Annotated in this window: 101 protein-coding genes, 3 tRNA genes and 1 other RNA gene (2 of these 105 cut by a window edge); 38 read left to right on the top strand and 67 right to left on the bottom strand. The window is 40.3% G+C overall.

The annotated features are described in order from the left end of the window. The 5 genes in view from M5F03_RS00325 to M5F03_RS00345 are tightly spaced (at most 33 nt apart) and all read right to left on the bottom strand, a layout consistent with a single transcriptional unit that may run on beyond the window. A protein-coding gene (locus tag M5F03_RS00325; RefSeq protein ID WP_180171900.1) for an ABC transporter ATP-binding protein crosses the window boundary here: on the bottom strand, nt 1-1,492 show its 5' portion. Its footprint begins 110 nt before the window's first position; the window shows 1,492 of its 1,602 coding nt (coding positions 1-1,492); it begins with the start codon at nt 1,490-1,492; the stop codon falls past the left edge of the window. Then, entirely contained in the window at nt 1,467-2,480 is a 1,014-nt protein-coding gene (locus M5F03_RS00330; RefSeq protein WP_249705802.1) for an ABC transporter permease, read from the bottom strand. Before M5F03_RS00330 ends, M5F03_RS00325 begins: the two co-directional genes overlap by 26 nt. Then, the gene (locus tag M5F03_RS00335) at nt 2,480-3,547 is read right to left on the bottom strand and encodes a microcin C ABC transporter permease YejB (RefSeq protein WP_180183838.1); all 1,068 of its coding nucleotides are present in this window, start codon (nt 3,545-3,547) and stop codon (nt 2,480-2,482) included. Before M5F03_RS00335 ends, M5F03_RS00330 begins: the two co-directional genes overlap by 1 nt. A 33-nt stretch (nt 3,548-3,580) precedes the next feature. Further along, on the bottom strand, nt 3,581-5,419 hold the full coding sequence (locus M5F03_RS00340) for an extracellular solute-binding protein (protein ID WP_249705804.1): 1,839 nt from the start codon (nt 5,417-5,419) through the stop codon (nt 3,581-3,583). Nucleotides 5,420-5,445: 26 nt separating this feature from the next. Next, nucleotides 5,446-8,772, bottom strand: coding sequence for a LysM peptidoglycan-binding domain-containing protein (locus M5F03_RS00345; RefSeq protein ID WP_249705816.1), 3,327 nt, complete (start codon nt 8,770-8,772; stop codon nt 5,446-5,448). A gap of 206 nt (nt 8,773-8,978) precedes the next feature. Here M5F03_RS00345 and dnaQ point away from each other — a divergent pair, with 206 nt between their 5' ends. The 3 genes from dnaQ (at nt 8,979) to nudC (ending at nt 13,026) form a co-directional block, all read left to right on the top strand. Continuing rightward, a complete protein-coding gene (gene dnaQ / locus M5F03_RS00350; RefSeq protein WP_249705818.1) occupies nt 8,979-10,478 on the top strand; it encodes a DNA polymerase III subunit epsilon in 1,500 nt (499 codons plus the stop codon). A 128-nt stretch (nt 10,479-10,606) separates the two neighbouring features. After that, a complete protein-coding gene (locus M5F03_RS00355) occupies nt 10,607-12,253 on the top strand; it encodes a chemotaxis protein (RefSeq protein WP_249705820.1) in 1,647 nt (548 codons plus the stop codon). Then, complete coding sequence (gene nudC / locus M5F03_RS00360) at nt 12,253-13,026, top strand: NAD(+) diphosphatase (protein WP_078192931.1); 774 nt, start codon at nt 12,253-12,255, stop codon at nt 13,024-13,026. The genes M5F03_RS00355 and nudC overlap by 1 nt, the downstream gene beginning before the upstream one ends. 85 nt (nt 13,027-13,111) lie before the next feature. Here the strand turns inward: nudC and M5F03_RS00365 are convergent, their stop codons facing one another. The 4 genes from M5F03_RS00365 to M5F03_RS00380 are packed head-to-tail and all read right to left on the bottom strand — an operon-like array spanning nt 13,112 to nt 16,167. Next, nucleotides 13,112-13,984, bottom strand: a complete 873-nt coding sequence (locus M5F03_RS00365) for an alpha/beta hydrolase (protein ID WP_180183842.1) — start codon at nt 13,982-13,984, stop codon at nt 13,112-13,114. Between the two features lie 25 nt (nt 13,985-14,009). Continuing rightward, nucleotides 14,010-14,708, bottom strand: a complete 699-nt coding sequence (locus M5F03_RS00370; protein WP_078192932.1) for a BON domain-containing protein — start codon at nt 14,706-14,708, stop codon at nt 14,010-14,012. 60 nt (nt 14,709-14,768) lie between these two features. Further along, entirely contained in the window at nt 14,769-15,176 is a 408-nt protein-coding gene (locus M5F03_RS00375; RefSeq protein ID WP_078193291.1) for a YraN family protein, read from the bottom strand. Between the two features lie 46 nt (nt 15,177-15,222). Beyond that, nucleotides 15,223-16,167, bottom strand: coding sequence for a penicillin-binding protein activator (locus M5F03_RS00380; RefSeq protein ID WP_180107609.1), 945 nt, complete (start codon nt 16,165-16,167; stop codon nt 15,223-15,225). Nucleotides 16,168-16,177: 10 nt separating this feature from the next. Between M5F03_RS00380 and rsmI the strand changes: the two genes are divergently transcribed. Both rsmI and M5F03_RS00390 read left to right on the top strand, forming a co-directional pair. Beyond that, entirely contained in the window at nt 16,178-17,020 is an 843-nt protein-coding gene (gene rsmI, locus M5F03_RS00385; RefSeq protein WP_078189168.1) for a 16S rRNA (cytidine(1402)-2'-O)-methyltransferase, read from the top strand. A 104-nt stretch (nt 17,021-17,124) separates the two neighbouring features. Then, a complete protein-coding gene (locus tag M5F03_RS00390; protein WP_249705823.1) occupies nt 17,125-17,547 on the top strand; it encodes a hypothetical protein in 423 nt (140 codons plus the stop codon). 113 nt (nt 17,548-17,660) lie between these two features. Here M5F03_RS00390 and M5F03_RS00395 read toward each other — a convergent pair whose 3' ends face one another. The 6 genes from M5F03_RS00395 to M5F03_RS00420 form a co-directional block, all read right to left on the bottom strand. After that, nucleotides 17,661-17,909, bottom strand: coding sequence for a hypothetical protein (locus tag M5F03_RS00395; protein ID WP_078192934.1), 249 nt, complete (start codon nt 17,907-17,909; stop codon nt 17,661-17,663). Nucleotides 17,910-18,083: 174 nt separating this feature from the next. After that, entirely contained in the window at nt 18,084-19,328 is a 1,245-nt protein-coding gene (locus tag M5F03_RS00400) for an FAD-dependent monooxygenase (RefSeq protein ID WP_249705825.1), read from the bottom strand. Then, on the bottom strand, nt 19,325-20,533 hold the full coding sequence (locus tag M5F03_RS00405; RefSeq protein ID WP_249705827.1) for an FAD-dependent monooxygenase: 1,209 nt from the start codon (nt 20,531-20,533) through the stop codon (nt 19,325-19,327). The genes M5F03_RS00400 and M5F03_RS00405 overlap by 4 nt, the downstream gene beginning before the upstream one ends. A 1,080-nt stretch (nt 20,534-21,613) precedes the next feature. Further along, the gene (locus M5F03_RS00410; protein WP_180035394.1) at nt 21,614-22,789 is read right to left on the bottom strand and encodes a tetratricopeptide repeat protein; all 1,176 of its coding nucleotides are present in this window, start codon (nt 22,787-22,789) and stop codon (nt 21,614-21,616) included. Nucleotides 22,790-22,977: 188 nt separating this feature from the next. Further along, complete coding sequence (gene pepP / locus M5F03_RS00415) at nt 22,978-24,312, bottom strand: Xaa-Pro aminopeptidase (RefSeq protein WP_180115366.1); 1,335 nt, start codon at nt 24,310-24,312, stop codon at nt 22,978-22,980. Between the two features lie 131 nt (nt 24,313-24,443). Then, the gene (locus tag M5F03_RS00420) at nt 24,444-25,061 is read right to left on the bottom strand and encodes a UPF0149 family protein (protein ID WP_111885849.1); all 618 of its coding nucleotides are present in this window, start codon (nt 25,059-25,061) and stop codon (nt 24,444-24,446) included. 64 nt (nt 25,062-25,125) lie between these two features. Between M5F03_RS00420 and M5F03_RS00425 the strand changes: the two genes are divergently transcribed. From M5F03_RS00425 to ssrS, 3 genes are all read left to right on the top strand, one after another. After that, a complete protein-coding gene (locus tag M5F03_RS00425; RefSeq protein ID WP_180107603.1) occupies nt 25,126-25,677 on the top strand; it encodes a hypothetical protein in 552 nt (183 codons plus the stop codon). A gap of 2 nt (nt 25,678-25,679) precedes the next feature. Next, nucleotides 25,680-25,967, top strand: coding sequence for a cell division protein ZapA (locus M5F03_RS00430; RefSeq protein ID WP_168378082.1), 288 nt, complete (start codon nt 25,680-25,682; stop codon nt 25,965-25,967). A gap of 99 nt (nt 25,968-26,066) precedes the next feature. Continuing rightward, a non-coding RNA gene (gene ssrS / locus M5F03_RS00435) (6S RNA) lies at nt 26,067-26,249 on the top strand. A 152-nt stretch (nt 26,250-26,401) separates the two neighbouring features. Here ssrS and M5F03_RS00440 read toward each other — a convergent pair. The 5 genes from M5F03_RS00440 to M5F03_RS00460 form a co-directional block, all read right to left on the bottom strand. After that, a complete protein-coding gene (locus M5F03_RS00440; protein WP_180115367.1) occupies nt 26,402-26,866 on the bottom strand; it encodes a hypothetical protein in 465 nt (154 codons plus the stop codon). A gap of 85 nt (nt 26,867-26,951) precedes the next feature. Then, nucleotides 26,952-28,151, bottom strand: a complete 1,200-nt coding sequence (locus tag M5F03_RS00445) for a YncE family protein (protein WP_249706027.1) — start codon at nt 28,149-28,151, stop codon at nt 26,952-26,954. Nucleotides 28,152-28,412: 261 nt separating this feature from the next. Continuing rightward, nucleotides 28,413-30,323, bottom strand: coding sequence for a type I secretion C-terminal target domain-containing protein (locus tag M5F03_RS00450; RefSeq protein WP_249705837.1), 1,911 nt, complete (start codon nt 30,321-30,323; stop codon nt 28,413-28,415). Next, complete coding sequence (locus M5F03_RS00455; RefSeq protein WP_249705839.1) at nt 30,320-30,670, bottom strand: cadherin-like domain-containing protein; 351 nt, start codon at nt 30,668-30,670, stop codon at nt 30,320-30,322. Before M5F03_RS00455 ends, M5F03_RS00450 begins: the two co-directional genes overlap by 4 nt. Continuing rightward, nucleotides 30,667-31,014 (bottom strand): hypothetical protein, encoded by a 348-nt coding sequence (locus tag M5F03_RS00460; protein ID WP_249705841.1) that lies wholly within the window; start codon nt 31,012-31,014, stop codon nt 30,667-30,669. Before M5F03_RS00460 ends, M5F03_RS00455 begins: the two co-directional genes overlap by 4 nt. Before the next feature lie 441 nt (nt 31,015-31,455). On the opposite strand from M5F03_RS00460, the gene M5F03_RS00465 reads away from it, so the two are divergent. The 3 genes from M5F03_RS00465 (at nt 31,456) to lon (ending at nt 35,282) form a co-directional block, all read left to right on the top strand. Further along, entirely contained in the window at nt 31,456-31,983 is a 528-nt protein-coding gene (locus M5F03_RS00465) for an OmpA family protein (protein ID WP_249705843.1), read from the top strand. A gap of 137 nt (nt 31,984-32,120) precedes the next feature. Continuing rightward, nucleotides 32,121-32,708, top strand: coding sequence for a 5-formyltetrahydrofolate cyclo-ligase (locus M5F03_RS00470; protein ID WP_180079045.1), 588 nt, complete (start codon nt 32,121-32,123; stop codon nt 32,706-32,708). A 147-nt stretch (nt 32,709-32,855) separates the two neighbouring features. Continuing rightward, the gene (gene lon, locus M5F03_RS00475) at nt 32,856-35,282 is read left to right on the top strand and encodes an endopeptidase La (RefSeq protein WP_180079046.1); all 2,427 of its coding nucleotides are present in this window, start codon (nt 32,856-32,858) and stop codon (nt 35,280-35,282) included. 417 nt (nt 35,283-35,699) lie between these two features. Here the strand turns inward: lon and M5F03_RS00480 are convergent, their stop codons facing one another. After that, the gene (locus M5F03_RS00480) at nt 35,700-36,662 is read right to left on the bottom strand and encodes a M20/M25/M40 family metallo-hydrolase (protein ID WP_372491088.1); all 963 of its coding nucleotides are present in this window, start codon (nt 36,660-36,662) and stop codon (nt 35,700-35,702) included. A 152-nt stretch (nt 36,663-36,814) separates the two neighbouring features. On the opposite strand from M5F03_RS00480, the gene rlmH reads away from it, so the two are divergent. From rlmH to M5F03_RS00500, 4 genes are all read left to right on the top strand, one after another. Next, nucleotides 36,815-37,297, top strand: coding sequence for a 23S rRNA (pseudouridine(1915)-N(3))-methyltransferase RlmH (gene rlmH, locus M5F03_RS00485; protein ID WP_078189858.1), 483 nt, complete (start codon nt 36,815-36,817; stop codon nt 37,295-37,297). 136 nt (nt 37,298-37,433) lie between these two features. Then, on the top strand, nt 37,434-38,210 hold the full coding sequence (locus M5F03_RS00490) for a dioxygenase family protein (RefSeq protein ID WP_249705845.1): 777 nt from the start codon (nt 37,434-37,436) through the stop codon (nt 38,208-38,210). 168 nt (nt 38,211-38,378) lie between these two features. Then, on the top strand, nt 38,379-39,155 hold the full coding sequence (locus tag M5F03_RS00495) for an META and DUF4377 domain-containing protein (RefSeq protein WP_249705847.1): 777 nt from the start codon (nt 38,379-38,381) through the stop codon (nt 39,153-39,155). Nucleotides 39,156-39,231: 76 nt separating this feature from the next. Continuing rightward, entirely contained in the window at nt 39,232-40,038 is an 807-nt protein-coding gene (locus M5F03_RS00500) for an META domain-containing protein (RefSeq protein WP_249705850.1), read from the top strand. A gap of 46 nt (nt 40,039-40,084) precedes the next feature. On the opposite strand, the gene gdhA is transcribed toward M5F03_RS00500, so the two are convergent. Beyond that, nucleotides 40,085-41,431 carry an NADP-specific glutamate dehydrogenase gene (gene gdhA, locus M5F03_RS00505; RefSeq protein WP_227591817.1) on the bottom strand — a complete coding sequence of 449 codons (1,347 nt, stop codon included), beginning with the start codon at nt 41,429-41,431 and terminating at the stop codon, nt 40,085-40,087. A gap of 330 nt (nt 41,432-41,761) precedes the next feature. On the opposite strand from gdhA, the gene M5F03_RS00510 reads away from it, so the two are divergent. Both M5F03_RS00510 and nth read left to right on the top strand, forming a co-directional pair. Then, nucleotides 41,762-42,556, top strand: a complete 795-nt coding sequence (locus M5F03_RS00510) for an RnfABCDGE type electron transport complex subunit B (protein ID WP_180094723.1) — start codon at nt 41,762-41,764, stop codon at nt 42,554-42,556. Nucleotides 42,557-42,558: 2 nt separating this feature from the next. Further along, entirely contained in the window at nt 42,559-43,248 is a 690-nt protein-coding gene (gene nth / locus M5F03_RS00515; protein ID WP_180079050.1) for an endonuclease III, read from the top strand. Nucleotides 43,249-43,304: 56 nt separating this feature from the next. Here the strand turns inward: nth and M5F03_RS00520 are convergent, their stop codons facing one another. The 4 genes from M5F03_RS00520 to M5F03_RS00535 all read right to left on the bottom strand — a co-directional run bounded on the left by M5F03_RS00520 (nt 43,305) and on the right by M5F03_RS00535 (nt 46,232). Beyond that, nucleotides 43,305-43,502 (bottom strand): hypothetical protein, encoded by a 198-nt coding sequence (locus M5F03_RS00520; protein WP_180003963.1) that lies wholly within the window; start codon nt 43,500-43,502, stop codon nt 43,305-43,307. A gap of 86 nt (nt 43,503-43,588) precedes the next feature. Next, nucleotides 43,589-44,248, bottom strand: a complete 660-nt coding sequence (gene adk, locus M5F03_RS00525) for an adenylate kinase (RefSeq protein WP_078189866.1) — start codon at nt 44,246-44,248, stop codon at nt 43,589-43,591. Between the two features lie 84 nt (nt 44,249-44,332). Next, on the bottom strand, nt 44,333-45,649 hold the full coding sequence (locus tag M5F03_RS00530) for a DUF445 domain-containing protein (protein ID WP_233944395.1): 1,317 nt from the start codon (nt 45,647-45,649) through the stop codon (nt 44,333-44,335). 64 nt (nt 45,650-45,713) lie between these two features. After that, nucleotides 45,714-46,232 (bottom strand): hypothetical protein, encoded by a 519-nt coding sequence (locus M5F03_RS00535; protein ID WP_078192958.1) that lies wholly within the window; start codon nt 46,230-46,232, stop codon nt 45,714-45,716. Between the two features lie 234 nt (nt 46,233-46,466). Between M5F03_RS00535 and mrdA the strand changes: the two genes are divergently transcribed. Both mrdA and rsmD read left to right on the top strand, forming a co-directional pair. Continuing rightward, a complete protein-coding gene (mrdA, locus tag M5F03_RS00540) occupies nt 46,467-48,509 on the top strand; it encodes a penicillin-binding protein 2 (protein WP_249705852.1) in 2,043 nt (680 codons plus the stop codon). A gap of 3 nt (nt 48,510-48,512) precedes the next feature. Continuing rightward, nucleotides 48,513-49,064: a 16S rRNA (guanine(966)-N(2))-methyltransferase RsmD gene (rsmD, locus tag M5F03_RS00545; protein WP_249705869.1), complete on the top strand. Its 552-nt coding sequence runs from the start codon at nt 48,513-48,515 to the stop codon at nt 49,062-49,064. Between the two features lie 56 nt (nt 49,065-49,120). Here the strand turns inward: rsmD and M5F03_RS00550 are convergent, their stop codons facing one another. After that, nucleotides 49,121-49,603, bottom strand: a complete 483-nt coding sequence (locus tag M5F03_RS00550) for a hypothetical protein (RefSeq protein WP_249705871.1) — start codon at nt 49,601-49,603, stop codon at nt 49,121-49,123. A 199-nt stretch (nt 49,604-49,802) separates the two neighbouring features. Between M5F03_RS00550 and M5F03_RS00555 the strand changes: the two genes are divergently transcribed. Both M5F03_RS00555 and M5F03_RS00560 read left to right on the top strand, forming a co-directional pair. Further along, entirely contained in the window at nt 49,803-50,540 is a 738-nt protein-coding gene (locus M5F03_RS00555) for a sulfite exporter TauE/SafE family protein (RefSeq protein WP_249705873.1), read from the top strand. Nucleotides 50,541-50,730: 190 nt separating this feature from the next. Next, nucleotides 50,731-51,060, top strand: a complete 330-nt coding sequence (locus M5F03_RS00560) for a hypothetical protein (protein WP_180024138.1) — start codon at nt 50,731-50,733, stop codon at nt 51,058-51,060. A gap of 81 nt (nt 51,061-51,141) precedes the next feature. Here the strand turns inward: M5F03_RS00560 and M5F03_RS00565 are convergent, their stop codons facing one another. Further along, nucleotides 51,142-51,720, bottom strand: coding sequence for a 1-acyl-sn-glycerol-3-phosphate acyltransferase (locus M5F03_RS00565; RefSeq protein WP_171263760.1), 579 nt, complete (start codon nt 51,718-51,720; stop codon nt 51,142-51,144). Between the two features lie 280 nt (nt 51,721-52,000). On the opposite strand from M5F03_RS00565, the gene M5F03_RS00570 reads away from it, so the two are divergent. Further along, a complete protein-coding gene (locus M5F03_RS00570) occupies nt 52,001-52,483 on the top strand; it encodes a copper resistance protein NlpE (RefSeq protein WP_180123723.1) in 483 nt (160 codons plus the stop codon). 79 nt (nt 52,484-52,562) lie between these two features. Here M5F03_RS00570 and groL read toward each other — a convergent pair whose 3' ends face one another. From groL to M5F03_RS00590, 4 genes are all read right to left on the bottom strand, one after another. Beyond that, nucleotides 52,563-54,197, bottom strand: coding sequence for a chaperonin GroEL (gene groL / locus M5F03_RS00575; RefSeq protein ID WP_078192965.1), 1,635 nt, complete (start codon nt 54,195-54,197; stop codon nt 52,563-52,565). Between the two features lie 73 nt (nt 54,198-54,270). Then, nucleotides 54,271-54,561 carry a co-chaperone GroES gene (locus M5F03_RS00580; protein WP_078192966.1) on the bottom strand — a complete coding sequence of 97 codons (291 nt, stop codon included), beginning with the start codon at nt 54,559-54,561 and terminating at the stop codon, nt 54,271-54,273. A gap of 183 nt (nt 54,562-54,744) precedes the next feature. Then, entirely contained in the window at nt 54,745-55,530 is a 786-nt protein-coding gene (locus M5F03_RS00585; RefSeq protein WP_249705875.1) for a metallophosphoesterase family protein, read from the bottom strand. Continuing rightward, complete coding sequence (locus M5F03_RS00590; RefSeq protein ID WP_180024133.1) at nt 55,511-56,449, bottom strand: diacylglycerol/lipid kinase family protein; 939 nt, start codon at nt 56,447-56,449, stop codon at nt 55,511-55,513. The genes M5F03_RS00585 and M5F03_RS00590 overlap by 20 nt, the downstream gene beginning before the upstream one ends. A gap of 415 nt (nt 56,450-56,864) precedes the next feature. Here M5F03_RS00590 and M5F03_RS00595 point away from each other — a divergent pair, with 415 nt between their 5' ends. After that, nucleotides 56,865-58,697 carry a phosphoenolpyruvate carboxykinase (GTP) gene (locus M5F03_RS00595; RefSeq protein ID WP_180121716.1) on the top strand — a complete coding sequence of 611 codons (1,833 nt, stop codon included), beginning with the start codon at nt 56,865-56,867 and terminating at the stop codon, nt 58,695-58,697. An 80-nt stretch (nt 58,698-58,777) separates the two neighbouring features. On the opposite strand, the gene glpD is transcribed toward M5F03_RS00595, so the two are convergent. Then, on the bottom strand, nt 58,778-60,295 hold the full coding sequence (gene glpD, locus M5F03_RS00600) for a glycerol-3-phosphate dehydrogenase (protein ID WP_249705876.1): 1,518 nt from the start codon (nt 60,293-60,295) through the stop codon (nt 58,778-58,780). A 343-nt stretch (nt 60,296-60,638) separates the two neighbouring features. Between glpD and M5F03_RS00605 the strand changes: the two genes are divergently transcribed. From M5F03_RS00605 to M5F03_RS00615, 3 genes are all read left to right on the top strand, one after another. Then, a complete protein-coding gene (locus M5F03_RS00605; protein ID WP_249705879.1) occupies nt 60,639-61,958 on the top strand; it encodes an MFS transporter in 1,320 nt (439 codons plus the stop codon). A 287-nt stretch (nt 61,959-62,245) separates the two neighbouring features. Beyond that, the gene (locus M5F03_RS00610) at nt 62,246-63,565 is read left to right on the top strand and encodes an MFS transporter (RefSeq protein ID WP_078190125.1); all 1,320 of its coding nucleotides are present in this window, start codon (nt 62,246-62,248) and stop codon (nt 63,563-63,565) included. A 198-nt stretch (nt 63,566-63,763) separates the two neighbouring features. Further along, the gene (locus tag M5F03_RS00615) at nt 63,764-64,192 is read left to right on the top strand and encodes a hypothetical protein (RefSeq protein WP_078193296.1); all 429 of its coding nucleotides are present in this window, start codon (nt 63,764-63,766) and stop codon (nt 64,190-64,192) included. 67 nt (nt 64,193-64,259) lie between these two features. Here the strand turns inward: M5F03_RS00615 and M5F03_RS00620 are convergent, their stop codons facing one another. Both M5F03_RS00620 and folD read right to left on the bottom strand, forming a co-directional pair. Continuing rightward, nucleotides 64,260-64,928, bottom strand: a complete 669-nt coding sequence (locus M5F03_RS00620; protein ID WP_249705881.1) for a class I SAM-dependent methyltransferase — start codon at nt 64,926-64,928, stop codon at nt 64,260-64,262. 263 nt (nt 64,929-65,191) lie between these two features. Continuing rightward, a complete protein-coding gene (folD, locus tag M5F03_RS00625; protein ID WP_078192972.1) occupies nt 65,192-66,040 on the bottom strand; it encodes a bifunctional methylenetetrahydrofolate dehydrogenase/methenyltetrahydrofolate cyclohydrolase FolD in 849 nt (282 codons plus the stop codon). A 152-nt stretch (nt 66,041-66,192) separates the two neighbouring features. Here folD and M5F03_RS00630 point away from each other — a divergent pair. Together M5F03_RS00630 and M5F03_RS00635 are read left to right on the top strand one after the other, a co-directional pair. After that, nucleotides 66,193-66,266 (top strand) — tRNA-Cys (locus M5F03_RS00630). A 10-nt stretch (nt 66,267-66,276) separates the two neighbouring features. Beyond that, nucleotides 66,277-66,362, top strand: a tRNA-Leu gene (locus M5F03_RS00635). 156 nt (nt 66,363-66,518) lie between these two features. Here M5F03_RS00635 and M5F03_RS00640 read toward each other — a convergent pair. Beyond that, nucleotides 66,519-67,511, bottom strand: coding sequence for an NAD(P)H-quinone oxidoreductase (locus tag M5F03_RS00640; protein WP_249705883.1), 993 nt, complete (start codon nt 67,509-67,511; stop codon nt 66,519-66,521). A gap of 132 nt (nt 67,512-67,643) precedes the next feature. On the opposite strand from M5F03_RS00640, the gene M5F03_RS00645 reads away from it, so the two are divergent. Next, the gene (locus tag M5F03_RS00645) at nt 67,644-67,994 is read left to right on the top strand and encodes a thioredoxin family protein (RefSeq protein WP_180115380.1); all 351 of its coding nucleotides are present in this window, start codon (nt 67,644-67,646) and stop codon (nt 67,992-67,994) included. A 13-nt stretch (nt 67,995-68,007) separates the two neighbouring features. On the opposite strand, the gene M5F03_RS00650 is transcribed toward M5F03_RS00645, so the two are convergent. The 7 genes from M5F03_RS00650 to cysD all read right to left on the bottom strand — a co-directional run bounded on the left by M5F03_RS00650 (nt 68,008) and on the right by cysD (nt 73,055). Continuing rightward, entirely contained in the window at nt 68,008-68,268 is a 261-nt protein-coding gene (locus M5F03_RS00650) for a DUF2798 domain-containing protein (protein WP_180126604.1), read from the bottom strand. A 13-nt stretch (nt 68,269-68,281) separates the two neighbouring features. Then, complete coding sequence (locus M5F03_RS00655) at nt 68,282-68,599, bottom strand: DUF3861 domain-containing protein (RefSeq protein WP_249705885.1); 318 nt, start codon at nt 68,597-68,599, stop codon at nt 68,282-68,284. Beyond that, on the bottom strand, nt 68,596-69,117 hold the full coding sequence (locus M5F03_RS00660) for a PadR family transcriptional regulator (RefSeq protein WP_233944409.1): 522 nt from the start codon (nt 69,115-69,117) through the stop codon (nt 68,596-68,598). Before M5F03_RS00660 ends, M5F03_RS00655 begins: the two co-directional genes overlap by 4 nt. A gap of 96 nt (nt 69,118-69,213) precedes the next feature. Continuing rightward, nucleotides 69,214-69,882, bottom strand: a complete 669-nt coding sequence (locus M5F03_RS00665) for a DUF6998 domain-containing protein (RefSeq protein WP_249705887.1) — start codon at nt 69,880-69,882, stop codon at nt 69,214-69,216. Nucleotides 69,883-69,936: 54 nt separating this feature from the next. Next, complete coding sequence (locus M5F03_RS00670) at nt 69,937-70,212, bottom strand: hypothetical protein (protein ID WP_249705889.1); 276 nt, start codon at nt 70,210-70,212, stop codon at nt 69,937-69,939. A 147-nt stretch (nt 70,213-70,359) separates the two neighbouring features. Continuing rightward, complete coding sequence (gene cysN / locus M5F03_RS00675) at nt 70,360-71,973, bottom strand: sulfate adenylyltransferase subunit CysN (protein WP_249705898.1); 1,614 nt, start codon at nt 71,971-71,973, stop codon at nt 70,360-70,362. A gap of 167 nt (nt 71,974-72,140) precedes the next feature. Beyond that, nucleotides 72,141-73,055, bottom strand: coding sequence for a sulfate adenylyltransferase subunit CysD (cysD, locus tag M5F03_RS00680; protein WP_078189893.1), 915 nt, complete (start codon nt 73,053-73,055; stop codon nt 72,141-72,143). A 321-nt stretch (nt 73,056-73,376) separates the two neighbouring features. Here cysD and M5F03_RS00685 point away from each other — a divergent pair, with 321 nt between their 5' ends. The 4 genes from M5F03_RS00685 to pgaB (M5F03_RS00700) all read left to right on the top strand — a co-directional run bounded on the left by M5F03_RS00685 (nt 73,377) and on the right by pgaB (M5F03_RS00700) (nt 78,473). Beyond that, nucleotides 73,377-73,919 (top strand): hypothetical protein, encoded by a 543-nt coding sequence (locus M5F03_RS00685; RefSeq protein ID WP_111884395.1) that lies wholly within the window; start codon nt 73,377-73,379, stop codon nt 73,917-73,919. A gap of 464 nt (nt 73,920-74,383) precedes the next feature. After that, entirely contained in the window at nt 74,384-75,022 is a 639-nt protein-coding gene (locus M5F03_RS00690) for a YqiJ family protein (protein ID WP_180024121.1), read from the top strand. A 176-nt stretch (nt 75,023-75,198) separates the two neighbouring features. Next, nucleotides 75,199-76,911 carry a flotillin family protein gene (locus M5F03_RS00695; RefSeq protein ID WP_249705900.1) on the top strand — a complete coding sequence of 571 codons (1,713 nt, stop codon included), beginning with the start codon at nt 75,199-75,201 and terminating at the stop codon, nt 76,909-76,911. 305 nt (nt 76,912-77,216) lie between these two features. Next, nucleotides 77,217-78,473 (top strand): poly-beta-1,6-N-acetyl-D-glucosamine N-deacetylase PgaB, encoded by a 1,257-nt coding sequence (pgaB, locus tag M5F03_RS00700; protein ID WP_249705903.1) that lies wholly within the window; start codon nt 77,217-77,219, stop codon nt 78,471-78,473. Between the two features lie 55 nt (nt 78,474-78,528). On the opposite strand, the gene pgaD is transcribed toward pgaB (M5F03_RS00700), so the two are convergent. From pgaD to sdhC, 13 genes are all read right to left on the bottom strand, one after another. Next, entirely contained in the window at nt 78,529-79,041 is a 513-nt protein-coding gene (pgaD, locus tag M5F03_RS00705; RefSeq protein WP_249705906.1) for a poly-beta-1,6-N-acetyl-D-glucosamine biosynthesis protein PgaD, read from the bottom strand. Then, nucleotides 79,028-80,299: a poly-beta-1,6-N-acetyl-D-glucosamine synthase gene (pgaC, locus tag M5F03_RS00710; protein WP_249705908.1), complete on the bottom strand. Its 1,272-nt coding sequence runs from the start codon at nt 80,297-80,299 to the stop codon at nt 79,028-79,030. Before pgaC ends, pgaD begins: the two co-directional genes overlap by 14 nt. Then, a complete protein-coding gene (pgaB, locus tag M5F03_RS00715) occupies nt 80,299-82,164 on the bottom strand; it encodes a poly-beta-1,6-N-acetyl-D-glucosamine N-deacetylase PgaB (protein ID WP_249705910.1) in 1,866 nt (621 codons plus the stop codon). The genes pgaC and pgaB (M5F03_RS00715) overlap by 1 nt, the downstream gene beginning before the upstream one ends. Beyond that, the gene (gene pgaA, locus M5F03_RS00720; protein WP_249705912.1) at nt 82,164-84,620 is read right to left on the bottom strand and encodes a poly-beta-1,6 N-acetyl-D-glucosamine export porin PgaA; all 2,457 of its coding nucleotides are present in this window, start codon (nt 84,618-84,620) and stop codon (nt 82,164-82,166) included. The genes pgaB (M5F03_RS00715) and pgaA overlap by 1 nt, the downstream gene beginning before the upstream one ends. A gap of 232 nt (nt 84,621-84,852) precedes the next feature. After that, complete coding sequence (sucD, locus tag M5F03_RS00725; protein WP_180121689.1) at nt 84,853-85,743, bottom strand: succinate--CoA ligase subunit alpha; 891 nt, start codon at nt 85,741-85,743, stop codon at nt 84,853-84,855. 13 nt (nt 85,744-85,756) lie between these two features. After that, a complete protein-coding gene (sucC, locus tag M5F03_RS00730) occupies nt 85,757-86,923 on the bottom strand; it encodes an ADP-forming succinate--CoA ligase subunit beta (protein ID WP_180126619.1) in 1,167 nt (388 codons plus the stop codon). A 180-nt stretch (nt 86,924-87,103) separates the two neighbouring features. Next, nucleotides 87,104-88,534, bottom strand: a complete 1,431-nt coding sequence (gene lpdA, locus M5F03_RS00735; RefSeq protein WP_078192989.1) for a dihydrolipoyl dehydrogenase — start codon at nt 88,532-88,534, stop codon at nt 87,104-87,106. A 60-nt stretch (nt 88,535-88,594) separates the two neighbouring features. Continuing rightward, the gene (gene odhB / locus M5F03_RS00740) at nt 88,595-89,812 is read right to left on the bottom strand and encodes a 2-oxoglutarate dehydrogenase complex dihydrolipoyllysine-residue succinyltransferase (RefSeq protein WP_249705914.1); all 1,218 of its coding nucleotides are present in this window, start codon (nt 89,810-89,812) and stop codon (nt 88,595-88,597) included. 16 nt (nt 89,813-89,828) lie between these two features. Beyond that, nucleotides 89,829-92,651: a 2-oxoglutarate dehydrogenase E1 component gene (locus M5F03_RS00745; protein ID WP_180092566.1), complete on the bottom strand. Its 2,823-nt coding sequence runs from the start codon at nt 92,649-92,651 to the stop codon at nt 89,829-89,831. A gap of 795 nt (nt 92,652-93,446) precedes the next feature. Beyond that, complete coding sequence (locus M5F03_RS00750) at nt 93,447-94,154, bottom strand: succinate dehydrogenase iron-sulfur subunit (protein WP_078189905.1); 708 nt, start codon at nt 94,152-94,154, stop codon at nt 93,447-93,449. A gap of 14 nt (nt 94,155-94,168) precedes the next feature. Further along, the gene (gene sdhA / locus M5F03_RS00755) at nt 94,169-96,067 is read right to left on the bottom strand and encodes a succinate dehydrogenase flavoprotein subunit (protein ID WP_078192991.1); all 1,899 of its coding nucleotides are present in this window, start codon (nt 96,065-96,067) and stop codon (nt 94,169-94,171) included. Between the two features lie 12 nt (nt 96,068-96,079). Then, a complete protein-coding gene (gene sdhD / locus M5F03_RS00760; RefSeq protein WP_078189907.1) occupies nt 96,080-96,445 on the bottom strand; it encodes a succinate dehydrogenase, hydrophobic membrane anchor protein in 366 nt (121 codons plus the stop codon). Beyond that, nucleotides 96,445-96,843 carry a succinate dehydrogenase, cytochrome b556 subunit gene (sdhC, locus tag M5F03_RS00765; protein WP_078192993.1) on the bottom strand — a complete coding sequence of 133 codons (399 nt, stop codon included), beginning with the start codon at nt 96,841-96,843 and terminating at the stop codon, nt 96,445-96,447. Before sdhC ends, sdhD begins: the two co-directional genes overlap by 1 nt. A 1,027-nt stretch (nt 96,844-97,870) precedes the next feature. Here sdhC and gltA point away from each other — a divergent pair. Further along, entirely contained in the window at nt 97,871-99,148 is a 1,278-nt protein-coding gene (gene gltA, locus M5F03_RS00770) for a citrate synthase (RefSeq protein ID WP_078189909.1), read from the top strand. A gap of 335 nt (nt 99,149-99,483) precedes the next feature. On the opposite strand, the gene M5F03_RS00775 is transcribed toward gltA, so the two are convergent. From M5F03_RS00775 to M5F03_RS00795, 5 genes are all read right to left on the bottom strand, one after another. Further along, entirely contained in the window at nt 99,484-101,124 is a 1,641-nt protein-coding gene (locus M5F03_RS00775) for a flavin-containing monooxygenase (RefSeq protein ID WP_372491090.1), read from the bottom strand. Beyond that, nucleotides 101,121-101,987, bottom strand: coding sequence for an SDR family NAD(P)-dependent oxidoreductase (locus tag M5F03_RS00780; RefSeq protein ID WP_249705916.1), 867 nt, complete (start codon nt 101,985-101,987; stop codon nt 101,121-101,123). Before M5F03_RS00780 ends, M5F03_RS00775 begins: the two co-directional genes overlap by 4 nt. 12 nt (nt 101,988-101,999) lie before the next feature. Next, the gene (locus tag M5F03_RS00785) at nt 102,000-102,956 is read right to left on the bottom strand and encodes a metal-dependent hydrolase (RefSeq protein WP_078192996.1); all 957 of its coding nucleotides are present in this window, start codon (nt 102,954-102,956) and stop codon (nt 102,000-102,002) included. Nucleotides 102,957-103,196: 240 nt separating this feature from the next. Continuing rightward, nucleotides 103,197-104,633: a VWA domain-containing protein gene (locus M5F03_RS00790; protein ID WP_249705918.1), complete on the bottom strand. Its 1,437-nt coding sequence runs from the start codon at nt 104,631-104,633 to the stop codon at nt 103,197-103,199. Continuing rightward, nucleotides 104,621-106,123: an AAA family ATPase gene (locus tag M5F03_RS00795; RefSeq protein WP_283773835.1), complete on the bottom strand. Its 1,503-nt coding sequence runs from the start codon at nt 106,121-106,123 to the stop codon at nt 104,621-104,623. The genes M5F03_RS00790 and M5F03_RS00795 overlap by 13 nt, the downstream gene beginning before the upstream one ends. A 165-nt stretch (nt 106,124-106,288) precedes the next feature. Here M5F03_RS00795 and M5F03_RS00800 point away from each other — a divergent pair, with 165 nt between their 5' ends. Together M5F03_RS00800 and M5F03_RS00805 are read left to right on the top strand one after the other, a co-directional pair. Then, a complete protein-coding gene (locus M5F03_RS00800; RefSeq protein ID WP_249705922.1) occupies nt 106,289-106,801 on the top strand; it encodes a hypothetical protein in 513 nt (170 codons plus the stop codon). Nucleotides 106,802-107,176: 375 nt separating this feature from the next. Continuing rightward, nucleotides 107,177-108,802, top strand: coding sequence for an NAD+ synthase (locus M5F03_RS00805; protein ID WP_249705924.1), 1,626 nt, complete (start codon nt 107,177-107,179; stop codon nt 108,800-108,802). A 266-nt stretch (nt 108,803-109,068) separates the two neighbouring features. Here the strand turns inward: M5F03_RS00805 and M5F03_RS00810 are convergent. After that, nucleotides 109,069-109,145, bottom strand: a tRNA-Met gene (locus tag M5F03_RS00810). Nucleotides 109,146-109,312: 167 nt separating this feature from the next. On the opposite strand from M5F03_RS00810, the gene M5F03_RS00815 reads away from it, so the two are divergent. Together M5F03_RS00815 and M5F03_RS00820 are read left to right on the top strand one after the other, a co-directional pair. Further along, the gene (locus M5F03_RS00815) at nt 109,313-109,729 is read left to right on the top strand and encodes a hypothetical protein (protein WP_078193001.1); all 417 of its coding nucleotides are present in this window, start codon (nt 109,313-109,315) and stop codon (nt 109,727-109,729) included. A 293-nt stretch (nt 109,730-110,022) separates the two neighbouring features. Next, complete coding sequence (locus M5F03_RS00820) at nt 110,023-110,463, top strand: universal stress protein (protein WP_078193002.1); 441 nt, start codon at nt 110,023-110,025, stop codon at nt 110,461-110,463. A 109-nt stretch (nt 110,464-110,572) separates the two neighbouring features. Here M5F03_RS00820 and M5F03_RS00825 read toward each other — a convergent pair whose 3' ends face one another. The 5 genes in view from M5F03_RS00825 to M5F03_RS00845 are tightly spaced (at most 27 nt apart) and all read right to left on the bottom strand, a layout consistent with a single transcriptional unit that may run on beyond the window. Beyond that, nucleotides 110,573-110,884, bottom strand: coding sequence for an MGMT family protein (locus M5F03_RS00825; protein WP_249705926.1), 312 nt, complete (start codon nt 110,882-110,884; stop codon nt 110,573-110,575). A gap of 20 nt (nt 110,885-110,904) precedes the next feature. Beyond that, nucleotides 110,905-111,795, bottom strand: coding sequence for a hypothetical protein (locus M5F03_RS00830; RefSeq protein WP_249705935.1), 891 nt, complete (start codon nt 111,793-111,795; stop codon nt 110,905-110,907). Between the two features lie 15 nt (nt 111,796-111,810). Then, nucleotides 111,811-112,875, bottom strand: coding sequence for a YheC/YheD family protein (locus M5F03_RS00835; RefSeq protein ID WP_249705937.1), 1,065 nt, complete (start codon nt 112,873-112,875; stop codon nt 111,811-111,813). 9 nt (nt 112,876-112,884) lie between these two features. Further along, nucleotides 112,885-113,676: a serine hydrolase gene (locus M5F03_RS00840; protein WP_249705939.1), complete on the bottom strand. Its 792-nt coding sequence runs from the start codon at nt 113,674-113,676 to the stop codon at nt 112,885-112,887. Nucleotides 113,677-113,703: 27 nt separating this feature from the next. Continuing rightward, nucleotides 113,704-115,343, bottom strand: partial view of a poly alpha-glucosyltransferase gene (locus M5F03_RS00845; protein ID WP_249705941.1) — the 3' portion only. It continues 25 nt past the right edge of the window; 1,640 of the gene's 1,665 nt are visible here — the last part of the coding sequence; its start codon lies off the right edge, out of view; it ends in the stop codon at nt 113,704-113,706.

The following is a 115,343-nucleotide window of genomic DNA, read 5'->3' on the forward strand; positions in this document are numbered from 1 at the left end:
CTTTTTGACAGAGGGCTTTGACCACGTGTAAATCGTGACTGATAAATATATAACTCATATTAAATTCTTGCTGCAAACGCCGTAGTAGCTTCACGATAGCTTTTTGTGTCGTCCGATCAAGTGCCGATGTAGGTTCATCGAGTATCAGCAATTTAGGGCGTAAAACCAATGCACGTGCCAAGGCAACTCGCTGTCGTTGCCCACCGGACAACTCATGCGGATAACGCTGCTTAAACGAGCTGGCTAATTCGACTTTCTGCAATGCTTCATCTATACGCTGTGCAATTTCATTTGCAGATAAATGCTGTAAGGCCAGACCTTCCCCAATGGTTTGCTCTACATTGAGCCGTGGATTTAAACTACTGAATGGATCTTGAAAGACGATTTGAAATTCACGACGTAAAGGTCTGAGCTGTTTTTCTGAAAGTTGATTGATGGCGTGTTGATTTAAAATAATTTCGCCATCACTTTCTATGAGCCGAGCAATAGCCAGTGCTAGGGAGCTTTTCCCTGAACCACTCTCTCCAACAATACCGATCGACTCACCTTCAGCTACTGTTAAATCCAAAGCTTCTACCGCAATGACATAATCTTTGATGCGGTTCAATAAGCCTTTTTTAACTGGGAATTTCACTCCTAACTGGCGTAATTCTAAAAGTTTTTGAGTTTGCGAAACCTGTATTGCTTTACCAAAATCATGGTCTAATAAATTTTGGGTATACGCCTGCTTCGGTTGCTCAAAAATTTCCTGAACATTACCTTGCTCCACCACTTGACCACGATTCATCACAATCACATGTTCGGCATAGCGCTTGACCAAATTCAGGTCATGGCTAATTAATATCATCGCCATATTACGCTGCTGTTGTAGCGACTTTAATAAATTTAAGATTTGCGCTTGCAAAGTGACATCTAAAGCCGTAGTTGGCTCATCAGCGATTAAAATATCAGGATCTAAGGCCAATGCCATGGCAATCATGACACGTTGACGCTGCCCGCCTGATAACTCATGTGGATAGCGTCTTAATTTATCTTCAGCATCAGGAATACCCACATCATTTAATAATTCTATAACCCGCTGCCGAGTTTTTGCCTTCGACCATCCCTGTAACAACAGCGACTCACCAACAATCTTTTCCACCCGATGTAAGGGATTTAAGGCCGTCATCGGCTCTTGAAAAATCATGGCAATTTTCTGTCCACGAATGTTTCGGTGCTGCTCAGGACACAGTCTAAGAATATTCTGTCCATTCAGGCTGACGCTGCCTGTGACCTGCAGATCACTTGGCAACAAACCGAGTATAGCTAGGCTGCTAATCGATTTACCAGAACCGCTTTCACCAACAATGGCTATCGTTTCACCTGCATGCAAATTAAATTTCAGGTCTTCAACCAAGACCTGTGCTGCATGGGAAATATGTAAATGTTCCACTTCTAACACGATGGGAGGTACATTAACTTGATGATTATTGACGTCTAGGATCGAATGCATCACGTGTCGCCTCCCCAATGTAAATCAATAAAGACAGCACAATCGCTAAGGTAAAAAACCCCGATAAAGCAAGCCATGGTGCATTCAGATTGTTTTTCCCTTGAAGCAATAACTCACCTAATGACGCGGCATCAGGCGGTAAGCCATACCCTAAGAAATCTAAGGCTGTCAGTGCTGTAATATTTGCCGTAAGCATGAAAGGTAGCTGTGAAAGACTGGAACTCATCGCATTTGGTAAGATATGCCGAAAAATAATGGTGCTATCTGTAACACCAAGACTCCGTGCTGCACGTACATAGTCAAAATTACGCGCCCGCAAAAACTCCGCACGAACCAAGCCAACTAAAGTGGGCCAGCCAAACAACAGCATAATGACAAAGAGCCAATACACACTCGGCGTAAACATGCTGACCAAAATCATCACCATGAATAGCATCGGGAGTCCACCCCAGACTTCCAAAATTCGTTGACCAATGAGGTCTATCCATCCACCATAATAGCCCTGTATCGCCCCAACGATGATGCCCAATACTGCTGAAGCAAAAGTTAATGCAAAACCAAACAGGAGCGACACACGTAATCCATATAAAATACGCGCCAGCACATCACGACCTTGGTCATCGGTACCGAGCCAATTTTGTGCAGTTGGTGCAGATGGTACGGGCACAGCCAGTTCTAAATTCGGTGTTTGATAGGAAAATTTAATCAGTGGCCATACCGCCCAGCCTTTATCTTCAATCAGTTGCTGCACCACAGGATCTTTATAATCTGCCTCAGTTTCAAATACCCCACCGAAAGCGGTTTCTGGATAGCTTTTTAGTACGGGTACATATAAAGAATCATCGTATTTGACCAAGAGCGGCTTATCATTGGCAATAAACTCGACAGCTAGGGACAACATAAAAATCAAGGCAAAGCTAATAAAGCATGTAAAGCCTAATTTATTTTCTTTAAAACGTTGAAATCGCGCTTGAATGATCGGAGACATTATTTTGCCCCCTGCGAATCAAAATTAATTCGTGGATCAATCATTTGATACATGACATCACTGATTAATCTTAAGATCAGCCCCATCAAGGTAAAAATAAACAAGGTGCCAAAAATCACTGGATAATCGCGCTGTACGATGGCTTCAAACCCCAACAATCCCAGACCATCTAAATTGAAAATAATTTCAATAAATAGATTTCCCACAAAGAAGATGCCAATTAATGCTTCTGGTAGACCAGCAATAACAATGAGCATTGCATTACGAAATACATGCCCATACAGCACACGTGATTCGGTCAAACCTTTAGAACGAGCAGCAAGAACATATTGCTTATTTAGTTCTTCCATAAAAGAGTATTTGGTCAGATAAGTTAAGCCTGCAAAACCACCAATTACCATAGCAAACAAAGGCAACGCCATATGCCAAAAATAATCTGCAATTTTGCCAAACACACTTAACTCAGCAAAATTCTCTGAAACTAAACCTTGTAGAGGAAACCACTGAAAATAGGAACCACCTGCAAAAAAGACAATGAGTAAAATGGCAAAGGCAAAAGCAGGAATGGCGTAGCCGATAGCCAATAAAATAGACGTACTTTTATCAAATAACAAACCATGTTGACGGGCTTTTTTAATGCCTAAAGGAATAGACACCAGATAGATCAGCAATGTGCTCCATAAACCAAGAGATAAGGATACAGGCAGCTTTTCCCAAAGCAGCTGGGTCACAGGCTTATCTTTAAAAAAACTGGTACCAAAATCTAGCGTTACATAGCCCTTTAACATGAGCCAAAAACGTTCGAATAATGGTTTATCGAAACCATATTGCGCTTCGATTTTTGCCACCATTTCTTCACTGAGGCCTTTAGCACCTTGGTATTTACTGCCTGTCGTCGCAGTTTCACCACCACCTGTGTTTCCCATACCTTGAAAGGACTCAGCTTGCTGTATGGCTTGTTCAACAGGTCCTCCCGGTGCAATCTGAATCACGACAAAGTTAATCAGTAAAATGAAAAACAATGTTGGAATAATCAGGAGCAATCTTTTTAAAATATATGTGCCCATGTTGCTTTCACATTCCTTGTCCTTCAGGTGTATTCATTGCTGCCGTAGATATTGTGTTATGTGCTTGGTTTGAGCTGCATCACTCCACCAATAGTCAATCCCAACAGAAAGTTTAGGTTTGACATAAGGCTGCTTATACATATGCCAATAGGCAAACCAGTTTTCACTTTGCCCAAACATTGGGATTTGATAATAACCCGCTCTGAGCAGGCGGTCTAAAACACGCGTACGAATAATCAATTCTTCCCGATTTGGAGCATTGATCACCTGTTGAATGAGCTGATCTATTACAGGATTTTTAATCCCTGCGTAATTATAATTACCCACTTGGTCAGCTGCTTGACTGCCCCAAAGTTGAGCTTGCTCACCCGCTGGAGTGAGCGATTGAGGCATTTCATCTACGATCATATCAAAGTCAATATTTCGCATCCGCTCGGTGTATTGCGGTCCATCGACTTGTCGCAATAGCACCTGAATACCTAAACGTTTCAAATTTCGTATAAATGGCATTAAGGTTCGCTGCAAATCTTGTTGCTGAATCAAGATTTCGAATTTCACAGGCCGAGATTTTGCATCCACCAATCGGCCGTCTTGATAAAGATAACCCGCATTCAATAACAGTTGGCGTGCATGCAGCAGATTTTTTCGATTAAATCCACTGCCATCAGAAACGGGATATTGCCAATCGAATAAGACCCCCTGTCTTTGAATAGGATCAAGTTGCGATAACATCGGTTTTAAAATATCCAACTCTTGGATAGAGGGTTTCCCCTTCGCTTCTAGCACACTATTACTAAAATAACTCTGCAAACGCTGATACTGCCCATAAAATAATGCTTTATTTTGCCATTCAAAATCATAAGCATAGGTTAACGCTTGTCGAAAACGAATATCACTAAATGGCGCACGACGGGTATTAAATACGAGACTTTTTGTCGGAATCGGTCGTTCATGTTTAAAGCGATATTTGACAATTTTACCGTCTTTAAAAGCAGGAAAATTGTACGCTCCCACCCAATTACGTGCGGTCTTTTCCTCATATAACGTAAATTGACCTGCTTTAAAGCCTTCAAAGGCTATGTCTGGGCTGCGATAATATACATATTTCAGATGGTTAAAATTATAGCGACCACGATTGACGGCTAAGTTCTGCCCCCAATACTCAGGATTGCGCTTGTAGCGAATACTCCTACCTGCATCGATCGTCTCAATCGTGTAAGGGCCTGAGCCTAATATGGGCTGCAATGTAATTTGAGTAAAATCTTTTTTTGCCCAATCTTTTTTGGAATAAATCGGCATTTGCGCCAAAATCATGGGCATATCAGTATTATGACCAGATTTAAAACTCATCCTCACCTGATATTTAGATAAAACATCTGTTTTGTCCAAATCCGCTAAGTACATTTGTAGACCGGGATTTGATTTAGTTTGAAAGGTATCAAAACTAAATTTAACGTCTTCAGCAGTGAGTTCAGAACCATCACTAAACCGTGCTTTTGGGTTTAAATGAAAAATAACAAAATTAGTTTTTTTCGGGTCAAATGTCACCTTTTCGGCAAGCAATGGATACATCACACCCGGTTCATCTAAAGATGAACTCATCAAGCTATCAAAAAGATAATTGATACCTTCAACAGAACGCCCTTTTCCATTCATGCTGTTTAAATTATCAAAACTCCCAATACTCGAGGTCGTGATATATCCCCCTTTATTGGCAAGAGGATTGGCATAGGGCATTGCCTGTAATTGATGATATTGAGGGCTACTATGTATGGCAAGAAAAGGCGTGGTCTGCAACGCAGCCCACGCCCCTGTTGAAAGTATGCTCAAAGTCACACCAAACACGTAACGCGAAGTTGAAGCAGAATACATTCAACTTAACTCCTTAATGTTTGGACTCAGTTTGGTACTTTAATGACTTCACCAATACGTAACTGAGCAGACGGTTGCATATCATTCATTTCAGCGAGTTTTGATGTGTCTAGTCCATAGCGACTTGCCAAACCAATCAGCGTATCGCCGCGTTTAATACGGTATTCACTGATAGTTTTAGGGACTTGTAAATTTTGACCGACACGCAGTCCTGCACGGGGGTTCAAGTTATTTAATTCAGCCAATGCTGCCACAGTTAAACCTGTCCGACTAGCAATCGAATTTAAAGACTCGCCTGATTTCACAGTATAGCTTTCAGTATTTGTTGGTTTCACATTGCTCGTAGAGGATTTAACTTCCGTTTTTTTGGTTTCAGTTGCTTTACTAGCTACATCAGCAGGTAGTTCACCATCTACTTTTAAACGCTGCCCTACACGAATCGCACTATTGGTATTTAGGCCATTTAATTCAGCTAAATAACGTAATTGAAGATGATATTTCTTCGCAATCACACCCAATGTTTCACCTGATTTCACCACATGAATATCGGTCGCATCAACGGAATTCGTTCGTGTATTGGTTTTGCTTTCAATTTTGGTCGCCTCAGCTTTGGTTTCTACTTTAACCGGTGCGACATCACCTGTTAATTTTAATTTCTGCCCAACGCGCAGACCAGAACTACGCTCTATACCATTTAAATTTGCGACATAGTCCATGCCTAAATCATAGCGACTAGCAATGCCTGTCAGTGTATCGCCAGACTGCACCACATATGTATCAGGAACAGTTGAACTTGCAGGAACTTTAATGCTTTGCCCAGCCATCAGCCCACTATTTACCGACATATCATTTAGACTCGCCAATTCTGACAAACTGATTTTTGACCGCGTCGCAATACTGTAAAGCGTATCACCACGCTGCACTTTATAGCTTTCAACTTTATACGCAGGATCAACTTTGACATTTTCAATGCGATTCACGACTTTGCTTTCGAGCTTCTCAACTTCTGCTACAGTTTGTAATGGCACATTAATTTTTTGCCCCACCATCAAGCTACTGCCAGCCGTTAAACCAGTTGTTAAATCTGCCAACTCTTGATTTGACAGCGCATAACGATCTGCAATGAGTTTTAGATATTCACCACGTTTTACCGTGTAGGATTTGGTTTGAACTTTTGCAGATTTTTCGACAACTTGAGCTGCTTTCTTGTCAGCTTCCAATTTTGCTTTAGATGCTGGCGTTTCTTTTAAGGATAATTTCTGCCCAACATATAAACCACTCGTGGTGGTTAAACCATTGTAGTCGGCGAGTTGCTTCGTACTTAAACCAAATTGACTCGCAACAGCTGTAAGACTGTCATTTGCTTTCACCACATAGCTATCTGCGATAGGCTTAGCTTTCGATTCTTCATTATTTTGCATAATCGGTTTCGCATCATATAAATAGATGGTCGTACCGACATACAAGGTCGAATCTGGCGAAATTTGGTTCCAAGCTGCAATATCACGCCAATTCACGCCATTTTTCATCGCGATCAACGCTAATGTGTCGCCCGCCAAAACTGTATAAGTAGTGCGTTTACCTTTAGGTGGTACAACTACAATTTCAGAATCTGTACGAATGACATTTTTACCTTGGTTGCGTTTGGCTTCTTCGGAATCTGCACCTGTATTTTCAGCCACGCTTTTCGGGTAAGAGAACCCTTTCGTCAGTTCTTTACCTTGTTGGTCTGCAATTGACTGACTGGTCTGAATCGCAGTCAACTTAATCTTGCCATCATAAGGATCGACAATTTCAGTGCCTTTCGGCGCAATAGCTTTAATTTCCTGAACGACTTCTTCTTGTTCTGCTTTAGTCGCTACTGGTTTTAATACCTCATCTATTGTTTTGGTCTCACCTTCAGCTTTAATAGCCGCCATGATTTGCTCACGCTCATTTGCGCTGAGTGGTGGCTCGACAGACACGGCTTTCACAGGCGTCGAAGGTGTTACAGCGACTGGTATACGCGGCGCACTTGGAATATCACTATTCGATGCAAAAGCAGCCAAAGCAGATGATCCTATTGGCGTTTTGCCTTTCGTTCCTGATGGAACACTCGGCGTTACCGTTGCAGCGACTACAGGTGGTTTGGCAGAAGCTGTCACTGTCGGCTGTGTTTTAAGCGTAGGTGGCGTCACTTTAGCGGGCTGAATAGTTTTACTATTTAATTCCGGCGGAGTAACACGTGACGGTGTTATTTCAACATTATTTTTTGGTAAGTTATAAGTTGAATTACTTGCCCAATAACCTGATGAACCACCTGATTGTAATTTCTTCAAACGTGCATCGACTGATGGACTCACATCCGCAGGAATTAAAATCCGCATTGGGCTACTGCTGTCAATCACATCGCCACGATGCCCGGGATTTAGTGCATAGAGTTCTGCACGGCTTAAACCGGTAATAGATGCAATTTCATTTAAATTTGCAGGCCCTACAGCCACTTCACGAAAGTGTGGACGGTTGGCAATTGGCGGTAAACTTACGCCATAAGCACTTGGATTTTTAATAATTTGAGCAACAGCCAAAAAACGTGGGACATAGTTCATGGTTTCTTGGGGCAGTTTTAGTGACCAATAATCCGTTGGCAAACCTGCCGCACGGTTACGGTTAATCGCCTGTTGAATGCGGCCCGGCCCTGCATTATATGCAGCCAAAGCCAATTCCCACGAACCGAACTGGTTATGTAGCGCACCTAAAAACTCATAAGCTGCACGCGTTGATTCCACTACGTCACGACGACCATCATACATTGAGGTTTGTTTTAAGCCGTAAATACGTCCAGTACTTGGAATAAATTGCCATAAGCCCGCTGCGGCTGCACTTGAGGTTGCTGCTGGGTCATAAGAACTTTCAATCACTGGTAATAACGCCAACTCAGTCGGCAAACCACGACGTTCTGCTTCTTTAACCGTGTGATATAAATAACGGGACGCACGCGCACTTAAACGATCAATATATGGTTGACGTGAAATAAACCAACCACGCTGCGCTTCAATTCGCGTATCCCAGTGGTTCAAATCCATTTTGAAACCCACAGTCATACGCTTCCAGACATCACCATGCTTCAGTACTAAAAGGCGATCGCCTTCTACGGCACGCATGTCTGTTGCAGAAAGTAAATCTTCGAGTGAATCTAAACTATTGGCATCGAGAAAGTTTGAGCCAACTTGTTTACTTGCTGAGTTCTGCTTAGTCGTTTGCGATGAAGAACAGCCCGTCAGACCAAGAGCTGCGAGCGCAGAACCCAAGACTGTAAATTTAAAAATTTGTGGTAACGTAGGCTGCCAGACAGTCGCAGTTGATTTATACATAAAAAAATCCAGACAACTCATATAAAATTTATTTTTTAGATATGCCATTGTAGTGAAGCAGAACACAGACACAAGGCGTTAATTTAACGCTATTTCAGTATAAATGTTACAAGAAATTAAAAAAATCGCCAGAAATGGATTTCTCTCTGTCATTTGCGTTATACAATATACGGTTCTGAATGCTTGTTTTTCTCCGGATTTGATTTATGTCTCAAACAATCACGCTTTATGTTGATGGTGCATGTAAAGGCAACCCTGGCTTAGGGGGTTGGGGGGCGTATATCATCCGTGAAACTGGAGAAGAAAAACTCTGCGGCGGTGAAGCTGAAACCACCAATAACCGTATGGAATTGACTGCTGCAATTGAAGGCATTCAACACTGTCCGTCCGATGCAAAACTGATTATTTGGACAGACTCTAACTATGTCAAACAAGGCATTACCGAGTGGATACATGGTTGGAAAAAGAAAAACTGGAAAGATGTTAAAAATCCTGATCTGTGGAAATTACTGGATGCAACTTGTCAGGGTCGGGAAATTGAATGGAACTGGATTAAAGGGCATGCAGGCCATCCGGGAAATGAAATGGCCGATCAATTGGCCAATCTTGGCGCAGAAAAAACCCTCGAACAGATCAAACTAGCGGCATCAACTACAGCTGAAGCACCTAAAAAAAAAGCTGAACCTGACTGGCTGTTAAACGATCCTTTTGGACTCGAATTTGCTGATAGCGATGATGACGAAGAAATCTCTGAAGAAGCAATGATTGCAAATGAAAGCATTGTTGATGCTTCAATTCAGGAGTCTTCAATTGCTCAGCCGCTAGAAATTGCTCCGTCACGTGAAATGACTACTGACACAGCGATCAATGCAGAGCAGATTGATGACATTACGATAGAACAACAAGCAACTGACACTGCTTCAACGTTGAATGAAGCTGCCCCTACACAGTCTAAGCAAGCTGCTGAAATCCATCCAATGATTGTCATTACACCAGCAACTGTCGATGTATCTGGCCCACGACAATTAATTTTGGATACGGAAACCACAGGTTTCTATTTCCAAGATGGCGACCGTATTATTGAAGTCGGTGCAGTGGAAATGATTAACCGCAAACTGACCGGTAGCTCAATTCATATTTATATCAACCCGCAAAAACCTGTCGGTGAATCTGAAAATATTCACGGAATCAGTGATGACTTTCTAAAAGACAAACCACTGTATGCTGAAATTGCTGATGTCTTATTTGACTATCTAAAAGGCGCAGAAATCATTGCGCATAACGCAACCTTCGATATGAACTTCCTAGATATGGAGTTTAAACGTGCAGGTTTTGTTGCCTTATCTGAAGTTTGCGAAGTCACCGATACCTTGGCTATGGCCAAAGCCAAGCATCCAGGCCAGAAAAACTCACTCGATGCATTAGTGCGTCGTTACGAAATTCCACAACGTGACCGTACCTTCCATGGTGCGTTACTCGATGCGGAAATTCTGTCTGACGTATACCTAGCAATGACGGGCGGTCAGGTTTCCTTTGATATCGATGCCCTGACCCACTCGCAAAATGAAGATGGTTCGCAAACCCGCGCCGCTGTTGAAATAGAATTACCTGTGATTTTACCTTCAGCAGATGAACTTGAAGCCCATGAGACATGGGTCAAACAATTTGAAGAAAAACATGGTACACCTTGCCTTTTTGCGAAATAAAATCTAAATTTCGTGTTACTTTTTGTATATAAACAATTCTTACATACGCTATAGTAAAACCATAAACATGGACCGCCTTAAGGGGCGGTTAATAAACAAGATAAAACATCTAGGAAAGGTGCAGATACATGTCTTACCAAACCTCTATCCATTTTGATCCAACGGCTTTGCTGATAATAAAAAATGAGGTTGATAACTCAATCAAGTTAGTCGAATCAGCAGTCAGCACCTTAGTTGAAGATCAAACTTTACCTTTCGGGATTGATGATGCACTGATTCAATTTGAACAATGTGCTCAAGTACTAGCTTTAGTTGATATGCCAAGTTTGGCAAAAATCGCTCAATATTCAGCAGAGTTAATGCGCAAGATCATGGGGAATCCTGCGCAAATTAACACTCAAGAGGTCATCGCACTGAGCGAAGGCACGACCATGCTGAAACGCTACATCGAATTTATCTGCCTACGTGAAGTTAAAATTCCACAATTCCTGCTGGACAGTCTTAATCGTCTAGAACTATCTTTAGGTAAACCTCTAACGTCGGAAGGCCAACACATTGAGTCCCTACTCGATTGTATTACTCCTGACTTTGACCTACCTCAAGCTCCTGCACTTGAAAAATCAAAATACGTTCACCGTCTGTATAAGTTGGCGTTGAATAAATTGATTAAACAAGAAGAAACTGAGCTGGATCTGCAAGCGATTAAATTGGTCGGTGCGTATTTAGCAGGTCTTTCAGACAAACATCCAAGCAAACAATATTGGAACTTGGTTTTTGTTGCGTTTAATCAAATTGATCAAATCTTAATTTCTGATGCTCGCTTACGTACCTTGGTAAGCATTGAACGCAATATGGCTCAATATTTTGCAGGAACTGAGCGCTTTAAAGCATCCATTTCTGATTTAGCCAATGTCTTAAGTCTAAACATTAGCCAAGAAGATGACATTTCTCATCATATTCGTGGCAAATTAAATATCGGTGAAGACCTTCTTACCGACACCCAATTGCAAGTTTTCAGTCGTCATTTATATGGTCCTGACTTCGACACCATGCATACCATTGGTGAATTGGTAACGACTGAAATGACGCAAATTCGTAATGATATTGAATTTAACTATCAAAATATGACGCCTGAAAAAACCCAAGAACTTCAAGCGAAATTGAACGAATTGGCAAATATTTTCAAAGTCTTGAACTTAAATGAAGCGTATAACGACCTCTCGCGTCAAGCTGCGTCATTAGGTAATGCTGAGATTTTACAAGATGAAAGCTTTGCCCAGCAGTTGATGAACAATATCTTGTCTGCCATGAACTCGATTGGTGTGCTTGAGCGTCATCACACTTCTAGCCGCTTACAACTTCGTGTGAATAATATGAATATTTCACTCGACCGTTTAGATGAAGCGCACGCTGCTCTGTTAAATGAGACCAAGGTTTTAATTGATGCTGCTAGCCAATCTTTAGTTCAGTATTTACAAAACCAAGATTTGACACAACTTGAAGCGACTGCAACTCAATTCCGTGAAATTGGTGGTGCGATGTTGTTCCTCAATGCAGATGCGGCTCAAAATGCGCTGAATTCAACAGCTCAATTCATTTTGAAACGAGTTGAATCTTCAACAGCGATTGAAGCAAACGAAGTGAATCAAGCATTAGATTCATTGGCAAGCGCAGATATGTTGATTGACAATTTAAAGAACAAACAACCTGTTTTACAGGGCATGTTTAAGGTAGCATTGGACAGTAGCGAAAAACTGAAATCAGCAGCAGCCTAATGTCTAAATTATCACTTGCGTATATCTTCAAACAACAGCAATTGCTAGTCGATGAAAACTTTCAACTTCCCGAAGTTGAACAACTCGCAAGTGATTTAAATATTGGCACGGGTGATCGAGTGATTGCCCGTGATCTACTTGAAAATGAGCCAATTCCTGAAGGCTTACAACTCATCCCTATTCGTCAGCTTTTACAACTTTGGAATGTTCAGCAATTTGAACAAGCCAGCCGTGCTATTCAACTCTTAGAATGGCGCCGTAATCATAAATTTTGTAGCCACTGCGGTACAGCAACTCAAGTCCACGCCACAGAATATGCCATGGTTTGCCCTGCTTGCGGTTATCACCAATACCCTCGTGTAAACCCCTGTGTCATTACCGTCATTACCCGTGGTGAAGATGAAATTTTATTGGCAAAAAATGCAAAAAATGTCCGTGCTATGTATGGACTGATCGCAGGTTTTGTTGAAGTGGGTGAAACTCTAGAAGAAGCAGTTCGTCGTGAAACTGAAGAAGAAGTTGGGCTGAAGGTCAAAAATATTCAATATTTGGCAAGCCAACCTTGGCCTTTCCCAAGTAATTTAATGATCGCCTTTAAAGCAGAATATGCTTCAGGTGAGCTTCAATTACAAGAAGAAGAAATAAGTGATGCGGCTTTCTTTAAATTTGATGCATTACCTGAAATTCCGTTCAAAGGAAGTATCGCCCATTCGATGATTATGCATGTCATCCATGGGTCTGCTGTTGCAGATGACACCGAAGCCTGGTTATAAGTAGCTATTTTTAGTAAATAAATCATGCAATAAAAAAACCGCCATACTTGGCGGTTTTTTATTTTCAATCATTTAACCAAAGACATTAAGGTGGACTAATTTCATCGAGTACACGCATGATTTCAGCTTTGGTTTTAAAGAAGCGACTAAATAGACTCGAAACTGAACCAATCATCGTGATGTGCCCAACACGAGGGATTTGAATCAATTGACTATGGTTGCCTGAGGCTTTTAATCGACGATCAAAATCTTCACTATTGCTATGGCCAACGATATTGTCTTTATCCGCAGTGAATAGATAATGCTTCACTTGATTTTGCTCAACAAAATAATATGGCATCACTTGTTGATACGGTACATTTTGATCAAAGGCATCTGCACAAATCGGATCACCTTTATAATCAAAATGATATGGCCCTGCCAATCCCACAATTGCACGAATATTCTCTTTCACTTGTAGCTGATAAGGCGTCGGATGATACAGTGCAGACATGACATTAAATGCCCCTGCCGAATGTCCCATTAACACCACATTTTCCACTTCAATCTGCAACTTATGCTGAGACTGCGTCAAATAGTTTAATGCAAGGCTAAGATCATCAATTGAAGCCGGAAAAATATATTCAGGTGCGAGATGGTAATTGATGACAGCAACATCGAAGCCTTCTTTTGCAAAAGCCTCACCAATGAATCCATAGTCCTTTTTGTCACCATGCATCCACGCTCCACCATGTACAAAAACGATGAGTGGACGTTGCTGACGAGGTGCTGACGTGCGATACAAATCTAGGCGATGGCGCGCTTTTAGACCATAAGGGATATTGTTTTGAACATGATATCCTTGTTTGGGTGTCAGTCGATTTAATGCATAACTGCCAAAATCATATAACCGAAAATTTCGGTATAAAGATTTAGCCAAATCCATTTTTTGCTGAAGCCGCAGAGACCATTGATTCATATTTTACAGCATCATTTCCGACATTTTATTGAGCATTTGGATCGACAGCATCCGGATCTATCGCTACAGGCGTTTGTACTTCAGGTTGCACATTGCCTACAGCAGGTGTGGTGTAACTTGAGTTAATTGAACGTGCCTGTGGATTTGGGTTCTGATCAATATTATCGATTAAAGTGACAATTCGCGTTACATTACCCACTTGTTGCAAGATTTGATTTAAGTCTGTGATTTCCGCACTGTTTAAACGGCCCATCACATAAAGAACAGCATCTTCAGTATGAATGTGTACTTTGCTGTCAGATACCACAGGCGCTTTCATAATCAAACCACGGGTATTCGCAGTGACCGCAGTATCTTGCATGATGGTGCTATAGCTGATCTGATTACCCACTGTAATATAGTTATGTACAGTTTTGACATCACTCATTGAACGGACATTTTCTTCTGCCAATTCTTTTAAATGATTATCTGGCACTTGCCCAGTCAATAAGACATTGCCATGAAAACTTTCAATATTGACACGTGACTGTTTAAAACGAGTATCTAATTTATATAAGTTAATTTTTGCTGTTCGAACAATGGAAGAGTCAATAAAAACTTGTCCCAATGAGCGTGCGCCGCTTTCAGTTCCTACAGGTGCTGATCCTGTTCCATTCGAAATAAAACTCGCACAGCCAGATAAACTTGCGACACAAAGCATCGTTATTGCAATACGCTTAACCACTCAGCACGACTCCTCAAATTTCCACACGTATTTTTCTATGCGTTTACACAGTTTGTTTTATCAAAGATTAATCAACTCTTGATCAAAAGTAAAAGCATTTTCAATCCATTGCTGATGATACGGGTATTTAGAAAAGTCTTGCTGTAGTGTTTTTGCAAAGTGTTGATAAAAATCAAAACAAATTGCATCAAAGCGACAATAATAATTTTGAAAATGGGACTGTTCATTTAAGAAATGCAACGCAGTCTTCATCATCTTACGTTGTTTATGAATAGAGATACTTTCGATGGCTTGGGCATAACGGGTATGCGAACGAGCTTTAACTTCGATAAACACCAATTCTTGACCACGTGTGACGATCAAATCAATTTCACCATAACGACTATGATAATTCTGTTGCACCTGTACATAGCCTTGCTGCTCAACCAAACGTAGCGCTTGCTGTTCTGCCCACTGTCCCAGATTCATCTGTCCTATATTCATCCGCTCTAAGTTTAGCTGCATCGTTTCATCCCTATAGTGAGATCGCTACGATGCCTTTTTTACTTCGCTCATAGCAGTGAGGAACACGCTGAATATTGTTTTGACTAATTTTGATTAGTCCTGTTCGCCCCTGAAATTCAATGCTTTTTAATTTCGGTTCTTGCAAATATTGTTTTGCAATATGCCATGTGTCCCCACCAAAAGCTAAAAGACGTTGATATGGCATATCTACTGGATTTTCCTCATAAGCTCGGATCAGGTCAGGCCAACGCGCGTCATGCAATGCAGGTGCATCACAAAATTTCAGCCCTACAGGAATGGGCTTAGTGGCTTCAATCGCATTGGCGACGCTATATAGTTTTGCTTTAGGTAGTTTTTTTTGACTGTTTAACCATTCATTATTGCCCAGCAACAGCACCCCTTGATTTTTGTCCAGCTTCGTTGGGAGTTGTTCAACCACTTGTATCGGCACTGAACTTTGACTAATTAAGGACATGAGTAGTAATTCATGCTCTGCCTCTGTTGCGGGCTGACGTAACACTAACACTTGCGCTAATTTGTCTTTTTCGAAGACTTTTTGGAGTGCTAGGGCATCATCCCGTTTCGATAGACTGTACTGCCAGACGTTTGGAATTTGGCTTGTCGTTTCATTCAAAGCCAACACACGGACTTTCGGCTTGGCTTTAACTAGTGCTTCTACATCTTGACGTGCTAAAGGACCAATCACCAATTGAGTTTTTTTATTGACCTGTTGCTTCAATATCGTTGCAATTTGCTTTTGATTTGAATCTACAAACTTAATGGGCACTTTGTAGTCTGACGATTGATATGCGCTATTGAAACCTTGCTTAATACTGGATGCGGCTCGCGCCATAGGGCCAGATTCAGGTAGAATGACCAAAACGTCTGCCTGTGCAGCAGTAAACAGACTGCTTAAAAGGCAAAGACCCAAAATTTTGTTCTTATTATCCAACATGGAGAAACCTATGAGTGCTCAGTTATTTGTTGTTGCAACTCCAATCGGGCACTTAGATGATATTAGTTATCGTGCAATTGAGGTATTGAAGTCGGTTAAAATTATTGCCGCCGAGGATACACGAACTTCCGCACAATTACTTAAACATTTTAGTATCAATACGCCTTTAACCGCCTGCCACGACCATAACGAAAGCAACAAAATAGACCAGCTGATTGAACGCCTCGAAAAGGGTGAAAATATGGCGCTGATTAGTGATGCAGGCACGCCATTGATCAGTGACCCCGGCTTTAAATTGGTTCGTGCTGCACAAGAAAAAAATATTCGTGTCATTCCTGTGCCGGGTGCCTGTGCTGCCATTGCAGCTCTCAGTGCTGTCGGTCTGCCCAGTGACCGTTTTAGTTTCGAAGGCTTTTTACCTTCTAAACAGTCACAACGTCTTTTAGCACTGGAAAAATTGAAAGACGAAACTCAAACCATGATTATTTATGAAGCGCCGCACCGTATTGTGGACTGCCTAAAAGATATGTCGAATGTCTTTGGTGCAGATCGTCCTGTGGGCTTTGCACGTGAAATTACCAAAACATTTGAAACCATTAAAAAAATGTCTTTGGGTGAGTTGGTTCATTTTGTCGAATCTGATCATAATCAGCAAAAAGGCGAAATCGTTTTGGTAATTGGTGGTGCGACCGAAGAAAAAGACCTAGAGCAAGAAAAGTTAGACAAATTGTTGACGCGTTTACTTCAAGACTTGTCCGTTAAAGCTGCCTCTCAGTTGGCTGCTGATTTAACTGGGATTAAAAAGAAAGTGGCCTATCAACGTGCTTTAGAGTTAACCCAAGCGAACGATTAAGCTTAATTTTTTTATTTTTAATTTGAACCGCTTATGGGACCTACGGGTTCCATAAGCTATCCCATACAATAATTTAAATAGAATGAAAAAAAGTTGCTTATAACATGTCCATAAATCTGTCTGTCAATAAACCGCTGGTGTTCATTCTCTTTAATCTGGTTTGGCTCACGGCTCTTGCACATATTATTTATACTGGCATTCAACCCTATCCGCACTATATTAGTGGCGAGCAAATGACGGCCGATCATAGCGCGATTACGATGGTCTGTGGATATTGTTCCCTCTATTTTATAGTCGGTAATTTACTGAAACTGAGCCAATTTTGGGATAGGCATCGCTATTGGGCTTATGTCGTTTTGAGTGCGGTATTACTTTTTCAATCTTTTGTCGCTGCTGTGGCGGCCATGCATGCACCGCCGTATATTGCTGCATTTATTATTAATTGTATGTTTTTGCTTTTACTACATTTTGTGTTCTATCCTATTTACGCGATCAGTCGTAAATATATGAAGCCAAAGACGGCTTAAAATAACTTCACAACGTCATAACTAAACATGCTTAGTTAAAAAATGAATGACGTGCATCATCGCACAAGCGAATGAAGCAAAAAAAACACCACATGACGTGGTGTTTTTTCATTTTAATCTTTTGCCGATTCGTCTGGAGGGACTTCGGTAATACGACCACCACGCGCTAAGAACGCAGCAACTTCATCTTCAAGCGCCTGACGTTGTTTTAGTTTTGCAGTCACTGTTAATGTTTCAGCTTCAGAGGTGTCATCATCAGAGGCAGAATCAGCTGCGTCACCTGCACCTTTTTCAGCTGCTTGTGCTTCATCTTCATCAACTACTGAATCTTCTGGATCATCATAATCGTTCATATCAGTCATTGTGTTCTCCCCGCGAATGACTTCTGTTTGCCAGCGAATGGCTGGTTTTAAATTAACAGAAATTTAGCAATCTCTGAGCATTTCGACTAGTACCCACAATCAAAAAATCGTATCTTTTTTAATCAAAATCGTAACCTTGTTTATACGACTGTCTAAAAAATATCTGACTTTGACCTAAGCTGCGTAGATTGTATCTTTTAAAATACTCAGACCATTGGCTTGAGCCATAAACGCATCTTTTAGAACAGTCTGATTTTCCACTTGTTTTAAACCAAAGTTTCGCGCCCACACCACAGGTGAAAAAGTGGTGGTTTCTAACCAACCAATCGCGGACATACTATGCATCATGGCATCGTTTTGCCCTTTACGGCGGTGCTCATAGCGCTTCAAACTTTGTTCATGTGCCCACACACCTCGTTTTTTATCGGTCAAAAGCACATCGCAAAGCACCGCTGCATCTAAACAACCAATATTCACGCCTTGTCCTGCAAGCGGATGAATCACATGAGCCGCATCACCAATCAACGCTAGACCATCATGGACATATTGCTGCGCAGCTCGTGCCTTCAATGGAAATTTAGCACGTGGCGTTGCTTCTAAGACTTCACCGAGCATGTGATGACTTTCTCGAGTGAGCAACGCAGTAAATTCCACATCGGATAAAGCCACATATTCATCGGCATAATCATCTGGTAAGGTCCACACAATCGATTGCCAATAACCGCTTTCTTCTTTTTTTAGACTCGCCATCGGCAAAAATGCCAAAGGCCCAGTTTCTAAGAAAATTTGACGCGCTACATGCTGATGCGGTTGGGCGGTTTTAATTGCACAGCTCACACCGGCTTGTTTATAGTCCAGCACATCTAGATCGATGAAAGCTTGCTCACGGACAAATGAGTTTGCACCATCTGCACCTATCACCAGTTTTGTTTTGAGCTGTGTACCATCTGCGAGGTGGATGATCCACACACCAACGCCGCGCTCAACTCGACTGACCTTAACTTGGGTTCGGTAGTCTTCAAGCTGTTCTAGCATTTTTTCTTGAATGGCTAAATTCAATACACTTGGTTCAACCATTGAACCTAAAGCTTGCTCAACTGATGGTGTTTGATCTGCCACATGACCAAAATTGATTTCTCCATAGCCATTTTTATTCCACACCTGCATACCAGTATAAGGCTGCTGACGGGCAAGCTTTTCCCAAACGCCCACAGTCTTGATTAAATGAATGGTGGCTTGACTGAGCGCCAAAACTCGAGGATTCACAACACTTTTGGTTTTTTCTGCATCCAAAATAGGTGCCGCATCCAATACCGTAGCCTGCACACCGCCTTGCGCCAACAGCAATGCCGTTAAGCCACCGACCAAGCCACCGCCGACAATCACTGCATCCAGTACATTTGTTTGATTTAAACTCATGCTTTTAGCCCCATTGCATAATTCGCGACTAAAGGCTTAATCCCCGGAATGGTGTCAAAGGCAACTAATCCAGTATTGCGAATCAATTTTAAAAATGGGTTCTGGTTGCTAAAACCACGAACAACTGAATCACAGAATTTAATCACCCGCTGCTGATCGGTCAGGCGCGATTTTTCATAATCAAGCAACATAGCTGCATCACCCAGATCTGCATTTTTTTCAACTTGCTCTTTTAAATAACGGCGTAGTACATAGGCATCGCGCATACATAAGTTAAAGCCCTGACCAGCAACTGGGTGAATGGTATGGGCAGCATTTCCCATGAGCACTACACGACCTACAGCTTGTTTCTCTGCAAGTACTTGTGACAATGGGAAGCTGAAACGTTTACCAGTTTTTTGGAATTTACCTGCACGGTCGCCATAGGTTTCTTGTAAAGCATCTAAGAAGTGCTGATCATTTTCATCACCCATCCACTCGCCTTCAGTTCCTTTAGGAACAGGCCAAACCACTGAGCGACGGTATTCACCTGGAAGTGGTAGCAGCGCTAGCGGACCAAGCGGACTAAAACGCTCGAAACCGACATGACCATGCGGTTTAGAGGTTTGTACTGTAGTGACAATCGCCACTTGGTCATAATCATGCACCGATGCGCCAATACCTAAGGCTTTACGGCAGAATGAATCACGGCCATCGGCGGCAATCACAATTTTAGATTGTAGTTTGAGCTGTTCTTCAGCACGCTTTGCTTCAATATAGGCATGGTCTGCATCCTGCGTCAGCGAAGTCACTTGTACGCCGTCAATTAATTCAATGAATTGTTGTTTTTTGACTTCTGTGAGCAGCACACGGCCTAACCATGCATTTTCAATAACTTGTCCAAAGCTTTCGACTTTTTCTTGTTCTGCTTTGAGTCTTGCCTTACCAAAACTGCCTTGCTCTGTAATATTCACTTCTAAAATAGGTGTGGCGTGTTCCTGCAAAGCATCCCAGAGACCTAGTTCTTGATAAATTTGCACCGTACGGCGTGACAATGCGCTGTTTCGTGCATCAAAACTCGAGTGATAAGGCTCAAGGTTTGCATCATCATAATTGGGGTATTTAATGGCTTCTAAAAGTTTTACGCCAATTTTGTCTTTGGCCAACATGAGTGCCAGACTTAAACCGACCATACCACCACCAACTATGATGACTTCTTGCTGCATGCTTGTTTCCTTTTTTATCAAGTATTCGAATTTAGGACATTCACTCGAAATACATATAATCTGTAATGAATTTTATCTTACATCAAGGGCATGATTTTTTATAATGAAATACAAATTAGTTGCAGGTATTTGCACTGATTAAATACAAAATTAATCATCTCTTACCGTAAATATTGATCTTTAAAAAAGAGAAAATCACAATAAAAATGGCTAAGTCCATCAGAATCAACCATCATTTGCGTAAATCAGCGTCATTTGAACATGTCATGTTTTGATGCATTCAAAAGGATGATATCAAGCTAACAACCTGATGATTAGCCTTTAGCCATTGCTCAATTAGTTGAATAAGTGATTGCAGCTGCAGAAACCACTTATGTTACACCATTCGGTTTAATGAGCTTTTCATTACACAACATTTTCTGGATATATTCCGCAGCAGAATATATCCAGAAAATGTAATTTTTGTTGTGTTATTGGCGCCTTATCCTAAAGTTGATGCACGTACCAAGCTTTAATTTGAGTTAGGTACAGAGCAACTCTAAAGCGATGTCGAGCACTATTATTCAAACAGGTTTTAGCGCCAACTTTACCTTGGCATGGTGTGAAAATACTATGGCGCAAACCTTAGAAAATACGCTGCAAACCAATAATTGAGAAAGATTTACCCACCAAGCTGAGTTGTAGATTCATACCGATATGACTGAGACATCGAAAAAAAAAATCAACAAACAAACATTAGTGAATGGCTGTAATTATGATTATATGCACCCGAGTGTATGGTCAAATATGCTATAGATCTGATTTCACATGCTGAACCGGCAACCGGACATTTGGCCGTATATGAAAAACCGGAAGAGTTTTTAAAATTAGCGACAGAATTTTTACAAAAGTCTTAATCGCAAAGTGAAGCTAAAAAGCCGATCAATAGATCGGCTTTTTTTATATTTATTTAATATTTTCCATGATTTGGTCAAAATATTGCGCTCATGTATTCAATTTATTTTCATAGCAATAGATAAAGATATAGAACACAAAAGACAGAAATGATCTCCTTAATACGGAATAATTTAAATGAATGGCTTAAGTATTAAAATGCTGGATTAATTTCTTCAATCGAATTTCTGCATCTTGATTAAAAGCATTCGCCGCTTGGTGATACCAGCGTTTCGCCATCTTTAAATCTTGAGCTGCGCCATTGCCTAGCTCATACATTAAGCCAATTTTATAGGGAGCAATTGCACAGCCTTGTTTTGCCGATTGCTTGTACAAGCTCATTGCTACATTATAATCTTGATCAAGAATTTCGCCCTTTTCATATATTTCAGCAAGAGTCGTTCTTGCGTTTATATTTCCCTTTTCCACTGACTGATTCAGTAGATCTAAAGCGATATGAATATGTGTTTTAAATGGCTTTTTGAACAACAGCACGGCTAACTTCAGCATCGCTGCATCATCACCCTGATCAGCCGCTTTTTGATACCATCCTTGTGCTGTAACATCATTTTTTTCGACGCCGCATCCCGTTTCATACATTTCACCCAATTTAATTTGGGCTGCAATATCCCCTCTTGAGGCTAAACTCAAATAATCATCATAAGTACGCTGATTGTTATACTTAAACTTTATTTTCTTTACTGGATTATAATCACTATCAAAGATTTCAAAACCGACATAGTTTTTAAAGAGTTCAATCAATAACTGCCGAACCAATTGAGTATGATAAATTAAATGATCCTTTTCGCTAAAATAATAATACTGATAATAGCTTTCCAAATCTTGATTGATTTCTTCTTTTAAACTGTTTAAATCAGTCGTCCATTTTTTTTGAACTTTGCCATTTTCAACATATTCGTATAAATACCTTGTTGAAAAGTTTAACCATTCCTTTTCAAAATCTTGTCTTTCTCCATCCATGTAAAGTTCCTCTTCTTCCGCTTGAATGACACATCTGATTTCTACACCCTCTTTATAAAGCGCATAGCTATAGCTTGAATTTGTGTCTGCAAAATCAAAGAAGATCATCCATTTCATCGGCAACTGACTGCTTAGCAAACTGCTCCATTTTTCAGGTTCAGTAAAAGCAAAATGTGCTAATCCGGCACTATTGATACAAACAATATGATCCGTCAGCCACTCTATATCTAATGCAGATTTTGAGTTTTCTTCAAAATAAACCAGCCAATCATTTACCAGTCTTTCAATATCCTGTTGATTGCCATTAAAGGGAATAACCACCCCAGCTTTTCTAACGCCCATAATTATGATTAAAATAAAAAATTTATACGATTAATTTAAAAAGACTTATATCTAATTTTTGTAAAAACTTAACATAATAAAATCAACTACATTGCTAATTAACCTTGTCTATATGACTAGTATTTATAAGACTGCTTGTAGATAAAAAAGCCGATCATCTGACCGGCTTTTTTAATTACTATATTAACTTAAGCGGCTTTCGCTTTCGCCATCAGCGCTTCAATGTCTTCTACAGATTTCACCACTGCAGCTGTTAAAACACGTGGACCATTTTTAGTCGCTACAACATCATCTTCAATACGAATACCGATACCACGCCATTTCGCATCAACGCTTTCATCATCTGGCGCAATATAAAGACCTGGCTCAACAGTCACAACCATACCTTCCTCATAGGCACGCCATTCACCCTCTTGTTTGTATGAACCGACGTCATGCACATCCATACCAAGCCAATGACCCGTACCATGCATATAAAACTGACGGTAAGCTTCTTTTTCAATGATTTCGTCAATATCTCCTTGCATAATGCCAAGATCCAATAAACCTTGAACTAAAATACGCACTGCAACGTTATGTGGTTCTTTATAAGAGTTGCCGATACGCACCGCATCAATCGCCGCAATTTGCGCATCGAGTACGATATTATAAAGTGCTTTTTGTTCAGGGCTGAATTTACCGTTGACTGGGAAAGTACGGGTAATGTCTGAAGCATACAGCTGATATTCACATGCTGCATCAATCAGTACCAAATCACCATCTTTGAGTTCTTTGTCATTTTCCACATAGTGCAAAATACAGCCATTTTCACCGCCGCCGACAATGCTGTTATAGGAAGGCACACAGCCATTTTTACCAAAGACATAATTCAGTTCTGCTTCTAGTGCATATTCCATCATGCCCGGTTTAACCGTTTGCATGGCACGAGTATGCGCTTCTGCTGAAATATCCGAAGCAATTTGCATCAATTCAAGTTCATCATCAGATTTGTGCAGACGCATTTCATCAATGATGCGATCTAGTTGAATGACTTGAGCAGGCGCACTTGCACCCTTACGTGATTCACCACTTGCAGCCGAAATCCACTGCGCCACACGAGCATCAAAATCTGGTTGCTGCCCAATACGGTAGAATAATTTATCTTTATTTTGTAATTTTTCTAAAATTTCTTCGTCTAATAAATCAATGGCATAAGCCTCATCAGCTTCATAATCTTCTACAGCCCCATCTACACCCGCACGGTAGCCATTCCAAATTTCCATTTCACGGTCACGTTCACGGCAGAACAAACTATAGCTATAACCTTCTTCTTCGCTATCAAAAGTTTCAATCACTGCAACCGCTTCAGGTTCAGCAAAACCTGTTAAATAAAAGAAACTACTATCAGCTCGAAATTTATAATCTGCGTCGCGATTACGCATGGCTTCTTTGCTCGTGGCAATAATTGCAATACTACGTAGTCCCATTTCACCCGCAAGGATGTCTCGACGTTCTTGAAAATCCGCTTGAGTTAATTTCTTCATTTAAATACTTCTTATACCTGCTGGCTGATATTGTTTAAATTTTGATTCAATTGAATATGAATCTCTCAATCTATGTGAGGCATGTATAAAAACACGTAATACCTCACATAGATATAAGCAAAATTAATGCCTTAGCTTGGACGATGTGGGGTGAACATTTCAACCACATTCCCCACTTGAGCCGATGAATTTTTAGCGCTCAGTTGTAGCAACGGTGTTTCTGAAACATCAACTTTGGTACGTCCCATAGACAGGCTCACTGGGATTAAACGAACAAATTCGTATAATTCCTGATAGCTTTCTTCACCTTCTTCATCATCATCTGAATCTTCAAATTCTACTGAAGCGACATCCTGTAAATGCTCAATCAATTCTTGTTCATTAGTGCGCAGATGACCTGCCGCCAAACCAAAACCAAGAACCACACCTGCACACCAATCTGCCAAGGCTTGCACACGCTCACCTAGCAAGTGATCATCATCTGGTAATAAAGGAAGATAGTCGAGTTCATCATCTGAAAGTGAATGAGCTACATCTTCTGCTTCTTCAGTCAACAATGCCACCGCATCTTCGTCTAATTCAGCTACATCAAGCGTTGCTAAAATTTGTTGCCACTCTTCACGACTCGGGGGTTGTGACACACAAACTATACCAGTGAGTAGACCGTGTAACTCACTTGGGCTTGAAATTTCTTCAATTTTAGAAAAATTCTGGGACCAATCTGACCAACCTGAAATATCGTCTTGCATTCGCTTATCCAATCTCTATACTTCGTATATATTACCTTTGTTTGCAAGACTGTGCGACTACGTTATGTTAGAAGAATTACAGCGTCTCCAAGCGCATATTAGCGTTTTAAAAAAGCGACTGGCGCAATTTGAAAGCGAAAATAATGCCCTACAAGATGAGAAAAACTCGTCTGATGAGCACCATCATGCTCAAATTGTACATAAGAACGGTATTATCACCTCCAAACAAGAAGAAATTGATACGCTGAATGAGCAATTAACTGATTCACGTGCTCAACTTCACCAGCTGAATACTGATGCAACTGCTTTGGCTGACCGATATAGCCGTCTTGAAAAAAGCTGTACTGATCTAAAAAATCGTTTTCAAGAAATTTTGGCAGAACGTAATGAGCTACGTATCGTTAAAGAAAAGATGCAAAATGAACAGCGTCATGCTCAACAAGAAATTCAAGGTTTGCAGCAAGAACGTGAACGTTTATTGCAAAAAAATGAACATGCCAAAGCAAAAGTTGAAGCGATTATTCAACGTTTAGCTATTTTAGGTACAGCTCAAGATCAACATGCGCAAGAAATTCAACAATTGGCACATCCGACTGAAAGTAATGAGGAAGTTTGATCATGAGTGAACAAATTGCAGTTGATTTAAAAGTTCTAGGTCATAGTTTCCGTTTAGCAACTACTTCTGACCAACAAGCCGATTTAGAACGCGCAGCACAATTACTGAATGACAAATACGATGAATTTCGTCGTAAAGCACCACGTATGGAACCGAGTAAGCTGATCATTATGGTCGCACTTGAATTAATGCAAGAAGTCCTGTCAATGAATAAGAGTTTGCAAGAATATGCAAACTGCGAACTTTTGTTGCAAAATATTTTGGAACAAGTTGAAGAATTGACTGATTAATCGGTGGTTTAGTGATTATACTTTGCCCGATTGCTTCATTTTAAACACTTTGTCAGTGTTTGGTGATTTGCCAATAACGCTGAATTCGTTATACTGAGCACATCTCTGAGGTGTTCGCCAGCTAGGTCTAATCCCCTGCCGATACTTAAACTTATGGATGTGTTCTGTATATTCTGAGCGTATGCCCTCCTCGAGTGGGAAACCCAGCGAGTGTACGTCGCGTCCACCTTGAACTCATCGGGTTCAGGGTCACGACATTTGCAGCGGCATCTTCGGAGTGTTTATTTTCCAAATCCTTATTTAAATTACAAGCATTTGATTTAAAAAATTTTTTTAATTTACTATTCTATTTCCGTGCCCCTCTACTTTTGTTCTTCACCATAATTATTTCATTTAAGTTTGGTTAGTTTAAAAGTTTATTTATTCAAGTTAATTCATTTTTTGAGTTGTTCCAGTTTAGCTAACTGTCTATCCAAAGCTCTGTCCATTTCAGGAAGAATTTGTCGTAAATATTGAATTGATGAAATGGCTTCATCCAATTTCACGACGCCTTTTTTAACCAAGTTATATTGTTGCTCGAGTAGAGCGAGTACTTGATTTTGATTCGGCTGCTGTCCCTGACTCATCAGCGTATTTATTTGCTGAAATTGTTGATATACCTGTTCACGTTGCTGTAATAGCTCAGAGTGCGTTTCACTGTCGAGTATTGATTGTTTGGAATTAAAACTTGAATGCTGCAATACATTTTCTATAGTTCGCTCTGAACGTGTTTGAGACACTTTTTGTTGATCTAACGGCAGCTGTTCATGAACCTCCTGCTGCTTTGGTTTTAATAACTGAATCATCAACAATAAAATCAAGCCAACCACTAACCCGATAACAATCCATTTCTTATACATGATTCAATCTCTAAATATTCTTCAATTAAAAAATTCAGAGCCTATTTGACTCTGATTTTTCCATTTTCTTTTGATTTAAACTGTTTTACTGACTGCCCCATCCTGCTGGTGCATAACCTAAACGAACACGCTGTGGGTGATTGCCAACTGGAACTGTGATGACTTTTTCACCTGTTGCAAAATCAATCACGGTTACTGCATCTGTGGCACTTTCAGAAATGACACAACGCTTACCATCTGGACTTTGCGTTGCCCAATACGGTTTGCCTGCAGCAATCAATTTCGCCGCGGTCAAAGTTTTACGATCGATGATGGTGGCATAATCATCCATCGTTCCTGCAACACATAGTTTTTCACCATCTCCACTGATCGAAAGCCCATGATGACGTGAGTCATTTACCCATTTCGTGCGATCAGAGGGAATAGTTGTACTTCCCGGAAGCTGTGCAATGCGCGTGACTTTGTCTTGATTGAGATCATATTCGACCAGACCATTAAAAAATGAGACCTGAGCATAGATTTTGGATTCATCTTTACTAAATACAATCGGTCGAACTGAGTTAGACAGGTCTTTACGACCAAAGGCATCCAATGCAGGACGAAAATCAATTTTCTTCAAGACTTTAAAATTATTAGCATCGGCAATGGTGATATAGCGTTTGCCTTTAGTGAAATCCTGCCACGCTGCATCCATTGAGGTTTCGACATTACCTATGGCTGAGTTAAGAATTTTTGTGCCACCATCAAAGTAAATATTTTCATGTGGCTTATCTCCTGTGGCAAAGCGCCCGAGTTCCTTGCCTGTGTTGATATCGAGTATATGTACGACATTTCCTGAAGACGCTGATACTGCAACCTGTTGCCCATCGGGTGAAACCGCCATATGGTCTGCGCGAAATCCTTCAACGGGTGTGCGCCAATTGATTTTTCCTGTTGCTATGTTAATCGAGACTACATCTGCATAACTTGGGCGTGAGGCAACCACCGATTTGCCATCTGGTGTGGAATACATGTCATCGACCAATTGATCATTTCCCTCTCCTGCTGTATTACGAATGTAGCTATAGGCGATCAATTTTACTGGGTTAAGGTAAATTTCAGTGAGCCGTTCTTTTTTGTCGGGCACCATATTGATGACACCAACTTTCTGATAGTTTTTTGCAGGATTGATGACTGTAACCGTACCATCCCAGTTATTACCCACAAAAAAAACTTGCTGGCTATTGGGTGGAACGGGTGCAGTGGTTGTCGCTGCAAAAGTAAGTGGCGACACCGCAACCGTCATACAAAGAAGTGTCCTGATCCAGAGATTCTTTTTCATTTTTATTGTCCATTAATTTGTTTTTATGCATACCTTTTGAGCTACGTCATCAGATAAGTGTCGCTTTTTAAGCACAAAGAAAGCTTATTCAATATACAAGTGTAGATATAGCGTATTTGTTTTAATTCCGATGAGTTGTTGATTAAAACCAAGTTTTCAATCTACATTCATTTTTTGGGAAGCAAAAAAAAGCACCCGAAGGTGCTTTTTTAGTTCATCAAATTATTAGTAAATAATTTGATTATTGTTGATTAGGTCATCTAGTTCGACTTTGCTCGTTTGATTGAGCAAGACTACAAGATCTTGTGATTCATATTCCGTACCTGATGTGCCATCACGGTCAATTGAAATCACAGCTGAATCAGTTTCTTCGTCATATGCTACTGTTACAAACTCTGCGAGATTCGCTTCAGTTGCATCGTCAGAAAGTAATGAAGATATATCGATTTGGTCAGCAATAGAAAAATCATTTACTGTTGTTAATGTATTACCGCCCCAATTATCGTCTGCGAGAAGGTCGAAAACAATATCACCAATAAGTAAACTTTCACTTTCTAATGAGAACATCGCAAACGATGCTGTCGCAGTCACTGTATCCTGAATAGGAAGCACATTGTTACTGTTTCCTAACTCTGTTTCGAGCTGGGTTGTAAGTACATTTACATCTTGAATTGAGGTTTCAGGGACTGTAACTTTCACTACAAAATCTTCAACTTGACTACTTGAAGTGCCTTGATAAGTATAATACCCATCTGAATCTTTGCTTACTGATATACCATTTACCGAAACTTTGGCATCAACTAAAGCATCAAGAGCAGCAGATTTAAATTTCACACCATTTACATTCACATTTTCCTCTGCATCATTTAGAACTTCTGCATGTAAAGTAAATTGTAAAACTTTCTCTGGAGCGTCTGCTTCCGGAGCTACTACACCAAGTTGATCCTGTCCATTTTGATTTTTCTCACCTGTCTTAGCAATTTGAGTTCCATCCGTAAATAGTACACCTTCCAACATATTAATTTGGAAACCACTTACATTTTGGACACCCGTAATACTTAAGTTAAAACCATCAATATAGTTGGTTGTATCAGAGTTGTTTAAAATCATTGAATTGACAGGATATTTTTCACCTGAATACGCTTCATCAAATACAATCCAATCACTCGGAGTACCTTTTTGACCTCCAAAGTCTTTAGGGAAACTATTTGAGAAATTAAGCCCAAGCTCTTTCTGAGTCAGAACTTTGTTAATTTTCTCCCAATTGATAATAATAATTTCAGAAACGTTAATTTCACTTTTCAAATTAGTAAAGATTCTTAGCGCATTGTTAATTTTATTGAAATCATTACCATACTGTGGATCATTGATAATAGCTTGCATCTGTGCAGCAATATCTACAATTTTCGCTCCCGCAACAAGATCATCAGAAACATAATTACCTTCAGCATCTTTATAAATCGTACCTAGGTTTGGAACGTTAATCACTGCACTTGATGCACCACCACCAGTTCCACCTGATGTTGACCCTGATACCGAAATTTCACTTGTTAATGTTGCTTTTAACTCAATGAGTTCAGCATTGCCAGTTACAGGAGTTGTAACTTTACCATCAGTAACTTGAAGACTTATCGAAGGCAATACAGCACCTGAATTTAGCTGATCCGCACCTTTCTGAGTTAAGGTTACAGATTGATCAGCCACTGATAATTGATAGAAACCGTCGGCACTAACTGTCGAGCCATTAGCAAATGTCACATTCAGACTATCATTATCTGCATCCGATGCAGCATAAGCAGCAATTTTTTGACCGGCAACAGCTGCACCAACAGTGACTACTTCTGGTTCAATTTCAATTTCAGGTGCAGCGTTTGTTACAGAAGCAGGATACAAAATTACACCGAACTCTAATTCTGAACTTGCAGTTGAACCATTCGATTTTTCAGTTGCAAGAGATTCAAGCTTCACGTTCAACTGTAAAGAATTACCCGTAACAGCCAAACTTGGTGGTGCAATCGCCACTAAGTTTGAACCTTCGATACTCATGCCATCAGCGACAAAACTTAAATTGCCATTTGTATCCGCAGTTCCAAGCAATACTCGAGTTCCGTTCTCTGTAATAGCATAAATTTTCATACCTTAATATCAGCATAAGATAGTGTTTGACCCGCGATGATTGGTGTTTTATTCCCAGCAGCATCTACGATTGTCAATACACCATCTTTTGGCAGATTTGTTACCGTAATAACAAGCTGATCATTTGCTGTATTTGCATCTGAAATACCAAAATGCGCCCATGTTAATGTCACACTTTGATCTTCTGTCGTAACCACTTGGGTTGTTTCAACTTCAGGAGCGATATTGTCCACTGGGACAGTTTTATCTACTTCCTCACCCGGATTACCTGATTTATCTTCATAGCTTTCTGTTGGGACAGTTACTGTAATGTCACCATCAACACCCGGAGGTACTTCACCAGTCACACATATGAGCCATCTGGTTGTTCCACTGGCGGCGTAAATGGTACTTCGATTGGACCATTTGGACCTTCAACAATGATTTTATCTTCTGTAATTGTCAATGGATCAACATCATCAGGATAAGTCACAGTGATCTTACCATCTGGTGTAATCGTCACTTCTGCTACAAGCGGAACCATATTGATGTTTTCGTTGCCTGTACCTGGTAGACCCAGGTTACCCGAAGTGTCTTCATATGAACCTTCTGGTACATTAACCGTAACTTTGCCTTCAACGTCCTCTGGCACTTTACCCGTTACCGTAATTGAACCGTCTGGTTGAGTCTCAGGTGTACCAAACTCAACCACGATGTCTTTGCCATTTGGATCTTTAACCGTAATTTGGTCAGGCGTAATTGTGGATGGATCGGTGTCATCAGGTTAAGTCTGTACGATGTCACCATTCGGTGTCACAGTCACTTCAACTTGTGGACGCTCAGTTGTCGCATGTTCAACTTTTCCTGGCGTAAATAAATATGCAAAACCAGATAATTTATTGTTTCAAAACAATATGATTGATGCATACAAAATACATGTTCAACGTGATGAAAAATTATGCGCAGATGATTAGCTAAGAACCAAAAATGTGCAACTAAGCTCTATATAGATGACTTTAAAGCCGGTGATTTTTATATTAATAATTCTGCTGATTTTTATTTAAAAGAAGGTGAATACCAATTTAAGGTGAAAAATTGTACAAATCATTGTAAAAATTATTCAGTTAGCTATTATGTAAACGAAAAGTCACTTTTGAATAACTTATTACTTACAGTTGATAATAACGGCAAGCCTATTATATTAAATAATGATGGCACTACAATTAATAATTGCCCGATTAGAGAAAATGCTCTAAATAATGTAATAAAACCAATTGAACCGAGTTTAGATAATATAAACTTAGCTGCCGATTCTTTATTTAAATTTAATGGTGGTAAATTAACCGATTTACTTCCTGCAGGTAAATCAAGCTTGAATAAACTAGCAACTAAACTAAATAATCAATATGCACGTATTGATATGATTAAGCTTACCGGCCATACCGACCGTTTAGGCAGTGTGCAATATAATCAGCAACTTGCATTACAACGTGCACAGACTGTCAAAAATTACTTAATGAACCAAGGGATTGCTGCTGACAAATTAAGTTTCGATTCAGCAGGTGAAACTCAGCCTGTAACCAATGGTTGTTTTGATGTTCAAGATCGAAATGCCTTAAAAGCTTGCTTACAAGCAGATCGTCGTGTTGACGTCCAAATTCTTGGTATTAAAAAGCCTTAAATAAGTCCGCGTTCCTTAAGCCGACTAGTGTTTTAAGGAACGCTTTATATAAAAAAGATAAAATCTATTTCTTCGGACTTTTAAGCTTGAACGCGTTAAAATGCCTTTGAGAATTTTGTGCTACTTTGAAATGAATCATGACTTTCAGCACCACCAGCCTTCGTAAACAACTCCGCAAGCAGCGTCGTAGCCTAAACCTATGGACCCAACGACAAGCTGAACAACAAGTCCTACAGCGTTTAGTCAGACTCAGTCATTTTCAGAGCAGTCAGCATATAGGCGTGTATTTACATGCATTCGGTGAAATTCACACTCAAAAGATCATCCACTACTGTTTTGCACATCAAAAACACGTGTATTTACCCATGATTTGCAACATGAATCAGCAACTGGTTTGGGTTGAAATCTCACGTCATCAATATATTAGTAAACGTTTTTCTCATCACCCGCTCGGTATGAAAGAACCGATGGCAAGCCGCGGGAAGCATGTTTCTCACCTTGACCTTTTAATAATGCCCTTACTGGCTTGCGATAAGTACGGCACACGTATTGGTATGGGGGGTGGCTTCTACGATAAAACATTAGCGACTGCCCACTCTACCCCATACCGTTTAGGACTTGGCCATGATTTTCAACTCATTCAAGATCCCTTGGTCCGAGAAGCATGGGATCAACCGCTAGATGGCTTTATTAGCCCATCTCAAACTTTAAGTTTCAAACGTTAATTTGATATTTTTGACACTGAGTTACACTTAAAAATCACATATTTAGTCATTTTTTACACATTTTAATTGGCATGACCCTTGTAATTTAAAAAATACACATCACTATAAAAAACATGGCAACACCGTTGTCACTCATTAGGAGTGCCCATGTCTGAGATTATTATGAATGAAGAAAGCTTGGAAACTACAATTCCGAGCGTATTACCGCTCTTAGCGCTACGAGATGTGGTTGTATATCCTCACATGCAAATTGCACTGTTTGTGGGTCGTGAAAAGTCGATCAATGCAGTCAATGTCGCACGTGACAGTGACAATCTTGTATTCGTAGTTGCACAAAAAGATTCGCTAACAGAAGAAATTGATCACGACAATTTATATCAATACGGTACTGTCGCGAAGATTGTGCAAGTTGTGAATCATGAGAATGATGAAAACTGTATAAAAGTACTGATTGAAGGCTTATATCGTGCCAAGTTAGAAAAAATTATCGATGCCGATAATTACCTGACTGCCGAGCATTCATTAAGCCCAATGACGGTTTCTGTAGACTCAGAAACTCAGAATAATCGTGTGGAAGAATTACGCACCTTATTTGCTCAATATGCAGAAGCAAAATTGCGTAACGCACGTGAATTGATTGCAGCAGCCAATAAAATTGATGATTTGCTACAATTATTATTCTTCGTAGCAACACGCGTGCCTTTGAATATTGATGTAAAACAAAAATTCTTAGAGCATGATGAATTTGAAGCACATTTAGCTGAGCTTATGACGTATTTATTACAACAGTCAGAAGAGCAGCAAATTGAGCAAACCTTACATGATTCTGTAAAACGCCAAATGGAAAAGAATCAGCGTGAATACTTCTTAAATGAAAAAATGAAGGTCATTCAACGCGAACTTTCTGACATGAATGGCGGTGGTGAGGATGACGTTGCAGAAATTGAAAAACGTCTAGCTGAAGCCGATTTACCTGAACATGTACGTAAAAAAGCTGAAAATGAGTTCCGTAAGCTAAAAGCAATGCAACCTGCTTCAAGCGAAGCTGCTGTCGTGCGTAACTATCTAGAAGTTATTTTAGATACGCCTTGGAACAAAGCCAGCAAAGTCAGCATTAACCTTGCGAAAGCTCAAGATATTCTTGATGCCGATCACTATGGTTTAGACGACGTGAAAGACCGCATTGTGGAATACCTTGCTGTTCAATCACGTGTGAAAAAACTTCGTGGTCCAATCCTATGTTTAGTTGGTCCCCCAGGTGTAGGTAAAACTTCACTCGGTGAATCTGTTGCCAAAGCAACTGGTCGTGAATTTGTCCGTATGGCGCTTGGCGGCGTGCGTGATGAAGCTGAAATCCGTGGTCACCGTCGTACATATATCGGTGCGATGCCGGGTAAAATTGTGCAATCTTTGTCTAAGGTTGGCGTAAAGAACCCTCTGTTCTTACTCGATGAAATTGACAAAATGGCGCAAGACTATCGTGGCGACCCTGCTTCAGCATTGCTTGAAGTCCTAGATCCATCACAAAACAGCAAGTTCAATGATCACTACTTAGATCTTGATCTAGACCTTTCTGAAGTGATGTTCATCTGTACTGCAAACAGCATGAATATTCCAGAAGCTTTGCTTGACCGTATGGAAGTGATTCGTCTACCGGGTTACACCGAAGATGAAAAAGTGAATATTGCTGAACGTTACCTTGTTCCAAAAGCCATCAAGAATAATGGTCTACGTGCAAAAGAATTAACCGTTCACGAAGAAGCCATTCGCGATATCGTACAACGTTATACACGTGAAGCCGGTGTGCGTAGCTTAGAACGTGAAGTATCGAAAATTGCACGTAAAGTGGTAAAAGAAGCAGTGAGCAAGAAAGCGAAAAATCTTCAAATTGAAGTGGATTCGAAAAATCTTCCTGACTACTTAGGTCCACACAAATTCGACTTCGGTATGGCCGAAGAAGAAGCTGAAGTGGGTCGTGTAAATGGCTTGGCATGGACATCTGTTGGTGGAGAACTGCTAACGATTGAAGTTGCAGCAGTAAAAGGTAAAGGCAAGTTCATTACCACCGGTTCTCTTGGCGATGTCATGAAAGAATCGATCACAGCAGCGATGACTGTTGTACGCACCCGTGCAGATGAACTAGGTATTGAAGCGATTCGCTTTGAAGAAACTGATGTACACGTGCATTTACCAGAAGGTGCAACACCGAAAGATGGTCCATCTGCTGGTTTGGCCCTAACTACCGCACTTGTTTCAGCGTTTACAGGCATTGCGATTCGTCCAGATATTGCGATGACCGGTGAAACCAGTCTTGGTGGCCGTGCAATGCGCATTGGTGGTTTAAAAGAGAAACTTCTCGCTGCTCACCGTGGTGGCATCAAGCTTGTCTTTATCCCACAAGATAACGTTCGTGACTTGACTGAGATTCCAGACAATGTCAAAGAAGGTCTAGAAATTAAACCAGTGAAATCGATTGATGAGATTTTACCTCTAGCCTTGGTTGATATGCCTAAACCTCTTGCAAAGACACCGATTGTCAAAGCAACTGAAGGTGGCAAAGCTGCTCGTCACTAAGCGCTAGCAACTCGCAATAAAAGAAAAAAGCCCTGTTTCGACAGGGCTTTTTTATATCCATTCTTTCATACTAAATATTCGAAACTTTTCATTCAAATTCTTCACAACCACTAGATTCAAGACAACAGCTACAACTTTTGATTGGATTACTATTTCAAATTCGACATCAAGATCAATAATAGCCAATAAGAAAGTCTTACAAAATTTGAATGCTATTACTTGAAATATCGCTCTCTATCCCACATATATAGTAGAGAGATATACGCGCTGTATGTTTCTTTATTGGTTCCAATCACGTTTAAAAGCGTGATGATCATTGGAACAAGATGGTCATCTACATCTCCAGGTAGATGACCTTTTATCGCAGTCCACAGGCTTTCGGGGCTGCGTTTTTTATGTCATGTGTTTAAAGACATGCTATTTCAAATTTAAAATGGTTTTCACTAAACCATCGATCACTTGAGCCATCTTGTCTAAGTTTAATTTATCCAAGGTATCTTGCTCGGTGTGATAGTGCTTATTACGATAAAATGCAGTATCGGTGATCATCATCGCTGGCATATCAAATTGCCAATAATTCATATGGTCTGAAAAATCCACACCCTGAATAAATGAAGGTGAAATCAAGCGCTCACATTGTAGTTGCTTCAAAGACTCCATCGCCGCACAATACGATGAGGTTAAGTCACGAGACTGAATATTCCCCACCGATGCAATAAAATTCGTATGAGATGGATAAATCCATTTCAGTCCAACTGGATAATCTTGAGTGACTTTGGGATCAAAATAACCAATCATTTCCAGAATATACACACCTGAAATTTTATCCTTTTCCTTTGCTACCGATTTTGCATGGATAAAACTGCCCATCGACTCTGTTCTAAAATATGGCGGTTCTTCGAGGGTATAAAATACAAACTCAATATTTTGTTTTAAACGCGCTTTTTCAGCCGAAAGAATCCGAGCAGCTTCGAGTACACCTGCAACGCCAGAAGCATTATCATCGGCGCCATGCTGCTCCTCAAATACATCGTAGTGCGCACCAACGATCACTCGGTTGCTATGCCCTGCATTTAAGGGACAGACCACATTACGGTATGGCTGGCTGTTTACGGTATAGGTTTGAAAACGACAATTCACACCAAATAAACGCATCTGCTCACGAATCCAAGCAGACACGCGATTTAACTCTTGAATGTTCTTATAGTTACGATATTCAGCTTCATTACCAATAATTTGCTCTAAATAGACTTTTAAATTATCCGGTTCAGCGGTTCTAATATTGTTGGCATACGCCGCAAATGAACACCATCCAAAAATTGAAAGCATTGCTGCTTGCTTGAGCAAAAATAATTTACCGTCCTGCCATGTTTTTTTCATTGTTATTATTCCAATTTTCATCTTTGATCTAATCTGTTTATGCTGCGTATTTAAACAGCAAGCAGAACACGATTTCAATTGCAAATTGTGTCTGAACATACAAAGCGCAAGCGAACCGTTATAATGCTCTTTTGTATACTTTCAGGCGCTGTATGAAAATTCGTATTCTGACAATCGGTCAAAAAATGCCAGCATGGGTTCTGACGGGTTTTGAAGATTATTTCAAACGTATTCAGCCATTTGTTCAAACGCAAATTATTGAACTGCCTATGGCTAAACGTGGCAAGAACGACTCAGAAGCCGACATTTTAAAATACCGTCAAATTGAAGGTGACAGCATTTTAAATGCCATGAAATCGAATGAAGTGCTGATCGCCTTAGAAGTCGGTGGTCGTGAGTTTAGTACCGAAAAACTAGCTGAAACCATGAAAGGCTGGATGCTTGAAGGCAATGATGTGGTTTTAGCCATTGGTGGGCCAGATGGACATTCTGAAGCAGTACGTAAAGCAGCAGCATGGCATTGGTCTTTGTCTAAACTGACTTTGCCGCATCCTATGGTTCGTGTCATGCTCATCGAACAGCTATACCGTGCAATGAGTATTAACCATAATCACCCTTACCATCGTGCGGGTTAATCCGAACTGACTCCAGTATCTACAGCAAGTACAGCGTTGCAACAATGAAACAAACCGTTGAAATTATCCGAATTGTTACGCTGAATAATTTAGTGCATGATCATCATATTCCTTTAAACAACCAACGGCGACCGCGATGAATTTACAAACACTTCCAGGTTTATTTATTTCCCATGGCTCACCTATGCTTGCCATCAATCCTGAGCAAGTTGGTCCTGCGTTGGAACGTTTAAGCCTGAATCTTCCAAAGCCGGAAGCCATTATTATTATGTCCGCGCATTGGGAAAGTAACGCACTAGAAGTAAGTACCAGTGCCCGTCCTGAAACTTGGCATGACTTCCGTGGCTTCCCTGCGGAACTTTATGATATCCGCTATCCTGCACCGGGTAACCCAGAGCTTGCTGAAGAAATCCTTCATTTGCTTGCCAATGCAGGTTTATCTGCACATGCCAACAGCACCCGTCCACGAGATCATGGCGTTTGGATGCCGTTGTTGCATATGTATCCTGATGCAGACATTCCTGTAATTGAAATATCACTACCGATGACCATGTCTGCGCAAGAGATCTATAAAATTGGACAAACGCTTGCCCCTTTACGTGACAAGCAAATCCTGTTGATTGGATCGGGCAGTATTACTCATAACTTACGTGAATTGGCTTGGGATGGTCGTGCCGCAGCCGTGACTGAATGGGCGTCTACATTCCGTAATTTTGTGGTCAATAAGCTCACTCATCAAGATTTTGATGCAGTTCTCGATTGGCAAAATATCCCGTTTGTACAACGTAACCATCCGACCATTGAACATTTTGCACCCATCTTCTTTGCGATGGGTGCAGGCCCTCGCTTCTCTATTGTTCACAGTAGCTTTAGTATGGGTTCACTGGGTATGGATATTTATCGTTTTGATTAAACGTGAATAAAACGAAATAGTTTGACTTATTCATAATTTATATTAATAAGTTAACAAATTATTATTTATGGATACATTTTGCTACTTATTTGAGCTGAATGTATTCATATTTTTTTAAAATGAATGGGTTATGCTACAGGCTGAAATTCACTTAGAACAGTTAGCGTAATGAAATTAAAATATTTAGCGATCGCCCTCTTCCCTTTAGCCCTTGCAGCATGTCAATCAAGCGATATCCAAAAAGCTGGAGATTTAGCCGTGAGCGTATTACAACAACAAAATGCTGATAAAACTTTAGCTTCATATCAATGGAGCACCACCACTGAAAATGCGCCAAAACCTTTGGTTTTAAATTTTCTAGAAAATGGCACTTTGGGTATTTCAACCAGCTGTAATAGCATGTCAACCCAATGGAAAGTGGAACACAATACACTTGTAACAGGCAACATTGCATCTACCATGATGGCGTGTCCTGATCATGCGATGAAACAAGAAGGACTTGCATCTTCACTCTTTAGTGACCGTAAAGCACCTTTTGTTTTAAATACTACAGATCCACAAAATCCAACGTTAACCATTATCTCTGCAACAGGTGAGAAACTGGTGTTCACTGGAAAATTAACACCTGAAACCCAATATAACTCACAAGGCGAAACGATTTTCCTAGAAGTCAGTCCTGAAACTAAACAATGTACAGGCGTTGCTCCACAAACTTGTTTGCAAGTGCGTGAAGTGAAGTACGATGAAAAAGGCCTAAAAACACAAGTTGATAAAGACTGGACCTTATTTTACGATCAAATTGAAGGCTTTAAGCATACTCCTGCAGAACGCCAAATTATTCGCGTAAAACGTTTTGAACGTAAAAACCCTACTGCTGACCAATCAAAATATGCCTATATTTTTGATATGTCAGTCGAACGTGAAGCCGTAAAAGGTACGTTGTAAGTTACAGCCGATAAAAAACCGAGGTCATCGCCTCGGTTTTTTATATCCACAGTACGCTTTAGGATCTAGACTACCGATGAAAAATTTATTGTATTTTAGTATTTTATTCGGATTGTTTGGCTGTCAGAGTAATAGCGTATGGCAACCCAAACTTCAACACGAGACTTTTATCAGCCCAGCTTCAGATCAATTTCATCAAGTTTTACAGCACTATACATGGCAACATAATCCAACTGACAGCCGACAACCCTTTCTCATTAACTTTTCCGCACAACAGCTACACCTTTATGCGGGATGCAATTTAATCTCTAAACATTATCATTTAAATCAACAGCATTTGAAGACTGAATCTTCACAGCTGCAAACACTGATCGGCTGTTCAAAGCAATCAAATAACGATGTGCTGTTCAATCAACTCTTTCGCGATGTAAATCTAAAGCTACTTCAAAAGCAAAATGCCCTGCCTGAATTAATCGTGATGAATAATAATCAACAGACCTATATTTTTAAAGGCATACAGCGAATTGCTAATTTACGTGATTTTGAAGCAGAACAATTAACTCAAAAGACGTGGATTCTCGTAGAGAATAAGGCTCTACCTGTCCAAATAACTCTTACATTCAACAATGGCCGTATGACATTTTTTAGTGGTTGTAATCGCATTGGCCGCAATTATGATGTTGAAAAGCATACTTTGCGTTTTACAGGATATGTAGGGAGTACTGTGAAGTTATGCCCTCAGTTACATCAGCAAGAGCTTCATATTAAACGTTTGCTCAGCCAACCCTTAAATTTTCACTTCAACGTTATGGATAGCAAGATCCAACTTACCCTCATAAGCACTGAGCAACAATCCTATATTTTTCAAGCCATTCAGCCATAAAAAACCGAGGCAGAAGCCTCGGTTTTCAGTTCAACTTACGGAGAACTTAGTAAACGCCTTGAGCAAGCATTGCGTCAGCAACTTTTACGAAGCCTGCAATGTTCGCACCGTTTACGTAGTTCACAGTACCATCTTCTTCAGTACCGTATTTCACGCAGTTGCGGTGAATTTCTTTCATGATCGCGTGTAGACGCTCGTCAACTTCTTCGAAAGTCCAACCCAAACGAATTGCGTTTTGAGACATTTCAAGACCAGAAGTTGCAACACCACCTGCATTTGAAGCTTTACCTGGTGCATAAAGAATTTTCGCTTCAACGAATTTCTCAACTGCAGCCAAAGTAGATGGCATGTTTGCGCCTTCAGCAACACAGATTACGCCATTAGCAAGAAGAGCTTCAGCATCAGCTTCATCTAATTCATTTTGAGTTGCACATGGCAGTGCGATATCACATTTGATTGACCAAGGGCGTTGACCTTCTAAATATTCAAAACCGTGCTTAGATGCAAATTCAGAAATACGGCCACGCTTAACGTTTTTCAATTCCATTACTTCAGCAAGAAGTTCAGTTGTGAAACCGTCTTTCACGTATACAGTACCAGCTGAGTCAGAAAGTGAAACCACTTTCGCACCTAAGTACATTGCTTTTTCAGCAGCGTATTGTGCAACGTTACCAGAACCCGAAATCGTTACAACTTTATCTTTAAAGCTATCGCCACGAGTTTTTAGCATTTCCTCAGCGAAATACACAGTACCGTAACCAGTTGCTTCAGGACGCGCAAGTGAACCACCGAAAGTTAAACCTTTACCAGTAAACACACATGCTGTGTCATTGCTTAATTTTTTCATCATACCAGCCATGTAGCCCACTTCACGGCCACCTACACCGATGTCACCCGCAGGGATGTCAGTGTTAGAACCAAGATGACGGTATAATTCGATCATTAATGCTTGGCAGAAACGCATGATTTCGCCTTCAGATTTACCTTTAGGGTCAAAATCTGAACCACCTTTACCACCACCCATAGGAAGTGTAGTTAAAGCATTTTTGAAAGTTTGTTCAAAACCTAAGAATTTAAGAATTGAAAGGTTCACTGATGGGTGGAAACGCATACCACCTTTGAATGGACCAATTGCTGAGTTGTATTGAACACGGAAAGCACGGTTAACTTGAGTTTGACCTTTGTCATCTACCCATGAAACACGGAACTGAATTGCACGCTCAGGCTCAACAAGACGTTCTAGCAAACCGTAGTCAGCATATTGTGGGTTCTTTTCGATGAATGGCCAAAGGCTCGTCATCACTTCTTCAACAGCTTGAAGAAATTCAGGTTGATGTTCATCACGTGTTTTAACGTAGTCTAGGAAGTCGTTAAGGCTGTTATATTTCAACACTTAATCCTCAGCAGATGTATGGATCAAAATTGATCACAATTTTGATCAAAGATATATTTTGGCGCAAAATATTAAATATCTTTTGTAACTAATCAGCAATAGTTTTTTTGAAAAATCTTTAAATTCTTTAAAGAACAGCGATTTAAATTGATTACTCAAATATTTTAGTTATAAATATTATTACTTTTAGGAATATTTTAATGAATTATTTTGCTCATTTATGATGCATCTATAGACCCTTTTTTGCGCACAGCAATTCATACTGAAACATGCTAGAATTCAACGTCCTCTTTGATTTTTCTCTGCCTTCATTTGTACTCGCGACTACCCATGACTTCTGAAATTTCCCTCATCCAACAAATTGATGCCCTATTGCCACAAACTCAATGTGGACTTTGTGGACACCGAGACGGCTGCTTACCCTATGCCAAAGCCATCAGTGAAGGAGAAGAAGCCAATAAATGTATACCCGGTGGTCAACCTGTAGCAGATTCACTAGCAGCGTTATTAAATCGTCCACACTTAACAGCAGAAGCCAGCGTTTGGCCAATCCAAAGTGATGGGCGCCCGCAACGGGTTAAAGCTGTGATTCGTGAGGATGAATGTATTGGTTGTACCAAATGTATCAGTGCCTGCCCTGTCGATGCCATTATTGGCTCAGGCAAATTGATGCATACGGTCTTGACGGATTTATGTACGGGCTGCGAACTCTGCATTCCACCTTGTCCAGTGGATTGTATCGACCTTGTTGAAGAGCTTGATCAAGTGCCATCTGAAGCCGTTCGAATCGCAGAACAGAATGATTTACGTCGCCGCTACTATGCACATATTCAACGTGAGGAAAAGCGCCGAATTCATCGTAAAGGCCCTATTGTACGCGCAGAAATTGATACGGAACTTTTTGCCCAATTTTCGACCCAAACAGACTCGGTACCGGTCATTGAAGTCGTGGAAAAACCTGCTACGCCAGTCATTCAACTCGATGCAAAAACTACGATTGAACTGGCAAAAATTCGTACACAAATTAAGAAATTAGAAAAACAACTGAGTGTTCGAGAAGATGCAAAAAAACGTGAATTACTCCATATGCTCACGCTACAACTAACACAACTGCAAGGGGGTTAATCATGGCTGTTAAAAACATGACTAAGAAGCAAATTCAAACTTTTTTTGAACGCTTACGTGAGCAACGCCCCAACCCGAAAACTGAACTCAATTATAGTAGTCCATTTGAACTTTTAGTGGCTGTTACCCTATCTGCTCAGGCCACAGATGTCAGTGTCAACAAAGCCACAGATAAACTTTTTCCAGTAGCAAATACTCCTGAAGCTATTTATGCGTTAGGTGTTGACGGACTGAAGGAATATATCAAGACTATTGGCCTGTATAACTCAAAAGCGGAAAATGTCATTAAAGCCTGCAAGATGCTCATTGAGAAGCACAACAGCATCGTTCCGAATAATCGTGCAGATTTGGAAGCCTTACCCGGTGTCGGTCGTAAAACTGCAAATGTGGTGCTGAATACTGCTTTTGGACAACCGACCATGGCAGTCGATACGCATATTTTTCGTTTAGGGAATCGAACAGGATTGGCTGTCGGCAAAAATGTTCTGGAAGTCGAACACCGACTCGTCAAAGTCATCCCCAAAGAGTTTATTGTTGATTCACATCATTGGTTGATTCTGCATGGGCGTTATACCTGTATTGCCCGCAAACCCAAATGTAATGAATGTATCGTTTCTGACGTGTGTAACTGGCCTGACCGTTTTGACTTTGGCGCATTAAGACCGATTAAAACCACCCAAATTGAAGATTAATCTCTTCAATTTCGGGGTAGATGGAATTTGTAAGAATCAATTGATCGAGTTGATGCTTAATTTTTATCTTGTTCTTTTTGTTTTTTATCAAGCTCTTGCTGCAGCTTTGGATGTAAGCGATATTGCTTCGGGCTCAGTTTAGCTTGCTCTGCTTCTTCCACTTGCACCTTACGCAACATTTTAAAGCTGACAAATAATAAGCCCAATAACACCGCTACAGCGATGATGACCATTATAACCAAAGCAAATTTCATAACAGATTCGCCCTAAAAGCTACATAAAAAAAGAGTCCCACTATGCAGTAGGACTCTTTGATTGTCAAAAATTCAAAAAAGCTGAATTATTTAGACTGATCTAAAATCGCGAACAAATCAGTTTGAACTTGATCGATTGGACGAAGACCATTTAATTTGTCATAAGTCGGTGCGTTTTCGCCAGAAGCTGCACGACCTTGGTAGAAACCAACCAATTGCTCAGTTTCAGCGTGGTAAGAACCTAAACGCTTACGAATTGTTGCTTCTTGGTCATCCGGACGTTGAACAAGGTCTTCACCAGTTTCGTCATCTTTACCTTCCACTTTTGGTGGGTTGTAAACGGTGTGATATACACGACCAGATGCTGGGTGTTGACGACGACCAGATAAACGTTGAACGATTTCTTCGTCAGGTACATCGATTTCAATTACGTGATCGATGCTGATCCCTTCGTTTTCAAGCGCTTCAGCTTGTGGAATCGTACGCGGGAAACCGTCGAAAATGCAGCCGTTGACACAGTCAGGTTGAGCAATGCGTTCTTTTACAAGACCAATAATAAGCTCATCAGATACAAGGCCGCCATTATCCATGACGCTTTTAGCTTGTAGACCTAATTCAGTACCTTCACGAATCGCAGCACGGAGCATATCACCGGTTGAAATTTGTGGGATATCGTAGCGCTTACAGATCAACTGAGCTTGTGTCCCTTTACCTGCTCCAGGTGGTCCGAGTAATATAATGCGCATAAAAAAACATCCTCATTTTAAACATTGTATATGACGCTATGTAGTGATCTGAACCGAAGATTCAGATCATCTTCCAGCATCTAATTATAAGAAAGCCACAAACAAATGTATTGTACCCGCGATAAAACCGGTTACACCACCCAAGACAATTAAAATCCATTCGTCTTCCTGAAATGCAGGACGTAATAGATTTTGAAATTCTTTCGGTGTTAGCTCACGAATACGGTCTCTAAACATTTGAAAGATTTTCTGTGCACGGCTCGCATTAAACGCAGGGTCGCATACAGGCACCATCGTAATTTCAATTGAGCGATCGATCAAGTCTGTCTTGAGTTTTGCGTACTCTTTTGGACCTAAAGACAACTGTAATGAGGTACGAACCAGTGGAGATTCCATAATTTCATTAATATGACGTTTCACAATGCGACGGGTCTTATCTTTCTTCCCGCCATACATCATTTCGGTCATGATGGATTTTAACGTAATTAGGTCTTCTGTGACTACACTTGCGAATACATCCGAAACTTCTTCTTGGCGTTTCATAAACGCCCCTTGAACATTGTACGTTCCAATACGTGGAAGCACAGGTTTAATCCAAGGGAATTTACGATCTTTAGTTAATTCAAACAATTGCAAATACTTTACGGGGTGCGGCTCAATTGGATTAAATACCATCCAGATGGCAATCCAGTTGGTCAAAAAGCCCCAGATTGCTGCCCAAAATGGAACCGTCCAATGCCAAGGCACCACAAACCAAACGATCATTTGGAAGATACCAAAGAACATCCCAATCAAGGCACTGATATGCCAAATAAAGTTGATTTCTTTTTGGCCAACTTTAAGGAACATCCGCACCATCAAGAGACGATCCGCTTCCATTTGACTCACCACCATTTCACGCATGTCAACAAGTGACTCTACGTTCATGGTCAGTTCGGTCACGAGTTCTTTTAAGGTATTTGGCAGCTGTTTATGTGCTTGGGCATAAATACGGCGTTTAATCGAATACGGTAAGTTTTCCCAAAGCACCGCATTTCGGTCTAGCATGACTTCATCAATCAAATGTTCAAGTTCAAAGCCAACTTGTTCACCAATGATGCGCGCCATATCCTCAGGATCCATTGCATCCAAAAACTCGCGCAAGGAACCCAATTTAGACAATGTGTTATCCGTAATAATGCCAGAAATACGTCCAGCTTTTCTTGGCACAATCCCCTGCCATCCCACGGGTAATGGACCTAAATGGAATCCCCAGAAAGTAATCGGGTAAAACACCATTTTCAGTGCCATCCAAACGTGTGCCCAGGTAACGAATGCGGTAACGGGGATAATACTCAGCACAGCCCAAAAATCGGGACGTTGCAAAAAGGTTTGCCACAATTCGTTAACGTACTCAAGCATGCATAACTTCCATATTTAATTTTATTCAGTGAGTGCGGTTATAAAATAAAGTTGATTATTTTCACTACAAACCAAAACTTAAAGTATATGAGATTTGTAGTCTCGGTTCGGTTTCCACAATCACATTACCTGATTTGTCTTCTAATTTTTCACCCGCACCCAAGCCTACACTAAACGTACTAATACGCTCGGCACTCAACATCACATAAGCAAGATCGATACCACCACCTAAACGCGCTTCATCTTCACCATCTACTTTCTTGGAGTCGATGTGGCCCGCATAAGCTCCGATATAATAACCATTTTTATCTTTGCCAGTGAAATGAACGGGGTAACGAAAGCCGACTTGCCCACCAGGTGTTTTATCATCGTTCAAGAAAACACCAGCTTTTGCATAGGCAATGCCATATGGGTTTACCCACTCACCATTCACGTGAATAATTTTTTGAGTAAAACCTGCTCCAACATTCCATGGTTGATAACCCTTACCTGTTAACTTTGCCTCAGGTAAAAATGAATTGTCATTGGCATGTGCGATGCTTCCGAGCATCATAAATGCAAGCAATGGATATAATTTATTCATTGTTTTCACAAAATTCCTTAGTATTATTTTTTGGAATATTCCTTTTTTATACGTTTCGACTTTAGCAGAATAATATGAACTGTTATACACAAAGCCCCATATTTTTCATGTCTGCAAAGTCAAAATATAGACTGCAATCACAGCAGAGTCGTTTTTATTTATCAAAAAAATGTCAGTTGCGCTAGAATATGCCTCTTCCGTTATTTTAGCTCTCAGTCTTTAAGTCGATCGCGTATGAAGCAGCATTATCCTTTAAAAAATGTCCAGCAAGAAAAGCGGATTTATCGTAATCGCGTGGTGATTTCGATAGGGATTGTCTCCTTCTTTATGCTGTTGCTTGTGGCACGATATGCATATTTGCAAATCAAAAGTTATGAGACCTTTTCGACTGCGGCAGATCAAAACCGAATTCGACTGCAACCGCTTGCACCCTCACGTGGTTATATCTATGACCGTAATGGCGTGTTATTAGCGGATAATTATCCGGTTTTCTCAGCAACCATGAGCCGTGCGGATGTTGAAGACATTGATGATACGGTAGAGCGCCTAACGCCTCTGTTAGAACTGACTGATGAAGACATCGAACGTTTCAAAAGTCGGATTAAAACCTCTAAAAAGACTGAACGCGTTTCGATTAAACTGAATTTAAATGAAAATGATATCGCCCGTTTTAGTGAGGTGAAATATCAATTCCCGGGTGTCAATATAGAGACCCAAATGACTCGCTACTATCCACATGGCGAACTGTTTGCCCATGTGATTGGCTACGTGGGTCGTATTAATGACAAAGAACTAAAAACGATTGATAAAGATTTATACGCTGGCTCTAACCTGATCGGTAAAATTGGCGTTGAAAAATCATATGAAGAACTTTTACACGGTATGCCGGGAAATGAGTCGGTTGAAGCCGATGCCTTTGGTAATGTGTTACGACATCTAGGTCGTAAAGATCCGATTCGTGGTAATGACTTATATTTATCCCTAGATTATGGACTGCAAATGGTCGCGTCAGAGCAGCTTGCAGGTCGACGTGGTGCAATTGTTGCGATTGACCCACGTACTGGAGAAATTCTTGCTCTCGTTTCTAGTCCAAGTTTTAATCCTAACTTATTTGTTACCGGGATTAGCAGCAAAGATTATTCTGAACTGCGTGATAGCCTCGATCAGCCATTATATAACCGTGCCGTGCAAGGGGCTTATCCACCGGGTTCAACGATTAAGCCAATGTTTGGTCTAGGTGGTATTCATTATGGTCTAGTGGATTGGAGTACTGCCATTTCAGATCCGGGCTATTTCACGCTTCCGGGTGACAGCCATCGTTTCCGTGACCACAAAAAAACTGGTCATGGCTCAGTTAATTTACACAAAGCTCAAGTCATTTCCTGCGATACCTACTTCTATGTCTTGTCCTATCGCATGGGCATTGAAAAAATGAATACTTGGATGCGTCAGTTTGGTTTCGGTGAAAAAACCGGTGTAGATTTACCAAGTGAAAGTACGGGGCTATATCCAAATCCCGAATGGAAGCTCCGCACACGGAAGTCCAACTGGCTTAAAGGTGAAACCATTTCTGTCAGTATTGGTCAAGGTGCATTTACAGCAACACCATTACAACTGGCGATGGCAACTGCCATTACCGCTAATCAAGGCTCTCATGTTACACCTCACGTTTTGCGTGAAAGTAAAGGCGCTAAAGTCCACAAAGTCCATAACGCCCCGAATGGTCGCATTCAATTTAATGGTAAGCCAGATGATTGGATCAAAATGCGTGATGCCATGATTGATGTGGTTCAAACAGGGACCGGTCGTGGTATTCGTACCCCAATGTATCAAATCGCAGGTAAAACAGGCACCGCACAGGTTAAAAGTATTGCCCAAGGTAAACGCTATAACGAGTCCTTATTGACAGAGCGTCAACTTGACCATGGTTTATTTGTTGGTTTTGCCCCTGCGGAAAAACCTGAAATTGCGATTGCCGTCGTTTGGGAAAATGGTCGTCACGGTGGTTCTGCTGCTCAAATTGCGAAACCGATGTTTGACTACTGGTTATTAACACGTAAAAAGAATCCAATTCGTCCTGCAAGCCATCAAATTAGCGGTGGTCTCATGACTGCAGGTCTAAAACCGAGTGAGTTACCAAGCGGCTCTAATATTTTATCAGCCGATCCAAATGCGAGCCCAACAGCTCAGCAGAACAACAGTGCAACTCAACAATCGAATACTGCAAATACCCCACCTCGTGCTGCCAGTGCCGCACATGCAACCGATGAGGAATAATTCATGAAAAATCAATTAAGAATCATTGGGGGTGAATGGAAACGCCGTCAACTGCCTTTTGCCAGTATTGATGGTTTACGCCCTACACCTGACCGTGTGCGCGAGACATTATTTAACTGGCTCATGTGGGATGTTCAAAATGCCAAAGTTCTCGACCTGTGTACAGGTTCAGGTGCTTTGTCATTTGAAGCACTCTCACGTGGTGCAGCAGAAGCTGTTTTAATTGAACCTGATCGCACCCAAGCGAAATTTCTCATGGACAATTTAGAACTTTTAAGAGTTAGCAAACAACGTGTGCAACTCAAAAACATTACGGCACAACAAGCCATTCCTAACTTGAAAGACCAATTTGATCTGATTTTCTTAGATCCCCCTTATAGTCTTGATTTATGGCAGGAACTTGCTGAATTGGTCGATCCGTGCATTGCAGACAATGGTTTAATTTATATCGAAGCTGATCGTGATCTTGCTCAGTTAAAACTCCCGAGCAGTTGGCAGCAAATTAAACAAACCAAAGCTGGAACGGTGCGTGCAGGCTTATATAAAAAGGCTTAATGTAGATGCACATAAAAAAGGACGCCAATGCGTCCTTTTTTATTACTTGAAAATCATTAAACCTGTGGTCGAAGTGGACGCTGGCTGTTAAATCCACCTGTGGTTTTAGCTTTATCCACGGGCGTCACTTTTGGACGTTGTTGCTGTGGTTTTTGCAGCTGGGGCTTGCTTGTATTTGGTTTAGCCGAAGTCTGAGGCTTTGAGCTTGGACGCTGCACATTTGACGGATGCTGAGATGAAGAATTGTGTACATTCGGTTTATGCGCATTTGGTTTATATATATTGTCTGGACGGTTATTCGAATTCGGTCGTGGTGAGTTTGGTCGATGTTGCGGGCTATTCACTCGACCATATGAGCGGTCATAACGCTGACTTGAGTCATAGCGCTGTCCGTATGAACCACCATATTGATTTGCATAGCCATATTGATTTGCATAGCCATATTGATTCGAATGGTATCGGCCATCATCAAATGGCGCCACGACACACCCTGTAAATGTAATTGCAACCACAGATAGCAAAGCAACTTGTTTAAGCATGTGTAGCACTCCTCTTTGATGAAGAGCATTTTCACTTATCGAAATGAATTCAATCGGAAGTCTGTGTACATATGCTGTATTTAAATATTCATGTTCTATTCGTGATTTGATGTCCAATTTTGCTACATTTACTCAGTCAGCCACATTTATATAGAAAAATTCACTACAATAGCGCCACGTATTTCAAAGCTGTAATTTAATGACTTGGCTGATTTTTATTCTTGGTGCCATCTTTGCGGGATTCGTACAAGGATTAACAGGGTTTGCATTCGCCCTTATCGCAATGTCATTTTGGGTTTGGATACTCCCCCCTCAAATAGCCGCACCCTTGGTGGTCTGCGCTTCAGTTTATAGCCACTTCATTTCATTATCATCAGAACGTAAAAGCATTCCGATCAATAAAAAAATCATTTATCCCTATTTAATTGCAGGAATTTTAGGTGTACCGCTCGGTACCTATTTATTAGACAGCATTAATCCAGATACATTTAAATTGGTTTTGGGCGCTTTTTTAATGTTTTGGTGCCCAATTTTATTTTTTAATCCGAAATTTTCATTCATCCAAAAATCAGGGAAATGGGCGGATTCTAGTATTGGATATATTGCTGGAATCTTGGGTGGTCTCGGAGGCTTTTGTGGTGCATTACCCTCTGCATGGCTCATGCTGAAAAATACCCCCAAAGCAGAACAACGCTATATTTTGCGACATTTCAATTTAGCCATTCAGCTCGTCACACTTATCAGCTATCTATTACGAGGAATCATCCATCGTGAACATCTGCCCTATTTAGCCGTGCTGTTGGTGATTATGGCTTTTCCAGTGATTTTTGGTGCCAAACTTTTTTATCGCATTTCAGAACGCCAATTTAAACATATTGTATTAGGTCTTCTATTCTCTTCAGGCTGCTTCTTGGTGACGATGAGTATCTTAACCTGATGACTCCAAACCTAAAGATATTTGTCCAAGTCATTCTAGAAAAACCCTTCTCAGTTAGATATTCACATCTTGTAACAATGACATAGTTCACATTTAAATAAAAATTAGCCAAATGGTAAAAAAGTAATTAATTTTTCTGACGAAAAATTAATAGAATATTGCACCTCATAATTTTGCTTAAAATAAAACCATGAAAAAGTTCATCCTGCTTGCAGGTGTAACTCTGCTTAGCGGCTGTATGTTTGGCACGTCCAGCGAAATTAAAAAAGCTGAAAAACTACTCTCCCATTTTCAATGCAATAATATTGAAAGTTCACATATGACTCATAGCTCGATTACAACTTTCCATGAAGAAAAACTAGCATCAAGCAAACAAAAAGTCGTGTCTTATATCGATAGCTATAAGCAAGGCGAAAAGTTATTTCGTATTCCGCTCATCGATGTGGTTGACCAGCAATACATTATTTATAAGGCGGCATGTCAAAATCTGGGCGGTATTCATCCCGACTTTAATGATTAAAATCAACATAAAAATCTAAACAGAAGAATCTAAACATAAAAAAGGACAGCCGATGCTGTCCTTTTTTATTGGTTTGTTGGATTAGTAATAGCGTGTATCGACACTGAATTTTTCAGGAAATTTGGCATGAATTTGCGCGTAAAAATCCATGATTTCAGCCATATCTTTTTCATAATCGCCTGTAGGATAAACAATTTTACCCACACCCGTTTTTTTCTGCGCATAGTCCATATAGGCTAAAGCAATCGGCACACCCGCTTGCATAGCAACATGATAAAAACCGGTTTTCCACTTCTCTTGTTTGGCGCGTGTCCCTTCAGGCGTTACCAACATGACTAATTTCGGATGATGCTTAAATAAGTCAGCCATGAGCTCAACCATACTTTGACGTGCTTCACCATCTTGTTTTGGACGACGATTAATACCAATTCCGCCCATTGCACGCACAAAAGGCCCAAACGGGAATTTCATATAACTGTCTTTAATCGTGATACGAACATTTACCCCTAAAGCTTTCAGGGCAAGGCGTGCATAAAGTGCATCCCAATTACTGGTATGTGGCGCTGCAATCATGACACATTGGTCGATATTTAAATCCCAATGGTTATCAATTTGCCACCCCATTAAGTTCAGACTTTTTTCCGCTGTTTTTTCAAACACAATTTGCACCGACAGTTTTTTCTATGCCGCAGAGTTTAACAACGCAAAATAATTATAAAAGCCTATATTGTTTAGTTATTCACCAATTAATATATAAATGTCCTTTAGCGTCCACTTTTAGGTAAATCACCAATATTTCACTATTTACGAATTTTAAAAATCAAATGTCTGTTTTGATGTATTAACCAAACACACAATTGTTAACAGGAATAGGCTATTTTTCTTGAGCAATAAAAGTCACGCTTAGCATTATATTGGGTACATACGGTGTATAAATCTCATGAAAAAACTAATGCTCGCTCTCTGTATGGTCAGTGCAACCTTAACGGCATGTTCAAAAACCAGCAATGAATCTGAAACTGCGACACCACCAGATAATAATGTCATTGCCAATACAGACGCAGCCTCAGAAAGTCCGATTGCCACAGGTGATAACACCGAAAATGCACTTGATTGGGCGGGTGAATATAAAGGAATTCTGCCTTGCCATGATTGCAAAGGGATTGAAACTGAGCTTGAACTCAAACTCAATAAAAGCTATGAGCTTAGCCAAGAGTTTTTAGGTAAACCTGCGAACACTGAAAATAAAGTGAAAGGCAGTTTTAAGTTCTTGCCAGATCAACCTGGAATGATTCAACTTGATGCCGAGGGCGACAATCGAATTTACTTTGTAGGTGAAAACTTTATTGAGCTTCGAGGTGATAAAGGTGAAAAACTAGAAATGCCTGAAGTAAATCTTAAACTCACCAAAAAGCTTGATTAGCGTTTTACTCTAACTAGGATTGTTATAAAAAAATCCCCGCAAGTAGCGGGGATTTTTTAGATCGGATGATCAGTATGAATTACATCATACCGCCCATGCCACCCATACCACCCATATCAGGCATAGCAGGTTTGTCTTCTGGGATTTCAGTAATCATACATTCAGTTGTAAGCATTAAGCCCGCAACAGATGCAGCATGCTCAAGCGCAGAACGTGTTACTTTAGCTGGGTCAAGAATACCCATTTCTAACATATCGCCATACTCTGAAGTCGCAGCGTTATAACCGAAGTTACCTTCACCGTTTTTCACAGCATTGATTACAACTGATGGCTCATCACCAGAGTTTGCAACGATTTGACGAAGCGGTGCTTCAATTGCACGACGTAAAATGTTGATACCAACATTTTGGTCATCGTTAGCACCAGACACACCTTCAAGTGCTTTTGCAGCACGTACAAGTGCAACACCACCACCTGCTACAACACCTTCTTCAACTGCAGCACGAGTTGCATGAAGTGCATCGTCAACGCGATCTTTCTTCTCTTTCATTTCAACTTCAGTTGCAGCGCCGATTTTGATTACAGCAACACCGCCTGCCAATTTAGCAACGCGTTCTTGAAGTTTTTCTTTGTCGTATTCTGAAGTTGATTCTTCAATTTGAGCACGAATTTGAGTTACACGTTCAGCAATTTGCTCTGCAACACCTGCACCATCAACAATTACTGTATTTTCTTTAGAAACAGTAACTTTATGCGCTGTACCTAAGTGCTCAAGTGTAGTTTGGTCTAAAGACATACCAACCTCTTCAGAAACTACAGTCGCGCCAGTTAAAATCGCGATGTCTTGAAGCATCGCTTTACGACGATCACCAAAACCAGGTGCTTTAACAGCACAAACTTTGATAATGCCACGCATGTTGTTTACAACAAGAGTTGCAAGTGCTTCACCTTCAACATCTTCAGCAATGATAAGAAGCGGTTTACCTGTTTTAGCAACAGCTTCAAGTACAGCAATTAATTCGCGGATGTTGCTGATTTTTTTATCAACAAGAAGAATGTATGGGTTTTCAAGTTCAGCTGTTAGTGTATCTTGTTTGTTTGCAAAGTACGGGCTGATGTAACCACGGTCAAACTGCATACCCTCTACAACATCTAGAGAATCTTCAAAGCCTGAACCCTCTTCAACCGTAATTACACCCTCTTTACCGACTTTTTCCATTGCTTGAGCAATAAGTTTACCAACAGTGGTGTCAGAGTTCGCAGAAATAGAACCTACTTGTTCAATCGCTTTAGAGTCAGATGCAGGTTTTGCAGTCGCTTTAATTTCAGCAACTACAGCCTTAACCGCGATGTCGATACCGCGTTTAAGATCCATTGGGTTCATACCCGCAGTTACTGATTTAATCCCTTCATTAAGGATTGCTTGTGCAAGAACAGTTGCAGTTGTTGTACCGTCACCCGCGATGTCGTTGGTTTTTGAAGACACTTCACGAACTAGCTGAGCGCCCATGTTTTCAAATTTGTCTTTTAACGTGATTTCTTTAGCAACAGAAACACCATCTTTAGTGATGTGCGGCGCACCGAAAGAACGGTCGATGACAACGTTACGGCCTTTAGGACCTAAAGTCACTTTTACAGCATCTGCAAGTACATTTACACCCGCGATCATTTTTGAACGCGCTGAATCACCAAATTTTACGTCTTTAGCTGACATGTCTAACTCCGAATCTTTTTAAAATTTTTAACAATTTATGATGAATAAAAGGGTCTAAATGCGTGTACGAAACTTAAGCTTCAAGTACCGCTAAGATGTCAGACTCTTTCATAATAAGAAGCTCTTCGCCTGCTACTTTTACTTTTGTACCGGCATAAGTGCCAAACAATACGTTGTCACCAACTTTAACGTCTAATGCACGTACGCCATTGTCAGTTACTTTGCCATTACCTACAGCGATTACTTCGCCTTGAGCAGGTTGTTCAGCTGCTGAAGTACTTAAAATAAGACCACCAGCAGTTTTAGTTTCCTTTTCAACACGGCGAATCACAACGTTGTCATGCAAAGGACGAATATTGCTCATAGTTAACTCCAGACTAAGTCTATTTACTAGATAAAAGACGATGACATTTTGATTTCCATAAGCCATCGACAAAAAATAATTTAGATGACACTTTTGTGGGGATGGAAAAAAACCCTTCAAGGGCAAAATTTAATTTTTTTCATTTTTTTGTATTTTTTTTCTTCAAAATTTAAATTTAAAGGATTAAAGCTCATCCAAAATATCAGCACTAAGATTTTCTTCGAATATTTTTAACTTTGAATGATAAAAATAATGCTGCACATTCATCTGCTCATCAATGACATTAAAACTGTTGGCAAGGTTATCGTGTAGGCGATATGACGTTGCAGTTCCAGCATGAATATCCCAAACTGGATGCGCAGCACCTAAAGCATAAATCTGATTGAGGTCATAGCTGGCTGGAACATGTAAATGCCCATGCAATAAACCATTTAAACCGTGTTGACTCCACTGTTCGAGTGCCAAACGCCCTTGAACAGGGCAATCTTTCACACCATGCGGGTCATTGGGCGGCGTATAAAAAGGTTGATGCGCTATGATTAATTTCACTTTATTGGGCGGCGCATGTCTAAGTAATTCCTCGACATGATGTATTTGCTCGAGCGACACATGCCCTCGCGTATGGTAACGACGGCGAATACTATTGATCCCAATTAAATAAAAATGCTCGGTTTCCAGTACATTTTCCATGGCACCAAAAAAAAGTTGATAACGTGCAAAAGGGCTAAAAACACGGTTCCATAAATGATATAGCGGAATATCATGATTCCCCGGCACAACGATATAAGGCAGCTTTAAGCTTTCTAAAAATTGCTTACATGCATAAAACTGACGATAACGCGCACGTTGAGTCAAGTCTCCACTGGCAACCACGGCCTCGATACGCTGTTCACGACAAAATTGCTGAATAGCGCGCATACACTCTGGCTTTTCAGTGCCGAAATGCAGATCAGACAGATGCAGTATCATGTGGTACCCGTATCTTTAAGGCTTGTTTTTGCACTCGAATTTTAAGCGGCGGTTTCATTTCTACAATCTCACCATCCACAGCAACGGTCATTTTTTTTCGTTGGGTATGTATGGTGACTTCATCAGCGGCAAAACTATACACATCTGGTGCATTGTCGATATTGCCACGGATCAATTGCCATAAAATTTTAAATAACGTTTTCTTATCACTTTTTGCGACCACCACACCTGCAACTTTACCTGCCTCTGCATCCTTAGCAATTTGCAAGTTTAAATCGGCCAATTGCAATTGATTATTGCCAAAAAAGATCAAGGGCGTTTTGACTGGATAAATATGATGATCTACTTCTATTTCCAATTTCAGCTCTTTACGATCTCGAATCAGCACATCCAAACCTGAGGTATAAGCATGCAATGGGAAACGCCCAAACTTTTGATTATAAAATTCTCTTTTTTGTATAAATAAAGGATACAAGCCCAAACTGGCATTGTTTAAATAGATATGTTCATTGATTTGCGCCACATGTACCTGTCGATTATTGCCTGTCGCAATCACCTGTGCCGCTTGAATTAAATCGAGAGGAATATTGAGTACCCGCGCCACATAGTTAAATGTGCCCAAAGGTAAGACCCCCATAGGAATATCGGTATGCATCAACTGATGAGCAACAGCATTTAAGGTTCCATCACCACCTGCAGCAACCACAACACCCAAATTATCAGGGTCTTGATGGCGTGCAAATACCTTGCTCATTAAAGTATCAAAACTCGCTTCCTGCCCAAGCTCAAATGACTGTATTTCGAAATTATGATCGGATAATATCCGCACAAGCTCCTCGTAGACTTCATCTTTATTTGCAGCATGAAATCCTGATTTTTTATTATAGATAATAGATAAAGGCTTGGCTTGTTTAATCACTTTTTATACATCTTGGCCGCTTAGTATTGTATTTTGTCGAATTTAACAGCAAATAATAGCGCCTTTATGTAAAAATCGAATTACCACCATTTATTTAATCAATAATAATTCTCAAATATCAATTAAATGCAACTTTTTGTTTTTATTAAAAATAACTATATAAAATATTGTCCATCACGTTAATAAATAAAGTGAAAATTCGCCATATAATATGTTAAGTTATTGTATTTTATCTATATTTAATATAAATAGCATTAACTACCAAAAAAAATCTACCACTTCTTTAGTCTTATTTTTTTTATGATTTTATGCTTTAATACAGCCACTTTTTTTTTTCATCTTTTATCTGCATGATGTATCCCATGATGCAGATTATACTTTGTACGGTTAGTACATTTTTGAGATAGGCCTCACCATGACCCAAGTGAACGCACCAGAATTCGTTCGTCACCCTAAGCTCATTGCTTGGGTGGAAGAAATTGCCAAATTAACCAAACCAGCAAAAATCGAATGGTGTGACGGTAGCGCAGAAGAATATCAACGTTATATCGACTTGATGATCGCTAACGGCACTATGCAAGAACTTAACCAAGAAAAACATCCTGGTTCTTACCTTGCTAATTCTGATCCTTCTGACGTTGCTCGTGTTGAAGGTCGTACTTACATCTGTTCTGAAAAACAAGAAGATGCAGGCGCAACAAACAACTGGGAAGCTCCAGCTGAAATGCGTGCTCGTCTGAATGGTTTATTTGACGGTTCAATGAAAGGCCGTACTTTATACGTAGTTCCTTTCTCTATGGGTCCTTTAGGTTCTCATATTGCTCACATCGGTATCGAACTTACTGATTCTCCTTACGTTGCTGTAAGCATGTCTAAAATGGCTCGTATGGGTAAAGCTGTTTATGACGTACTTGGTACTGACGGTGACTTCATTCCTTGCGTACACACTGTTGGTGCTCCGCTTGAAGAAGGTCAAAAAGACGTTGCTTGGCCTTGCAACCCTGAAAAATACATCGTTCATTACCCAGAAACTCGTGAAATCTGGTCTTACGGTTCTGGTTACGGCGGTAACGCATTGTTGGGTAAAAAATGCCTAGCTTTACGTATTGCATCTTCTATGGGTCGTCAACAAGGTTGGTTAGCTGAACACATGCTCATCCTTGGCGTGACTAACCCACAAGGCGAAAAACACTACATCGCAGCTGCATTCCCTTCTGCTTGTGGTAAAACAAACTTCGCGATGTTGATTCCACCAGCGGGTTACGAAGGTTGGAAAATTGAAACTGTAGGTGACGATATTGCTTGGATCAAACCAGGTGAAGATGGTCGTTTATATGCAATCAACCCTGAAGCTGGTTTCTTCGGTGTAGCACCTGGTACAAATACCAAGACTAACCCGAACTGTATGGCGACTCTTCATAAAGACGTAATCTATACTAACGTTGCTGTAACTGACGAAGGTGAAGTATGGTGGGAAGGTCTTACTAAAGAAGCGCCTGCTAACCTGACTAACTGGAAAGGTCAACCACACACCGGCGAAGAAAAAGCAGCTCATCCAAATGCTCGTTTCACTGTTTCAGCTGGTCAATGTCCTTCTATTGATGCTGACTGGGAAAATCCAGCAGGTGTTCCAATTTCTGCGTTCATCTTCGGTGGTCGTCGTGCAGACACAGTGCCTCTAATTTCAGAAGCATTTGACTGGGTTGACGGTGTTTACAAAGCTGCAACTATGGGCTCTGAAACAACTGCTGCTGCTGTTGGTCAACAAGGTATCGTTCGTCGTGACCCATTTGCAATGCTTCCATTTGCGGGTTACAACATGGCTGACTACTTCTCTCACTGGTTAGAACTTGGTGAACAAGTTGCTGCTAAAGCAGAAGCTGCTGGCAACAAACTTCCTGGTATCTACAACGTGAACTGGTTCCGTCGTGATGCTGAAGGTAACTTTGTATGGCCTGGTTTCGGTCAAAACATGCGTGTTCTTGAATGGATCATTGACCGTTGTGAAGGTCGTGCAGACGCTGTTGAAACACCTATCGGCCTTGTTCCAACATACGAACAATTGAACTGGACTGGTTCAGACTTCACTAAAGAGCAATTCGAGCTTGTAACTTCTCAAGATAAAGATCAATGGATCAAAGAACTTGAAAGCCACACTGAATTGTTCAACAAACTTGGTGATCGCTTACCAAAAGCACTTAAAGTACGTCAAGACGAACTTTTAGAAGCTGTAAAAAAATCTGCTTAATCGGCCTTTAATTTCCCTCCTTTAAAAGAGGGATTAAGAAAGATTTAAAAGACCGCCTTGCGCGGTCTTTTTTATATCAACTAAGCCACATCTTGAGCTTTTTGTTTTATTCGTATTTCCATTAAGTACTCATCCAAAACATCAACTTCAGATGCACTGAATTGCAAATATAACTTTGTGCGTCTTTGCAAAATATCTTCAGAACTTCTCACCCACTCCTGTTCAACCAAATAATCTACTTCTTGAGCATACAAGCCATGCCCGAAGTTTTGCCCAAGCTCATCAATCGAAGTTAAATGATTCAGCAAAATCCAGACACGTGTTCCATAAGCATGCGCCCAACGACTTGCTAGACTGCTTGAAACACCTTTAACATTTTGTTGGATTTCAACTATCAACTGCTCGATTGATTCTAAATTTTCCGCACCAGGCAATGCTGTATCAGCAGTCCAAGGCTTGGATCGATGATGAAAAACCGTTTTAAGCTGATCTAGCGCCGCTTCTGCGAGTTTTCGATAGGTGGTGAGCTTGCCACCAAAAATTGATAGCAATGCTGCACCTTCTACATCTGTCAGTGCCAAAGTATAATCTCGCGTGACTGCTGCTGGATTATCTGATTCATCATCACACAGCGGACGCACACCTGAATAGGTTGAAATTATGTCCGTTTGCGTCAATTGAGTTTTAAAGTGATCATTTGACACATCAAGCAAGTAATCGATTTCTTCTTGGCTTATCTTTACTCGATTTGGGTCAGCATGATATTCACGATCTGTCGTGCCGATCAAGGTATATTGTTCTAAATATGGGATCGCAAAAACAATGCGATGATCATCATTTTGCATAATAAAAGCTTTATCACCATCAAAGAGCTTTGGAACAATGATATGGCTACCTTGTATCAGCCGTATACCATAAGGTGACTCTTGCTTTAACCCCTGTTTTATAAAGTCAGCAACCCAAGGACCTGCCGCATTCACCAATACTTTAGCCTGCACATTTTGCAAACCCTTGGCATTTTTTAAACACACTTGCCAAATGCCAGCTTTACTGTATGCATTTAAACATTCTGTTCGAGTCAGGATCTGTGCACCAAATTCGCGTGCTTGTATCGCATTGAGTACAACCAAGCGTGCATCATCCACTGCACAATCGGAATATTCAAACCCCCGAGTAAATCTGGGTGCTAAAGGACTAACATCCACATCAAATTCAATACCATTGGAGCCAGCAAGCTGTTCTCGCTTACCCAAATAGTCATAAAAGAATAATCCAGTCCGAATTAGCCAAGCCGGACGTAAATGCGGTTCATGTGGCATGATAAAACGCATCGGTCGAATAATATGGGGGGCTTTTTTAAGGAGAACTTCGCGTTCTGCGAGTGCTTCACGTACTAAACGAAATTCTTTATGCTCTAAATAGCGAAGACCACCATGAATTAATTTGCTACTTGCAGATGAAGTATGGCTCGCGAGATCGTCTTTTTCGCAGAGCAAAACACTTAACCCCCGCCCCGCTGCATCACAAGCAATACCAACACCATTTATTCCACCACCAATGACCACCATGTCATATACTAATTGTTGTTGTGTATTCATCGCTCCCTCCCACTATGTCTTTTTTATCCAACAATGCATCGTTTTCTTTGCTTTTTTATTTTTCTCATTGATCATGATTTTTTGATCCAGATACCTATTTTGGTCACGATATCCTTACGCTGAGTTTTTGTATTCCTCATTAAATGATGAGTTATATTTTAAATGTAGGTTTAAAAGCCTGCTGGCTCAAGTATGAAATCAATCATTTTAAGGCCCAAACCCTTATTCAAAGCAAAATTCATGACAAGTTGTTGATTTGTACACTTTTTAAACAAAACCTCTTTTTTAGTTTACATTTCATGCTTTTCGATACGCATAAGATATTTTCACACAATAAAAAAAGATGGATTTTAAAATGACGGAAGAAATTGTTACTCAATCAAATTTAGATACAAAGACCCGAGTGAAATCCATTCTCGGTGGTTCAGCCGGTAATCTTGTTGAATGGTACGATTGGTATGTCTATGCGGCATTCACTCTCTATTTCGCCCATGCTTTTTTCCCTCAAGGCAGCCAGACTGCACAGCTTCTCCAAGCTGCAGCCATCTTTGCAGTGGGCTTCCTCATGCGGCCCATTGGTGCATGGATTATGGGGATCTATTCAGACAAAAAAGGTCGAAAGTCAGGGTTAACCCTCTCCGTCACACTGATGTGTATCGGCTCATTGATGATTGCCATTTCTCCAACGCATGACCAAATTGGTATTCTGGCGCCGATTATTCTTGTGGTTGCACGACTAATTCAAGGCTTAAGTGTCGGCGGTGAATATGGCGCTAGTGCGACCTACCTCAGTGAAATGGCAGACCGAGACCGCCGAGGTTTTTTTTCAAGCTTTCAATATGTGACACTGATTGCAGGTCAGTTGACGGCACTGTGCGTGTTACTGATTTTGCAATGGTTGCTGACCGAAGAACAATTGCATGATTGGGGCTGGCGTATTCCATTCTTTATCGGTGCGTGTTTAGCGGTAGTGGTTTTCCGTATTCGACGTGGCCTACTAGAAACTCAATCCTTTAAAAATGCACAAGAGCAAAAGGACCAGCCTGAATCAGGCTTATTTTCTCTATTTAAGCATTATCCGAAAGAAGCATTCACGGTGTTATTTTTAACAGCTGGGGGTACATTGGCTTTTTATACCTACACCACCTATTTGCAAAAATATCTGGTCAACACCTCTGGCTTTAGTAAACCTGAGGCCACGCAAATCACCACTTTAGCACTGTTTATTTTTATGTGCCTACAACCACTTGCAGGCGGTCTATCCGATAAAATTGGTCGTAAGCCTTTAATGATCGCTTTTGGGTTCTTAGGGGTGCTGTTCACCTATGTTCTATTTAGTGCCTTAGGACAAACTCAAGATTATTGGACCGCATTTTGGCTCTGTCTCGCAGGTCTAGTGATTGTCACGGGATACACCTCGATCAATGCGGTTGTAAAAGCAGAAATGTTCCCTGCGCATATTCGCGCATTGGGTGTTGCGCTGCCATATGCTCTTGCAAATACCATCTTTGGTGGTACGGCAGAATTCTTCGCGCTGAGTTTTAAAGAAGCTGGTCACGAGTCATGGTTCTTTATCTATGTGACCATCATGATTTTTATTTCGTTATTGGTCTACGTCTTTATGAAAGACACCAAACACCATTCCAAAATTCAGGAGCATTGATCAGGGTTATTTGAAGATGAGTTATTGATCAATCTGATCAAAAACAGCATGTTTTCCCCATCAAAGCCTCAATCTATGAGGCTTTGTTTTTTTCATTTAGTCGTGAAAAATGTATCTGGTCAAAAATATCGCATTTTATAGACTAAAGTCGCATGATTTTCTGCAACAACAGGAGTATAAATTAAATAAATATAGTTCCATCTCCCATTTCGACAAAATATATTGATTTAAACTTTTCCCAAAGAGTTTAAATGGATATGTTTTGCATTCATTCCTTGGAGAATGATGTGTCAAACTCATCTGAGCCAGTTGTTCCTGAACAATTGGATAGAAAAACTCGTGTCAAATCTATCCTCGGCGGATCTGCCGGCAACCTCGTTGAATGGTACGACTGGTATGTCTACGCTGCCTTTACCCTTTACTTTGCACCGCAATTTTTCCCTGATGGTGACAATACTGTAAAACTCTTACAAGCGGCTGCAGTCTTTGCACTCGGTTTCTTAATGCGTCCAATCGGCGCATGGGTCATGGGTATTTATGCTGACCGTAAAGGTCGTAAAGCAGGTTTAACGCTGTCTGTATCGTTGATGTGTGTCGGCTCACTGATGATCGCATGTGCACCAACCTACGATTCTGTAGGGATGCTCGCACCCGCTATTCTACTTTTAGCGCGTTTACTCCAAGGCTTAAGTGTCGGCGGTGAATATGGCTCTAGTGCGACCTATTTGACTGAAATGGCAGGTAAAAACCATCGCGGTTTCTTCTCAAGTTTCCAATATGTCACACTGATTTCAGGTCAGCTATTGGCTCTTTGCGTTTTAATTATCCTACAACGCAATTTCTCAGAACAAGCTTTAACTGAATGGGGCTGGCGTGTTCCCTTCTTCATCGGTGCTTTGCTCGCTATTGTGGTGTTCTGGATTCGTCGCGGTTTAGTTGAAACTCAATCCTCTAAAGAAGCTCAAGAACAAGCTAAAAATGGTGGTCCAAAATCAGGTGCTTTAGCGTTATTTACCAAATACCCTAAACAAGCCTTCACTGTGATCATGTTGACTGCCGGTGGTACTTTAGCGTTCAACACTTTTACCACATATTTACAAAAATATTTGGTCAACACGTCTGGCTTTGAAAAAACCACAGCAACTGAAATTACCACTGCTGCAATTTTCATCTTCATGCTTTTACAACCTGCGGTCGGTGCGCTTTCAGATAAGATTGGTCGTAAGCCAATTATGATCGCCTTTGGTGTGCTTGGTGTGCTGTTTACCATTCCTATTTTCAATGGTATCGGTTCAACTACCAGCCCAACCACAGCATTTATGCTTTGCATGAGCGGTATGGTGATTGTCACTGGTTATACTGCGATTAATGCCGTAGTAAAAGCAGAGTTGTTCCCTGCACACATCCGTGCCCTAGGTGTTGCATTGCCTTATGCCATTGCAAATACACTCTTTGGTGGTACCGCAGAACTTGTAGCTTTGAGCTTCAAAAATGCAGGCCATGAAAACTACTTCTTCTACTACATTACATTCATGATTGGTTTATCTTTAATTACCTATGTCTTCATGAAAGATACGAAAAAACATAGCATGATCACTGACGATTAAGTCGCTCAGCCCTGCTATTCCACTTAAGCTCATCAAAGCCTATTTTGATGAGCTTTTTTTATCTCCATTTCCATCTACTCATCGTTTCGGCTGCATCAAAGATTTAATCAAACTTCTTTGGCTTTCTTGGTTTTCGCCATCGAGTCGACAGACGGACTATGGCATACTGAACATACAAATACACACGGCGAATGAATGATGAAAAATATTTACAAAGTTTTAAGTTTGGGTATTGTTGCAATGTCGATGGCTGCTTGCCAAAGCACTCCACGTGCTTTTAATGGTCAAACGGGCTTTCAAATAGAGTCCAAATCTGCAGATAGCGCAACACTTGCATATACTTTAGCGGGTCGCCAAAACCAACAACTGGATGCCAATAAATTACAACGTGCTTGCCAAAAAGTATTAAATACGCAAAAGACCTATAAATTACAAATCTTAAGCGTGAACGAAATTGCAAATCCTGCTTTGGAAAATACCCAGTACGGCCGTCAAATTGGTAATACACGTGCGAACTTCGGTCTATCAAATACTCCTGATCTACGTAACTCTGAAAACTTAGGCGCGCGTGATGCACTCGATGCTCGCCCTGCAACCTTACGTGTGGTTCGCTATACTTGTTCTTAATCAAATTTGCTGTTCAAAAGACAAAAATAAGACGCTTAAAGCGTCTTATTTTTTATGGGTTCAATATTTATAGGGTTTTATAAAAACTCACATTTCGAAACTCAGGTGATTCATCCAAATCAGGCCATGTCGTCGCGCTTCGTTCATCGAGTTTTTCATATTTAGGATGACTAAAGTTTTTCACACGACTGTCTGCCACCCACACTTCTGGAGCAAACTTTAAAAATTCATCCAAAAAGAAACGGTTGCATTGGTCATACAGCACATCGGCAGCCAATAAAATATCGACTTGTTTGGCTTTATACAGATCGTCCAAATATTCAAGTTCTACATTATTCAACTCTGCATTGGCACGACAGGCATCTAGGCTCACTTGGTCGATGTCACAGCAGATCACGCGTTTCGCCCCTGCCATTTTCGCGGCAATCGCCACCACGCCTGAACCTGCACCAAAGTCCAACACCACTTTATCTTTGACATGATGCGGCTCTGCCAACAACCACTGCGCCATAGCAAGCCCTGAAGCCCAACAAAAGATCCAATACGGCGTATCATTCCATATACGGCGAATGACTTCATCATCCAATTTATCGGTTGGAAATACAGGCGGTATCAACCATAAAGAAATGGGGGTTTCAGGCAACTGTTGTGCATGTAATTCACAATGCGGAATGACTTCATGCAGTGCTTTCAGTAAATGTTCAGGGGCTTTGGGGAATTGGAAAGTACAGCTCATATTAAGCCTTGGAGATGATTTTATTTGAATTTATAAACGTATTAGATATGCGACATCGTCATCTGCTGCTGTGCGAGACAGACCTTAATCGAATGAACACTGTTTCTGCGATACCATTAATCAAAAGACTGATTCTGTCGAGTTCAGCAGATGACAAATGGTTTTGGTTACTTTTGCCGAAACAAAAGTAACATACGAGCTTCTTACATTTTAGTCACAACAGTAAGACTCCGTTGTGACTTTAATATCTTTTTATTAAAAGATTAACCCAACGCTTTTTCAGCAGCTTCAACAGTTTGACGAATCAACGTTGTAATGGTCATAGGACCTACACCACCCGGAACAGGTGTATAAGCAGAAGCAACTTCTTCAATACCCACCAATTGGATATCACCTACACCGCCGCCATCACGTGGATGAAAGCCAGCATCAACAACCACTGCACCTGGTTTGATCCAATCTTTTTGAATCAATTCAGCTTTACCTACCGCACCTACAATAATGTCAGCTTGTTTAACAAAGTCAGCCAAGTTTTGAGTACGTGAGTGGCACGTAGTCACTGTCGCATTTGCTTCAAGTAACATTGCAGACATTGGTTTACCCAAAATTGCAGAACGCCCCACAACAACCGCATGTTTACCTGCGATTTCAATGTTGTTTTCTTTTAAAATGGTCATGATACCTGCAGGAGTCGCAGAACCATACGCAGCTTCACCCATTGCCATACGGCCGAAACCTAAGCAGGTCACGCCATCTACGTCTTTTTCAAGAGAGATCGCATCGAAACAAGCACGCTCATCAATTTGAGCAGGTACGGGGTGTTGTAACAAAATACCGTGAACATCTGGATTTGCATTCAATTTTTCAATTTCAGCAAGCAATTGCTCAGTTGTGGTTTCTTTAGGAAGCTCAACTTTTAATGAATCCATACCAACACGGCGGCAAGCATTCCCTTTCATACGTACATAAGTTGCAGATGCACCATCGTCACCTACCAAAATAGTCGCAAGAATTGGGGTACGACCAGTTTTCTCTTTTAGCGCTTCTACGCGAGTCAACAAGTCAGCTTCAATTTTCTTCGCCAATGCACGACCATCTAAAACTAATGCCACGGCACTTCTCCAAGTGATGATATGAATCAATTTTGCACATAATACATGATTATTTTAAATTTTTTACCTTGTATGCTGCTTTTATGCTCATACAGATGAATCTGCTATTGTTTTTTTTTCAGAGCTTGCTAATATACGCATCAACAAGACATGGCGGGGTGGCAGAGTGGTCATGCAGCGGACTGCAACTCCGTGTACGCCGGTTCGATTCCGACCTCCGCCTCCAATCTTGTTAAGCCCGAGTGGTGAAATCGGTAGACACAGGGGATTTAAAATCCCCCGCCCACAAAGCGTGCCAGTTCGAGTCTGGCCTCGGGCACCATTCTTCTACTACTGAAGATGGTGTAAATAAAGAACCCAGCGATAAGCTGGTTTTTTTATGCCTAAAATTTAGTAAGACAATAAAAAAAGAGGGACATTGCCCTCTTTAATTATTTTAAAACACCCTGCAAATACATCGCGTTTTAAAAATAATCCTTTAGATCACTTCAACCACAATCTTACCCACATGGTCGCCTGTATCCATGGCTGCATGTGCTTCTTGAATTTGATCAAACTTAAATGTTTTGTAAATCATTGGCAGGCATTCACCTTTAGACCATAACGGAACAACATTTTCCTGAATGCCTTTGGCAATCTCTGCTTTTTCTGCAGTATTACGCGCACGCATGGTTGAACCGGTAATGGTCAAACGCTTCATCATGATTTGACCCAACTTCACTTCTTTGGCTTTTGCACCACCTAAGAAGGCGATATAGACCAAACGCCCATCACGACGTAATAGATTTAAGTTCTGTGCTAAATACGGTGCACCCACGATATCTAAAATCACATCGACGCCTTGCTCAGCGGTCGCCTCATTAATCACTTGCTCAAAGTCTTGAGTTTTATAGTTAATAGCATGAGTGATATTTGAAATCGCAGCGACTTTTTCATCTGAACCTACCGTCGCAAAGGTTTTCATACCTAAAGCATTACACAACATAATCGCTGTAGTACCAATACCGCTAGTACCGCCATGAATAAGTACCGTTTCACCTGCTTTGGCTTTACCCATTTGGAATACATTTGCCCAAACTGTAAAGAACGTTTCAGGAATGGCCGCTGCTTGGGTAAAGCTGACGCCTTCAGGAATACTCAAAGTTTGGCTTTCAGGTACAACACAATACTCGGCATAACCGCCACCATTGGTTAGACCACAGACTTTATCACCCACTTTAAACAAAGTGACATCTGCACCCACAGCAACTACTTCACCCGCCACTTCCAGACCCGGTACTGGTGTTACCCCTTTCGGCATTGGGTACAAGCCTTGGCGCTGTAAAATGTCTGGACGGTTAATACCAAAGGCATGAACCTTTACTAGTACTTCATCAGATTTTGCAGTAGGCACGGCAACGCTTTCATAGGCCAATTTTTCTACGCCGCCCGGTTCAGTAATAATGACCTGTTGCATGCTTTGCTGTGACATTGTTTTTCCTTTTTCAATTATTGACTATTCATCTATCTCTGCACTATTTGAACATAGAAAGCATACAGATTGAATAACAATGGACTTATGTATAATTGGCTGACTATTTAGCAAATTAATAATAGGCAGCACATGGTTCAGGTTGTTGAATATAACGAAGATAACGCCAGCGACTATGAATGGTTCGATGGTTTTGCCGTGATTCGTTTCTATGCAGACTGGTGCGCGCCCTGTGTGCAGAACTTCCCTGTATTTGAGCAGTGCGCAAGTCAAATGTCCGCACAGCATGCACAGCTCAAATTTGGCAAGGTAAATATTGATTCCTCACCGATACTAACCTTGCGCTATAACGTTTATGGACTACCTTCAACCTTAGTATTTTATCGCGGGCAAGTCATTCAACGTATTGCAGGAGTTAAATCGCTGACTGAATTAACAGCCATCATTCAAGATGCTATGCAGTCACACTCAATACATGACTAAATAGATGTGCCTTTTATTTGGATGCAGCCTCATTCGGCAGACGGACAAACTTCATTAGCGTATTACGCACCAATGGCAACACGATCAAAATGAGCGGAAAGGCCATCATCCACGACATGCTCCATGCGCGCAGCCAAATGCCAAGAAAGCCTTCAACTAAGCCTTTATTCATCAGCATGTTAAAGCAGGAAATTGAACCGCTCATAATGCCGGACAAGATTAAGGGCATCAGCCAAGTCATGTGTTTGGGATGAAATTTTGGGAGTTGATTCATCTGTAAATACCTATTATTCGTCTTGGGCTGCATTCTGGGTTTTTACTGTTTGTTTTAGTGTTTTCATAAACTGGCCGAAATGCGGCATGAAATCTCTAAATAAAGGATGGTCTTTATTTTCCAGCAAAGTTTCACCAAACAGTTTCAGACCCACGGCAAAGGCTTTGGTTTTTTCATCATCTAATAACTGCGCTTTAGTCAAATGCTCTAGCACCTTAAACATGTCATCATGGTTGTAAGCATTAAACTGCAAAGCTTCGGTATAGGTCGATGGATTGCCCTGTGCATCGGCAATGTGTTTGAGCGTGATTTCATATTGATGCTGCTTCATTGTGTCACCTCCATACGGCTGATTTCGACGGCCGCCTGATCGATTTTTTCTGCAATGGCATACACCTGTTCAGGTGTCAGTTCACAGTGCTGAATTTTGATGCGCAGTGATGCTTTTAAGTTTTCCATCGCACGTTTGATATCGACGTATTGTTCATTGTTATGAATCTGCTTGCGGGTATCAAAACGACACAGAATTTTCTCTACTGTGGCTTTTTCTGCCTCTAAATGCACTAAGCCTGACTGTGTGACGCTGTATTGTTTACGGTCTTCCGCATTTAGTTCTGCATGGATGTATTGCTGTTCTTCGAGGTAGTTCAGCGTTGGGTAAATCGTCCCTGTGCTTGGGCTGTAACCGCCGCCTACGATTGCGCCGACATCTTTAATGATGTCGTAACTAAACTTAGGCGCTTGGGAAATAAGATGCAGCACCAATAGTTTCATGTGCCCTGCTTCAAACAGGCGTTTGCGGGTTTTGACTGGACTATCGCTACTGTCGAGAAGGTCTGAATTTGACATCGCAAAGATACACCTTAAGATTAATTAAGATATATCTTAACATTCTGTAATTTTTTTTCAACCAAATTCTAAATACATATTACTTTATACATGTTTTTATTCTTTAAGGATTTCTTTAATAACTTTAATAACATCATCACCTAACGTTCGCGTATTTTTTAAATTTCCCATACTATTAATTTCACTTATATTTAATTCTTTAGATAGCTCACGAAGTACGGGTTTAACTGGAGATATGGACTCATCATTTCTGAATATTTGAATTGATAAATTTTCAAGCTGTACAATTTTGTACCCTTTATAAAACACTGAATTGATAACTTTAAAATTAGATAAATCGGTATTTCTACTTGTAGATTTTTTAACAGTTGAATAAATAAACTTATTATCTCTAGCCTTTAACTTATCCCCAAAAAATTCTTTTGAAATATCTTCTAAAATTTCAAGCTGCATATCTTCTGAATTAATCTTAATAATAATTACTCTATCCACCTCATGAAATGTACTTTTATTAAAACTTACATGATTGCTAGATGTAACTGTCTTTACAGATATTTTCTCACCTTCACTACTAATGACATCATAACCTTGTTGATTCACTGAATCAGCAAGCTGACCCAAAGTTATCATCGCAACATATAATTCCCCAATCCGACCAGTAAGATGGCGAAGTTCTGCAGCCGGGCTTCCCCACGTTAGTTCCTTTTCCAACCACTCCAAAGCCCGACCTAACGATTTAATAATTTCAATTTGACTTAATGCCATAAGTAAAAAACATAGTTATTCATTTAACTTTGAATATAACCCATTTAATTATTATTAACCCCTCCCCTTATATTCTTTTACCATCCGATCACTCACATCTTCAGGATAGCAAAGTGGTGCATATCCACCTGCGCGATTATATGCACTGCGCTTACCACACCGACTACCATTACTTGCAGTATTGTAAGGACAAGGACAATTACCAGGATAATTCTCAATTGATTGCTGAATAATCTTCTGCTTAATTTTTTCAGTACTTTGACTACTCTGTTTTGCATCAACACTAAAAGTTAATACACATAACCCCATTAAAAATAATATTTTTTTCATAAACACCCCTCTATAAGAGCATTTTATAGAGAAAACATTTATGTGAATCATCACACATAATCCAAGTGTTTTATTTATCAGCAATTAAATTCAAGACAATAAAAAAACCCGCCATTAGGCGGATCTTTTTTAAATCAACTCAATCTATTACAGACGAACCAACTCAACAATTTTCTCAGCAACTTCTTCAACAGCATCGAAGGCATAAGTCACATCAGTGCCTTCGGTCGCATCTGTAATCACAACCACACCAGTTTCACGAACCAGCGCAACTTGATCAGCAGAAAGACCCGCTTTCGCAATCGCAACCACACCTTGTTGAATCAACAAGCTTTCAATCGCTTGCGCATTTTCAAAGGCTTTTGCAGTCACAGTTACCGCAGCAGGTTTTTGACCTAAACGTGCAGCACGCGCTTCAGCAGTTAAAGGCTCGTTGTGTGCAGTCCATTCAACCGCAGATTCAACCATACCCGCACCAACAGTCACGTTGCTTAAACGGTCAATAAAGATGAATGAACCTGTGTAACGACTGTCTTGGTAACGGTCAAATACCACTGGCGCATCAAACTCAATCGTTACATCTGCAATCGCATTCAATTCAAGCTGTTCAACTTCCGTTTTTTCCAGTGTGTTCACATTGGTACGATAGTTAATTTTCGCAACTTTCGCAGGAATAGTTTGTGTACCAAACTTCACGTTATACAGCTTGCCAACTACTAAAGGCGCATCTGTCATCCATACCACAGAGGCACGTGCAGAACGTGAAATTAACGGCTGTTCGCCCGCTTTTACCAACACGTTACCACGTGAAATATCAATTTCATCGTTCAGTGTTAAAGTTACCGCTTGACCTGCAACAGCATGGTCTAAGTTACCGTCAAAAGTCACGATTTCTTTAACAGTCGAAGACTTACCAGATGGTAATGCAGTAATGGTATCGCCAACTTTTACTTCACCAAGTGCAATCGTACCGCAGAAGCCACGGAAATCGAGGTTCGGACGGTTGACATATTGAACAGGGAAACGGAATTCGTGCTTGCTCGTATCATGCGAAATTTCAACAGTTTCCAAAGTCTCCATTAAAGTCTGACCTTGGTACCACGGCGTATTTGGCGATTTGTTTACAACGTTATCACCATTCAACGCAGAAATAGGCGTGAAGATAATGTTCGCAGGTTTACGGTCGCCCAATTGGTTTACGAACTCGTTGTACTCTGCTTGAATTTCATTAAAGCGCGCTTCAGAGAATTCAACCAAGTCCATTTTGTTCACTGCAACCACGATATTACGAATACCCAAAAGACTCGCAATAAATGAGTGACGACGAGTTTGCGTTTGAACGCCATAACGCGCATCAATCAAGATGATCGCAAGGTCGGCAGTCGACGCACCCGTTGCCATGTTACGTGTGTACTGCTCATGCCCTGGGGTGTCAGCAATAATGAACTTACGTTTTTCAGTAGAGAAATAACGGTAAGCCACGTCAATGGTAATACCTTGTTCACGCTCTGCTTGTAGACCATCGACAAGTAAAGCCAAGTCAGGCGCATCACCCGTAGTACCGACTTTTTTAGAGTCACGAGTCACAGCTTGTAATTGATCTTCATAAATCAATTTTGAATCGTAAAGCAAACGACCAATTAAAGTCGATTTACCGTCATCTACGTTACCGCAAGTCAGGAAACGTAGAAGGTCTTTATTTTCGTGTTGTTTTAAATACGCCAAGATGTCTTGGCTAATTAAATCTGATTGATGAGACATTGCTCAAAGCTCCACATATTCTTTTGAAATCGGTTTCTGAATCTTTTTAATCCCTCTAAATCTCCCTTTAAGAAAGGGAGACTTTGCTCCGTTCTTTCTCGGGAGTTCTCCCTCTTTAGTAAAGAGGGTGAGCAGCACTGCTGCGCAAGGGAGATTTCTTAAGATTCTTAGAAGTAACCTTCCTGCTTTTTCTTTTCCATCGAACCTGCTTCATCATGGTCGATCATACGGCCTTGACGTTCAGATGTGGTGGCTAAAAGCATCTCTTGGATAATTTCCGGTAAAGTTGTTGCAGTTGATTCAACCGCACCTGTAAGTGGGTAACAACCTAAAGTACGGAAACGCACCGATTTCATTTGTGGCACTTCACCTTCGTTCAAACGCATACGCTCATCATCAACCATGATCAGTGTACCGTTACGCTCAACCACTGGACGTTCAGCAGCCAAGTACAAAGGAACCAATTTAATATTTTCGAGGTAGATGTATTGCCAAATATCCAACTCAGTCCAGTTAGACAATGGGAATACACGAATACTTTCGCCTTTGTTTACTTTACCATTGTAAAGATTCCAAAGTTCAGGACGTTGGTTTTTAGGGTCCCAACGGTGTTTGGTATCCCGGAACGAGTAAACACGTTCTTTAGCACGAGATTTCTCTTCGTCACGGCGCGCACCGCCAAAAGCCGCATCAAACTGATATTTATCAAGTGCTTGTTTTAAGCCTTGAGTTTTCATGATATCAGTATATTTTGAGCTACCGTAATCGAACGGATTCACGCCTGCGTCTTTACCTTCTTTGTTTTGATGCACGATCAAATCAAAGCCATGCTCTTTTGCCATGTTGTCACGGAAAGTAATCATGTCTTTAAATTTCCAACCCGTGTCTACATGCAGTAGTGGGAATGGAAGTTTGGCAGGATAGAATGCTTTTAAAGCAAGATGCAGCATGACCGCTGAATCTTTACCGATTGAATACAGCATGACTGGGTTTTCGAACTCAGCAGCAACTTCACGGATGATATGAATACTCTCAGCTTCAAGCTGTTTAAGATGAGTAAGTCTTTCCTCATTTAATGACATGGACAACACCAGCTTAGAATATGTGTACTTATTACACTTTTAAAGATATATATACATTATAGTGATTAAGCTTTCATAACGATTGCTTGTTTTGTGATATTGATATTCTTATTCGTCATATACAAATTGTCTGATACTGCTTATCAATTTTAATTAATTTAATACGATAGACTTATCAATTTCATTATTATTCTAGTCCGAGATCCGTAATTTTACGCAATTTTTTATCAATTAACTAATCGCTAAATCCTCTAAACAATCGGTATTCAAACTCGCTCAAATTACCTAAAGTAGCTATATCACTCTCCAATAGTTATTGATATGCCATATAGTCACTATACGCTTGAAACCTTAAAGTCGCTGATTGAAGCCGCAGGTCTTGCTGGCTATATTTATCAGCATTCTTCACACATGCTCGTGCTCCAAGAAGCCTTGAATGATGACGGCAGCCCACTGAATAACTTTATTCAGCATGAGCTGAGTGCTGACCAAATTGGCCTTCAGTTCGGCCTACGACTTTTGGACAATAAACTCGAATTTTTGATTGGGGTGACTCACAGTAACCAAGATCGCGGCTACGAAATTGGTGCTGGCAATTTAAAGGCCGATCAACGCGCATTTAATCTGCTCTATGCTTTTTATAATTTTCCCAAAGCATTTCACTTAATCCATTTCCCGCTCGCAGCCAATAGCACCCAGTTAGAAGAAGAGATCGAAAAGCAATTGTTTCAACTTGAAAGCATGGGCTTTTTAGACACTGCGATTAAAACCAATCCGATGGGCGAACAAGTGAAGTGGATGAAAACCTTTATTGTTCAAGCGGCTTTAGATATGAAAGTACGCATTCAAACCTCATTGTTATAAAAAGGGTTAAAGCTTACTAAAAAGCGCTCTATTGAACGCCAGTTCAAATCTTCATATGACATCGAAAGTCACGGCAAAGCCCTCAGCACTGCTGTGACGCTTATAAAATTACATTTCCTAACATTGTTTTCTGTGCCGTTTAACAGGCCATTTCTCTCCCTTGAGCACGACCACTTATATATCTGCAATTAGACTGAAAATTTGATTGATCACAATGACTTAAATCTTAAATGGGTAAAGCAGAAATACTATTAACTTTAGATTTAGATCATCCTAACTTAATTGATCAACTATTTTTAAAGAAAAACTTAGTAATAGCTCACATAAAAGCCGACTTTTTGTTAATCCGATCTGTAATTTTTTTACACAATTTCGACAGATAATGTTATTTTATTTACTGAAAAAAATTCAGCCAGAATTATTTTTTTTGATTTTTTATAAGCATAAATATAGAGATAAATATAATGTGGGAATTGTTTACTCACCCGTCTAATATCGTGTTTAGCATCAGTCTCTGCTTAATGTTCTTGTTTGGACTTTTTGAGATTGTGTTAACAATTTTAGGGGGTGGTTCTCAAGGCTTCTTAGATCAATTCCTACCTGAGGATGTTGGTCATAATGCAGAGCTAGGTGTAGATGCCGATGCAGGTATCGTGACACGTGTGCTTGATTGGTTGTATTTAGGTCGTATTCCGCTGTTTGTATGGCTCATCATTTTCTTATGTGTCTATAGTTTATTGGGCTTTGCTATTCAAGCCATCGTTAACCAAATGACCAGTATGATGTTTAGTGCATGGATTATTGCACCAGCCTGTGTTTTTCTGTGCATGCCCTTCGTACGTTTTAGCGCAATGCTCATTGCCCGTATTTTACCGCAAGATGAAACAACCGCCATTTATAGTGATGAATTGATCGGTAGAACGGCCACGATCATTTTGGGTGATGCACGACCACAGTCTCCTGCTCAAGCCAAAGTCAAAGATCAACATGGATTGACCCATTATATTTTGGTTGAACCTGAACAAGATGAAATTTTCAGTCAAGGTCAATCAGTGGTTTTAACCCAAAAAACAAATGTAGGCTTTCAAGCCACCATGCTCTAAATTTTGAATGAATTGATGCTCGATCAGTTCTTCTAACACCATATAAATACATTTAACGCATCATTCCTTCTGTAAATCTCGAAGTCATGATGAGTCAACAAAATACTGATTTTTAAACCAAAATTGTTAGCACTTTAGAGGGTTAACTTGAACTACAACAAAAGAGATAAACGTCCATGTTAGACATTATTCCAAGCGGTATCCTTGTTTCAGTCGGGATAATTTTTGCCGCACTTATTTTTATTGGTTTTATTATTGCTCGACTTTATCGTCGCTCAAGTAAAGAAATTTCATTTGTGCGTACAGGCTTCGGCGGTGAAAAAGTGATTTTAGGTGGCGGTGCTATTGTGCTTCCTGTGCTGCATGAAATTATTCCAGTCAATATGAACACCCTACGTCTTGAAGTACGCCGTGCAGATGACCAAGCGCTGATTACACGTGACCGTATGCGTGTCGATGTGATGGCGGAGTTCTATGTCCGTGTGAAACCAACCGCAGATTCGATTGCTACCGCAGCACAAACGTTAGGTCAAAAGACCATGTCGCCAAATGAGTTAAAGAATTTGGTCGAAGGAAAATTCGTTGACTCTCTACGTGCAGTTGCCGCAGAAATGGCGATGGAAGAGTTGCATGAAAAACGCGTCGACTTCGTACAAAAAGTTCAGCAAGTGGTTTCTGAAGATTTACATAAAAACGGTTTGGAACTTGAAACTGTTTCATTAACTGGCTTAGACCAAACAGGCTTTAAATACTTTAACCCACAAAATGCGTTCGATGCTGAAGGTTTAACTAAACTGACAGAAACCATTGAAGACCGTCGTCGTAAACGTAATGCGATTGAACAAGATGCAGATCTTGCAATTAAGACCAAGAACTTAGAAGCAGAACAAGCACGTCTACAAATTTTGCGTGAAGAAGAATATGCAAAACTGCAACAAGAACGTGAAATTTCAATCCGTCGTGCAGAACAGCTTGCAGAAATTGCATCACAAGAAGCTGCTAAAAAACGTGAAGCCGAAGAAGCGCGTATTGCTGCTGAACGTGAAGTTGACTTAAAGCGTATTACTGCTGCACGTGACGTTGAAAATCAAAATATTCAAAAGTCACAAATTATTCAGCAAGCCCAAGTGGAACAAATGAAAACCATTGAACTCGCTGAGCAAGACCGTGCAATTGCCATTGCTGAAAAATCTCGTGCTGAATCTGAAGCTAAGGCACATGCCGATCAAGCCCGTGCTCAAGCGGTAAAAGCCGAAGAAGAAGTGATTACCGTTCGTCAAATCCAACAAGCTGAACGTCAAAAAGCTGTTGAATTGGTCTCTGCGAAAGAAAAAGCGGAGAAAGATGCGATTGCCATTACTGTCGCGGCTGAAGCGGGTAAACAAGCAGCCGCAGATGATGCAGAAGCGATTCGTATTGCAGCTGAAGCCGAAGCTGAAAAAGTTCGCTTAAAAGCCAAAGGTGAAGCTGACGCAAAAGTTCTGTTGGCTCAAGCGATGGAAAAACAATACCAAGTTGATGCTGAAGGTACACGTGCAGTGAACGAAGCAAACAACGTATTGTCATCTGAACAGGTTGAAATGCAAATTCGTTTAGCGATGCTAAAATACTTACCAGAAATCATTCGCGAAAGTGTTAAACCAATGGAAAACATTGATGACATTAAGATTTTGCAAGTAAATGGTCTAAATGGTGGTCATGCAGGTTCTTGCCAAGGTGATGCTCACCACGAAGGTAGTGGTAATGTTGCCTTGTCAGACCAAGTGGTGAATAGCGCCCTACGCTACCGCAGCCAGGCCCCACTGATTGATAGCTTGATGAGTGAGCTTGGTATCCAAGGTGGCGATATTAACGGTTTAACTCAGAGCTTAAATAAAAAAGCCGGTTAACTCGTTATACACGCTAAGAAAAACCGCAGCTTAGTCCTGCGGTTTTTTTATTGAGATCATCGACAAGGAAGACTCATAAAGCTAAAAAAATAAGTTCAGTACCAAATCATGACTGTAAAATGACTAAATACTGGATCACAACAAAGTGCAAACCAAATCACACCTTTAAGAATAACCCTTTCCCTGCAATCTTGCTACAATCTTCAAATTCATCATATTCTGCTTAGCTGTACTTGCTAAAACGTGCAGCAAAATATGCGATGAAAACATTTACGAATGATAATACGCTCAGTGCAAGTATAAATATGACTTCTTCCTTAATTGCCGTTACTTCCCTACGCCCCTTTAAAAAATTAATAGGTCTAATGACCTGCTTCGGTTTGGTCTTTTCAGGCTGTAGCATTGCTGAAACGGTACGTATTACCCACCACCCTATACAAGATTGGGTCAAGCAATATGCATCAGCCAATTCTATACATCAAACTTCGACCAACAATACACAAAAGCCAAGTACTCCTGAACGTATGCGCATCATGCATATCGACTTAGATTATGTATATGATGCCAATCAGGCTCAACAAGAACAAAATATCCGCGCTTTGATCGAACGTATCCGTCACATTGAAGCCAATACGATTTTTCTACAAGCTTTTGCAGACCCTGATGCCAATGGTTCGGCTGATGCGGTGTATTTTAAAAATCGCTATATCCCAATGCGCTCAGATTTATTTCAACGTGTTTTGCACGAAATACGACATCAGACTCAAGTAAAAACTGTATATGCATGGCTGCCTTTAATTGCGTGGGAGTTCCCAAAACAATACCCGCTGCAATATGTAAAAAGCCAAAGTGAAAAGAAAGGTTATATTCGAATATCGCCCTTTGACCCAAGAAACCAACAATACACAGCAGAAATTTTTTTAGATTTTATTCAGCAGAATAAAGTAGATGGCATTCTTTATCATGATGATATCACTCTCAATGATTTTGAGGATAATAGTGCCGCAGCACTTCAGACATACAAAACGTGGGGCTTCGATCGACAATTGATTGGACAGCCAAAGCATGCGCAGCAGCTTGAATTTTCACGCTACAAAACGGCTTATCTAGACCAATTTGCTGAAGGCATCAGTCAGATTTTAAAACAGCAGCAACCCGACTTACATTTTGCTCGAAATATGTATGCTGAAGCTGTGCTGAACCCGAACAGTGAAAAATGGTTTAGCCAGTCTAATGCCAGTACATATCAACATTATGATTACAACGCCATCATGGCCATGCCCTATATGGAAAAAGCAGATGATCATCGTCAGTTTTATTTAAACTTGATCGAACGTGCAAAAAAATATGACCCTAATTTAAGCCGTACTATTTTTGAACTTCAAGTGACCGATTGGAATCATCAAAAACCCATTTCTAATCAGGAGCTCACAGACACCATCCGTTTACTAGAACAACATGGTGTGCAACATATTGGGTATTATCCAGATGATTTCGTGCAAAATCATCCAGATGCACAGCAAATAAAAAAGGCATTTGCACCTGCCCTAGCTACGGACTGATACCAATGCCTACATCATCAGATCTAAAACCTTAGATCTAATGAAGAACGCCTGATTAGCTGTTGATTTTATAGTGTTCTAATTGACCTTCATCCGTATAGTGTAAGGTGATATTTTTCGATTTTCGCATTGTCGCTATATCACTGGATTTTACGTGAAAGCTTTTCGCCAAATCTTCATCTTGAGCATTCTCAGGCGCCTTTCGTCGGTCTTCACCGTGAAAACGCAGCCAGTTATAACTTGCCCAAACAAATAGACAGCAAATAAAGATTCCGATTGAGAAAATCAATTTCATGATCGTTAGACTGGTCATCGGTTGGGACTGATCCATAACCTGTGAATACACCACCGTGCCTTCAAACCACCAAAACACAAGGGTTAATAGCGGTAAAAACAACCACATCCAAAGCATCCACCCGACTGCCATCAGACCATAGCCTGCTGACTTGCGTTTGACGTATTCAGGTTTATCAATATATTCAGGTAATTCAAGCAATGATTCATCTTGAATAATTTTAAAATCTGAATCTGCAACCGGCTTCTGATTTTGTAAATTAACTTGGTTCATTGTTTTCCTCCCCTCTAAATCCACGGTCTGGACTGACCCAACGCGCACGCTTTTGGGTTTTAAAAATAGTCTTTGGCAAAGCAACGACCGTTGTCAGCATGGCTAAGATCCAGAAAAATAAGGGATACCAAATCACCCAAAAATAATTTCGCAGTAAGCGTTTTTTGTCGTAAGCGCGATCGATCCATAAACTCACGAGGAACTGGAATAAACAGGTCACGCCTAAAATCACTCCATACCATTGAGGTAAAAGTGATTGAATCGCCCACTCACCCGGTAATGAGAAAAATAGACCATAAAAATACAAGACAAAAATACTGAACATGACATATGCCCAGATCACGCTAATGATAGATTCGAATGCAATCGGCCACATCCGACGTAAACGCCATTTAAATATTTTAGGTAAATAGGCAAATAACACTTCGATGCCGCCTTGAGCCCAACGTAAACGTTGTTTCCATAGTCCGTTGAAGGTTTCAGGCATATAGATATAGCAAAGGGCTTGCGGGACATAGTGCAAATCCCAATGATCGAACTGCAAACGCCATGACACATCAATATCTTCTGTGATCATGTCATCACGCCAATAACCGATGCGGTCGAGTGCCGTTTTTCTGAAACCTGCAATTGCACCCGACACTGTAAAAATACGACCATAGGTTCTTTGCGATCGCTTGATTAAGCCAATAATCGAAGAAAATTCACCGACCTGAATTTTACCCAAAATGCTTGAACGGTTCACAATACGTGGATTACCTGTTACAGCGCCCACGCGTGGGAAACTGGTCAGATGATGCATCATCCAAAGTGCCGAATGCGGATGCAGCAATGCGTCACCATCAATACAAATCAAGTATTCAAATTGGCTGACCATCGCGCCTGCACGTAATGCATACGCTTTACCCTGATTCTCAGCCAAATGCACCACACGCAATTTAGGATATTCGAGTGCCAATTGGTCTAAAATTTCAGCGGTTCGATCTTTGCTTCCATCATTCACCGCTATCACTTCAAAATTTGGATATTGGCTCTGCATCGCATATCGAATCGTGTCTCGTACCTGTGCTTCTTCGTTAAAGCAAGGAACAATGATGCTACAACCATGTTCGGTTGGCACGGGAAGTTCAGGTTGTTTCCATTCACGCTTTAAGTAGAACCACACGCCTCCAGCAATCCAAATCCACGCCATAAACAAGGGATATAGGAAAGCAAAGGCAAAAAACAGATCGTTAAAACTCAGTTCCCATTCTTGCATTACTGACCTCCTTGTATATACGGATCACGGTAAGTCAGTGGACTGCCATTCAAGCTGATGCTTTGATATAGGTGATGTTGAACGCGTTCGCCATCCTGAAGCTGATAATTATTCAGTCCGATTTTTTGAACCGATGCTGCGCGTAAAGCCTGATAGTTTTGCTGATACTGTGTCCAATCTTTCTCGCTCATATTTGGATTGATATCTAAACTGACAATCAAGCGTTGCTTTTGCTCTGTATTCAAAGTCTTCAATGCGGACATAAAGGCTTTAAAACTTTGCGGATGCTGACCTGGGTTAATACTTAAATACAGAAAGTCCGATGCTGTTAAGGCACGAGTCACCAAAGGTTTTAATCCAGAAAATTGATGTCCAGTTAAATTCACTTTAAGTGCAGTTTGGTTATCATTACTAATATTGGAATAAAAATGCGCTTGCGCCTTACTACGCTCTTTAATTGCAATAATTTTTTGCACTTGCTCAGTACATGCTGTTGACCACTGAGCTGAATGAATTGCACATTCCAAGCTGTTACCGGTGTTAATAATTAAACCTTCTAACGAACTATTGTTTTTCAATAGATCTGCCGTTAGGTCTGCTAGATTAATCCCCTGCTGTAGCTCCAAACTGATTGGAAGCTGTGCATAGACTCGATTACCAATTCGTGTACGGGCTTGCCACACAGTGCGATTCAGTAAATCTTGTTGCATCGGCAGTTTTGAATTTGGGAAAAATAAGGCATCAATTTTACCGTCACCATCATGATCAACTGCGGCATTTAAAAGCAATGTATTGGTTTTTAACGCATTGACCTGGTCTAATAATCTCCCTAATTTCTGATCTGATTGCTCAGCCGTTGGTGCTTGTAATTCAGCCAAATTAAAATTCAGGAATGTTTTACGTTGTTTATAAGGCGCACGAGCTTCAACAATAAAGTCTTCCATATTTTGGTGGATAAACTCTGGCGTTGGGTTATCCATAATCAAGGCACGCTGATAGGTATGCACCGAATCTGCCTGACTGACCACATTACCTAAGCTAAACGACATGGGCAGTCCCGCTTTACGTGCATATCCCTCAATTTCTGGTGTAACTGCGCCGTATGGCCAGAAGATCGCCATACTATGAATACCCAGTTGACGATCAAGTTCTTGTTTAGATTTCTTCAAATCTTGCACAATACGCTGCTCGAACTCTGCATCAGTTTCATAGCGGTTTTGAGCTGGAAAATACTGACGCGTAATCGCAGCAGGTTCCATATTTTTTTGTGGGTTTGCCAAAATACCATGATGCAGATCATCCGAATGCGATACAAATTCGGCATATCCCGACTTTTGCATTTCCCGCATTTGATCCCAATTCATCAAATTACCCACGCCATAAGCTTCATAAGCATCTTTGGTATTACCATTAATCCAACTGGTTGGAATAGCAAAAACTGCAGGAAATTGATATTGCTTTAACAATGGAAAGACTTTGCTATAACTACTTAGCGCACCATCATCAAAGGTTAATAACAGCGCCTTTTCAGGTAACTTTTTCTTTTGTAAGCGAGCCTGCATGACATCTTCTAAACGAATGGGCTGCCAACCTTCTCGTTTAATCCACGCAAAATATTGCCCAAGATTTTGCGTACTAATCGCATAGACATCTCGGTCACCACGTTTGGCAACATCATCTCGAACATCATGAAAGGTCAGCGTTACAAATTGGTTATGTGCGGTACTTTCTTCAAGTTCAGGCATCGCCAAATTTGCAGTTTTTGGCACATTATTGTCAGCAAAAAGATATGTCGTACTGATGGGCAAAGTCACAGCTAGAACTAAGCTTTGCTTCAACATGCGGTGTATTAATGTATTTTTCATTAGAAGCGCCCCTCAAATCCAACAACTGCATAGCTACGATCTTCATCTTTTCCGTCATACGGATGTGAACCCCAACCTATGCCGTAGTTCAATTTCCACGTGCGCGAGAGCTGCCAATCATGTTGATAATACACATTATAAATTGGACGACTTGAGTAGCCTTTTTGTCCGAATGTACCGATAGTTGCTGCAAAGTGCTGGTTAAAATGACGTTCATAATCACGCCATGTCATCCAATCATGTTCCAATGTCACTTCAGCGCTATAGCTATGTTCAGGGTTAAAATAAGGCACATCAACCGAATCATTTTTTCCGTAATAACCACGCAGTGTTGCCGCAGAAATATGATGCGGGGATTGTTGGAATTGTTGTTTAAAGTATCCAGAGAGTTCTTGGCGTAGATTTCCATCATCAATATCGGTCAATTGAAAACTTGCGCCTGCCTTGCGTGATTCATTTTGCTGCCAGTTCAATGCAAAACGATAAGCCTGCCCTTCATGATCCTGTGCCAAAGATTGCAATGGAATATCCGCTTGGCTGTCATAACCCAGTGCATAGTTCCAATGATCATTTAACCAATGTGACCAATCCAATTGCACACCAAAACGGTCGCCATCGGTGCTTTGAGAGAATAATGCAGATGCAGCTTTACGATCCGAAGCCCACTCTAAACCCATGCCAATCCGCTGGTCTTTTAATTTGCCAGACTCATACTTCGACCAACGATTGCTATGGTCTGCAAAGAGTCGATAATTATCGTAAAACCATGGGCTATTGATACGCGTCCAGTTTTCCTGTTCACGTGAACCTTTCAGGCGATTTTGTACACGAGGATCATCAGACTCACTTTTCGCAAAGGTACTTTGATGTTGAATTGACGCACGATTCCGATCATCCAATTCTTTTTTACTTTGTTTTACGCCCGTATCATCACTGACATGGCTGACCATATATTGATTGAGTTCACGCCAAGCTTGAATTTGACTTAAAGCTTGGAAATTCTGCATGCGGTTAATTTGCGTTCCCTGTGAAATGGGCTCCAAGCTATTCTGCTGTGCCAAAGTGTGCTGGGATTGCTCTGGTTTTTCACGCCAACGTTGAATTAATGCCAAATTATTTTGATACCCGATATTGCCTGGAGCCTTTGCGGTTAAGTCATTAAAGTAACGTTCCGCTTTTTCATGCTCGTTGCGATAAGCATAGTTCAATCCCTTCAACGCAATAAATTCAGTACGATCATCGTGTGGCGCCTTATCCACCCCTTTCGCATTACTATAAACAAAGGTCGGCAACTGTTTGTCCATGGTGTCGATTAACTGATCGGCTTGTTTAAATTTTTCTTGTTCGATCAAGCTATAGTACAAACCAGCATAGACGTTATAGTCCGCATAATTTTTTTCAGCAAATAAACTCTGATATAAAGGCTCAGCTTTTTCAGGTTGACGTAATTTTAAATAACTGTCTGCCAAAGCATGTCGTACATAAGCAGGCATTTCTTTAGCTGTTTGACCTGTTTTATTTACTTGTGCCAGTGCCTGCTTTGAAGCATTACGTGCATTTAAGGCATAGATATATTCATAGTAAAATTTACGTTTACTGGCTTCATCTGTAGGAAGTTTGTCTTCATAAGCTCTCATTTCAGCCAGAACACGATCTAGTGGTTCAAATGCCGTTGCTCCACGCTTCATACCAAACGCATTTTTTGAAGCTTGAATGCCTTGTTGAATACGCTGCGAGAACTCATTCATCTTGAGCAAATGTTGCAACACTGGCTTAGAACTATTGAGTCCATTGGCCTGAATGTAGCTTTGTGCAGTGGCAAAATCGCTATTTTGCAATAGAGCCAATATATACTGTTCTTGGGTATCAGTATTTGGCTGTTTTTCTAGCGCATATTTCGCTGCATTGAGAGATTCAGCAGGCATATCCAATAATCGATAGGCATAGACCAATTGCGAAAGATAATCTGCACCAAGCGACTGTAAGTTGAGATTTGCCAGTTTTTGTTTTGCTTGATCTTTTTGACCTGATTCTGCCAGCAACACACCCTGCCAAATCAACCACTGTTCCGATTGATCCTGCTGATAAAATTTTTGTGCCCACTGTAAGGCTTGATCATATTGTTTAAGATCACGTAAAGCTTTGATGACACTGACTTTGCCATAATCTGGAAACGTATCTGGATTAATCTGCGCCAAGTAAGTCACATCTCTAGAGCTAAAGGTTGCATTTGCATAACGCAGGAGCGTGTAATCTGCAATGAGCTTCTGATTTTCAGGATGTTGCGCTAATAAAACTTGTAATTGGTTAAATCCCTGATCCAATTTACCGACACGGATATCCGCAACACTTTGTTCTCTTTGCTGATCAATATTATCAACTGCAAATACAACCGTAGGAAGGCTCGAAAAAATCGACAAGAAACATAGACGAGATAAATAAGATTTATAAATCATGATTATTCACGTTAGAAGAGTAATTATTCATCAAATTAAATTAATGTGATGTATTTCACATTATATCATATTTTGACCGATTAAATTTGGTTAATTATTCATACTAAAGTGTCAATAATGAATGAGAATATGCTGATTTTATAAATTTTCTTTACTATTCAACCACTATTATTAAATAAAAATAAAAAAACCCCTCATTTGAGGGGTTTTTATTAACAGAAACTTACCGTACTTAAGCAAGACCTTTAGACTTTAAAACTTCGTACATAGTCGAGCCTAATTCAGCAGGACTACGGGTATAGGCCATACCGGCTTTTTCAAAGGCAGCGAATTTCTCTTCTGCTGTGCCTTTACCACCCGAAATGATTGCGCCTGCATGTCCCATACGTTTACCTTTTGGTGCAGTCACACCCGCGATATAACCGACAACAGGCTTAGTTACATTCGACTGGATATATTCAGCCGCTTCTTCTTCTGCTGTACCACCAATCTCACCAATCATGATGATCGCTTCAGTTTGCGGGTCGTCTTGGAACAGCTTTAAGCAATCAATTTGGTTCATGCCCGGAATTGGATCTCCCCCAATACCGATACACGTCGACTGACCTAGACCCAGCTTCGTCGTTTGCGCTACAGCTTCATAGGTCAGAGTCCCTGAACGCGAGATAATGCCGATTTTACCCGGCTGATGAATATGCCCCGGCATAATACCGATCTTACATTCACCCGGAGTAATAATCCCTGGACAGTTCGGACCAATTAGACGTGCATTGTTACCATAGGTTTCTAGGTAACGTTTCGCTTTTAGCATATCAAGTGTCGGCACACCTTCCGTAATCACAACGATCAGCTCAACACCTGAATCAATAGATTCAATAATTGAATCTAGGACAAATGGTGCAGGTACATAAATCGAGGTTGCCGTTGCACCCGTTTCACGCACCGCTTCTTTCATGGTATTAAATACGGGTAGATTCAAATGTTGTGTGCCGCCTTTACCCGGAGTCACCCCACCGACCACTTTTGTGCCGTAAGCAATTGACTGTTCAGAATGGAATGTGCCGTTTTTACCGGTAAAACCTTGTACCAATACTTTGGTGTCTTTATTAACTAATACGCTCATGATCTCTACTCCCTTAGCCTTTTACCGCAGCAACAATTTTTTCTGCAGCATCAGCCAAGCCATTTGCAGAAATCAATTTCAAACCTGATTCATCAAGTAATTTTGCACCCAACTCTGCATTGTTCCCTTCTAAACGAACAACCACAGGTACAGCCACATTTACTTCTTGAACCGCTGCAATAATTGCTTCAGCAATCATGTCACAACGTACAATTCCGCCAAAAATATTAATTAATACACCCTGCACAGAACTATCCGCCAAAATGATTTTAAAGGCTTCAATTACGCGTTCTTTGGTCGCGCCACCGCCTACATCTAGGAAGTTTGCAGGTTGACCACCATAGAGTTTAATAATGTCCATGGTTGCCATCGCTAGGCCAGCACCATTGACCATACAGCCAATATTGCCTTCTAAAGCAACATAGTTCAGATCAAACTCAGAGGCTTTCAGCTCACGCTCATTTTCTTGCGTTTTATCGCGTAGTGCTGCGATTTCAGGTAGACGGTATAAGGCATTCGAGTCGATACCAATTTTTGCATCCACACATAAAATCTCGCCATTTTCACGTACGGATAACGGGTTAATTTCAAATAAAGCAAAATCATTTTCAATGAATGCTTGATAAGCCGCAGACATGATTTTGACAAATTGATTCACTTGACCATCTTTTAGGTTTAAAGCAAACGCCACTTCACGTGCTTGGAATGGTAACAATCCAACTAGAGGATCTACTTCAACTTTAATAATTTTTTCAGGCGTTTCTTCTGCAACTTTCTCAATTTCAACACCGCCTTCAGTCGATGCCATAAAGGTCACACGACGGCTAGAACGGTCAACTACAGCACCTAGGTACAATTCACGCTCTACTGGATAAACATCTTCAGATACCAAAATACCACTGACGGGTTGACCTAATGCATCTGTTTGATAAGTAACTAAGCGTGAGCCGACCATTTGGTTCACATAATCAGTGGCTTCTTGTGCAGATTTTACGACTTTAACGCCGCCTGCTTTACCACGACCACCTGCATGCACTTGGGCTTTGAGTACCGCAAACTTACCACCCAGTTGCTCAAAAGCTTTGACTGCTTCTTCTGCGGTAGTTACAAATACGCCTTCTTGGACTGGCATACCATATTTTTTTAATAACGCTTTAGCTTGATATTCGTGTAGATTCATTGAACAACCTTTTACTCTTTTTTCGCTTTGTTATGACCCATTAAAGCCCAGACATCCGTCAAAGCAGCTTTAACCTTTTTAAATCTTAAAATATTTCTTATCTTTATTTTTAGATGATTATTCAAATTAAAACAACCATCTGAAACAAAAAAGAGCGGCCTAAGCCGCTCTTTTTACATCTTATTTACGTTTACGCTGAATCGCGTGAATTGCACGCCCATCGACTGCAAGTGCAGCTTCGTGAACGACTTCAGAGAATGTCGGGTGACCGAAAGTCATTAACTGTAGGTCTTCAACACTTGATACGAACTCAAGTGCGATCATGCCTTGGTGTACGATGTCAGACGCAGCAGGTCCAATCACGTGCATACCGAGTAGACGATCTGTCTTCGCATCAGCAACAAACTTAACAAAGCCTGCGTTTTCACCAGCAGCCATTGCACGACCATTTGCAGCGAAACCAAATTGACCTGTTTTCACTTCGTGGCCTTTTTCTTTCGCTTGCTCTTCTGTTAAACCAACCCACGCCGCTTCTGGGTGTGTGTAAATTACAGAGATGATAGTGTCATAGTTCACTTGAGCTGCATGACCGTGGATACGCTCAACAGCCATTACGCCTTCTTCCATTGCTTTATGTGCAAGCATTGGACCACGTACCAAGTCACCAATTGCGTATACACCTTCAACTGAAGTTGCACACCAATCGTTTACTTCAACTAGACCGCGCTCAGTGAGTTTAATGCCTGAATCTTCAGCCAATAAACCTTCTGCATATGCTTTACGGCCCACACAAACGATCAATTTATCGAAAGTTTGAGTTTTGTCTTCGCCGCCTTGAGTGTACTTAACAGTAACTTCACGGCCATTGACTTCTGTACCAGCAACTTTAGCGCCAACACGGATATCAAGACCTTGTTTAGTCAATACTTTTTGGTAATCTTTTGCCAAAGCTTTATCAGCCATTGGTAAGAATGCATCCATTGCTTCAAATACAACAACTTCAGCACCTAGACGACGCCATACTGAACCAAGTTCAAGACCAATGACACCCGCGCCGATTACGCCAAGACGTTTAGGCACTTCTGGGAACTCAAGCGCGCCAGTAGAGTCAACAATAATGTCTTGATCTACAGGAGCAACTGGAATATTGACTGGCACAGAACCCGATGCAAGGATTACATATTTAGGTTCTAAAATTTGAGTTTCACCTTCGTGAGATACAAACTCAACTTTCTTACCTGCAAGTAATTTACCTGTACCTTTTAACCATTCGATACCATTGCCTTTAAGTAGGCCATCAATACCCATCGTCAATTGGTTAACAATTTTGTCTTTACGATCAAGTAATTTTGCAAGATCAAATTTCACCTCACCAGTCGTAATACCGTGGTCATCTAAGTGATGAACAGTATCTTCATAGCGGTGAGATGAATCAAGTAATGCTTTAGATGGGATACAACCCACGTTTAAGCAAGTACCACCTAAAGATGGTTTACCTTTATGAATACGTTTTTCAATACAAGCTACTTTAAAGCCTAATTGAGCAGCGCGGATAGCAGCTTCATAACCACCAGGACCGCCACCAATAACAACTAAATCAAATTGAGACATGTGTATCTCCAAAAATGGGCTTAGAGGATCGCTCTAAGCCCATTGCATTATTCTGAAGTATTAAAGATCAAGGATTAGCTTAGCTGGTTCTTCTAACAATTCTTTGATTGTTACAAGGAAGCCTACTGCTTCTTTACCATCGATTAGACGGTGGTCATAAGAAAGCGCTAAGTACATCATTGGCAAGATTTCAACTTGACCATTTACAGCCATAGGACGTTCTTGGATTTTATGCATACCCAAAATCGCAGTTTGTGGCGTATTTAAGATAGGTGTAGAAAGCAAAGACCCGAAAGTACCACCATTAGTAATAGTGAATGTACCGCCAGTCATATCTTCAATACCCAATTTACCATCACGCGCTTTACCAGCGTATGCACGGATACCATTTTCAACTTCAGCATAGTTCATGCGGTCAGTATCACGAAGAACTGGAACTACTAGACCACGGTCGCTTGATACAGCAACACCGATGTCGTAGAAACCGTGGTAAACGATGTCATTGCCATCAATCGAAGCGTTTACAGCTGGGTAGCGTTTAAGTGCTTCAGTTGCCGCTTTAACGAAGAATGACATGAAGCCAAGACGTGCACCATGACGCTTTTCAAAAGCATCTTTGTATTGCGCACGCATTTCCATGATTGGTTTCATGTTTACTTCGTTGAACGTAGTCAACATTGCAGTTTCTTGAGTTGCAGCAAGTAGACGTTCAGCAACACGCTTACGAAGACGAGTCATAGGAACACGTTTTTCGATACGTTCACCAACAGCAACGCTTAATGGCGCAGCAGCAGGAGCAGCTGGTTTAGCTTGATGGTTTGCAACATCTTCTTTAGTGATGCGACCGCCACGGCCAGTGCCAGCAACGTCAGCAGCAGCAATGCCAGACTCAGTCAATGCTTTACGCACTGCAGGAGCTTGATCAGCAACAGGTTGAGCACGTTCAACAACAGGAGCAGCGCCCGCTTGAGTTTGCGCAGAAGCTTGTTCTACTTTCTCTTCTGATTGAACAGCTTGAGTTTGAGCAGCGCCAGAAGCAGCACCTTCTTCAAAAGTCGCAATCACCTCAGCAGAAAGAACTGTATCGCCTTCGTTTTTAACGATTGCAGAAATCGTACCGTCAGCAGGAGCTACAACTTCTAAAACAACTTTATCTGTTTCAATATCACAAATCACTTCGTCACGTGATACTGCTTCACCTGGTTGTTTGTGCCAAGTTGCAACTGTACCGTCAGCAACTGACTCTGGGAATACCGGTGCTTTAATTTCGGTTGCCATTATTAAGAATCTCCTGTTATTCAGCTACGATAGCTAAAGCATCATTTACGAGCTGAGCTTGTTGTTTTGCGTGCAAATATGGTGAACCACAAGCCGGTGCAGCAGAAGCTTCACGACCTGCATAACTAATACGAACTTGTTTGCCCGCTTTCATCACGTCGTCATAAAGACGCGGAGCGATGAATAACCATGCACCTTGGTTCTTCGGTTCTTCTTGAGCCCAAACCAATTCTTTAATGTTTGGATATTGTGCCAGAACTTCAGCAAGACGTGCTTCTGGATACGGATACAATTGTTCAATACGAACGATTGCTGTGTTGTTCAATTCTTTTTCACGACGTTTTTCAAGTAAGTCGTAGTAAACCTTACCACCACAAAGCACTAGACGAGTTACGTCTGACTTGTTGATATTGTCAATTTCATCGATCACAGTTTGGAATGAACCATTTGCAAGTTCTTCTAAAGTAGACGTTGCAAGTTTGTGACGAAGAAGAGACTTCGGTGAAGTCACGATCATTGGTTTACGGATTGGACGAAGTGCTTGACGACGCATCGCATGGTAAATCTGCGCTGGTGTAGTCGGTGTGATCACTTGCATGTTTTCTTCAGCACATAGCTGTAAGAAACGCTCTAAACGAGCTGATGAATGCTCAGGACCTTGACCTTCAAAGCCGTGTGGAAGAAGCATAGTCAGACCGCATACACGTTCCCACTTAGTTTCGCCAGACGCGATGAACTGATCGATTACAACCTGTGCACAGTTTGCGAAGTCACCAAATTGCGCTTCCCAAATGACAAGGCTCTTCGGAAGAGTCGTTGCATAACCGTATTCGAATGCAAGAACCGCCATTTCTGACAATAATGAGTCATAAATAGCTGTACGTGGTTGGTTTTCTTTCAAGTTACATAATGGAATGTAAGTTGAACCATCTACTTGGTTATGAAGTTTTGCATGACGGTGTGAGAATGTACCACGACCAACGTCTTCACCTGTTAAACGAACAAGGAAACCTTCATCTAGAAGAGACGCGTAAGCTAATGTTTCAGCAGCACCCCAGTTCAATGGCATTTCACCAGTCTGCATTTTCAGACGGTCATCAATCACTTTAGCAACCTGACGTTGCATCACGAAGCCTTCTGGAAGCTCGCGCATTTTCGCACCAAGCTCTTTTAGACGTTCGATTGGGAAAGTGGTATCCCATTTGTCTGTGTATTCGTGGCCTAGGTAAGGTTTCCAGTCCACAAACATTTTTGTATTTGGCTCAAGTACCAACGCATTTGCAACGTGTTTACCTGCTTCAAGGTCAGAACGATACTGTTCAACCATTGCATCAGCAGAAGCGCGATCAATAACACCTTCTTGTACAAGCTTGTCAGCATAAAGCGTACGTGTAGTCGCTTTTTTATTGATGATTTGATACATCATTGGCTGAGTTGCAGCTGGCTCGTCGGCTTCGTTATGACCACGACGACGGTAGCAGAACATATCGATGACTACGTCTTTACGGAATGTATGACGGAAATCGTGTGCCAATTGAGAAACAAATAATACAGATTCAGGATCATCACCGTTCACATGGAAGATCGGTGCTTGGATCATTTTCGCGATGTCAGTACAGTATTCTGTAGAACGCGCATCACGTGGATCAGACGTTGTGAAACCAACTTGGTTGTTTACAACGATATGAACTGTACCACCCACGGTATAACCGCGAGTTTGTGACATTTGGAAGGTTTCTTGGTTTACACCTTGACCTGCAAATGCAGCATCACCGTGAACGATGATTGGTAATACATCATCACCACCGATATCTTTACGACGTACTTGACGTGCGCGTACAGAACCTTCTACTACAGGTCCAACGATTTCTAAGTGTGATGGGTTAAACGCTAATGCCAAATGAACTTCGCCACCCGGAGTCATGACGTTTGAAGAGAAACCTTGGTGGTATTTAACGTCACCAGAGCCTTTTTTATGCAGAGATTTACCTTCAAACTCACCAAATAGATCAGCTGGGTTTTTACCCATGATGTTTACAAGAAGGTTTAAACGGCCACGGTGAGGCATACCGATAACCACTTCTTTACAGCCTACTGAACCTGCGCGTTGAATAAGTTCATTCACCATAGGAATGAAAGATTCACCACCTTCAACACCGAAACGTTTCGCACCAACGAATTTGTTACCAAGATATTTTTCTAGGCCTTCAGCTGCAGTTAGACGTTCAAGGATGTGTTTTTTCTGGTCTGCAGTGTAGCCAAATTGACCACGAGTACCTTCAAGGCGTTGTTGAATCCAACGTTTTTCTTTTGTATCAACAATGTGCATGTATTCAACACCAATCGAAGCAGTATAAGTTGCTTCCATTGCTTGAACCATTTCACCAAGTGTTGCTTCAGACTTACCGATTGCAAGGTTACCTGTATTAAATACAGTATCTAAGTCAGACTGCGTTAGACCGTGCGCAGCAAGATCTAGATCAGGCACGATTTCACGTTTTGCAAGACCAAGTGGATCTAATTTTGCGTTTTGATGACCACGGTTACGGTATGCAGCGATCAACTGTAATACACCGATTTGACGGCGTTCATGCTCAGAACTTACTGCACTTTGCACTACAGGCTGAACACGGCTTGAATTACGGCCTAATAATAGGAATTGCTCACGTACATTGCTGTGTGGTTGATCACCTTTCGGGAATTTATCGAAGTATTCACGCCAATCAGCCTCTACTGAGTCTGGAGCCGTTAGATACTGCTCATAAAGTTCTTCAATATACGCTGCACTGTCAGCGCTAAGTTCAGTGTCAAGACGCAGTGCGTCAGCAACTTCTTGCATTTGTGGACCCATTTCCTATTGCAAAACATTTCAGGATGCTTTTTAAGCGAACCCATGATTAGTAATGTCAAATTGGTAATATGACATTAGTCCCCATTAGGCTTAAGCCTTGAGGCGTTATCACTACATTAGGATTACCCAATGTGATTAATGAACAATAACGCCCTCAGCGGCATCATTACTCATTGAGAAATACCCGACATAAATCGGGCAATTTTTGCAAATCATCTTAGAAAAAATAATTTTTTCGCAATTATCTTTTCTAAAACGACTTTATTAACATTTATATACCTTCTACAGCGCTTAAATTGTAGAAAAAATGTACCTAATTCAAAGTCATTTTTTACATATAGTGATACTCTAAATGCTAACACGTTCGAGCATTTTCAATTGATTTTTTTGACACATACCTCTCATAAATTAGCGAAATACACTGTTCGTATTTTCATCTATGATATGGTGCTACATATAAAATGATCTTTCAATTAAGACAAAAGTCTACGTACGATTTTTACCTCATCTCATATACAAAAACAAAAGAGAGCTGACATTCCTATCCTCTCTCTTTTTACTACGTTACATAATAACATCTTCTAATCCTTTTGACAGACTTGAACGAGCGTTTCATCAATAAATAACCATTTATCTATCACTTTATACTTTTAATTCACTACGTTTCTATGAAATCCATTTATAGCACTCTGCAATGACAGCGAATAACTTTCACCATCATCACTTTTATATATGACAAAAAAAGCGCACCTAATGGTGCGCTTCTTTTTACTGCTAAATCTATTAACCAAGATCTAAAAGCATATTACGGATGTGACCGATTGCTTTAGTTGGGTTAAGACCCTTAGGACATACAGATACACAGTTCATGATACCTTTACAACGAAACAATGAGAATGGGTCGTCAAGACGAGCCAAACGCTCTTGAGTTGCTGTATCACGAGAGTCAATGATGAAGCGATATGCGTTCAACAATGCTGAAGGACCCAAGAACTTGTCTGGGTTCCACCAGAATGATGGACATGAAGTTGAACAACATGCACAAAGAATACATTCGTACAAACCATCTAAATGTTCACGCTCTTCAGGAGACTGCAAACGCTCTTTAGGAGGCGCAGGCTGATTGTTGATTAGGAACGGATGGATTTTATTGTACTGATCGTAGAACTGATTCATATCTACAACCAAATCTTTAATTACTGGAAGACCTGGAAGTGGACGAATTGTGATCACTTCTGGTAAGTCGTTTAGGTTCCAAAGACACGCCAAACCATTTTTACCATTAATGTTTACACCATCAGAACCACAAATACCTTCACGACATGAACGACGGAATGTTAATGATTCGTCTTGAACTTTTAATGCTAGAAGTGCATCAAGCAACATACGATGCTTATCAGTCAACTCTAGTTTAAAAGTTTGCATGTACGGAGCTGCATCCTTATCAGGATCGTAGCGGTAGATATTAAATGTACGAGTACCTCTACTCATCTTACTTCTCCCAATTAGAATGTACGTGGTTTAGGCGGAATAGCATCTACAGATAAAGGCTTGTAACGTACTGGTTTGTACTCAAGACGGTTATCTACAGAGAACCATAAAGTGTGTTTCATCCACTCATCATCACGACGACCGTATGGGTAGTCAGCATGATCAGGTGGTAATTCAAAATCTACCACTGTATGCGCACCACGACATTCTTTACGTGCAGCCGCAGAAATCAGTGTCGCTTTCGCAACTTCATACAGGTTTTCAACTTCTAGAGCCTCAACACGCGCTGTGTTAAATACTTTAGATTTGTCTTTCAAGTGAATGTTACGTACACGTGGTTCGAGCGCAAGAATCTGTTTCACACCCTCTTCAAGAAGTGCAGATGTACGGAATACACCAGCGTGATCTTGAACGATGTCACGGATTGCATCTGCAACTTCTTGAGCATTTTCACCAGAAGTTGATTCATCAAGATGACGAACACGATTCAAAGTTTTTTCAAGAACAGTTGTAGGAAGCGGTGCATATTCATCACCGTGGTGTTTAGTTACATAGTCAACAATATGTTCACCAGCAGCTTTACCAAATACAACCAAGTCAAGCAATGAGTTTGTACCTAGACGGTTAGCACCGTGTACAGATACACATGAACATTCACCAATTGCATAGAAACCTTTCACTGGTTTAGTGAAATCACGGTCACCCGCATTGTGTGAGTACACACCAGTTTCTTTATTGTAGTTCGCAACCAAAGCTTCAGTTTCACGAGATACAGGAACAACCACTTGACCATGAATATTTGTAGGAATACCACCCATTTGGTAATGGATTGTAGGTACTACAGGAATTGGCTCTTTAGTGATGTCAACGTTCGCGAATTTCTTACCAATCTCAAATACAGATGGAAGACGTTTCATGATTGTTTCAGCACCAAGATGCGTCATATCAAGCAAGATGTAGTCTTTCTTAGGACCACAGCCACGACCTTCTTTAATTTCTTGGTCCATAGAACGTGATACAAAGTCACGAGGTGCCAAGTCTTTCAGTGTCGGAGCATAACGCTCCATGAAAGGCTCACCAGCATCGTTACGAAGGATCGCACCTTCACCACGACAACCTTCTGTCAACAATACGCCTGCGCCCGCAACACCTGTTGGGTGGAATTGCCAGAATTCCATATCTTGTAATGGAATACCTGCACGAGCTGCCATACCAAGACCGTCACCAGTATTGATATAAGCGTTAGTAGATGCACGGTAAACACGACCAGCACCACCAGTAGCGAACAATGTTGCTTTACCTTGGAATACTGCAATTTTACCTGTTTCTTGGTCAATTGCTGTCACACCAAGCACATCACCCTCTTCATTACGGATCAAATCAAGTGCGATCCATTCAACGAAGAATTGAGTACCCATTTTCACGTTGCTTTGATAAAGCGTATGAAGAAGAGCATGACCTGTACGGTCGGCAGCAGCACATGCACGTGGAACTGGTTTTTCACCATAGTTCGCAGCATGACCACCAAACGGACGTTGGTAAATTGTACCGTCAGCATTACGGTCGAATGGCATACCTAGGTGTTCAAGCTCATATACAACTTGAGGCGCTTCACGAGTCATAAACTCAATTGCGTCTTGGTCACCTAACCAGTCAGAACCTTTAACTGTATCGTAGAAGTGGTAGTGCCAGTTATCTTCTTGCATGTTACCAAGAGATGCACCAATACCACCCTGCGCTGCAACAGTGTGTGAACGAGTTGGGAATACTTTAGTCAGTACAGCAACTTTCAAACCAGCTTGAGCAAGTTGGTAAGAAGCACGCATACCTGAACCACCACCACCAACGATGACTGCATCGAAAGTTAGGTGTGGAATATTTGTGTAATCTTCTTTAGGGGTTATAGCGCCCATGATATTTTCCTATCAATTTGCCCAAAAAATCTGGATCGCCCAGATCGCGTATGCAAATACTGCAACAATCACTGCAGAAGTCAGCACTAAACGCAGACCGTTTGCTGAAGGACCCATTTGACGAGTAGTCACATAGTCAGTGAATACTTGCCACATACCAATCCAAGCATGCGCAACAAGAGATAAGACAGACAATAAAGATAAAATCTTCATTGGTGTTGTCATCATAAAGCCATACCATTGCTCAAAAGTGAATCCGCTATTGCAAAGGATCCAGCCCAGTACAACAATAGTATAAACAGCCAATACAACGGCACTTACACGCTGGATAAACCAATCGCGAGAACCTGATCCTGTTAAACCTGTAGCACTTTTCATTAGAGAACAATCCATACAAATGCTGCAACAATACCGATTGCAGACAAGATCAATGAAATAGTAGCTGCGATACGACCACTTTGAAGTTCTTCAGCAACGCCAAGATCTGCAAATAGATGCTTGATACCACCAATAAGGTGATAAATTAAGCCGGCTACAAATACCCATACGACAAAACGCACAATAAAGCTATCAAACACAGCTTGAACTTGCGCAAAACCTTCAGGTGAAGATAAAGATTTGTCTAAAATCCAAAGAAGGACCGGTACGAGTAAAAATACGATAACACCTGATAGACGGTGTAAAATTGATGCAATAGCCACAGGGGATTTTAAGTTTACGTCTAAAACTTGACCCATGGACAAATTGACAGGTCTGTTGCTTTTCACAGCGGGCATCCTGTAAGTAAAAACTCCATCCGGAGTTTGTTGGAATTAATTCGTAGGAAAGCTAGCATAGTCAGACATTACAATATAATAAACTCTGCAGCTGTCTGATCTTATAAACGACAGGGAATTATAAAACGTGAACTTTCAAAACACAAACGAAGACAATTAGGAATTTTGCAAAATATCCTTAAATAAGAATCATTAACAATAACTTTTCTAAAAACAAATACCTTATTTATCTAAGAAAATCATACTATGTTGTTGGTTTTAATCAGTTAAATGTAAATCTCACTTATTGTTTTTGTGTGTATATGGCGATTTAAACTTTTAGACTAAAGATGAACAAATCTAAATCTTTCTTTTCCCACTACATTTTAAAATCTTCCAACACATTCGCCAAGCCATAATCATAAAAATAAATGTGCATCATTTTCTCAAATAATAAAACTCAAAGATCATGAAACGAAATAAGTACTTAGTCTGTGCATAAAAATCTTAGCAACAGCAAATCTGTTTAATAAAACGCCATTTTTTACCTTTCCAATGACAAAAATGCTCATTTATTGATCCTTTAAAGGCGTTTAATTAACTATTTTTTAACCAAACGAACTTTTTTTTAAGTACGATTAAGTCGTTTTAATTATGAATAAGAAAAAAGCAATTTAGAGCCACAAATGTGTGTAAGTTACGAAAATTATAATAATTTAATGAAATAGCGGTCTTGTAATTCATATTTGTTTCAGAGTTTTTAAGAATTAAAAATTGCTTACAATTAAGGCAATAGGCTTTTTTTAATCTGCACCTCCCCTGCAAATTGACTTATTATACTGCGTCGGCACTGTGATTTTACTCATTTTTTAAGCGGATGAATTGTGCTTCATTTCAAGGAATGATCCTCAATTTATATCCATAAGTATAATTGACAAAATTTCAGTTCCCTCTAATCTTAGAGCAAATTTTTGATCTGTCTGATTCTCGCATTAAAAGATTAGTACTGAGTCAGATAAAACATTCACCAGGACAGGAGATCTATTGAATGTCTGAAGCAACTGGCAAAAAAGCCGTTTTACAGCTTGATGGCAAAGAAATTGACTTACCAATTTACAGTGGCACTCTAGGCCCAGATGTAATTGACGTTAAAGATGTGTTGGCCGCAGGTCACTTTACTTTTGATCCTGGTTTTGTCTCAACGGCTGCTTGTGAATCTAAAATCACTTTCATTGACGGCGGTAAAGGTGTTCTTCTACACCGTGGCTACCCAATCGACCAGCTTGCTACTAAAGCAGACTACTTAGAAACTTGCTACCTTCTTTTGAACGGCGAGCTTCCTACTGCTGAACAAAAACAAGAATTCGATGCTAAAGTTCGTAACCACACTATGGTTCACGATCAAGTTGGCCGTTTCTTCAATGGTTTCCGTCGTGACGCTCACCCTATGGCGATCATGTGTGGTGTTGTTGGTGCGCTTTCTGCGTTCTATCACAACGGTTTCGATGTTGAAAACATTGACCACCGCGAAATCACTGCTATTCGCTTAATCGCTAAAGTTCCTACTTTAGCTGCTTGGACTTACAAATACACAGTAGGCCAACCATTCGTTTACCCACGTAACGACTTAAGCTACGCAGAAAACTTCTTGTACATGATGTTTGCTACTCCTGCAGACCGTGATTACAAAGTTGACCCTATTCTTGCTAAAGCAATGGACCGTATCTTCACGCTTCATGCTGACCACGAACAAAACGCGTCTACTTCTACAGTACGTCTTGCTGGTTCTACTGGCGCTAACCCATACGCATGTATCGCTGCGGGTATCGCGGCTCTATGGGGACCTGCTCACGGCGGCGCGAACGAAGCTGTTCTTAAGATGCTTGACGAAATCGGCACTGTAGAAAACGTTGCTCCGTTCATGGAAAAAGTGAAAACTAAAGAAGTTAAACTTATGGGCTTCGGTCACCGAGTTTACAAAAACTTCGATCCACGTGCGAAAGTAATGAAAGAAACTTGTGACGAAGTGTTAACTGCACTTGGTATCAACGATCCACAACTTGCTTTGGCTATGGAACTTGAACGTATTGCGCTTTCTGACGAATACTTCATCAAACGTAACCTATACCCTAACGTAGACTTCTACTCAGGTATCATCCTTAAAGCGATTGGTATCCCAACAGAAATGTTTACCGTAATCTTCGCTCTTGCACGTACTGTTGGTTGGATCAGCCACTGGTTAGAAATGCACAGCGCACCTTACAAGATCGGTCGTCCTCGTCAGCTTTACACTGGCGAAACTCAACGCGATATCCAAGGTCGTTAATTCGAAAGAATTGTGCGAATCTAAAAACCGTCCCTTTGGGGCGGTTTTTTTTATGCAGCTAGATTTATTTTGCGCTATTGAACAGCCCCATCTGACTGAATTTTCCAACTCAATCATTAGATAAAACGATGCATCACAAGCTATAAAGTATGGTGTATATTGCTGAATGTATTTTAAATCGCCATTTTCTAGAAAATCTCACACTGTTTCATCAGATAGCGTCATAAAAAAAGCCTAATTCCACGTAGAAATTAGGCTGTAAACAAAAGGTTTAAATATTGATGATCCTTTATTTTGGCTTATTGAGTTAAATAACTTTTATTAAGCAACCGTCTCTAAGCAACCGTCTCATAGTCTGTAAAGTCCACCTGTTTAAGACGCTGCTTTAACTGTTTCAGTGACCACGGCCAAGCTGCAAAATTGCGTCCATTGGCATCTAAGTAATAGCTCTTACAGCCGCCACTATTAAAGACTGTGGTCTGTAGATGTGTCTGCACTTTTGCATTGTGATACGCCAATACATTTGGCTTAATTTCAAGCCGCTGTATCTTCTCTTGTTTCATTTTTACCAAGGCATCGACGATATACCCAACCTGTGCTTCTGCAATCCCAATAAATGAGTCATAAACCAAAATATTTGGCCCAAGCACCAAGAAGGCATTAGGTACTTGCGCGATACTGGTACCCAAAAACGCTTCAGGAGAACTGTTTTTCCAAAGTTCTGATAATAACTCCCCTTTGGCATTTTTTACACGCTGCCCAATCGGCGGATGAGAAACTTCAAAACCTGTGCCCCAAATAATGACATCGACTTCATGACGTTCACCATTCGCAGCAATAACAGTATTACCTTCTATTTCAACTAAACCATGTGGTACAAGTTCGACATTGGCTTGCTGCAAAGCAGGATAATAGTTATTGGCAAATAAGAGACGCTTACAACCAATAGAAAAGTTTGGTGTAACTTTTTCACGTAATTCAGCATCTTGAATTTGTGTTTTTAACAACTGACGACCCAAATAATTCACAGGCTCTAAAAGCGAAGGATTACGTAGTCCTAAATTAATACCATTTAATATACCGGCCACACTTTTGCGCCAAGTTTCTTGTACTGTTGGAAAGCGGGTAATGATGCCTTTCGCACGGTCATTCAGTGGCAAATCTGCTTTTGGCAATACCCATGGTGCGGTACGTTGAAACACCACCACATTTTTGGCAATAGGTTGAATCTGAGGAATAAACTGAATCGCAGATGCCCCCGTACCAATCACCGCAATACGTTTATCTTTTAAGTCATAGGCATGGTTCCATCGCGCAGAATGGAACATTTCACCTTCAAAGCTTTCAATACCTTTAATTTTTGGAATTTGAGGTTCAGTAATCGGCCCAGTGGAAAAAATTACCGTTCTCGCCGCATACTTACCTTTGCTCGTCTCCAATTGCCATTGCTTTAATTCCTCATTCCATTCCGCTGCAATCAATTCACAGTTGAACTGAATGTTACGATAAAGCCCATGCTGCTCTGCCACATCCTCTAAGTAGTTCAGAATCTCAGGTTGCTTGGCAAATAAATGACTCCATTTATGACTCGGAGCAAATGAAAAAGAATACAACGCCGAAGGAACATCACATCCACAACCTGGATAGGTGTTGTCGCGCCATGTTCCTCCCACGCGATTGGCTTTTTCTAAAACCACATAATCGGTATAACCCCGTTCATTCATTTGATGAGCAGCAGCTAAACCTGATATCCCCGCACCAATCACAATGGTATCGTAGACACGCACTTGATTTTCTACGCTTGGTTTTTCTAGGCTAGGCTCTGACTCTGATTGATCTCGTACTGCTTTTTTTGCTTTGGCAGAAGACGTTACAGGACGACGTGCATTAGTTTGCGTTGTTGCCTTTTTAGTTTGAGTTTTCTCTTGATCTAATGCTTTTACATCTTCGTCATGTAGTTGTGTCGGCATGTTCATGCTTTTGCTCCCGACTTTTTAATATAGTTGTTAAATAAGGGATAACCCACCCCCAATAAGCGGGTATAGGTTTGCGGGGATAGACGCTTTAACCACCAAAATAATTTGGCATCAGGTTGCGGAATGGTATACAACTTCCCTGCATCTAAATTATTCAATGTCAAATTGACGACATCGTGGCTCGTCGTAAATGCATGATTCATCAGCAGTTGATCAGCTAAGCCTGAATATCGATTGGGTAAGCGTCCATTCTTCATGATATTGGTCGGCACCAAGGTTGGGCACAGTACATTCACACGGATATTTGCCGATCGGAGCTCTGCCGATAAAGTTTCAGACAATGCCAACACACTCGACTTCGTCACGTTATATGCTGTCATTTCGGGTGCTGCGGTATATGCCGCAGCAGAAGCAACATTAATAATCGCGCCCCCCTGCTTATTTTGTTTCAACTTGGGTACAAAATAATGGCAGCCATGCACCACACCCCACAAATTGACATGCATACACCACTGCCAGTCGTCTAAACTCAGCTCATCAAATTTACCACCCAACCCGACACCTGCATTGTTGATCACCAAGGTCACAGCATGTCCCATCAACTGCTCGGCTAGCTCTGACAGCGATTTAACTTCTTCAGCTTTACCTACATCACACTGCACTGCATAAGCATTTGATGAGGTCATGGATTGAATTTGATCAACCGTTTCTTGCGCTGCTTCTAGATGAATATCGGCACAGACCACTGTTCCACCACGACGTGCCAACTCCAAAGCAAAGCTTCTTCCTATACCACTGCCTGCACCAGTAACCACCGCGTAGGCGTTTTCACTTGGCTTATTCTTTTTTCCAAATAGACCCATGGTTGTGTCCTTTTATCGTTTTAATGCTGGGGTAAATTCTTTGACAAAATAAGGTGTCAACACACCATCAACGGGGTTCAGCAAACGCTTTTTGTAATATTCAAGAAATGCAGAAGTGTCATGATCATTTGGGTGAAAACTTGGTCGTAAATAATCAAAAATATGCCCGAGGCTGCTGCCATAAACACCATCTTTTAACCCAAAAATCAGTTGGAAACTGCGCGGAACATCTTTCCAATAACTTAGGCTAATCAAGTTCGACGGTTTTCTGTAAAACGGCACAATCGAAGCGCCTATCGAAATCAAACCCAAAATGGTAATTAATGCAGGGAAAAAGCCAGCAATACGTAAAGCATAATTACCTGATAATTCTTGATAAACATCATAGGCAATGTCTTTGTGTTCAGACTCTTCCAACATATGCCACATCCAAATAGCGCGCTGCTTTTCATCTATTGAATTAAAAAAGATTTCTTCATGATTCATCATGTATTCCGCAAGCACTGCGGTGAAATGCTCAATTGCTGCCATTAAGGATAACTTCATTGGCTGTGGCATACGTTCAAAACCATAGGCAAAGACGTAGTGTTCTAATTTTCTAAAAAATTGCACAGGCAGATTTCTTGCGCGATACGCTTCATTCATTTCTTCATGCATACGTGAATGAATAGCCTCTTGCCCAATCAACGACGTGACACGTTGTCTTAATACAGGATCTTGAATAAAGTCGCGATGATATCGAGCAGTATCAATCACCAAATCTTCGCCACGGGTTAAGAAAATAGATAAAGATGCAAAATAGGCACTGGCCAATTCTGCATTCATATAAAATTTTGGATCAATTTTTTCTGGTTCAAAATCAAATTTCATATGACGAATAGGAACAACGGCAGACTGTTTTGTTGGGTCAAAGACAGGGCCTGCAAATACGCGTGCTAACGTTTTTTTTATCGGTTGAAAAGCGCTCATGATTTTGCTCTCAATTTGGGTGTTTACCGTTCATTGACTTCATGTCGATTGAAGTAAAAACACATAGATTGAGGATCAAATTAAGTGAGATAGATCACTAGGCCATTAGCAAAACCGACCTCTCGATTTGCAAAAATGCTCAAATATTTTCTTTGTCAGACAATCTTTAAAACATCGGTGTTGTATGGCTCAAAAGCTTGTCATTAAAGGTCATGGCGTATTTTGAGTGAGTGATGATTATTAGATTTTTTGCACTTCACCGGTCGCAGATTGATAGACCCATTGATGATCAAACAGGCTGTCGTCTAAATGATCCAGTTTAAAATTACCGATAGCCACAGCATAGAATCCATTGCCCTGCTGCTTAAAATGTGTGATCTCTTGCATGAGTTCTTCAGTCAGTTGACCCATTATAAAGTCGGAAATCACCACCACATCGGCATGTACAAAATTCGGTTGTTTCAGCATGTCCACGGCATGATTCATCGCAGGGATAATATCGGTTCCCCCATGAAATGACTGCCCTAAAAAGTGAATGACATCATCCAAAGCGCTGTTACGCTGTAAATTCAGCGCGGTTAAATTGGTCGAGAAATTTACCAAATACATCGCTCGCTTTTCTTTTAACGCTCGAATAGATAAATACAAACAAATCGCTTTGGAAATCAGTTCAGGTTGCCCATTCATTGAGCCACTGGTATCTAAGCAGACAATCATCGGGCCTTTTTGTCCGACTCGACGCTGTGTATGGCGTGGGTCTTCGATCACCCGTCCCTGTTGCTGACCTTGTCGATTAAAACTCATCAGATTAGATTCTAAATATTTCAAATCAAATAAAACTTGCAAGTCTGGATCGGCTAACAGCGCCAACTCGCTAGGTAAAGCCATAATGAGTTCTTGTGCCAATTTAATTCCAGTAATTTCCTCTTGCGCCATCGGGGTGTGAATAAGCTGCTGTGGCTCTTGTTCTAACTGAGCAGAAATCCGCTTACGTGGCATATTCGGCTGTGCGCTTCCGATCATTTGACATAGACGTTTAAGCGCCCGATCTTGCTCGAGATAATTCGCCCATTGCTCAAAGTTCTGTACATCATGCTCAGTTAATTGCCCTTTGGAATAGTCCAGAAAAATCCCTGTTTCAAACCCGACACTGTCATGGTGCTTGACCATTTTCGACAATGTCGCGAGAAAATCTTTGATTTCATCTAAAAAGGCATCTCGTTGTAAACGGAGCTGCTCAAACTCCCAATGTGCAATGGCTTCGGTCAATTTGCGCTGCCATTTGCCTTTGAATAGCTCTATTTGTAATTGACGCTGCTGCTTGGTCAGCAATGGCTGTTGGCTCTGTGGCCACATTTCAGTGAATTCTGGAATCCCCAAGGTTTGCATGAAAGCTGCATATTCAGTGTGGAATTGAACAAAATCACCCTGCTCCCAATGCTTTAACGCAAGCCAATGTTCCAATTGCTGCTGCGCCATTGCATAGGGATGCTGCTGATCTAAACTCGACTTTGCCTGAAAGGCCCATTCCTGAATTTTTTGATCGAGCTTTTTTGCAACTTTATGATCATCCAACCAATGTTTTAAGCTGGATTGTTTTAATTCATCATAAAGCTGCGAACTTAATTCATCGAGTGCCGATTGGGTTTGTTGTCGTGTCGGTTTTAATTGCGACATAAATGTTCCAAACGCTCACAATCTTGCAACTGCAACTGATATCTCGCCAATTGCTGCTCAATAGATTGAATTAATTGTTGAATATCCTGTTCAGTGACAAAGACCGATTTAAACTGATGCTTTTGGCCGTTAAAGCGTTCCGTCAACAGATCCAATTCTGTTTGAAACAGTGCTTTGAGCTGTTGAACCTCGTGTAACAGCTCAAATTGGCTTTGTGCTGAAAACGAGCTGCGTGGACTACCTTTGGTATGTTTTATGTACGGCGTCACCACTTCTTCTAAGCCGTAATAGCCACCTTTTAACGTACACACTCTTGAACCATTAAAATTACATACGATGCCACGCACTTCTTCACCGGTATCATCTAAGGCAAAGAAGTCCTTTTTCGTATCCATTTTATCTAGTTCGAGATACAACAGTTTATCTTTATAGTGTCGATCTAGATTGGTCACTGCACGTAAGTAGTCAGTGCCATGAATTAAATAACTCTCATACACATCATCGGTATAATAAAAATGATTGAGCACCCGCTGTTCAAGTGCATCCTTCTCTGCTACATGTTGTTCGAATTGCAACCCGTAATTTAAGCCATTTTCAGCCAATACATCATCTATCTGCTGCGAAACAAAACCAATGTCTTCAGGCTGATTCCATAAACAATGTTTTAAAATTAATAGATCACTCAAAATCACCGATGGTCGATCATTTAAAAATGCACAGGCTTTGACTAAATAAGCCACACGTTGCCAACGACGGTCAGAGACATAGACCACGTGATCTTCAAAGTTATGATTGAGTCGATTTTTAAGTTGATCAAACAGATTTAAAATCGATTCGGGTAAATCCACCTGATAAATCTGTTCCCGCCAATCTTGTAGCTCCGCTTTTTTTATTTTTAAAGTTGCATCGACTTCAACACTGACTTGACTCGGCTTGGCCTGTAATAGTGCATGAAAGTTTTCTGCAACGGCAATCGGTAGCACTTCTAAACGCAAAATAAATCGATCATACAAGGCATCTAAGCCTTGATTGGGTTCAGGAATTTCATTCGATGCACTAACCAAAACATTCAATGGAACTTTTTGGACAATGTCACCATTTTTAAAACTCCGCTCATTCACCAAGGTCAGTAAAGTATTTAAAATCGCAGGGCTGGCTTTCCAAATTTCATCTAAAAAAGCAAAATCTGCTCGTGGTAAATAATTTTCTGTTTTACGAATATATTGATCTTCTTTTAAGGCTTTAATTGATACTGGGCCAAAAATTTCTTCCGGCGTACTGAAACGATTCATCAAATATTCAAAGTAGTCATGGACTTCAAAAGCTGAGGCAATTCGACGTGAAATCAAACTTTTTGCTGTGCCAGGCAAACCATATAAAAAGGTATTCATGCCCGCAACACCAGCCAACAAACTCAAAGCAATAATCTGCTCACGTTCATACATATTTTTGCTGATTTCAGAAATTAAAGTATTGATCCGTGCTTGCATCTGACTATCTGTTTGACCGAAAGCTAAATTGTAACGCCCTAACCGATTTTTCGCTGTAGCAGATGCAAAAATATCGCTCTTTAAATACAGCGCAACAGCGTGATATTGTATTTTCAGGTTATAGTAAAACTGCACATCCCTTTAGAGCTTTAGACACCTTTCATCATGTTGCCTTTCTTTCACACGCTCATCCGACTATTAAAACTTGAAGGTTTTAAATATCGATCTCTCACGGCAGGTGAAATATCCATGTGTCGGAGTGTGTTTGGGGATTTGATTCAATATGAGCAAGTGAAAGTGATGAATCACCCTTTTTTGCCTTGGCAATCGGCGCATGTGGTCATGGCGCCTCAGGGGTATATCCATGCACGAAATTTACTGTTTAAAGCAGACTATGCCAAAGCGTCTTTAGGATATCGTGCCCTGTTTATTCATGAGATGGCCCATGTTTATCAATACCAGCAGCAGATCAATGTTTTGGGTCGAGGCGCTGTGTTACAGATGGCGTATTTCTTTAGTTTTAAAAAATATAATCCTTACCACTATACCCTCAAACCACACAAAGCATTTTTTGACTACAACATCGAGCAACAAGGCGACATTGCTCGTGACATCTATTTAAAGCGAATTGAAAATATTATTTTATATCCAGAACTTGTTCATCACATTGAGCTGTAAAACAACCATGCTCTTTGACGAATATTTATAGATAAAATTGAATATCACCTAAGCATTCTATTTCACACTATTGCTCGGTTATTGAAGCCATTTTAAGTACAAAAAAACAGCATTAATATTTACTTTATGGCACATAAGCTCAGCTAGGCTTTTAAAAGCTATGAATACCTCTAGTATCTCGCTTAAATTCAGATAAAATAGGCTCACCTTATTTTTTTGCTTTGCATCAAAACAAGTGAATTATCATACGATGATGGTGTTTTGTTTTCGCCTTTCGGCAGTATTTTTCGTATCTAAATACACTCGCTGAATAATCACAATAATACAAATCAGTGTGTTAAGTGTATTCACCTATAGGAATAGGATTTAGTTGGAATGAATAGTTTTAAAATTGCACTTGCTCAGTTCTCTCCGCATATTGGTAATCTAGAATCAAACGCAGCAAAAATGCTTCAACAAGCCAATGTTGCAAAAGAACAGAACGCAGATATTATTGTTTTTCCTGAACTTTCTACAGTTGGTTATCCTGCTGAAGATTTATTATTACGTCCAAGTTTAAATAAACGTACACAGCAAGCTTTTGAACAATTGGCGAACGTTAAGGACATCGTTTTAGTCTTTGGTTTTGTGAATCAAACTGAAGATGGTCAGCGCTATAACTCTGCTGCTGTCATGAAAAATGGTCAAGTTCTCGGGATTTACAACAAACAAAATCTTCCAAACTATAGCGTTTTTGATGAAAAACGTTATTTCAGTGAGGGTCATCAACACCTTGTCTTTGAATATTTAGGTCATAAGTTTGGTGTGTTGATTTGCGAAGATGTTTGGGCATTACCAACTGTTCAACAGCTTGCTCAGTTAAATGTTGAAACCGCTTTGGTGTTGAATGCTTCACCTTATGAAGTTGGTAAACCACAGCATCGCATTGAAACCATGGGTGCATTGACCAAACAATTGAACATCAATCTGGTTTACTGCAACCAAGTGGGCGGTCAAGATGACCTTGTCTTTGATGGCACAAGCTTTGTGATGAACAATTCAGGTGAAGTTGCGTTGCAAGCACCGAGTTTTGTTGAAGATCTATATATCGCAGAATACGATGCTGAACAAAAAGCCTTTAAAACAGGTGCAATCACGCCTGTATTAAATACCATGGCTGAAATCTACCAAAGCCTTGTAATCGCAACCCGTGACTACGTACAACGTTCAGGCTTCCCTGGCGTGATTTTAGGTCTATCTGGTGGTATTGACTCAGCATTAACTTTAGCGATTGCTGCCGATGCGATTGGCGCCGATAAAGTTCAAGCGGTCATGATGCCATATACCTATACCGCGCAAATCAGCGTTGAAGATGCTGCTGAACAAGCCAAGAATATGGGCGTAACTTTTGGTATTGCCGAAATCAATCCAATTGTGAATGGTTTTATGCAAACCTTATTCCCTTTCTTTGGCGATGCACCGACTGATGCAACTGAAGAAAACCTACAAGCGCGTTCTCGTGGTACGTTGTTAATGGCCTTATCGAACAAGTTCGGCAATTTAGTCCTTTCTACGGGGAACAAGTCTGAATTATCTGTTGGCTACTGCACATTGTACGGTGACATGGTCGGTGGCTTTGCCGTACTTAAAGACGTTTATAAAACGATTGTATTTGAACTAGCAAAATACCGTAACAGCATTTCAGAAACACCAGTGATCCCTGAACGTGTAATTACTCGTCCACCTTCTGCGGAACTTCGTCCAGATCAGAAAGACCAAGACTCATTACCTGAATATGAAGTATTGGATGCCATCTTGTATGCGTATATCGAAGAAGACATGAGCCAAGATGACATCATTGCCAAAGGTTTTGATGCTGAAGTCGTGAAAAAAGTCATCCGTTTGGTTGATCTAAACGAATACAAACGTCGCCAAGGCGCGATCGGTCCACGTATCAGCTCACGTGCATTTAGCCGTGAACGTCGCTACCCGATCGTGAATGGTTGGAAACCGGGTATCTAATTACTCGATTCAAATCAAAAAGCCCAGTTCTATCACTGGGCTTTTTTTATAGGTGCAAAATACGTAGTAGTAAAAATTAAAAATAATTGAGAGGTGTATTTCAAAAGTTAGGACATCAATTCATAACATCAAAGATTTTAGTTCTCTTTTATTTCTACATTAACATCGTAAATAGATTATTTTATTAGTGCTGTAATTATTTCAATCTATTTGACTTTTTCTAGGCACAAAAAAAGAGACCAAGCTGAGAGCTTGGTCTATAAAAATGGTGGCTATGACGAGACTTGAACTTGTGACCCCCGCATTATGAGTGCGGTGCTCTAACCAACTGAGCTACATAGCCGTAAACTGTGGTGGCATTATCTAGATTTCACACATTATCGTCAAGCATTTTTGTTTGCAATTGTTCAGAGTTTAAACAAGCAAAGTTCAAGATGTTACTATTTAAGCAAATCATGCTATTTTTAGCCCTAATTACTATATTTTTTGATTAAAAATTAGAGTTTTATCATGCAATTCAATTCGATAAAAAAAGCCTGTCTGACCCTCAGCCTTGCCGTCATGACCTTAACGGGCTGCCAAATCGTCTCACCTATTTTTGTTGACTATAATGGTGTGCGACGTGATGTGGCGACTTGGATTAATAAACAGCCTTTATTGAGCATGCAACAAAAGCGCAGCATGGCTCAACTTAGCCGAGCACAGCAATCAATCATTCGTCTCGACTTCAATGATCAGGAGAAATTAGTCAGTGTTGCGCGCGCTAATGAAGCTGCGATGTATTGTGCCAATCAGCATTTATCAGCGCGACAAATTCAACGCCTGCAAAAACAGATTTTCCCTGAAGATGCGTTGCATAAATTAAGCTTGCTTGAGCAACAAGCGTTGCATATTACCCTGACAGAGCAAGAGAAACGGTGTGATTGAAACCATGTCCACTGATGGATGAATTATCTAGGCTCAATTTTTTCAGCACCAAATTGTCTTACAATCTAGACATAGCTGCTTACATTATTGAGCATTTTTGCTATCGCTAAGCGAGGTGAAAACAAGTCTATATTTTTGCAATATTTTTATTGCAAATTTCGCAATATCCTTATGAATTTACTTGGTTTTATTCCCAAATAAAAAAGCGTATGATGAAACTATGATCAATGTAAGTAGCACTTTTTTTCAGGTTTTTCCATCCAAATTCAATTGATCAGATAAGGAGAAATAAGATGGCTTTAAATAATATTTTAGTTCCAGTGGACGGTTCAGAAACTTCTTATGCTGCGGTGGCTAAAGCTGTCGAGTTTGCAAAAACTTTTGGCAGTAAAATTACTGTGGTTCAAGTACTGACGCTCGATCCATATATTGCTGCAGAGTATATTTCAGCAACACAAACCAATGATTTAATTGAACGTGCTCGTGCATCGATTTTAAATACACTTGAAGAAGCAAAAGCGAAATTTTCAACTGAAGGTGTCACTGTTGAAACTCGCTTACTTGAAGGTCAAGTGGTGCATACAGAACTGGTTAAAGCTGCAGAAGAAACACATGCGGACTTGATTATTATTGGTTCACATGGCCGTACAGGGATCAAAAAATTCTTCTTGGGCAGCGTAGCTCAAAGCGTACTAGGTGCTTCAGACATTCCTGTTTTGGTTGTACGCAAATAAGCCATTAGATTTATAGCGTGAAATAAAAAGCCTTCTGATCCTAGAGGGCTTTTTATTGACTACTTCATCAATTATAAAATTAAAATTCTATGTTTAAGGCAAGGATTTTTTAAGATATCCATTGATATTGTTTCAATGAGATGCGTCCATTCACTACAAAGACATTTTCGGCTTCCAGCTTCAACTGCTGGATATTTTCACCTTTTTCATTGCAACGCTGCGTGCTGATTTTTCCTTGCGCATTGACCACCCGATGCCATGGGATCGTTGATGTTGCATCTAGATGCTTGAGTACATAGCCAACCAGTCGTGCATGCTTCGGTAAACCCGCTAATTTGGCAATTTGTCCGTAAGTGGAAATTTTTCCTTTAGGTATTAAAGCAATTGTTGATAAGATCATTTGATGTAATTCAGCCGACATCCTGTATTTACCATCATTAATTATAATGAAATTTTTAAAAACGTATCTAATTCTAAATCATATAAAATAGTAGTTTCCCTAATCGTCAACTTTAAACAATCAAACACAATACGGTTTTGGTCTAATTTGCTTAGCGAATCTATATCATGCGCAGGCAGCCGAGACAAATTGTTTAAAAAGCGAAGTAGTAAATTAAGCTTACCCCAATCCTTTACCCTTACAACCTTAGAACCATCAACATAGCTTATTGCTTTGATCTCTTCGGGAACTTCTATCTTAACTTTATCTTTCTGTGTCAAATAAGCTAAGCGGTACCATATTGCATTATAGGGAACATTGAATATATTTTCCTCTAAGCTTACTTTATCCTGAGGCAATGGTATTGCATACTTAGGATTACTTTCATCAAAACGAAGTAACCTCTCTGCCCAATTAGCAGTACTTTCTAAATACCAACTTACTCTTAAGTCACTCAGAATGAATTGATAAAGATGAAATACTTCATGTGCAACTACTGTCCAATAATTTCCAGGAAAGTCGTGAAGCTTATTATTTATTTTAATAATAAAAAAAGCCAGATCATTCTTGATTTCAGCCTTTGGAAAATAAATAGGCTTTTGCAATGCCAACCCATTTCCATTAAAAGCACTAACATGCACATCGATCTTCTGACCGATGTTTTTAAGGCCTTGCCATGGTGGTGCAAAGCCTAAAGTTTTCATGATTTCGACAAAACAATCTAATTGAATGGCAATATTCTGAATATAATCTGGTATGCCAAATTCACGACTATCAAGCAAAGGAATGCAATCAACTTCATGCGGTTCATCACAAAAAAAAATTCGTCCATATCGACTTTCATAACATTGATTTAATGTAGAAAGTGGATTAAATGAACGAATTGTTTTCATATATATTACTCTAACTTATGAGGCCTTTCGATCTCGAAGATGAATAGGTAAAAAGTAATTATTAAAAGGTGGCTTTGCCGCATCTTTCAACCATTCATAATATTCAACTTGTGCTTTTGCTACAGGATAAGCCATAAATCCAATACCTGGACCAGCATTCACTTCAAATATTCCAATATTCCCTTCTTGATCAATACCCAAATCTAAACCTAATGCATCCAAGCGCCACGCATATAGTTTTTGAAAAGCCGTAGGAAAAATTTTAAAAAGCTCTCTTATACTTTGTTGTATATCATTGTGACAAGTTGGATAATTTTGTTCTAAAAAAAGCTTTTCACGCGTTGTAATTAAGGCCCCTTGCATACCATTGGTAATGTCAACATTCGGATTAATATTAACGTAAGGGAAAAATTTAATCATTTGCCAGCGGCCACCCGCACCTCGAGTGAGGTGCATACGAAATACCGTAGTTTGCTTATTTACAGCTTCACTACGGAAAAATGGACTGATTGAATAATTTCTATTTTTAATATGTTCATTAAAAAATTCTTTTAATTGTTGTTGATCTATATTTTGTTCTTCATCAAATTTTTTCAGAATATATTTACCACTATTCTGTTCTATACTATAAATACCTTTACCTTGATTACTCGCTAACGGTTTTAAAATAATTTTAGGGTATTTATCCAAATATTTTTCAATAGTTTCTAAATCTTTGCAATCTTCAACTTCAATGAGGAATTTTTCTAATTCAGGAATACGTTTTAATCTTTGCTCAACCTGTTTTTTTGTACCTACACGATTTGTAGAAAATGGTATCATTTCAGCCAACTTAAGATAAGTTTCCTTATCTTCCGCTTTCACTGCCAATCTATTTTGTACCACATCCGGAAAATCAAATTCTTTTTCGACTATGCGTCCATTTTCAATTGTTCTGCCAAATATTTTTCTGCGTTCGAAATCAACATTTTTGGCGACAAAAACATAGGCTTCATGCCCTCTATTTTGTGCAACAGTAATAAAAATTTCTTCGACATCAGTCATAACTAAGTTTGGTTTTAAAACGGCAAATATACTCATCGTTCTGTCCTATAGTAATTTTATGATTTGTTGAATATCTTGTGTACGGGTTAAAGTACTTTTCGAATAACCAAGACAAGCGATTAAAAAAATGTTTTGAATAGGTAAAATAAGAACTGTATTAAATACATTCGGAAAGAGTGAACCTGTTTTCAAAAAATATGAATTTTCATTCGAATGCTGGTATATCGTAATTTTTTTTTCATTACGCAATATTTTTACCTTACATTTCTGTGAGTATTCCTGCAGAAATTTTAATAATTTTCTATTTTTTAAAACCCATTTTGTGATTTGCAAAAACTCATAAACAGTTGTAGCTTGTTCTTTATTAAATAAACCATGCTCATTTCGTACTTGTGTATGTTGTAAAGATAAATTTTCAAATCGCTCTGCATAAAAATCAAAATAACTTTTATTTAAATGATCTTCAATTTGTTTACGTATTACCACTGCACTTGAATTACTTGAACTAAAAAACATATTCTTTGCAAGTTGTTTAATACTAATTACATCACCTACTTGTAAATTATTACCACTCCCTTTTGTCACATCTTCTTGTTGGATCACAATTTTATGTTTAAGGTTCACACCTGACTCAAATAACAAATACAAAGTGATTAACTTATAAATTGAACCCGGCATAATTAATTTATTTGGATTTTTCTGATGCACATTTTCACTTTGATCAGCGTTCAAATCATAAATTTCAACACAATAAGTCTGTGCAGTAATCTGAAGCAATGCCTTTTCAATATCAGAAAAATCCTTTAAGGACTGTAGTTTTTGAAGTACATCCATCATGTATGCCTAATGAATTAAAAATATACGCTACACTTGTTTCTCAAAATAGTTTAAATAAGCAACAAAACCTGATAAATTGTGCTCTTGATCATCTATACGAGTCCTAAAACGGTCATGGCGCACATAAAAAGCATTTAAAATCTGACTTGGTTTTGCGGTATACATGGCAACTTCTGGATAAAAAAAGCCCGTACTGCGTTGGAACTCAACACGATGTTCAATCAAATGACTTAATTCTTCTAGTTGTGCCTGCTCATATAACTCAGTTAGGTTTAATTCCTTTATACGTTGAATCATTTTATATGCAGACATCATCATTTCTAAAAAGGTTGCATAGGCCGTTTTACGATTCAAAATAAACTTCATATGTTTTAAATAATTGCTTAAACCAAATTTAAAGTATTTTTCTTCTGGGCAAATTTTAGTCAACTCATTCGTACAATAACTTAACCAATGATCGTGATATTTTTCATAGCCTTTTAGAATGAAATGCTCAAACATTAACTTGACCAATTCTAATAAATTTTCGTCACCATTTAGTTGGTATAGACGCAATAAACCTAATGCAGCCTCACCATCGTAGTAAACGATCCTAAATTTTTCTTTTTCCTCCAAACTTGGGAAATGAAGCACATGAGTCGTTTCCCCATCACTATTCACCATATGCCGTATACCTTTTGCCAGATTTTCTGCATATGGTTGATATTGATCATCTTTGGTAATTTCTTGATATTTTGCAAACATAAAAATAGCTGCTGCATTTGAACCTAATTTGACTTCAAAATTAGGTTCAACACCATCAATCATAAATGCTAGGTCATTAACTTCCCTATAAAATGTATCGATCGCATATTGTATAGCTTTCTTAATTTTAGGTAGATAATTTTGATTATACTCAACTTCTAATGTTTCTAATAAAGCATATACCGCCGTACAGTGACGTACTGTGTTGTACCCTCTAAGTTCACGATTATATGCTGGGAAATAACCATAGACAAAACAACCACTGTCTAAAATTTCTCGATGTAAAAAGTCAGCATTTTTTAATATTAAATCTTTGATTTCTGCTTTTTTGTTGTCCTGTATAAAACGCACACCATTTTCAGGCCCAGTCGACTGCAATGCTACAAACTCACCATTTTCGTAGAATACTGCAGTAGTATCAAAGACCCAAACTTTATTCAATTCCGTAAGCTTTATTGTTTTTTTGAGAATTGGATATTTGGCTTTAATTGCATTGTTAATATTAATTTCATCAAAGAAATTCGGCTTATTGTAGACAATCCCTTTAATTAGCGCCTTCCCATAAATTTCTTGTTCTAAAAATGCGACATTAAAATTCTCATCAAAACTAATCCCTTTTCGATAGTGATTGTTGTGTTTTTGATTATTTACTTCCGCATCAACATCTTGCCAACTTTTTTCCTCAGTATGTGAAACCACATCGAATTTCATCAAAGCAGGTAGTTGGCGATTTTTTTCATAATACTGGTCTAAAAATTTAATGGCACGTTTTATCACTATAAAATGATCAACATCTGTACTATGCCAAACCTTACACCGTTCGTCTAAACTACCATAAGAAATAAATATTGTAGACACTGGCTGATCATTTTTCAGTAATTGTGCTTTTAGCCAATATGTGAGTTGTTCTTTAAAATTTTCTA

It is taken from the genome of Acinetobacter amyesii, from assembly GCF_023499985.1.
Lineage (GTDB): Bacteria > Pseudomonadota > Gammaproteobacteria > Pseudomonadales > Moraxellaceae > Acinetobacter > Acinetobacter amyesii.

Excerpts from the sequence above, each read along its gene's own strand:
- M5F03_RS00330 (WP_249705802.1), bottom strand. The coding sequence starts at position 2,480 with ATGTCTCCGATCATTCAAGCGCGATTTCAACGTTTTAAAGAAAATAAA.
- M5F03_RS00335 (WP_180183838.1), bottom strand. The coding sequence starts at position 3,547 with ATGGGCACATATATTTTAAAAAGATTGCTCCTGATTATTCCAACATTG.
- M5F03_RS00340 (WP_249705804.1), bottom strand. The coding sequence starts at position 5,419 with ATGTATTCTGCTTCAACTTCGCGTTACGTGTTTGGTGTGACTTTGAGC.
- M5F03_RS00345 (WP_249705816.1), bottom strand. The coding sequence starts at position 8,772 with ATGTATAAATCAACTGCGACTGTCTGGCAGCCTACGTTACCACAAATT.
- dnaQ (WP_249705818.1), top strand. The coding sequence starts at position 8,979 with ATGTCTCAAACAATCACGCTTTATGTTGATGGTGCATGTAAAGGCAAC.
- M5F03_RS00355 (WP_249705820.1), top strand. The coding sequence starts at position 10,607 with ATGTCTTACCAAACCTCTATCCATTTTGATCCAACGGCTTTGCTGATA.
- nudC (WP_078192931.1), top strand. The coding sequence starts at position 12,253 with ATGTCTAAATTATCACTTGCGTATATCTTCAAACAACAGCAATTGCTA.
- M5F03_RS00365 (WP_180183842.1), bottom strand. The coding sequence starts at position 13,984 with ATGAATCAATGGTCTCTGCGGCTTCAGCAAAAAATGGATTTGGCTAAA.
- M5F03_RS00375 (WP_078193291.1), bottom strand. The coding sequence starts at position 15,176 with ATGAATCTGGGACAGTGGGCAGAACAGCAAGCGCTACGTTTGGTTGAG.
- M5F03_RS00380 (WP_180107609.1), bottom strand. The coding sequence starts at position 16,167 with ATGTTGGATAATAAGAACAAAATTTTGGGTCTTTGCCTTTTAAGCAGT.
- rsmI (WP_078189168.1), top strand. The coding sequence starts at position 16,178 with ATGAGTGCTCAGTTATTTGTTGTTGCAACTCCAATCGGGCACTTAGAT.
- M5F03_RS00390 (WP_249705823.1), top strand. The coding sequence starts at position 17,125 with ATGTCCATAAATCTGTCTGTCAATAAACCGCTGGTGTTCATTCTCTTT.
- M5F03_RS00395 (WP_078192934.1), bottom strand. The coding sequence starts at position 17,909 with ATGACTGATATGAACGATTATGATGATCCAGAAGATTCAGTAGTTGAT.
- M5F03_RS00400 (WP_249705825.1), bottom strand. The coding sequence starts at position 19,328 with ATGAGTTTAAATCAAACAAATGTACTGGATGCAGTGATTGTCGGCGGT.
- M5F03_RS00405 (WP_249705827.1), bottom strand. The coding sequence starts at position 20,533 with ATGCAGCAAGAAGTCATCATAGTTGGTGGTGGTATGGTCGGTTTAAGT.
- M5F03_RS00410 (WP_180035394.1), bottom strand. The coding sequence starts at position 22,789 with ATGGGCGTTAGAAAAGCTGGGGTGGTTATTCCCTTTAATGGCAATCAA.
- pepP (WP_180115366.1), bottom strand. The coding sequence starts at position 24,312 with ATGAAGAAATTAACTCAAGCGGATTTTCAAGAACGTCGAGACATCCTT.
- M5F03_RS00420 (WP_111885849.1), bottom strand. The coding sequence starts at position 25,061 with ATGCAAGACGATATTTCAGGTTGGTCAGATTGGTCCCAGAATTTTTCT.
- M5F03_RS00425 (WP_180107603.1), top strand. The coding sequence starts at position 25,126 with ATGTTAGAAGAATTACAGCGTCTCCAAGCGCATATTAGCGTTTTAAAA.
- M5F03_RS00430 (WP_168378082.1), top strand. The coding sequence starts at position 25,680 with ATGAGTGAACAAATTGCAGTTGATTTAAAAGTTCTAGGTCATAGTTTC.
- M5F03_RS00440 (WP_180115367.1), bottom strand. The coding sequence starts at position 26,866 with ATGTATAAGAAATGGATTGTTATCGGGTTAGTGGTTGGCTTGATTTTA.
- M5F03_RS00445 (WP_249706027.1), bottom strand. The coding sequence starts at position 28,151 with ATGACGGTTGCGGTGTCGCCACTTACTTTTGCAGCGACAACCACTGCA.
- M5F03_RS00450 (WP_249705837.1), bottom strand. The coding sequence starts at position 30,323 with ATGAAAATTTATGCTATTACAGAGAACGGAACTCGAGTATTGCTTGGA.
- M5F03_RS00470 (WP_180079045.1), top strand. The coding sequence starts at position 32,121 with ATGACTTTCAGCACCACCAGCCTTCGTAAACAACTCCGCAAGCAGCGT.
- lon (WP_180079046.1), top strand. The coding sequence starts at position 32,856 with ATGTCTGAGATTATTATGAATGAAGAAAGCTTGGAAACTACAATTCCG.
- M5F03_RS00480 (WP_372491088.1), bottom strand. The coding sequence starts at position 36,662 with ATGAAAAAAACATGGCAGGACGGTAAATTATTTTTGCTCAAGCAAGCA.
- rlmH (WP_078189858.1), top strand. The coding sequence starts at position 36,815 with ATGAAAATTCGTATTCTGACAATCGGTCAAAAAATGCCAGCATGGGTT.
- M5F03_RS00490 (WP_249705845.1), top strand. The coding sequence starts at position 37,434 with ATGAATTTACAAACACTTCCAGGTTTATTTATTTCCCATGGCTCACCT.
- M5F03_RS00495 (WP_249705847.1), top strand. The coding sequence starts at position 38,379 with ATGAAATTAAAATATTTAGCGATCGCCCTCTTCCCTTTAGCCCTTGCA.
- M5F03_RS00500 (WP_249705850.1), top strand. The coding sequence starts at position 39,232 with ATGAAAAATTTATTGTATTTTAGTATTTTATTCGGATTGTTTGGCTGT.
- M5F03_RS00510 (WP_180094723.1), top strand. The coding sequence starts at position 41,762 with ATGACTTCTGAAATTTCCCTCATCCAACAAATTGATGCCCTATTGCCA.
- nth (WP_180079050.1), top strand. The coding sequence starts at position 42,559 with ATGGCTGTTAAAAACATGACTAAGAAGCAAATTCAAACTTTTTTTGAA.
- M5F03_RS00520 (WP_180003963.1), bottom strand. The coding sequence starts at position 43,502 with ATGAAATTTGCTTTGGTTATAATGGTCATCATCGCTGTAGCGGTGTTA.
- adk (WP_078189866.1), bottom strand. The coding sequence starts at position 44,248 with ATGCGCATTATATTACTCGGACCACCTGGAGCAGGTAAAGGGACACAA.
- M5F03_RS00530 (WP_233944395.1), bottom strand. The coding sequence starts at position 45,649 with ATGCTTGAGTACGTTAACGAATTGTGGCAAACCTTTTTGCAACGTCCC.
- M5F03_RS00535 (WP_078192958.1), bottom strand. The coding sequence starts at position 46,232 with ATGAATAAATTATATCCATTGCTTGCATTTATGATGCTCGGAAGCATC.
- mrdA (WP_249705852.1), top strand. The coding sequence starts at position 46,467 with ATGAAGCAGCATTATCCTTTAAAAAATGTCCAGCAAGAAAAGCGGATT.
- rsmD (WP_249705869.1), top strand. The coding sequence starts at position 48,513 with ATGAAAAATCAATTAAGAATCATTGGGGGTGAATGGAAACGCCGTCAA.
- M5F03_RS00550 (WP_249705871.1), bottom strand. The coding sequence starts at position 49,603 with ATGCTTAAACAAGTTGCTTTGCTATCTGTGGTTGCAATTACATTTACA.
- M5F03_RS00555 (WP_249705873.1), top strand. The coding sequence starts at position 49,803 with ATGACTTGGCTGATTTTTATTCTTGGTGCCATCTTTGCGGGATTCGTA.
- M5F03_RS00560 (WP_180024138.1), top strand. The coding sequence starts at position 50,731 with ATGAAAAAGTTCATCCTGCTTGCAGGTGTAACTCTGCTTAGCGGCTGT.
- M5F03_RS00570 (WP_180123723.1), top strand. The coding sequence starts at position 52,001 with ATGAAAAAACTAATGCTCGCTCTCTGTATGGTCAGTGCAACCTTAACG.
- groL (WP_078192965.1), bottom strand. The coding sequence starts at position 54,197 with ATGTCAGCTAAAGACGTAAAATTTGGTGATTCAGCGCGTTCAAAAATG.
- M5F03_RS00580 (WP_078192966.1), bottom strand. The coding sequence starts at position 54,561 with ATGAGCAATATTCGTCCTTTGCATGACAACGTTGTGATTCGCCGTGTT.
- M5F03_RS00585 (WP_249705875.1), bottom strand. The coding sequence starts at position 55,530 with ATGATACTGCATCTGTCTGATCTGCATTTCGGCACTGAAAAGCCAGAG.
- M5F03_RS00595 (WP_180121716.1), top strand. The coding sequence starts at position 56,865 with ATGACCCAAGTGAACGCACCAGAATTCGTTCGTCACCCTAAGCTCATT.
- glpD (WP_249705876.1), bottom strand. The coding sequence starts at position 60,295 with ATGAATACACAACAACAATTAGTATATGACATGGTGGTCATTGGTGGT.
- M5F03_RS00605 (WP_249705879.1), top strand. The coding sequence starts at position 60,639 with ATGGATTTTAAAATGACGGAAGAAATTGTTACTCAATCAAATTTAGAT.
- M5F03_RS00615 (WP_078193296.1), top strand. The coding sequence starts at position 63,764 with ATGAAAAATATTTACAAAGTTTTAAGTTTGGGTATTGTTGCAATGTCG.
- M5F03_RS00620 (WP_249705881.1), bottom strand. The coding sequence starts at position 64,928 with ATGAGCTGTACTTTCCAATTCCCCAAAGCCCCTGAACATTTACTGAAA.
- M5F03_RS00640 (WP_249705883.1), bottom strand. The coding sequence starts at position 67,511 with ATGTCACAGCAAAGCATGCAACAGGTCATTATTACTGAACCGGGCGGC.
- M5F03_RS00645 (WP_180115380.1), top strand. The coding sequence starts at position 67,644 with ATGGTTCAGGTTGTTGAATATAACGAAGATAACGCCAGCGACTATGAA.
- M5F03_RS00650 (WP_180126604.1), bottom strand. The coding sequence starts at position 68,268 with ATGAATCAACTCCCAAAATTTCATCCCAAACACATGACTTGGCTGATG.
- M5F03_RS00655 (WP_249705885.1), bottom strand. The coding sequence starts at position 68,599 with ATGAAGCAGCATCAATATGAAATCACGCTCAAACACATTGCCGATGCA.
- M5F03_RS00660 (WP_233944409.1), bottom strand. The coding sequence starts at position 69,117 with ATGTCAAATTCAGACCTTCTCGACAGTAGCGATAGTCCAGTCAAAACC.
- M5F03_RS00665 (WP_249705887.1), bottom strand. The coding sequence starts at position 69,882 with ATGGCATTAAGTCAAATTGAAATTATTAAATCGTTAGGTCGGGCTTTG.
- M5F03_RS00670 (WP_249705889.1), bottom strand. The coding sequence starts at position 70,212 with ATGAAAAAAATATTATTTTTAATGGGGTTATGTGTATTAACTTTTAGT.
- cysN (WP_249705898.1), bottom strand. The coding sequence starts at position 71,973 with ATGTCTCATCAATCAGATTTAATTAGCCAAGACATCTTGGCGTATTTA.
- cysD (WP_078189893.1), bottom strand. The coding sequence starts at position 73,055 with ATGTCATTAAATGAGGAAAGACTTACTCATCTTAAACAGCTTGAAGCT.
- M5F03_RS00685 (WP_111884395.1), top strand. The coding sequence starts at position 73,377 with ATGCCATATAGTCACTATACGCTTGAAACCTTAAAGTCGCTGATTGAA.
- M5F03_RS00690 (WP_180024121.1), top strand. The coding sequence starts at position 74,384 with ATGTGGGAATTGTTTACTCACCCGTCTAATATCGTGTTTAGCATCAGT.
- M5F03_RS00695 (WP_249705900.1), top strand. The coding sequence starts at position 75,199 with ATGTTAGACATTATTCCAAGCGGTATCCTTGTTTCAGTCGGGATAATT.
- pgaB (WP_249705903.1), top strand. The coding sequence starts at position 77,217 with ATGACTTCTTCCTTAATTGCCGTTACTTCCCTACGCCCCTTTAAAAAA.
- pgaD (WP_249705906.1), bottom strand. The coding sequence starts at position 79,041 with ATGAACCAAGTTAATTTACAAAATCAGAAGCCGGTTGCAGATTCAGAT.
- pgaC (WP_249705908.1), bottom strand. The coding sequence starts at position 80,299 with ATGCAAGAATGGGAACTGAGTTTTAACGATCTGTTTTTTGCCTTTGCT.
- pgaB (WP_249705910.1), bottom strand. The coding sequence starts at position 82,164 with ATGAAAAATACATTAATACACCGCATGTTGAAGCAAAGCTTAGTTCTA.
- pgaA (WP_249705912.1), bottom strand. The coding sequence starts at position 84,620 with ATGATTTATAAATCTTATTTATCTCGTCTATGTTTCTTGTCGATTTTT.
- sucD (WP_180121689.1), bottom strand. The coding sequence starts at position 85,743 with ATGAGCGTATTAGTTAATAAAGACACCAAAGTATTGGTACAAGGTTTT.
- sucC (WP_180126619.1), bottom strand. The coding sequence starts at position 86,923 with ATGAATCTACACGAATATCAAGCTAAAGCGTTATTAAAAAAATATGGT.
- lpdA (WP_078192989.1), bottom strand. The coding sequence starts at position 88,534 with ATGTCTCAATTTGATTTAGTTGTTATTGGTGGCGGTCCTGGTGGTTAT.
- odhB (WP_249705914.1), bottom strand. The coding sequence starts at position 89,812 with ATGGCAACCGAAATTAAAGCACCGGTATTCCCAGAGTCAGTTGCTGAC.
- M5F03_RS00745 (WP_180092566.1), bottom strand. The coding sequence starts at position 92,651 with ATGCAAGAAGTTGCTGACGCACTGCGTCTTGACACTGAACTTAGCGCT.
- M5F03_RS00750 (WP_078189905.1), bottom strand. The coding sequence starts at position 94,154 with ATGAGTAGAGGTACTCGTACATTTAATATCTACCGCTACGATCCTGAT.
- sdhA (WP_078192991.1), bottom strand. The coding sequence starts at position 96,067 with ATGGGCGCTATAACCCCTAAAGAAGATTACACAAATATTCCACACCTA.
- sdhD (WP_078189907.1), bottom strand. The coding sequence starts at position 96,445 with ATGAAAAGTGCTACAGGTTTAACAGGATCAGGTTCTCGCGATTGGTTT.
- sdhC (WP_078192993.1), bottom strand. The coding sequence starts at position 96,843 with ATGCCCGCTGTGAAAAGCAACAGACCTGTCAATTTGTCCATGGGTCAA.
- gltA (WP_078189909.1), top strand. The coding sequence starts at position 97,871 with ATGTCTGAAGCAACTGGCAAAAAAGCCGTTTTACAGCTTGATGGCAAA.
- M5F03_RS00775 (WP_372491090.1), bottom strand. The coding sequence starts at position 101,124 with ATGAACATGCCGACACAACTACATGACGAAGATGTAAAAGCATTAGAT.
- M5F03_RS00780 (WP_249705916.1), bottom strand. The coding sequence starts at position 101,987 with ATGGGTCTATTTGGAAAAAAGAATAAGCCAAGTGAAAACGCCTACGCG.
- M5F03_RS00785 (WP_078192996.1), bottom strand. The coding sequence starts at position 102,956 with ATGAGCGCTTTTCAACCGATAAAAAAAACGTTAGCACGCGTATTTGCA.
- M5F03_RS00790 (WP_249705918.1), bottom strand. The coding sequence starts at position 104,633 with ATGTCGCAATTAAAACCGACACGACAACAAACCCAATCGGCACTCGAT.
- M5F03_RS00795 (WP_283773835.1), bottom strand. The coding sequence starts at position 106,123 with ATGCAAGCACGGATCAATACTTTAATTTCTGAAATCAGCAAAAATATG.
- M5F03_RS00800 (WP_249705922.1), top strand. The coding sequence starts at position 106,289 with ATGTTGCCTTTCTTTCACACGCTCATCCGACTATTAAAACTTGAAGGT.
- M5F03_RS00805 (WP_249705924.1), top strand. The coding sequence starts at position 107,177 with ATGAATAGTTTTAAAATTGCACTTGCTCAGTTCTCTCCGCATATTGGT.
- M5F03_RS00815 (WP_078193001.1), top strand. The coding sequence starts at position 109,313 with ATGCAATTCAATTCGATAAAAAAAGCCTGTCTGACCCTCAGCCTTGCC.
- M5F03_RS00820 (WP_078193002.1), top strand. The coding sequence starts at position 110,023 with ATGGCTTTAAATAATATTTTAGTTCCAGTGGACGGTTCAGAAACTTCT.
- M5F03_RS00825 (WP_249705926.1), bottom strand. The coding sequence starts at position 110,884 with ATGTCGGCTGAATTACATCAAATGATCTTATCAACAATTGCTTTAATA.
- M5F03_RS00830 (WP_249705935.1), bottom strand. The coding sequence starts at position 111,795 with ATGAAAACAATTCGTTCATTTAATCCACTTTCTACATTAAATCAATGT.
- M5F03_RS00835 (WP_249705937.1), bottom strand. The coding sequence starts at position 112,875 with ATGAGTATATTTGCCGTTTTAAAACCAAACTTAGTTATGACTGATGTC.
- M5F03_RS00840 (WP_249705939.1), bottom strand. The coding sequence starts at position 113,676 with ATGATGGATGTACTTCAAAAACTACAGTCCTTAAAGGATTTTTCTGAT.